The 115343-nt window shown below is 71.7% G+C and carries 73 protein-coding genes and 2 tRNA genes (2 of these 75 only partly in view); 36 read left to right on the forward strand and 39 right to left on the reverse strand.

Annotated elements, in window-relative coordinates:
- From cysW to WMF46_RS01845, 3 genes are all read left to right on the forward strand, one after another.
- Positions 1-328, forward strand: partial view of a sulfate ABC transporter permease subunit CysW gene (gene cysW, locus WMF46_RS01835; RefSeq protein WP_437984018.1) — the 3' end only. It extends 578 nt beyond the left edge of the window; the window shows 328 of its 906 coding nt (coding positions 579-906); the start codon falls outside the window, past its left edge; it ends in the stop codon at positions 326-328.
- A 269-nt stretch (positions 329-597) separates the two neighbouring features.
- Entirely contained in the window at positions 598-1398 is an 801-nt protein-coding gene (locus WMF46_RS01840) for a hypothetical protein (protein ID WP_437984019.1), read from the forward strand.
- Positions 1399-1635: 237 nt separating this feature from the next.
- A tRNA-Cys gene (locus tag WMF46_RS01845) sits at positions 1636-1707 on the forward strand.
- A 172-nt stretch (positions 1708-1879) separates the two neighbouring features.
- Here WMF46_RS01845 and WMF46_RS01850 read toward each other — a convergent pair.
- Positions 1880-2290, reverse strand: coding sequence for an SET domain-containing protein (locus tag WMF46_RS01850; RefSeq protein ID WP_437984020.1), 411 nt, complete (start codon positions 2288-2290; stop codon positions 1880-1882).
- Positions 2291-2502: 212 nt separating this feature from the next.
- Here WMF46_RS01850 and WMF46_RS01855 point away from each other — a divergent pair, with 212 nt between their 5' ends.
- The 3 genes from WMF46_RS01855 (at position 2503) to WMF46_RS01865 (ending at position 6161) form a co-directional block, all read left to right on the forward strand.
- Positions 2503-5190: a penicillin-binding protein 1A gene (locus tag WMF46_RS01855; protein WP_437984021.1), complete on the forward strand. Its 2688-nt coding sequence runs from the start codon at positions 2503-2505 to the stop codon at positions 5188-5190.
- A 144-nt stretch (positions 5191-5334) separates the two neighbouring features.
- Positions 5335-5697 (forward strand): c-type cytochrome, encoded by a 363-nt coding sequence (locus tag WMF46_RS01860; protein ID WP_437548983.1) that lies wholly within the window; start codon positions 5335-5337, stop codon positions 5695-5697.
- Positions 5694-6161, forward strand: a complete 468-nt coding sequence (locus WMF46_RS01865) for a hypothetical protein (RefSeq protein WP_437906744.1) — start codon at positions 5694-5696, stop codon at positions 6159-6161. Before WMF46_RS01860 ends, WMF46_RS01865 begins: the two co-directional genes overlap by 4 nt.
- A gap of 54 nt (positions 6162-6215) precedes the next feature.
- On the opposite strand, the gene WMF46_RS01870 is transcribed toward WMF46_RS01865, so the two are convergent.
- The 3 genes from WMF46_RS01870 to WMF46_RS01880 all read right to left on the reverse strand — a co-directional run bounded on the left by WMF46_RS01870 (position 6216) and on the right by WMF46_RS01880 (position 14674).
- A complete protein-coding gene (locus WMF46_RS01870; RefSeq protein WP_437984022.1) occupies positions 6216-9869 on the reverse strand; it encodes an AAA family ATPase in 3654 nt (1217 codons plus the stop codon).
- 26 nt (positions 9870-9895) lie between these two features.
- A complete protein-coding gene (locus WMF46_RS01875; protein ID WP_437984023.1) occupies positions 9896-13483 on the reverse strand; it encodes an AAA family ATPase in 3588 nt (1195 codons plus the stop codon).
- 72 nt (positions 13484-13555) lie between these two features.
- Positions 13556-14674, reverse strand: a complete 1119-nt coding sequence (locus tag WMF46_RS01880) for a cytochrome-c peroxidase (protein WP_437984024.1) — start codon at positions 14672-14674, stop codon at positions 13556-13558.
- A 508-nt stretch (positions 14675-15182) separates the two neighbouring features.
- On the opposite strand from WMF46_RS01880, the gene WMF46_RS01885 reads away from it, so the two are divergent.
- Both WMF46_RS01885 and rd read left to right on the forward strand, forming a co-directional pair.
- Positions 15183-16022: an SDR family NAD(P)-dependent oxidoreductase gene (locus tag WMF46_RS01885; RefSeq protein ID WP_437984025.1), complete on the forward strand. Its 840-nt coding sequence runs from the start codon at positions 15183-15185 to the stop codon at positions 16020-16022.
- 146 nt (positions 16023-16168) lie between these two features.
- Positions 16169-16333: a rubredoxin gene (gene rd / locus WMF46_RS01890; RefSeq protein WP_437548991.1), complete on the forward strand. Its 165-nt coding sequence runs from the start codon at positions 16169-16171 to the stop codon at positions 16331-16333.
- Positions 16334-16807: 474 nt separating this feature from the next.
- Here rd and WMF46_RS01895 read toward each other — a convergent pair.
- Positions 16808-16880 (reverse strand) — tRNA-Ala (locus tag WMF46_RS01895).
- Between the two features lie 444 nt (positions 16881-17324).
- Between WMF46_RS01895 and WMF46_RS01900 the strand changes: the two genes are divergently transcribed.
- Positions 17325-18374 carry a hypothetical protein gene (locus tag WMF46_RS01900; RefSeq protein ID WP_437984026.1) on the forward strand — a complete coding sequence of 350 codons (1050 nt, stop codon included), beginning with the start codon at positions 17325-17327 and terminating at the stop codon, positions 18372-18374.
- 147 nt (positions 18375-18521) lie between these two features.
- Here WMF46_RS01900 and WMF46_RS01905 read toward each other — a convergent pair whose 3' ends face one another.
- Positions 18522-20699, reverse strand: coding sequence for a hypothetical protein (locus tag WMF46_RS01905; RefSeq protein WP_437984027.1), 2178 nt, complete (start codon positions 20697-20699; stop codon positions 18522-18524).
- Between the two features lie 203 nt (positions 20700-20902).
- On the opposite strand from WMF46_RS01905, the gene WMF46_RS01910 reads away from it, so the two are divergent.
- Positions 20903-21166, forward strand: coding sequence for a hypothetical protein (locus WMF46_RS01910; RefSeq protein WP_437984028.1), 264 nt, complete (start codon positions 20903-20905; stop codon positions 21164-21166).
- On the opposite strand, the gene WMF46_RS01915 is transcribed toward WMF46_RS01910, so the two are convergent.
- Positions 21118-21594 (reverse strand): hypothetical protein, encoded by a 477-nt coding sequence (locus tag WMF46_RS01915; RefSeq protein ID WP_437984029.1) that lies wholly within the window; start codon positions 21592-21594, stop codon positions 21118-21120. The genes WMF46_RS01910 and WMF46_RS01915 overlap by 49 nt on opposite strands.
- A gap of 79 nt (positions 21595-21673) precedes the next feature.
- Positions 21674-22528, reverse strand: coding sequence for an acetylglutamate kinase (gene argB, locus WMF46_RS01920; RefSeq protein WP_437861061.1), 855 nt, complete (start codon positions 22526-22528; stop codon positions 21674-21676).
- A 154-nt stretch (positions 22529-22682) separates the two neighbouring features.
- Here argB and WMF46_RS01925 point away from each other — a divergent pair, with 154 nt between their 5' ends.
- Together WMF46_RS01925 and WMF46_RS01930 are read left to right on the forward strand one after the other, a co-directional pair.
- Positions 22683-23843, forward strand: coding sequence for a M20 family metallopeptidase (locus tag WMF46_RS01925; protein WP_437984030.1), 1161 nt, complete (start codon positions 22683-22685; stop codon positions 23841-23843).
- A gap of 164 nt (positions 23844-24007) precedes the next feature.
- The gene (locus WMF46_RS01930; protein WP_437984031.1) at positions 24008-29068 is read left to right on the forward strand and encodes a protein kinase domain-containing protein; all 5061 of its coding nucleotides are present in this window, start codon (positions 24008-24010) and stop codon (positions 29066-29068) included.
- A 22-nt stretch (positions 29069-29090) separates the two neighbouring features.
- Here the strand turns inward: WMF46_RS01930 and WMF46_RS01935 are convergent, their stop codons facing one another.
- From WMF46_RS01935 to WMF46_RS01945, 3 genes are all read right to left on the reverse strand, one after another.
- Positions 29091-40655: an amino acid adenylation domain-containing protein gene (locus WMF46_RS01935; protein WP_437984032.1), complete on the reverse strand. Its 11565-nt coding sequence runs from the start codon at positions 40653-40655 to the stop codon at positions 29091-29093.
- 553 nt (positions 40656-41208) lie between these two features.
- Positions 41209-41790 (reverse strand): cupin domain-containing protein, encoded by a 582-nt coding sequence (locus tag WMF46_RS01940; protein WP_437984033.1) that lies wholly within the window; start codon positions 41788-41790, stop codon positions 41209-41211.
- A gap of 597 nt (positions 41791-42387) precedes the next feature.
- Positions 42388-43629 carry a class I SAM-dependent rRNA methyltransferase gene (locus tag WMF46_RS01945; protein WP_437984034.1) on the reverse strand — a complete coding sequence of 414 codons (1242 nt, stop codon included), beginning with the start codon at positions 43627-43629 and terminating at the stop codon, positions 42388-42390.
- 30 nt (positions 43630-43659) lie between these two features.
- Between WMF46_RS01945 and WMF46_RS01950 the strand changes: the two genes are divergently transcribed.
- From WMF46_RS01950 to WMF46_RS01965, 4 genes are all read left to right on the forward strand, one after another.
- Positions 43660-44742, forward strand: coding sequence for a hypothetical protein (locus WMF46_RS01950; protein ID WP_437984035.1), 1083 nt, complete (start codon positions 43660-43662; stop codon positions 44740-44742).
- A 625-nt stretch (positions 44743-45367) separates the two neighbouring features.
- Positions 45368-46456, forward strand: coding sequence for an FIST signal transduction protein (locus WMF46_RS01955; protein WP_437984036.1), 1089 nt, complete (start codon positions 45368-45370; stop codon positions 46454-46456).
- 25 nt (positions 46457-46481) lie between these two features.
- Positions 46482-48353 carry an ATP-binding protein gene (locus WMF46_RS01960; protein WP_437984037.1) on the forward strand — a complete coding sequence of 624 codons (1872 nt, stop codon included), beginning with the start codon at positions 46482-46484 and terminating at the stop codon, positions 48351-48353.
- Positions 48354-48465: 112 nt separating this feature from the next.
- Positions 48466-50415 (forward strand): 4-alpha-glucanotransferase, encoded by a 1950-nt coding sequence (locus WMF46_RS01965; protein WP_437984038.1) that lies wholly within the window; start codon positions 48466-48468, stop codon positions 50413-50415.
- Between the two features lie 34 nt (positions 50416-50449).
- Here the strand turns inward: WMF46_RS01965 and WMF46_RS01970 are convergent, their stop codons facing one another.
- Positions 50450-51946 (reverse strand): hypothetical protein, encoded by a 1497-nt coding sequence (locus WMF46_RS01970; RefSeq protein ID WP_437984039.1) that lies wholly within the window; start codon positions 51944-51946, stop codon positions 50450-50452.
- A 199-nt stretch (positions 51947-52145) separates the two neighbouring features.
- On the opposite strand from WMF46_RS01970, the gene WMF46_RS01975 reads away from it, so the two are divergent.
- The 8 genes from WMF46_RS01975 (at position 52146) to WMF46_RS02010 (ending at position 62410) form a co-directional block, all read left to right on the forward strand.
- On the forward strand, positions 52146-53840 hold the full coding sequence (locus WMF46_RS01975; protein ID WP_437984040.1) for a serine/threonine protein kinase: 1695 nt from the start codon (positions 52146-52148) through the stop codon (positions 53838-53840).
- Positions 53837-54841 (forward strand): hypothetical protein, encoded by a 1005-nt coding sequence (locus tag WMF46_RS01980; RefSeq protein ID WP_437984041.1) that lies wholly within the window; start codon positions 53837-53839, stop codon positions 54839-54841. Before WMF46_RS01975 ends, WMF46_RS01980 begins: the two co-directional genes overlap by 4 nt.
- Before the next feature lie 187 nt (positions 54842-55028).
- Positions 55029-55979, forward strand: coding sequence for a hypothetical protein (locus WMF46_RS01985; RefSeq protein WP_437984042.1), 951 nt, complete (start codon positions 55029-55031; stop codon positions 55977-55979).
- A gap of 42 nt (positions 55980-56021) precedes the next feature.
- Positions 56022-56795 carry a thioesterase II family protein gene (locus WMF46_RS01990; RefSeq protein ID WP_437984043.1) on the forward strand — a complete coding sequence of 258 codons (774 nt, stop codon included), beginning with the start codon at positions 56022-56024 and terminating at the stop codon, positions 56793-56795.
- Between the two features lie 116 nt (positions 56796-56911).
- A complete protein-coding gene (locus tag WMF46_RS01995; protein ID WP_012232992.1) occupies positions 56912-58558 on the forward strand; it encodes a fumarate hydratase in 1647 nt (548 codons plus the stop codon).
- A 502-nt stretch (positions 58559-59060) separates the two neighbouring features.
- On the forward strand, positions 59061-59258 hold the full coding sequence (locus tag WMF46_RS02000; RefSeq protein ID WP_437984044.1) for a hypothetical protein: 198 nt from the start codon (positions 59061-59063) through the stop codon (positions 59256-59258).
- A gap of 14 nt (positions 59259-59272) precedes the next feature.
- Positions 59273-60199: an alpha/beta fold hydrolase gene (locus WMF46_RS02005; protein WP_437984045.1), complete on the forward strand. Its 927-nt coding sequence runs from the start codon at positions 59273-59275 to the stop codon at positions 60197-60199.
- Between the two features lie 579 nt (positions 60200-60778).
- Positions 60779-62410: a protein kinase domain-containing protein gene (locus tag WMF46_RS02010; RefSeq protein WP_437984046.1), complete on the forward strand. Its 1632-nt coding sequence runs from the start codon at positions 60779-60781 to the stop codon at positions 62408-62410.
- A 48-nt stretch (positions 62411-62458) separates the two neighbouring features.
- Here the strand turns inward: WMF46_RS02010 and WMF46_RS02015 are convergent, their stop codons facing one another.
- Together WMF46_RS02015 and treS are read right to left on the reverse strand one after the other, a co-directional pair.
- The gene (locus tag WMF46_RS02015; RefSeq protein WP_437984047.1) at positions 62459-63037 is read right to left on the reverse strand and encodes a hypothetical protein; all 579 of its coding nucleotides are present in this window, start codon (positions 63035-63037) and stop codon (positions 62459-62461) included.
- A gap of 16 nt (positions 63038-63053) precedes the next feature.
- Positions 63054-66449: a maltose alpha-D-glucosyltransferase gene (gene treS, locus WMF46_RS02020; RefSeq protein WP_437984048.1), complete on the reverse strand. Its 3396-nt coding sequence runs from the start codon at positions 66447-66449 to the stop codon at positions 63054-63056.
- A 475-nt stretch (positions 66450-66924) separates the two neighbouring features.
- On the opposite strand from treS, the gene WMF46_RS02025 reads away from it, so the two are divergent.
- Together WMF46_RS02025 and WMF46_RS02030 are read left to right on the forward strand one after the other, a co-directional pair.
- On the forward strand, positions 66925-67527 hold the full coding sequence (locus WMF46_RS02025) for a hypothetical protein (RefSeq protein ID WP_437984049.1): 603 nt from the start codon (positions 66925-66927) through the stop codon (positions 67525-67527).
- A 159-nt stretch (positions 67528-67686) separates the two neighbouring features.
- The gene (locus WMF46_RS02030) at positions 67687-69288 is read left to right on the forward strand and encodes a serine/threonine-protein kinase (RefSeq protein ID WP_437906769.1); all 1602 of its coding nucleotides are present in this window, start codon (positions 67687-67689) and stop codon (positions 69286-69288) included.
- Between the two features lie 26 nt (positions 69289-69314).
- Here WMF46_RS02030 and gspC read toward each other — a convergent pair whose 3' ends face one another.
- From gspC to WMF46_RS02045, 3 genes are all read right to left on the reverse strand, one after another.
- Positions 69315-70283, reverse strand: a complete 969-nt coding sequence (gene gspC / locus WMF46_RS02035) for a type II secretion system protein GspC (protein ID WP_437984050.1) — start codon at positions 70281-70283, stop codon at positions 69315-69317.
- A gap of 316 nt (positions 70284-70599) precedes the next feature.
- Positions 70600-72393, reverse strand: a complete 1794-nt coding sequence (locus WMF46_RS02040) for a cytochrome b N-terminal domain-containing protein (RefSeq protein ID WP_437984051.1) — start codon at positions 72391-72393, stop codon at positions 70600-70602.
- Positions 72390-72977 carry a ubiquinol-cytochrome c reductase iron-sulfur subunit gene (locus WMF46_RS02045; protein WP_437984052.1) on the reverse strand — a complete coding sequence of 196 codons (588 nt, stop codon included), beginning with the start codon at positions 72975-72977 and terminating at the stop codon, positions 72390-72392. The genes WMF46_RS02040 and WMF46_RS02045 overlap by 4 nt, the downstream gene beginning before the upstream one ends.
- A gap of 245 nt (positions 72978-73222) precedes the next feature.
- Between WMF46_RS02045 and WMF46_RS02050 the strand changes: the two genes are divergently transcribed.
- The gene (locus tag WMF46_RS02050; protein ID WP_437984053.1) at positions 73223-75586 is read left to right on the forward strand and encodes an autotransporter assembly complex protein TamA; all 2364 of its coding nucleotides are present in this window, start codon (positions 73223-73225) and stop codon (positions 75584-75586) included.
- 69 nt (positions 75587-75655) lie between these two features.
- On the opposite strand, the gene WMF46_RS02055 is transcribed toward WMF46_RS02050, so the two are convergent.
- From WMF46_RS02055 to WMF46_RS02075, 5 genes are all read right to left on the reverse strand, one after another.
- Positions 75656-75811, reverse strand: coding sequence for a hypothetical protein (locus WMF46_RS02055; protein ID WP_437531283.1), 156 nt, complete (start codon positions 75809-75811; stop codon positions 75656-75658).
- A 379-nt stretch (positions 75812-76190) separates the two neighbouring features.
- A complete protein-coding gene (locus WMF46_RS02060) occupies positions 76191-78563 on the reverse strand; it encodes a (Fe-S)-binding protein (RefSeq protein ID WP_437984054.1) in 2373 nt (790 codons plus the stop codon).
- 228 nt (positions 78564-78791) lie between these two features.
- Positions 78792-79490, reverse strand: coding sequence for a hypothetical protein (locus tag WMF46_RS02065; RefSeq protein ID WP_437984055.1), 699 nt, complete (start codon positions 79488-79490; stop codon positions 78792-78794).
- Between the two features lie 13 nt (positions 79491-79503).
- Complete coding sequence (locus WMF46_RS02070) at positions 79504-80340, reverse strand: TrmH family RNA methyltransferase (protein ID WP_437984056.1); 837 nt, start codon at positions 80338-80340, stop codon at positions 79504-79506.
- Between the two features lie 14 nt (positions 80341-80354).
- Positions 80355-80891, reverse strand: coding sequence for an ureidoglycolate lyase (locus WMF46_RS02075; protein ID WP_437984057.1), 537 nt, complete (start codon positions 80889-80891; stop codon positions 80355-80357).
- Between the two features lie 214 nt (positions 80892-81105).
- Here WMF46_RS02075 and WMF46_RS02080 point away from each other — a divergent pair, with 214 nt between their 5' ends.
- The 4 genes from WMF46_RS02080 (at position 81106) to WMF46_RS02095 (ending at position 84698) form a co-directional block, all read left to right on the forward strand.
- Positions 81106-81732 (forward strand): LemA family protein, encoded by a 627-nt coding sequence (locus WMF46_RS02080; RefSeq protein ID WP_437984058.1) that lies wholly within the window; start codon positions 81106-81108, stop codon positions 81730-81732.
- 14 nt (positions 81733-81746) lie between these two features.
- Positions 81747-82538, forward strand: coding sequence for a TPM domain-containing protein (locus WMF46_RS02085; protein ID WP_437984059.1), 792 nt, complete (start codon positions 81747-81749; stop codon positions 82536-82538).
- 218 nt (positions 82539-82756) lie between these two features.
- The gene (locus WMF46_RS02090; RefSeq protein ID WP_437984060.1) at positions 82757-83968 is read left to right on the forward strand and encodes a thiolase family protein; all 1212 of its coding nucleotides are present in this window, start codon (positions 82757-82759) and stop codon (positions 83966-83968) included.
- A gap of 160 nt (positions 83969-84128) precedes the next feature.
- Positions 84129-84698 (forward strand): peptidylprolyl isomerase, encoded by a 570-nt coding sequence (locus WMF46_RS02095; RefSeq protein ID WP_437984061.1) that lies wholly within the window; start codon positions 84129-84131, stop codon positions 84696-84698.
- A gap of 81 nt (positions 84699-84779) precedes the next feature.
- On the opposite strand, the gene WMF46_RS02100 is transcribed toward WMF46_RS02095, so the two are convergent.
- The 3 genes from WMF46_RS02100 to WMF46_RS02110 form a co-directional block, all read right to left on the reverse strand.
- Positions 84780-85880 carry a hypothetical protein gene (locus tag WMF46_RS02100; protein ID WP_437984062.1) on the reverse strand — a complete coding sequence of 367 codons (1101 nt, stop codon included), beginning with the start codon at positions 85878-85880 and terminating at the stop codon, positions 84780-84782.
- 170 nt (positions 85881-86050) lie between these two features.
- Positions 86051-87181 carry a CHAD domain-containing protein gene (locus WMF46_RS02105; protein ID WP_437984063.1) on the reverse strand — a complete coding sequence of 377 codons (1131 nt, stop codon included), beginning with the start codon at positions 87179-87181 and terminating at the stop codon, positions 86051-86053.
- Positions 87178-88800: a ribonuclease J gene (locus tag WMF46_RS02110; protein WP_437984064.1), complete on the reverse strand. Its 1623-nt coding sequence runs from the start codon at positions 88798-88800 to the stop codon at positions 87178-87180. Before WMF46_RS02110 ends, WMF46_RS02105 begins: the two co-directional genes overlap by 4 nt.
- Before the next feature lie 429 nt (positions 88801-89229).
- On the opposite strand from WMF46_RS02110, the gene sppA reads away from it, so the two are divergent.
- The 3 genes from sppA (at position 89230) to WMF46_RS02125 (ending at position 95805) form a co-directional block, all read left to right on the forward strand.
- Positions 89230-91038, forward strand: coding sequence for a signal peptide peptidase SppA (gene sppA, locus WMF46_RS02115; RefSeq protein WP_437984065.1), 1809 nt, complete (start codon positions 89230-89232; stop codon positions 91036-91038).
- A 508-nt stretch (positions 91039-91546) separates the two neighbouring features.
- Positions 91547-94957: a vitamin B12-dependent ribonucleotide reductase gene (locus WMF46_RS02120; protein ID WP_437984066.1), complete on the forward strand. Its 3411-nt coding sequence runs from the start codon at positions 91547-91549 to the stop codon at positions 94955-94957.
- Positions 94958-95292: 335 nt separating this feature from the next.
- Entirely contained in the window at positions 95293-95805 is a 513-nt protein-coding gene (locus tag WMF46_RS02125; protein WP_437984067.1) for a hypothetical protein, read from the forward strand.
- A 22-nt stretch (positions 95806-95827) separates the two neighbouring features.
- On the opposite strand, the gene thiL is transcribed toward WMF46_RS02125, so the two are convergent.
- From thiL to WMF46_RS02155, 6 genes are all read right to left on the reverse strand, one after another.
- Positions 95828-96817 carry a thiamine-phosphate kinase gene (thiL, locus tag WMF46_RS02130; protein WP_437984068.1) on the reverse strand — a complete coding sequence of 330 codons (990 nt, stop codon included), beginning with the start codon at positions 96815-96817 and terminating at the stop codon, positions 95828-95830.
- Complete coding sequence (locus WMF46_RS02135; protein WP_437984069.1) at positions 96814-98418, reverse strand: sensor histidine kinase; 1605 nt, start codon at positions 98416-98418, stop codon at positions 96814-96816. The genes thiL and WMF46_RS02135 overlap by 4 nt, the downstream gene beginning before the upstream one ends.
- Complete coding sequence (locus WMF46_RS02140; protein ID WP_012233021.1) at positions 98415-99143, reverse strand: GTP-binding protein; 729 nt, start codon at positions 99141-99143, stop codon at positions 98415-98417. Before WMF46_RS02140 ends, WMF46_RS02135 begins: the two co-directional genes overlap by 4 nt.
- A gap of 108 nt (positions 99144-99251) precedes the next feature.
- Entirely contained in the window at positions 99252-101069 is a 1818-nt protein-coding gene (locus WMF46_RS02145; protein WP_437861544.1) for a dynamin family protein, read from the reverse strand.
- A 44-nt stretch (positions 101070-101113) separates the two neighbouring features.
- Positions 101114-102007 carry a M48 family metallopeptidase gene (locus WMF46_RS02150; RefSeq protein ID WP_437984070.1) on the reverse strand — a complete coding sequence of 298 codons (894 nt, stop codon included), beginning with the start codon at positions 102005-102007 and terminating at the stop codon, positions 101114-101116.
- A gap of 190 nt (positions 102008-102197) precedes the next feature.
- Positions 102198-103265 (reverse strand): homoserine kinase, encoded by a 1068-nt coding sequence (locus WMF46_RS02155; protein WP_437984071.1) that lies wholly within the window; start codon positions 103263-103265, stop codon positions 102198-102200.
- Between the two features lie 220 nt (positions 103266-103485).
- On the opposite strand from WMF46_RS02155, the gene hflX reads away from it, so the two are divergent.
- The gene (gene hflX / locus WMF46_RS02160; RefSeq protein ID WP_437984072.1) at positions 103486-105354 is read left to right on the forward strand and encodes a GTPase HflX; all 1869 of its coding nucleotides are present in this window, start codon (positions 103486-103488) and stop codon (positions 105352-105354) included.
- Between the two features lie 45 nt (positions 105355-105399).
- Here hflX and WMF46_RS02165 read toward each other — a convergent pair whose 3' ends face one another.
- The 8 genes from WMF46_RS02165 to WMF46_RS02200 form a co-directional block, all read right to left on the reverse strand.
- On the reverse strand, positions 105400-106350 hold the full coding sequence (locus tag WMF46_RS02165; RefSeq protein ID WP_437984073.1) for a hypothetical protein: 951 nt from the start codon (positions 106348-106350) through the stop codon (positions 105400-105402).
- A gap of 10 nt (positions 106351-106360) precedes the next feature.
- The gene (locus WMF46_RS02170; RefSeq protein WP_437984074.1) at positions 106361-107647 is read right to left on the reverse strand and encodes a PEGA domain-containing protein; all 1287 of its coding nucleotides are present in this window, start codon (positions 107645-107647) and stop codon (positions 106361-106363) included.
- Between the two features lie 198 nt (positions 107648-107845).
- Positions 107846-108454 (reverse strand): precorrin-2 dehydrogenase/sirohydrochlorin ferrochelatase family protein, encoded by a 609-nt coding sequence (locus tag WMF46_RS02175; protein ID WP_437984075.1) that lies wholly within the window; start codon positions 108452-108454, stop codon positions 107846-107848.
- A gap of 107 nt (positions 108455-108561) precedes the next feature.
- Positions 108562-109317: a hypothetical protein gene (locus tag WMF46_RS02180; protein WP_437984076.1), complete on the reverse strand. Its 756-nt coding sequence runs from the start codon at positions 109315-109317 to the stop codon at positions 108562-108564.
- Positions 109318-109421: 104 nt separating this feature from the next.
- Positions 109422-111038 carry a BamA/TamA family outer membrane protein gene (locus WMF46_RS02185; RefSeq protein ID WP_437984077.1) on the reverse strand — a complete coding sequence of 539 codons (1617 nt, stop codon included), beginning with the start codon at positions 111036-111038 and terminating at the stop codon, positions 109422-109424.
- A 51-nt stretch (positions 111039-111089) separates the two neighbouring features.
- Positions 111090-112010, reverse strand: coding sequence for a hypothetical protein (locus WMF46_RS02190; RefSeq protein ID WP_437984078.1), 921 nt, complete (start codon positions 112008-112010; stop codon positions 111090-111092).
- A gap of 238 nt (positions 112011-112248) precedes the next feature.
- Positions 112249-112938, reverse strand: coding sequence for a bifunctional phosphoribosyl-AMP cyclohydrolase/phosphoribosyl-ATP diphosphatase HisIE (hisIE, locus tag WMF46_RS02195; RefSeq protein ID WP_437984079.1), 690 nt, complete (start codon positions 112936-112938; stop codon positions 112249-112251).
- Between the two features lie 3 nt (positions 112939-112941).
- The gene (locus tag WMF46_RS02200) at positions 112942-114408 is read right to left on the reverse strand and encodes a prolipoprotein diacylglyceryl transferase (RefSeq protein WP_437984080.1); all 1467 of its coding nucleotides are present in this window, start codon (positions 114406-114408) and stop codon (positions 112942-112944) included.
- Positions 114409-114623: 215 nt separating this feature from the next.
- Between WMF46_RS02200 and WMF46_RS02205 the strand changes: the two genes are divergently transcribed.
- Positions 114624-115343, forward strand: partial view of a hypothetical protein gene (locus tag WMF46_RS02205; RefSeq protein ID WP_437984081.1) — the 5' portion only. The gene runs 33 nt beyond the window's last position; the window shows 720 of its 753 coding nt (coding positions 1-720); the start codon lies at positions 114624-114626; its stop codon lies beyond the right edge, outside the window.

Consider the following 115343-nt stretch of genomic DNA (forward strand, 5'->3'; position numbering starts at 1 on the left):
GAGCGGGTGGAGCATGTTCTTCCGCATCACCCTCCCCAACGCGAAGTGGGGCCTGCTCTACGGCGTGGTGCTCTGCAACGCGCGCGCGATGGGCGAGTTCGGCGCGGTGTCGGTCGTCTCGGGGCATATCCGGGGGCAGACCAACACCATGCCGCTGCACGTCGAGGTGCTCTACAACGAGTTCCACTTCTCGGCGGCGTTCGCGGTCGCCTCGTTGCTCGTCCTGCTCGCGCTCCTGACGCTCGTGGCGAAGCGCCTTATCGAAGGCCGGGCGCAGCGAGACGCCGCTCCGGAGATCGACCCGGCGGCGAAGGCCGGCGCGGGGTGACGCGCGCGCGCGCTCTATCGATCGCGCGCGCGGGACGGAGCGCGCGATAGAGCGAGGGCCGCCGGAGGACTCGGCACGAGCGGCACGAGAGGGAGCGCCGGGGACACGGCGCTTCCCTGGAATCGCCGTTGCGCGGGAGAACGGATGGCGCGCGGAGAACAGCACATCTCGACGCTTCGACGCGGGTGAGCGCCGCGGGAGGTGCGCTGTCGGGGCGCGCCCAACTTGCGATTGGCCCCCGGCGCTCCAGGTTCGAGGGAGGGGTCACCATGCGGGTCTTCGAAGCGGTTGGGCGTGTGATCGGGGGAGCGCTGTCTCCCATCGCCGGGGGGGGCAGCTTCATCCGGAGAGCGAGGCTGTTCCATCCCGACGGCGTGGTCTACTGCGCGGGGGTGAAGGCGCTCGCGGTGGAGGGCGAGGTCGGCGCGCTGGCGCAGCGGCTGGCGGGGCCGGCGCTCGTGCGGCTCTCGGGCGCGATGTGGCGGTGGCGGGGCGGCAAGGGCGAGCGCCGTCCGGACGTGCTGGGGGTCGCGGTGCGCTTCCGGACCAGCGAAGAGGTGACGCCGGCCGCGAGCGCCGGCGATCAGGACCTCATCTTCGTGAGCGCGCGCCGACTTTTGCTGCTCCCGTTCGCCCTGTTCACGACGAAGAGGCACGACTTCCTGGACAACGACTACTACGCGCTGGCGCGGTTCGACGTGGCCGGCTTCGGTCGCGCGGAGTTCCGCCTGGTGCCGCTGCGCGCGGCGGTGGTGAAAGGCAACCGCCTGGAGAAGCTGGAGCGCGCCGCTGCGGCGGGGCTCGCGCTGCTGCGCCTCGAGGTGAGGCGAGGGGGCTCGCGCGCGCGGTGGATGGCAGTGGCCGATATGGAGCTGTACGAGCCGGTGGACATCGACCAGCGCGCCCTCCGCTTCAACCCGTTCCAGACGGGGAAGGGGATCGTGCCGCGCGGTCTGATCCAGGCGACGCGGCGGGCGGTCTACACGGCCAGCTACATCGGGCGAGCCCTGGGAGGGCGGGAGAGGGTGCCGCGCGCGGGAAGGGCACGGCGCGGCGGGCGCGAACAGTAAGCAGCGCGGGTGTCCTGGAGGGCTGCGGCGGGAACGCGCCGGAGCCCCCCCTCCGCCGGCTCCGGGATCGGGACGGAGGGAGCTGGAAGCCGGAACGACGCCAGAACGACGCCAGAACGAGCGCGGCGGAGCGCCCGGCTGAAGGGGCGGCTCGGCCGCGTGAATGTAGACGGCGGTATCAAAGGCGTTGACAGCCGGGCAGAGATGAGGCATGACCTCCCGCCGCTTCGAACAGTCGGTGAGGTAGCCAAGTGGTTAGGCAACGGTTTGCAAAACCGTTATACGCGGGTTCGAATCCCGTCCTCACCTCCGCAACGACGACAGTCCGGCCTGTGTGATGCCCAGGCGTTGACCTGGATGCCGCTGCCGCAAGAGGCGAGCGCGGAGCGCCGGTGCGGCTGCCTGGCGGTCGCCAGCGCGACGGTGTCGTCCAGGTGAGCCGGAGCGATACGGCCGTCGCCGCGGCGCTGGCGTCCTCGCCTCAGCGAGGGTCGAACCAGGTATAGCCGTAGTCGAAGCAGAGCTCCTCGCCCGACTGGATGTCGCGGAGCGCGATGGCAGCCATCGAGTCCGGCACCGGACCGTCATCCATCTCGACGTTGGGTGTCGTCGAGTGGTTGTAGAGCGCGAGCAACCCCCACGCATACGCCTTCTCCCGCCCGGGCTCCTCCCCCCACGTGAACACGTGATGGAGCGCCTGGCAGTCGCGGTGCTCCTCGGTCTTGAGATCGGAGGCCGGGAAGAAGCTGACAGCGGCCCACTCGACGACGGCGCCCTTCGGCAGGAACCGGCGAGCGAAGACGCCCCGGCCCTTCCCGGGGATGCGGCGCCACACGACGTTCGGATGGAACTGGTTCTCGGCGATGAGGGCGTCGATTTCCTGGTCGGTCATGGCGGGCGCGACCGACGCTATCACGCCCCACCATCTCCGCGGCTGCTCGCGGGCAATTCCTTCGAGGAAAAGCGGATGAGCTGGAGCGGAACATCGATGGATTGGCGGCTGGCCGGCGCCCTCCGCGGCGCCCGTCCTCGTGATACCGTGGCGCGGCCGGAACACCCCATCCGGGCGCCGCGGTGGCGCCGCTGGCTCCGGCGCGCGGATGCATGGCCTCGGATCTCCCACGAAAACCCGCCGCGCCGCCTGAAGGACCCGGCCCACGATCCGCGCCGGCGGAGCCCACGCACCCGCACGACGCGGGCGCGGCGGGCTCCGACCCGCCGCCGAGCGATCGCGCGCCGACGCGGCTCTGGTCGCCTCGAGGCCCGGCGCAGGCGCCGCCCCCGGGGCCTCCGCCCGACGCGCCGGGCGCGACCGTCCCGTGGTCGCCCGGGCCGCACCCGCCGGCGCCGCCGGGCCGCCGCGCGCAGGAGGGCACGCCGGGAAGAGCGCGCGCCCTCGTCAGGGCGGCGCTCGATCACCCGCTATGGCACCCGCTATGGCACCCGCTGTGGAAGCGCGCGGGCGCGGCGCTCCGCGCGGCCTTCCGGCGGCAGCCCCGGGGCGCCGGGCCCAGGCCGCCGCTCCGCGCCCAGCTCGCCCGCTGGGGCAAGGGGCTCGCGATCGCCCTCGCGTGCCTCCTCGCCGCCGCCGTGCTCGCGTTCTTCCTCGTCGTCCGCCACTACGAGCGCGACCTGCCGACCACGGCGGAGCTGAAGAATTACAGCCCGCCGCAGGTGACGCGGTTCCTCGCGCGCGACGGCACGGTGATCGGCGAGCTCTTCGTCGAGCGCCGCACGCTCGTGCCGGTCACCGAGATCCCGCCGGTGATGAGCCTCGCGGCGCTCGCGGCCGAGGACGCCAGGTTCTACAAACACGACGGCCTCAATTACCTGGGCATGCTCCGCGCGCTGATCGTCAATCTGCGCTCCGCGGAGGCGCGCCAGGGCGGCAGCACGATCACCCAGCAGGTCGTGAAGAACGTGCTGCTCACGCACGAGCGCACGATCGACCGGAAGATGCGCGAGCTCCTCCTCGCGCGCCGCATCGAGCAGGAGCTCACGAAGGACCAGATCCTCGAGCTCTACCTGAACCACATCTACTTCGGGCACGGGCGCTACGGGGTCGAGGAGGCGGCGCGGTTCTACTTCGGCAAGAGCGTCCGGCAGGTCACGCTGGCCGAGGCGGCGCTCCTCGCGGGCATCGTGAAGGGGCCCTCCATTTACTCGCCGCGCGTGAACAAGGAGCGCGCCGAGAAGCGCCGCGCCTTCGTGCTCGGTCAGATGCGCGAGAAGCGCTTCCTGCCCGCGGCGCAGATCGACGCCGCGCTCGCGGAGCCGATCCGCCTCGCGCCCGAGCCGGAGCACCTGGACGAGCTGGCGCCCGAGGTCCTCGCCGAGGCCGAGCGCGCGCTGCGGAAGGCCGTCGGGCCCGACGCCAGGTACGGCGGCTACACGGTCGTGACCTCGATCGACCCGAAGATGCAGGCCGCGGCGCGCGCGGCGGTGCGCCAGAACCTCGACGCCTACGCCGCGCGGCACGGGCTCGTCGCGCCGTTCACCCGCGCCAAGGGGGATCCGGCGCCCTTCCAGGGCGCGCCCAAGGACGCGGGCCGCGCCTACCTGGGCGCGGTGACCGGCGCCGACGACGCGCGCGGCACGCTGGCCGTCCGCGTCGGCGCGGCGCAGGGCAGCGTCGATCTGCGCAAGGAGCGCCGGTACAACCCGCGCGGGCTCCCGCCGAGCCGCTTCGCCGAGGTCGGCAAGGTGCTGCGCGTGCGCTTCGAGGGCGACCCCGAGGCCGGCAAGCTCCGGCTCGACCTCGGCCCGCAGGGCGCGCTCATCGCGATCGACGCGCGCACGCGCGAGATCGTCGCGCTCGCGGGCGGCTACGAGGGCGCGCGCGGCGGCCTCGATCGGGCGAGCCGCGCGCTCCGCCAGCCGGGATCGACCTTCAAGGCGATCGTCTACGGCTACGGCATCCATTCGCGCAAGCTCACGGCGGCCTCGATGCTCGAGACCGACCCGGCGGCGCTCGATGGCTATCGGCCCGGCAACTACGACGAGAGCGAGGGGCAGAGCCCGAAGCGCCTGCGCGAGGCGCTCGCCCACAGCGTGAACGTGGCCGCTGTGTCGGCGCTCCGGGACGTCGGCCCCGAGGCCGTCGTCGCGTGGGCGCGCGAGCTCGGGATCACGTCGAAGCTCGGCGCCGACCTGTCCCTCGCGCTCGGCTCCTACGAGGTGACCCCGCGCGAGATGGCGGCCGCCTACGCGACGTTCGCCGCGGGCGGCGCGTACCAGGAGCCCGTCCTCGTGACGAAGATCACGGGCCCGCGCGGCGAGGCGCTGCCCCTGCCGGCGCGGCCCCCGCCGCGCCCTGTGATGACCGCGGCGGAGGCGTACCTCACGACGGACCTGCTCACCTCGGTCGTGAAGGTCGGCACGGCGAAGCAGGCGCTCTCGCTGCGCCGGCCGATCGCCGGAAAGACCGGGACGACGAACGACGCGAGGGACGCGTGGTTCGTCGGCTACTCGACCGACATCGCGTGCGCCGTGTGGACCGGCTTCGACGACGCCACGACGCTCGGCGCGCGCGAGGTGGGCAGCAGCGCCGCCCTGCCGGCCTTCATCGCCTTCATGGAGAAGGCGCACGCGGGGCGGCCGGCGACCGACTTCCCGGAGCCGCTCGGGATCGTGCGCCTCCCGATCGATCCGGCGAGCGGGATGGGGGCGTTCCCGGGCCAGGAGGGCGCCGTGGAAGAGGTGTTCCTCGAGGGCACCGAGCCGACCGGCGTCGCGGTGCCGGACCCGGCCGCGATCGGGCAGGGGATCCTGGACCTCTTCAAGACGCAGTGACCGTCGCGACGCGACCGCGCTTCCCGGGCGCCCTGCGCCGCGGGCTCCAGCTCGGGCTGGCCGCGCGCGCGGCGCCCTGGTGATCCTCGCGGCGAGACGCCGGCCCCACGCGGGCCGCCGCGCGCTATGTTCCGGCCCGCCCGTATGAAGTGGTCGCCGATCCTCGCTGCCCTGCTCCTGCTCGCGGCCGCGTGCAAGAGGCCCGACCCCGCCGAGGAGGCGGTCGCGCTCTCGCCGCAGGCCGCGAAGGGCAAGGCCATGTTCTCCACCCTCTGCGCGGCGTGCCACGCCCCCAGCGCCAAGCTGGTCGGCCCTCCGCTCAGCGAGCTCGCAGGGCTCTACAGGGACGATCCCGCGGGCATCGTCCGCTGGGCCGTGACCCCGGGGCGAAAGCGCGCCGACGTCCCCCCGATGCCCAGCTTCCGCGGCGTCCGGGAGTCGGATCTCGCCGACATCGCGCAGTACATCATCGAGGCCGGCACCGCGGCCGGAAAGCAAGGTCCATGATCTATTCGTTCGTCCTCGTCGCGCACTCGTGGCTGCGCTGGGTCGTCCTGCTGCTCGGGCTCCTGGCGCTCGCGCGGTCGGTCCGCGGCTGGGCCCAGCGGGGGCCGTGGACGGCGGCGGATCGCAAGGTCGGCGCGGCGTTCGTGGGCTCGCTCGACGCCCAGTTCCTCCTCGGCATCCTGCTCTACACCGCGCTCAGCCCGCTCAGGCCCACGTCGCTGGCCGCGCTGAAGGCCGCCATGCCCATCGCGGCGCTGCGCTTCTTCGCCGTCGAGCACATCTTCGCCATGATCGTGGCGGTGGTGGTCGCCCATGTCGCCTGGGCCCGAGCGAAGCGAGCCCCGGACCCCACCGCGCAGCACCGGCGCCTGGCGATCGGCGTCGTCATCACGCTGCTCGTGATCCTCGCCGCCATCCCCTGGCCCTCCATGGTCTACGGTCGGCCGCTCTTCCGGCTGCCCTGAGAGGCCGCCCATCGTCGCCTGCGCATTCCCCGAGCAGCTGCCCGGGGCGCAGGCTCACGCCACGTCCTCCCGGCTCATCCGGAGCAGCCACAGCGGCGCCAGCGCCTGCGACAGGCTGCGCACCAGCGACGACTCGGCATACCCCATCACGTAGTCCTCGATCTCGATCGGCGACGTCGCGCCCGGGCGGCGCGGCGGGTCGAACCGGACCCGCCGCACCACCGGGAGGAGCTCGGCCGGGTTCGGCGGGAGCGCGCGCCCGCCTCGCGCCGCCTCGTCGAACGCCGCCTGCAGGTCGAGGTGCTCCCGGACCGCGCCCGCCGGCGAGAGGCCCGGCCGGGCCGGCAGGACGCGCACCCGCACCACCTCGGGGCCGCGCGAGAGCGACGTCCAGACGTGCGCGCCCGTCTCGAGCTCGAAGAAGTCCATCACGCACAGGCCCACGACGCTCAGGACGAGGAGCTCCGCCCCGCGCCCGGGGGCGGCGAGCATCGCCTCGAGCCCCGCCGCCCCGCGGCCCTGCTCGACCACGCGCGCGCGCCCGTCGCCGTCGGACGCGCTGCCGAGCGGCGCGCACGCCCACCCCTCCACCTCGCCCCCTGCCTCGCCGTAGGCGCGCGCGAGCGCCTCGAAGAGCCCCTCCTCGGGCTCGTCGCGCCCGCCGGCCGGCCTCTCGTCGAAGCGCGCCGCGCGGAGCAGCTCGATGAGGACCGCGTGCTGGCCCGGCTCGTCCACCTTGCGGAGCGCGCGCCGGAGCGCGTGGCCCTCCGCGATGCACTCCAGGACCTCCTGCTTCGCCGGCCGGCGCAGCGGGCCCGGCAGCTGGCGCCGGTGGAACAGGCGCACCCGGGAGCGGCTCCACTCGTCCTCGACCGTCACGTAGCCGAACCGCCGCACCTCCAGGTCGAGGTGCTGCTGCTCGTCGTCGTCGCCGCTCCGCCGCCGGACGAGGTCGATCCGCTCGCGGAACGCCCGGATCGCGCCGCGCATGGCGTCGAGGTTGTAGACCGCCTCTGCGTGCTCGTGCGCCTCGGGCCCCTCGGCGGCGGTCCGGCCGTGCTCCGCGAGGTGGTAGCGGATCCGCTCGGAGAGGCGCGCGAGGCCGTCGCTCCGCTCGAGCGCGTCGACGAACTCGAGCAGCGGCGAGAGCTCCGCCGTGAGCGCGCCGAGCGGCCTCGCCATGAGCGGCGCGAGGGCCCACGCCGCGGCCGCGGGCTCGGCCTCCGCGAGCGCCTCGCGGTGCAGCGCAAACGCGGGTGACGCGGGTGACGCGGGTGACGCGGGCGACTCGGGCGACCCGCGGGACGCGGCGCCCTCGCCCGCCGCGGCGGCGCCGTCGCCGCGCGCGGTCGTGAAGATGCGGATCACCTGCATCGCGGCGGGCGCGCCGCGGGTGAGCGCGTCGCTCAGCAGCGATCCGATCTCGTCCTCGATGAACCGCTTCACCGAGCGGGCGCCGTCCTCGGCCACGAACGCCTCGCGCGCGATCCGCTCGGCCACGCCGGCGCCCCGGCGCACGAAGACGCTCCGCTCGGCGAGCCCGCGCCGGCCGAGCAGCCGGTCGAGCTCCTTCTCGGCCACCCGCACCGCCACCTCGGGCGTCAGCGGGCGGAACGGCACGACGCGATCGATCCGGTTGAACAGCTCTGGCGGGAAGAAGTCGCGCACCGCCCGCGCGACCTCCTGGGCCGACTCCTCCGCGATCGCGAGCGCCCGCGCCTCCGAGAGCCCCGCGCCGCCGAAGCCGACGAGCGCCCGCGACCGCGCGCCCAGGTTGGACGTCATCACCACGACCGCGTGGTGGAAGTGCGCGGGCCTCGCCGCCGCGTCCGTGAGCCGCCCGTCCTCGAAGAGCTGGAGCAAGAGGCCGTGCACCGACGGGTGCGCCTTCTCGATCTCGTCGAGCAGCACAAGCGAGAACGGCTGCTCCCGCACCCGCTGCGTCAGGAGCCCGTCGGGCGCGTAGCGATCGCCGACGAGCCGCGCCGGCGCGTCCGGGCCGCTCTGCTCGCTCATGTCGAAGCGGAGCAGGCGCGACGCGCTGCCGTAGATGAGCTCCGCCATGCACCTGGCGAGCTCGGTCTTGCCCGTCCCCGTCGGCCCGGTGAAGAGGTACACGCCGTACGGGCGCCGCGGGTCCACGAGGCCCGCCTTGATGCGCGCCACGAGGTCCGCCGCCGCGCGCACGGCCTCCGGCTGGCCGATCACCCGCCGGCCCAGCTCTTCCTCCAGCGCGCCGGCGTCGAGCGGCTCGTCGCCACCGAGGAGGAGCCGCGGTACGCCAGTCTTCTGCGACAGGAGCCGCAGCACGTCCTGCGAGCCGACCGGCCGCGGCGCGTGGCCGCGCGCCGGCCCCGGCTCCCCGGAGGGCGAGGGCGTCACGCCCGCGCGGACGACCTCGCGCAGGAGGTCGACGGCCTTGCCCGGCAGCGCCTGCGCCGAGAGGAGCGATCCGCCGAGGTCGAGGATCGTCCGCAGCACGTACGGGCTCACGCGGGCGGCGTGGCGCTGCTCGAGCGCGCGGACCTCCCGCACCATGAGGCGGAACGTCTCGGAGGGCGTCGCCTCGGGGAGGAAGAGCGGCGTGAACAGGGCCGCGAATGACGGGGACTCCTGCTCGAGGAGGCGGAACGCCTCGGGGGAGCACTCGCCGACCATCACGATCTCGCGGCGGGAGAGGGGGCCGCGGAAGAAGTCGGCGAGCGAGCGCTCGCTCTCGCGCGATCTGCCGATCCGGCCGAAGTGGTGGAGGTCGTCGATGACGAGGATCGCGCCGCGGCTGCGCGCGTCCTCGACGAGCTCGACGCACCGCTTCTCCCAGTCGCCGAGGTGGCTCATCCCGGCGATGAGCCTGCGGCCGCTCACGGCGACGACGTCGCGGACGCGGTCGAGGTTCTTGTGCGCGCCGTACCCGTCGGCCGCGAGGAGGTCGAGCACCGCCCGGTGGATCAAGGTCGTCTTGCCGCACCCCGGCGGGCCGACGACGACGACGGGCTGCGCCCTGCCCGCGCCGAGCAGCAGCGCGAGCTGCTCGCGCTGCGGCGATCGCGGCACGCCCGCGTCGAGGTTGCCCTGGGCCGCGCGCTGCGTGAGGCTCACGCCGAGGCTCGGCAGGACCTTGAGGCCCCGGCGCTTCTTCCAGCGGAACGCCGGATCGGCGCCGGTGTCGTCGTCGCCCGGTCGCTCCGGCAGGTCCGCGAGCGCCGAGCGCGGGGCGCACGAGAACGACAGCGCCGTGATGCGCTCCTTGCCCCGGCTCCAGAGCCGCGCGATCTCGTCGTCGTCGAGCGCGGCCCACGCGACCTGGAACAGCGCGCGGAGCTGCTCGTCCAGCGGGAGATCCTCGCGGATCGGCGCGGCCTCGCCCTGGCGGGCGGGGTGGTAGGCGAAGACGACGCGCTCGTGCTCCGAGGCCCAGCGCGGCTCGAGCACGACGGGGCAGAGCCCGCTCACCTTGCGCCGCTCGGCGGCGCCGGAGAGCGCGAGCTCGAGGCGCACCTTCTCGAGCCGGATGCCGCGAGGGAACTCGAAGCGCGCGATCTCGGCCGCGCGCGCCTTCTCGAAGACGGCCCTGAGCTCCTCGGTGAGCAGGCGCCGGACGCGCTCCGCGTGCCGCCCCTCCCGCGAGCGCGTGCTCGGGCCGAGGCCGAGCGTCACGCACTCGACGTTCGTGGTCCGCCGTTCGAAGAGCGGGATCGTGAAGTGCACGGCCTCAGGGTAGTGGCTCTGCCAGGTCAGGCGTCGTGCAAATCATCCAGCGCCGGGCCGTCCCCGCCTGCGCTGAAGTACTCGCTCCGATCCAGCCCGCTCCCCTCCTCCTCGAACAGGAGCAGGTGCGTCAGCGCGACCTCGTCGAGCCGCTCCCAGTACCAGGCCGGATCCATCGCGATCCGCGCCCTGCGCCCCGCGATCAGCGCCGCGCCCTCGACCTCGTCGAGCTCGCGCGCGGCCGCCCCGCGCCGCCGCGCCGCGGCCGAGCCTGCGGGCGGCGGGGCGAGCGACCTGTGCTCCCACTGGTCCTCGGCGATGTCCGCCGCGTGCGCGACGAAGTGCACGAACACGTGCAGCCGATCATCGCCAGGCGCCTCGCCCGCGTCCCGCTTGCGCGCGACCACCCGGTGGAGCCCCCGCTCCAGCGAGAGGAACGCCCCCGCGTACGCGCCGGTGCAGCGGAGGAGCACGCTCCGGAACCCGCGCTTCGGCTTGTCGAGCGCGTCCAGCACGTCGCCCGCAGCGCGCGGCGGGCCCCACCGCCGGCTCGCGGGCCACGCGCCGTCGCCCGGCCCGGCCCGGTCGCCGTCGATGTGCAGCGTCGCGCCCCACCCGCGCCGCGGGAGCTCCTTGAGGAGCGGCGCGAGCCACCGCTCGAACGCCCCCGCGTCGAGCTCCTCCAGGATCAGCGTGATCGCGTCGCGCCGCGACTCGGTCGCGACGAGCGCGCGGGGCAGCACCTTGCGCACGCCCTCCCACGCCGCGCGCGCCTCGCCCGCGAGCCCGCGCACCTCCTCGCTTTCGAGCAGCGCCATCAGGGCGAGCTCCTCGACGCCGTGCATCTCCTCCTGCGCGCGCTCGAGCTGTCCCCAGAGCTCGCTCAGCCGGTGGTGCTCGGCCTGCAGCGCCGCGGCGTCGATCTCCTTGCGCCGATCGCGCGACGGCCCGCTCGCGAGGCTCAGCTGCGTCAGCAGGAAGTCGAGCTGCTCCTTGAGCTGCTCGAGCGGCCCGAGGTTCATCCACCGGTCCACCTCACGCCGGAGCTCGCCGACCTGCTCGACGCCGAACGCCTGCTGCGCGGCCTTCGCCGCGCGCCGCCGCCGCGCCGTGAGGCGGAGCGCGGGCGTCTCGGCGCGGGCGACGACGGCGCCGTCGGCGGGCGCCGCCGCTTCAGGCTCGCCCGCCTCGGTCACCCACACCGTGAGATCCCGCGCGTCGCCGCCGAGCTTCGCCAGCAGCCGCGCGAGCGGCGCCGCGAGGTGCTCCTCGACGTGGCGCCGCAGCGCCCGCGCCCCGTACGCCGGCGCGTGGCCGTCCTCGGCGAGCCGCGCGAGCGCCCGCTCCGACACCTCGAGCGCGACGCCCGCCTCGGACAGCCCGCGGCGCTGGGCGAGGCGCTGCGCCGTGAGGCGCGCGACCTCGGCGAGCTCCGCCCGGGTCAGCGCCCGGAACGGCACCACGCGATCGATGCGGTTCACGAACTCCTGCCGGAACGCGCCCGCGACGACGCGCTGGTAGTGCGCCTCGTCCAGCGCGGCCTGCTCCTCCGGGGCCTCGGCGCCTCGCTCGCCGGCGAACCCCGCCCGCGCGCGCCGCTCCGCCGCGCCGAGGTTCGACGTCATGATCACGATCGCGTTGTGGAAGTACGCCGTCCTGCCGCGCGCGTCGGACAGGCGCCCCTCGCCGAGCACCTGCAGCAGGAGGTCGAACACGGCCCGGTGGGCCTTCTCGATCTCGTCGAGCAGGAGCACGCAGAACGGCTGCTCCCGCACGCGCTGCGTGAGCAGCCCGCCCGCGCCGTCGGTCCCGCGGATCAGGCGATCGGCCGCGCCCTCGCTCGAGAACTCGCTCATGTCGAACCGCGAGAGCCGATCGGGCGAGCCGAAGAGCAGCCCGGCGAGCGCGCGGGCGAGCTCGGTCTTGCCGACGCCCGTCGGCCCCACGAAGAGGAACGCCGCGAGCGGCTTGTCCGGCGGCGAGAGCCCCGCCTTCACAACGGCGATCGTCTCGGCGAGCGCGCGCACCGCGCGCTCCTGCCCGACAACGCTCGCGCCGAGGTCGCGCGCCGCGCGGTCGACGCGGAGCGGGAGATCGTCGCGCAGCAGGAACGCCGGCATCCCGGTGCGCATCGAGAACAGCTCGTGGAGATCGCTCCGCCCGAGCGTGACCGGCTCCCCCTGCGCGGTCCGCTCCCGCTCGTGCACGGCGCGCAGGTCCTCGTAGAGGCGGACCGCCTTGCCCGGGAAGGCGCTGTAGGGGAGGTAGCGCTCCGCGAGATCGACGAGCGCCGTCAGCGCGTCGCCCGCGACCGCGGGGCGGTGCGGCTCGACGCGGCCGTCGCGCTCGGCGCGCGCGGCGAGCGCCTTCCGGGTGTCGGCGGCCGAGAGCGGATCGATCCGGATGCGGCTCAGGCCCGCGAAGAACGCCCAGTGCCGCCCCTCGAGCGCGTCGAGCCGATCGTCCCGGAGCTCGCACAGGACGCGCACCCGCCCCTCGTCGAGGTAGGGCCGCATCGCGCCGGCCAGGTCCACGTGTCCCCCGTCGACGCGCTCGGCCAGGAGATCGTCGAGGTTCTCGAAGTAGAGCACCGCGTCGAGCGCGGCGGCGGCCTCCATCACGCCGTGGATGCGCTCCTGCCACTGCCCGAGCCCGCTCATGCCCGCGATGAGCTGCGCGCCCGACGTCGCGTAGACGAGCCGCGTCTGGCGGGCGACATACGCCAGCGCGAGCGCTGTCTTCCCGGCGTGCTCCGGGCCCACGAGCAGCACGCCGAGGCGCTCCTCGCCGTCGAGCAGCGCGGCGAGGCGCGCGAGCTCCGCGTCGCGGCAGGCGAGCGGCGGCGTCGCGAGCGGGCTCCGCTGCGCCGCCACGTGGAGCGGCGTCGCCACCGCGACGAGCGTCTCCACGGCCTTCTTCCGCCGCGCGCGCTCCACGAGCGACGCGCCGCGCGGCCCGTGCCCGCCCGCGCGATCGGCCTCGGGCAGCGGCGCGTGGAGCACCTCCAGGCGGTGCGCGCTCCCGGGCAGGAGCCCCAGGTGCTCCCACGTCGACAGGACCTGCGACGCGAGCAGCCGGCGCACCTCGTGCCGGATCGCCGCCTCGATCGGCTCGCCCGCCTCCACGTAGAACGCGTGCCCGAGGCTCGGCACGAGCACCCACGCGTCGCTCTCGCCGCGCTCCGCCGCCGGCGTCTCCGTCGGCCCGCGCGTGTAGAGCTCGCCGGCCGGCACGACGACGCAGGGGAAGCTCACCGGCACCTCGTTCCGCAGCTTGCGCGGCAAGTCGTCGCGCGGGACGGGGACGCTCACGGAGAGGAGCCCTGTCCCTTGCGGGAACGAGAGCCGGGAGACCGCCTCGGGCCGGGCGCGCGCGGCGTGCTCGCGCAGGAAGAGCTGCTGCTCGACGAGGACGTCCTCGTCGCGGCCGAAGCTCGCGACGTCCGGCGCCGCGACGGGGAAGGCGAGGCACGCGCCGTCGAAGCGCTCGCGCACGAAGACGAGCGCCCTGGCGGTGCGCCCCTCGCTCGCGTCGCGAGCCCCTTCCGCGGACGCGCCCGCTCCGTCCTCTGGAGCGGGCGCGGATCGTCCGTCGTCGCTGGAGCTCGTGCTCATCCGAGAGGGCGGAGCAGAGCCGATCCGCCCTCCCGGCGCAATCCGGTGATCAGCGTGATCCGCGTGATCCGCTCACGTCGGGTCGGCCTTGGGCGTGGTCGGTCCGCTCTTGGGCAGCTCGGGCTGCTTGATGTAGTCGGTCGGGAGATCGCCGGTGAGCGACTTGAGGAACGCGACGATCGCCTTCACCTCTTCGGGCTTGGCCTCCACGCCGAGCTGGTGCCACGCCATCTTGGTCACCGTCTCGTCGAGCGTCGCGATCGAGCCGTCGTGGAAGTACGGGAAGGTCTTCTCGACGTTCCTGAGGCTCGGGACGCGGAAGAAGAACTTGTCCTTCTCATCCTTCGTGTGGTCGAAGCGCCCGTTGTCCTTGAGGCCGGGGAACTCCTTCACGAGGCCGAGCTTCTGGAACGTCGAGCCGCCGACGGCGACGCCCGTGTGGCAGGTCGGGCACCCGAGCGAGATGAACTTGTGGAACCCGGCCTTCTCCTCGGCGCTAAGGGCCTTGTCGTCGCCGCCCAGGAACTTGTCGAAGCGCGACGGCGTGACCAGGCCGCGCTCGAACGCGCCGATCGCCTTGGCCATGTTGTCGTAGGTGATCGGCTCCTTGTCGTCGGGGAAGGCCGTCTTGAAGAGCTTCACGTAGTCGGGGATCGACTTGAGCGTCGTGATGACCCGCTTCTCGTCCGGCATGGCCATCTCGACGGGGTTCAGGATAGGCCCTTTGGCCTGGTCCTCGAGCGTGGCCGCGCGGCCGTCCCAGAACTGGGCGACGTGGGGGCCCGCGTTGTACGCAGAGGGCGAGTTGCGGCCGCCGAGCTGGCCCTTGTGCCCGGAGGAGAACTGCTTGTTGTCGACGCCGTAGCTCGAGAGGCCATGACACGAGTTGCAGGAGATATCGTGGTTCTTCGAGAGGCGCGTCTCGTACCACAGCATCCTTCCAAGGGTCACCTTGTCATCGGTGATCGTGTTCTTGTCAGTCTCGAATTTTGCGGGCAGGACCTTGAAGGACTTGACGTCCTTCGGATCGAAGACGAGCGGCTTCACGTCGCTTGTCGCCGCGGCGGTCGCGGCGGGCTTCGCCGTGTTCGAGGCCGGGGCGGCCTTGTGCTCGTACTCCGCGGATCGTTCGCAGGCGCCCAGCCCGGCGGCGATGAAGAGCACACTGATGAGAGATGAGGGCCAACGCATGAGGTCTCCTGGCTCGTGAGGACGCCGTCCACGGTATGAGAGAGCCGCCGTGGACGTCAACGCGCGCCGCGGCCGCACCGTCGCCGCGCTCGCCGGCCAAGGCGCGGTGCTGGCGGCGGTCGTGGGGGTGCCCCGGGGTGATGCGTGTTACCGGCCGGTTGCGACTCGTGGTCTCGAAGGTAGCGCGATGGATGTCGAGGTGCCTCCTGCGCGCCTATCTCCTCCGAGGTGCGCTTCTCCGTTTCGCCCGATTTCTCCGAGGTGTTGCGCGGCGCGCTCGCGCGGCCCGCGGGGTGTAGCGGGCGAGCTGCGGTAGGGCGGAAGCGTGGAGGCGCGGAAACGCCGGAGGGCGGAAGCGTGGAAGCGCGGAAACGCCGGAGGGCGGAAGCGTGGAAGCGCGGAAACGCCGGAGGGTGGAAGCGCGGGAGCGCGGGAGCGTGGACGATGCGAGGCCGACCGGCGAGGGGGCCCTTGCGCGCCCGGGGGGCGCCGGGCAACCCTTTCGGCCGTGCAATCGCCGATCGACAGCGGGGTCGTGCTCATCACCGGCGCGTCGTCGGGCATCGGCCGCGCGCTGGCGCACGAGATCGCCCAGCGCGCCCGGGCGCTCGTGCTGGTCGCGCGCCGCAAGGACCGCCTGGAGGCGCTGCGCGCCGAGCTCGCCGCGGCGCGCCCGGCGCTCGCCGTGCTCGCCTTCGGCTGCGATGTCACCGATCGGGCGGCGGTCGACGCGATGCTGCTCGCCGTCGAGGCCGAGGTCGGGGGGGTCGACGTCCTCGTCAACAACGCCGGCTTCGGCGACATCGGCGTGTTCGATCTCTCCGCGTGGTCGCGCACCGAGCAGATGATCGCGCTGAACGTGACGAGCCTCGCGTACCTCACCCACCGGCTCGTCGGCCCGATGGTGTCGCGCGGGCGCGGCGCGATCGCGAACGTGAGCTCCGGCTTCGGGCTGACGTTCGGGCCCGGGATGGCGTCGTACGTCGGCACGAAGCACTTCGTCACGAGCTTTACCGAAGCGCTCCGCCTCGACCTCGCCGGCACCGGCGTGCGGGTGACGCAGGTCTGTCCGGGGCCCGTGCGGACCGAGTTCAACGAGGTGGCCGGCAACTTCACGGGCCTCGAGCCTCCCGCGCTCCTGTCGATCTCCCCGGAGCGCTGCGCGCGCGCGCTGGTCCGCGCGGTGGACCGCGACCGCGCGCTCGTGGTGCCCGGCGCGGTGGCGTGGCTCGTCATCCATCTCGGCGTCATCTGCCCGCGGTGGCTGCTCCGGCTCGCCTACTGGCCGATCGCGCGCGTGCTGCGGAAGAAGCAGCTCGCGGTGCGCGACGCTCCGGCGCCGCCCTGAGGCGCGCGTCCTGGCGGCCACGGTCGCCGAGGCGCAGGACCTGGGCGCCGCGGCGAGAGCTGCGGACCAGAAGGTTCATCTGCGGCCGTGTCCGCCCTCGTGGTAGCGTCAGGCGCCTCTCGTCGAGCTCCTGAGGAGAACCACGGATGAAGAAATATCGGTGTCTGGTCTGCGGCTTCGTCTATGACCCGGCGGTCGGTGACCCCGACACCGGCATTGCGCCGGGGACCTCGTTCGAGGACCTGCCCGACTCCTGGATGTGCCCGGAGTGCGGCGCGACCAAGGCCGATTTCGAGCCGATCGACGAGTGAGCGATCCGAGCCTCTGCGCCGTCTCGGCGAGCCGAGCGCTGGACAGCGCGGAGGCGCCGGGCGCGTGAGCACATCGGCTGCGTGGTCGCCGCGCGCCGATGTGCTCATCGGGATCGCGCCGCGTGCGGCCCCGGTGGGCGCTCCACCCATGCACCGCAATGTCGGCATGACGCACGCGGCGGGGTGAGCGCCAGCCGCAGCGGCGCGGGCGCTCAGCGCAGCGAGGCACAGGGCGACGTCGAGGAACTCCCTGCAGCGGGCGCTCAGCGCAGCGCGCTGCGAACAGCCGCATGCAGGCAGGAGCACCTCAGCGCGCGATCACCTCGCGCCCGATCCAGATGCTGGCCACGCTCCTGCGTGAGCTCGAACGCCCTCAGCAGACCGCCTCTCATGCGGTCGCACGCTTTCGAGAGCGTGGTGATGGCGTGAAATGAAGAAGAACAGCTAAGAAAGAGGATTGAGCTGCTTCGAGGGTGGACCTGACAGGGATCGAACCTGCGACCTCTAGAGTGCGATTCTAGCGCTCTCCCAACTGAGCTACAGGCCCTCGCTTTCGAGAGCGCGGACTCTACTCGCCGGGGCGCCGCTGTCAAGCATGGATCGCGGTTTTCTCTCCGCCGCCCGTCCGTTGTTCGGGGCCCAACCGGCGGCGCGCACGGGCGGCGTGGAGAGCCCGCGACGGGGGCAACCCGCCGCCTCGGGCCGCCGTGGTCGCCGAGCTTGCCTGCATCCTGAGCCGCGCTGTCGCGTTCGGGGACGACGAGATCGCCCGGGTCGTTCACGGAGCGATCGGTCGCCTGCTCGGCGCTCGTCGCGATCGCCTCCTCCACGCCGCCCGTGCGCGCCGCCAGCGAGGCCGGGACCGGGGGGCAGGCCGATCGTGCTCCCCTCGGCCGGCGTCGATCTCGGTTGGTTTCGATGAGCCGTGGCCGACACCCCCGTGGTCTTCACTCGAGGAGCTCACCTTGGAGGTGATCGAATGAAGCGATGGATGACGGCCCTCGCGGCCGCGGTGACGATCGTGAACGGCGGGTGCGTCCCGATGGGGCTCACCTCGACGGAGGAGGAGCCGGAGGAGGGGCCGCTTTCGCGCAGCGCCATCGCCGTGCGGTTCGGTGACCTGTTGTCGGACCCGTTCAACAGGGAGGTGCTGATGAACGGGATGCAGCTCACTCACCCGCCGCACCCCGACACACTCGCGCTCTTTTTCAGTGATTCCGTGCAGGACTGCAGCCTGCCGCTGATCGGGCGGGGGCCGAGCCCGCTGGCCACCATTTCGGCCACGTACGCCTTCTGGCAGAGCGCGCTCTTCATCCCGCCAGAGCTCAATCGGCCCGGGCTCATCGACCTCAGAGACTTTCGCATCACGACGTACCTGGCCGTCTGGCACCCCTCGCACGGCGGAGGGTCCGCCCTCGGCGACGGGACGTGGGGGGCCCTGGGAGGGGAGGAGGACAAGACGCTCGAGATCGTGAGCAGCGACGCGAGCTCCGTCTCGGTGAAGCTCGAGTGGCGGACGCCGCCGTGGCGGATCGAGTTCAACGGCGTACCGTACAAGCCCGATCTGGACCTCGGCGGCGACTACACGGCGACCTATTGCGGCGCTCCGCCGCCGTCGATCCCGCCCTCACCGGGGCGCGCGATCCCTGGCGCCGCGCTGGCCGCGCCGCCTGGCGGGCCGACCCCGGATCCCGACGCGCTCCATCTGTTCCTCGGGAGCGGGGCCGAGAGCTGCGCGGATCCCTGGTCGTCCATCGCGTGCACCGGCGCCACGCGCGTGACGTTGAGCCTCCCGCCGGCCTACCAGAAGCCCGGCATCCTCGATCTCACGGATCCGGCCATCGCCGCGTCCTTCATCCACTCGTGGAGCACGGACTGCTCGGCGACTGAGCTCGTCAGCGGCGTGTTCGACGGCGGCACGATCGAGATCCTGAGCATCGACGCGAGCGGGGTCTCGTGCAGGGTGTACGGGTCCCATACCCTGCTCGACGCCGGAGCCTTCGATGCCGACGGGCTCTACACGGCGTCGAGCTGCCCCTGAGCGGTGTCCCCGCGCTCGGCGCCACTCCTCCGCGGCGAGGAAGCAGGGCAACGCGGTATTCGGGGCGCAACGGCGCAAGGGATTTCCCTTCCCCGGGCGCCTGCCGCGGGCGCGGCGCCGGGGAAGAGCCTGTGCATGAAGCGCTGATCAGTTGGCAGGGCTCGGCGGGTCTGCGGGCGCGCCGGGCGCGCCGGGCGCCGGCGGAGGCTCCGCCTGCGCGCGCGCCTGGGCCTTCGGGTTCTGGAAGATGAAGAGCTTCTCGCGCTCCTCCCCGTAGCTCTCCGTGCTGCCCCACTTCGGGTTCCAGTCCTTCACCCAGTACACCTCCCCGGAGACGATCGCGTCCTCGGGCCGGCCCGTGCGCTCGGGGTAGCGGTAGATGTACTCCTTCATCGCGTCCCGGTACGAGGTGTTCGCCGGCAGCTTGATGCGGGCGAAGTAGTCGCACCAGATCTGGGTGTACGCGAAGCTCTTCGTGTGCAGGAGGTCGAAGTTCGGCGGCTCGCCGGTGAAGGGGTTGATGTGGCGGCCGTCGACCGTGATGGCGTCGACGACGATCGTCCCGTCGTCCATCACGGGGTTCGGCGAGAACATGAACCAGCCCTGGAGGAACCGGAGCTTCTGCGAGAGGACACGCGTCGGCTCGGGGTGAGGCACCTTCCAGCGGTTCTTGATGACCCAGAGCTCGACAGCCGCCTGGTTGACCGCGCCGACGAACATCACGAGCACGGCGAGCTCGCGAAACGTCGCGAGCACCTTCCGGCCCGCCAGCCGGAGCGGCGCCGGCGGGGGCGCGATCTCGGAGCGCTCCGGGATCCGCGCGCCGAGCGCCCGGCCCAGGCTGCGGCGGTGCGCCGCCGCCATCGCCGCGGTCGCCGCGTCGCGCACGAGCGGCAGGCGGAGCGCCCACGCCACGGCGGGGCCGAGCGGGATCGCCGCGATGATGTCGGCGAGCGCCGCCGCCCCCTCGGCCGCCTCGCCGCCCGGACGCCGCGCCGCGAGCCCGTGGGGCGCGGAGCTCGACGCCTCGAAGGTGAGCAGGCCGAACCGGTCCATCCGCTTCAGCACGCGGCATGCGAGCACGGCGCCCGGCGAGCGCGGGTCGAACAGCACAACGCGGGCCCGATGCACGCGCCGCATCGTGCGCGCGGCGATCTCCCAGTCCTCGCGGCTGATGAGGAGCGTGGAGAACACGCAGAGCGCCCACGCGAACGGGCCCAGCACGAACGTCATGCCGAACCCGACGTGGAGCAGGTTCATCATCACGAGCGTGAGCCGCCGCGCCCACACCCGGCCGAGCGGCGACAGCAGGCACACCGGGATGGCCGCCTCGAACGAGATCACCATCCTCGTCATGAACAGGATGAGGAAGTTCGGCGCGTAGTCGCGGATGTCCGCCACGATCGGCGTCACCATCCGGTCGACGTAGAGAACGAAGTGGACAGCGGTCCCGTTCTTCCAGGCGGGGCCGGTCTTGTGCACAACGTTGAAGAAGTAGATCGCCGAGAGCTGGATCAGCAGGACGGGCCCGAGGACGGTCACAAAGGCGTCCGGCTTCCGGGGGTCGTCGAGCGTCGAGCGGTCGTTCAGATCGTCCGCGGTCCGCTCGCGGCTCCGCTTCAGCGACGCGAGGAGCGCGTCGACCGAGAAGCGATCGCCCAGCGGCAGGAAGCACGTCCAGAGCAGCAGCAGGTTGTGGACGACGTAGCCGCCGTTCTCGATGAGCAGGACGCGCCCGTTCATGCTCGTGACGAACACGAGCGAGAGCACCTGCATGAGCTTCGTCTTCCAGCCGATGAGCAGGCAGACGTAGGTGGCGAAGATCACGGCCCAGAGGACCCAGAGCTCGCCCGGCGTGGAGAAGGCGTTGACGAGCGAGAAGTTCCCGCCGCCCTGCGGGCGCCAGAGGTTCACGTGGTTCGGCAGGACGCCGATGTCCGCGAACATGTCGGACCACGCCCAGCTGCGGCGGAACAGGTCGCCGATCAGGAAGAAGCCGAGCAGGATGCGCGTGAAGCCGAGCGTCCGCCGGTCGAACGTGAAGAAGCTGTCCCGGAGGATGTCCCACATCGAGGGCCCGCGCGGCCGCGGAGGCGGCTCCGGCTCCGCGCCGTCTTCCTCGTCGTGCTCGCCCTCCGCGGCGCCATCGTCCTCGGCGGCCCCGTCGCGCTGCGGCGCGCGCGCTGCGCCGTCGCCCGCGCGCGCGCCGTCGCCCGCGCCCCTCGCGGCGGCGGCCTCCGGGCCTGCTTCGCGGCTCTCGCCGGGGTCCTCGTTCCGGAGCGCGCCCTCGGGCCCACCCTCGTCGCGATCGTCTTTTGCGTTCATAAGGCGTCGAGATCGATGCTGCGCGAGCGGAGCGCTCGCCGTTCCCATCCCCTACCTACCGCAACCGCGCTGGCGCCGCACGAGGCGACCAGGGGCGCGACGTGCGAGCGCGCCGGGTCACGCCCTGTGGGCAGGATCGCGACCGCACGGCGCGCTTGATGCGCGCGGCGCGGGACGGTAACGAGGAGGGCGACGTGCGCCCCATGTCCAACGCGCCCGACGCGCCCGATGCTGAAGAGCGCCTCGCGCTCGCGAGCTGCGCCTTCGTGGCCGGCTGCATCCTGCTCGCGCCGCGCGAGTGGATCTCGGCGGGGCTCTCGCTCGCGCTCGCTGCGGCGCTCTTCGGGTGGCACCTCCGGCGGCGCGCCGCGGCCCCGAAGGCAGGGCCGGCGGCGCTTGCGCAGGGCGCCCGCGGCGCTCAGGGCGCGCCGGGTGAGCCGGGTGAAGAGCCGCGGGCGCCAGCCTGAACGCGCAGCGGAGGGCGGCCGAAGCGGGCGCGCACACGGTCGGCGACGGCGCGCACCCGCGGCGCCCCGAGGAGCCGCCGCTCCAGGCGCCGCTTGCCGGGGATGTCGAGGAGCATCACGCCGATCAGGATCACCAGCGCGCCCGGACCGGGGACGCCGGGCAGCGACAGCAGGATCCCGAGCGCGACGGCCATCACGCCGAGCAGGTTCTTTCCGACGCGCGCCGCCATGCGCACCCAGGTCGGGCGTCCTTCCAGGAAGGGAGCCTCCTCCTCCCTCTCCAGGTAGTCCTCGGGCAGCCGGACGAGCACGACAGTGACGAGCGCCATGCCCGCGATGAAGCTGGCGATGCACACGCCCACGCCGATGGCGAGCTGCTCGCGGTGCGCGTCGACGAACGCGCGCGCTGCTCGGGCGGCATCCGTCATCGATGAGGCGGGTAACATACGGCGGTGAGGCGGGGAGCATACGGCGCGCCGCCGGCTCGGGCGAGGTGGGCCGGGCAGCTCAGGGGACGAGCACGGTGCCGATCGAGCCGGGCTCGCTCGCCTCGCGCGCGAGATCGCCCGGCTTGAGCCGCCCCAGGATGTGGATGCGGCGGACCCCTTCGGCGAGCGCGGCGAACGACTCCTCGAGCTTCGGGATCATCCCGCGCGTGACGGCGCCGCTCGCGATGAGGGCGCGCCCCTCGGCGACCGTGAGGCTCGGGATGCGCGAGGCGGGATCGGAGACGTCGCGCAGCACGCCCGGCACGTCGCTGACGAGGAAGAGCCCCGCCGCGCCGAGCTCGATGGCGACCCGGTTGGCGACCGTGTCGGCGTTGATGTTGTACGCCTGCCCGTCCGCGCCGGCCCCCAGGCAGGCGAGGACGGGCAGGTAACCGCCGCTCCCGAGCAGCTCGAGCAGCCCGCGATCGACGCCCGTGATGTCGCCGACGAGGCCGAGGTCCACCGGCTCGGGCCCGGCGCCGGCGTAGACCTGCGGCGGCCGCTTGACCGCCGAGAGGGCGGGCCCGCTCGCGCCGTGGAGCCCCACCGGCCTCGCGCCCGCGGCGACGAGCGCGGCGCAGAGGTCGACGTTGAGCTTGCCGGCGACGACCATCTTCATGACGTCGAGCGTGTCCGCGTCGGTGACGCGCTGACCGGCGACCTGCCGGACAGGGATGCCGAGGCGCTCCTGCAGCCGGGTGGCCTGCGCGCCGCCGCCGTGGACGACGATCGCGCGCGCGCCCGCGCGGGTGAGCGCCGCGAGGTCGCTGGAGAGGATGGCGAGGGCAGGGCCGCCCACGACCTCGCCGCCGAGCTTGATGACGAGCGGGCCCGTCGCCGTGGTCACGGGTGCCTCCGCGCTGCTCTGGGACATTTCATGAAGGGCACACGTACCACTTCTGCTGCGGCCAGGGCAGAGGTCGCCGGCGCGCAGGGTGGTGGCAGCGTGGTGGCAGCGCGAGCGGGCGCCGGCGACCTCGGGCGGGGCGGCGCTCGGCCCTCCGTGGCTTCCGTGGCATGCTGGCGCGGTGATCCAGGCCCTCCGACAGGCGCTGTCCAGCCGCGCGGAGCCCATGCTCGCGCTCCTCGAGCGGCTGGTGAACCTCAACTCGTTCACGGACAACCCGCGCGGCGGCGACGCCGTGGGCGAGGTCCTTGCCAACGAGCTCTCGACGATCCCCGGCCTGTGCGTGCGGCGGTTCGCGAGCGCGCGCTACGCGGCGCACTGGGTGGCGGAGAGCGAGGCGGCCAAGGCGTCGCCGGCGGGGCACGTCGCCCTCGTCGGGCACCTCGACACGGTGTTCCCCCCGGGGGTCTTCGAGGGCTTCCGCCTGGACGGGGAGCTCGCGCGCGGGCCCGGCGTGCTCGACATGAAGGGCGGGCTCGTGGTGGTGATCGAGGCGCTCAGGGCGCTCGAGCGGATCGGCGCGCTGCCGGCGATCCCGGTGCGGTTCGCGATCGTGGCGGACGAGGAGGTCGGGTCGCCCGAGGGGCGCCCGCTGCTGCAGCGCGAGCTCGCGGGCGCCGCGTGCGCGCTCGTGTTCGAGGCGGGGCGCGAGGGGGACCGGATCATCACAGCGCGCAAGGGCACGGGGGGCGCGACGGTGAGGGCCACGGGCAAGGCGGCGCACGCCGGCAACGCGCACCGGCAGGGCGCGAACGCCATCTGGGCGCTCGCGCGCTTCGTCGACCGGGCGCAGCAGCTCACCGACTACGGGCGAGGGGTGACCGTCAACGTCGGCAAGGTGAGCGGAGGGCAGGGCAGGAACACGGTGCCCGACGCGGCGGAGGCGCAGGTCGACCTCCGCTTCGTGAGCCGCGCGGACGGCGAGGCGATGCTGGCGGCGCTCGCCGCGGCGGCGCGCGAGGCGGCCGCCGAGGTGCCCGGCACCGCCGTGCAGGTCGACGGCGAGATCGCGCGGTCGCCGCTCGCCCGGACCGACGCGAGCGCGGCGCTCTGCCGTGAGTACGCGGCCTGCGCGCGGGCGGCGGGGCTCGGCGACGCCGAGGCGCCCCTCCTCGGCGGCGGATCCGACGCCAGCTCGACGGCCGAGATCGGGATCCCGTCCATCGACGGCCTGGGGCCGCGGGGGAGCGGCTTCCACACGAAGGACGAGCTCATCGAGGTGGGCACGCTGCTCCCCAAGGCGGAGGCGCTGGCGGCGTTCCTGCTGGGCCGGCGCGCCTGAGGGGCTGACGGGCGGCGCGCGACTCCGACGCTCGCCTGCCGCGGGCTGCTACGTGCGACCCCAGTGGATCACCTGGGCGACTGCCGCGTGCGCCGCGTGCGCCGCGTGTCGACGCTGTCAGGGATCCCCTTGCTGTGATGACGCGAACCCGCGAGAATGTATTTATGGCAAGTGGGGCTGCTTACACATTGACGGGCGTCATCCACGAATCCTCGGCGACGACGGTCTACCGGGGAGTTCGGGAGAGCGACGGCTCCCCGGTGGCGATCAAGCGGCTCAAGAGCGAGCGCCCGCTGCCGGTCGAGATCGCGAAGCTCAAGTACGAGTACGCCATCGCCCGGGACCTCGCGCTGCCTGGCGTCGTGAGGGTCTATGGGATCGAGAAGGTGGGCAGCGGCCTGGCGCTCGTCATGGAGGACGCGGGCGAGCGCCCGCTCAACGAGATCATCGGCGCGAGCAAGCTGAAGCTCGAGGACGCGCTCCGTATCGCGATCTCGATCGCGGACGCCCTGGAGTCCATCCATCGACGAGGCGTCACTCACATGGACGTCAAGCCGCACAACATCCTCGTCAACGCGCAGACGCTGGAGGCGAAGCTGACGGATTTCGGCAGCGCGACGCGCCTGTCGCAGGAGGCCCACAAAGCGAACCGCTTCGCGTCCTTCGAGGGGACCCTGGCCTACATGTCGCCGGAGCAGAGCGGGCGGCTGAACGTCGTCATCGATCGTCGCACGGACCTCTACTCCCTGGGCGTCACCCTGTACGAGATGGTGACGGGCGTCCTCCCCTTCCGGACGACGGACCTCATGGACCTCGTGCACAGCCACATCGCGCGGACCCCGCCGGCGCCGCAGACCGTGTCGCCCGCGGTGCCGAGCGCCGTCTCCGACATCGTGATGAAGCTCCTCGCCAAGAGCCCCGACGACAGGTACCAGAGCGCCCACGGGCTCAAGCTCGACCTGGAAGAGTGCTCGTCGCAGCTCTCGTCCAAGGGGAAGATCGAGCCGTTCCCCGCCGGCCGATACGACTACGTCGATGAGCTGCGGGCGCCTCAGAAGCTCTACGGCCGGGAGACCGAGGTCGCGCTCCTCTCCGACGCGTGGAGCCGCACCAGGCAGGGCGGGAGCGAGTTCGTCCTGGTCTCCGGCTACTCCGGGATCGGCAAGTCGGTCCTCGTGAACGAGCTCCAGAAGAGCGTCGTTCGTGAGAGAGGGTATTTCGCGACCGGCAAGTTCGACCAGCTCAACCGCACGACGCCGTACGCGGCCGTCGCGCACGTCTACCAGGAGCTCATCCGCAACATCATGGCGGAGTCTGCCGAGGCGCTGGGGCAGTGGAAGCGCAGGCTTTCGGCGGCGGTCGGCTCGAACGGGCAGCTCCTCATCGACCTGATACCGGAGCTCGAGCTCCTCATCGGCCCTCAGCCGGCCGCCCCGGCGCTCGGCCCCACCGAGTCGCAGGCGCGGTTCCAGCTGACGCTCCAGAACTTCTGCCGCGCCTTCCCCTCCCAGGAGCGCCCCCTGGTCCTCTTCTTCGATGACCTGCAGTGGGCGGACGCGGCGTCGCTCAAGTTCCTCCAGAGCATCGCGGCCGAGGCGCGGATCGCCTGCATGCTCATGATCGGCGCGTACCGCGACAACGAGGTCGACGCGAGCCACCTGTTCTCCGTGGTCCTCGCGGAGCTCCGCAAGAAGGCGGCGGCGGTGACCGAGCTGACGCTCAAGCCGCTCGTCTTCTCCGACGTGAACCAGCTCGTCGCCGACACGTTGAGCTGCGATCCTCACCGCGCGGAGCCCCTCGCGCGGCTCATCTTCGACAAGACCCGGGGCAACCCGTTCTTCATGAGCCAGCTCATGAAGAGCCTGCACGCCGAGAGGCTCCTCTCGTTCGACCCCGGCGGCTTCTCGTGGACATGGGACATCGATCGCATCCGCGAGGCGAAGGCCTCGGAGAACGTGATCGAGCTCATGGTGGGCAAGATGCGCCGGCTGCCCGAGCGCGCCCAGCGTATCCTCTCCCTCGCGGCGTGCGTCGGCCACCAGTTCGATCTGACGACGCTGGCGATCGTGACGAGGAGGTCGCGCCTGGAGGCGGCCCGCGAGCTCTGGGGCGTGCTCCGCGAGGGCTTCATCCTCCCCGTGGACGCCGAGTCCAGGTTCTTCGATATCGCCATGGACGGTGAGCTCGCCGTCGCAGAGGACGGCTCCGGCGAGGAGCTCAACGTCTCTTACAGGTTCTTGCACGATCGCGTGCAGCAGGCCGCCTACGCGCTCATGGACGACGCGGACAAGCAGGCTGCGCACCTCCAGATCGGGCGGCTGATGCTGGAGGACAGCAGGCGAGATCAGTCCGAGGCCGAGCTGTTCGACATCGTGGGCCACATGAACAGGGGCGTCGCCCTGATCACGGACGAGCGCGAGAAGCGGGCGCTCTCGCGGCTGAACCTCGACGCCGGCAAGCGGGCGAAGATGGGGGCGGCCTATGACGCCGCCGTCCATTACCTCGAGATCGGGACATCGCTGCTCGACGCGGAGAGCTGGAAGAGCGAGTACGAGCTCGCGTTCGGGCTCCACGCCGAGCTCGCGGAGTGCAGGTGCCTGAGCGGCGGCTTCGAGGCGGCCGAGCCGCTGTTCGACGTCCTCTCGACCCACGCGAAGACGACGCTGGATCGCGCGAACGTCTGCGTGCTGCGCATGACCTTCTACCTGATGCTCGGCCAGATCAACCGGGTGATAGACCAGGCGCTGGAGGCGCTCGGGCTGCTCGGGGTCGCGCTCCCGCAGACCGCCGAGGAGCGCGAGGTGATGCTGCGCGAGGAGCTCGCCGCCATGCGGGCGAGCCTGGAGACGCGCGAAATAGCGAGTCTCATCGACCTGCCGCAGGCCTCCGGCGCGGAGACACAGATGATCCTGGGCCTCCTCGGCGAGCTGGCGACGCCGGCGAACGCCGTGGATCCGACCCTCGCCTTGCTCGTGGTGGTCAAGCAGATCAACCTGTCGATAAAGCACGGCAACTCGGCCATGTCCGCCCTGGGGTACGTCTCGTTCGGCAGCATGCTAGGGAACGATCTGCCCCTGTTCCGGGACAACCCTCAGCGATACGAGGAAGGGTACGAGTTCGCGAAGCTCGGGATCGCGCTCAACGAGAAGTTCAACAACGTTCGCCTCACCTGCAAGCTGCTGATCTACTTCGCGGCGACACTCCATCTGTTCGAGCATCTCTCGGAGACGATCGACTGCTTCGGGCGTTCCCGCCAGGCCGGGCTGGCGAGCGGCGACCTGGTCTACGCGTCGTATTGCTGCATGCACATCGCGGCGGCGAAGCTGAACCTCGGTGACGATCTGGACGCGCTCGCGGACGAGATCGAGCAGAACCTCGCGCTCGTGCGGCGGATCGGCGACCTGACAACGATCCACGCCCTGGTCTGCGCGAAGCAGGTGGTCGCGAACCTCACGGGTCGAACCGAAGGGGGGCACTCCCTGAGCGGTGGGTCGTTCGACGAGGCCGAGTTCACGCGGTCGATCGAGGGGCCGGAGCTCGGCTACGTGGCCAGCTGGTACAGCGCCTTCAAGCTTCAGCTGAGCTACCTCCACGGGGACTACGCGTCCGCGCGCTCGATCCTGGCCACGGCCGAGCGGCAGAGCGTGGGCTGGACGACCCACGCCTGGGCGACGGAGATCGTGTTCTTCGGCTGCTTGACGCTCGCGGCGTCGTGCGACGGGGCGCCGGACGGCGAGCGGGCGCAGCACATGGAGGCGATCGCGAGGCTCGAGGCGAAGCTGAACCACTGGGCGGAGCTGAGCCCGTCCAACTACGCCCACAAGAGCACCCTCGTGGCGGGCGAGGTGGCGCGCCTCTCGGGGAGGACGCGGGACGCGATGATGCTTTACGAGAAGGCGATCGAAGCGGCGAAGGCGAGCCGGTTCGTGCGCGACGAGGCGATCGCGAGCGAGATCGCGGCGAAGCTGTACGAGGCCGAGGGGCTGCTCCGGTCCGCGCGGGCCTTCATGACGGACGCCTACCACGCGTACCTCTTGTGGGGGGCGACGGCCAAGGTGGAGAGCCTGGCGCGGGTCGCTCCCCACCTCGTGCCTGCCGACGGAGGGCTCCTCGGGCCGCGCAGCGTCGTCGCCTCATCGCGCTCCGGCAGGGCGCAGACCACGTCGACGACGCGGCTCAGCACCAGCATCCTCGACGTGGAAGCGGTCATCCAGGCCGCGCAGGCGCTCGCGGGCGAGGTCGTCCTGGAGAGCGTCGTGAGCCGGCTGATGGAGATCGTCATCAAGAACTCCGGCGCGCAGAAGGGCGCCCTCATCCTCGAGCGCGAACAGCACCTGCTCGTCGAGGCGGTCGTCACGGCGGAGCCGAGCTCGCTCCGGGCGGGCCTGGCCGCCCCGCTCGAGGGGAGCGCCGACGTGCCGGTCTCCATCGTGCAGTACGTGGCGAGGACGAAGGAGCCCGTGATCCTGGCGGACGCGACCCAGGAGCCCCGGTTCGCGGGCGACCCGTACATCGCCGCGTGCGCCCCGAGGTCGATCCTGTGCCTGGCCATGGTCCACCAGGGCCGGACCAAGGGGATCATCTACCTGGAGAACCGGCTCGCCCCGAGCACCTTCAAGCCGGCGCGGCAGGAGCTCGTCAGGCTCCTTCTGACGCAGGCCGGGACGGCCGTGGAGAACGCGCTGCTCTACGAGCACCTGGAGCACCGCACGGCGGCGCTCCAGGAGGCCGAGCAGCGGCTCGGGGTCGAGTTCGCCGGGCGAGAGCGGAGCGAGCGGGAGCGCCTGTCCTTGCAGGAAGAGATCATCCGGGTGCAGAACGACCGGCTCGCGGAGCTGTCCACCCCCATCATCCCGATCACCGACCGGATCATGGTCATGCCGCTGATCGGGATGATGGACAGCGCCCGGGCCCAGCAGGCGCTCAGCACCGCCCTGCACGGGGTCGAGTCGAACGGCGCCGAGGTCGTCATCATCGACATCACCGGCGTGAAGCTCGTCGACAGCGACGTCGCGAGCACGCTGATATCCACGGCGAAGGCCCTCCGGATGCTCGGGGCGCAGGCGGTGCTCACCGGCATCCGCCCCGAGGTCGCGACGACCCTCACGGGCCTGGAGATCGAGTTCAGAGAGATCGTGACGCGGGGGACGCTCCAGAGCGGCATCGCGTACGCGCTGCAGAGGACGGGGAGGACCGACGGCCTCGTGAAGAGCGCCGCGCGTTGAGCGCGGCGCCGGCTCGACCGGCTCAGGTCCTCGCCTGTCCGCTGTCGGGGCTGCTGTCCGGGCCGCTTCTCCGGGAGCTCCATCGGCTCAACCCCGAACGCGCGGTGCTCTCGGGGATCCTGGCCCGCACGCGGCTCCGCGCCGTGATGTGCGCCCGGACGACGCGGGCCACGGACGCGACCTGAGGCGGCTCCATCATGGTGAAATGGTTGCCCGGGACCTGGTGCATGACGAACCGCCCGCGGGTGAGATCCCTCCAGTAGTCGACGTCGTCGGGCTCGCTCGCGCCGAGCTGATCGCGCGCGCGCACGAACAGGACGCTGGCCTCCGTCGGGCGCGGCTCGTAGCGCGTCATGGCGCGCCAGGTGCTCAGCACGATGGCGCGGAACGGCGCGTCCTCCCGGAGCGCGGCGACGAAGCCCTGGTACGCCTTGGGGGCCGCGTCCTTGAGCCCGATCAGCTGCCGGAGCACGTCGTCGGCGCTCTCGATCGACGCGCCCCGCACGGACGCCAGGGATCCGGTGTCCAGCAGGAGGAGCTGCGCCTTCTTCCCTTCCGCCAGGAGCTGCTGCGCCATCTCGTAGGCGATCACGCCGCCGGCCGAGTGGCCGCCCAGGAGGTACGGGCCCTCCGGCTGGACGGCGCGCAGCTCTTGAACGTACCGCGCCGCCATGGCGGGGATGTCGGCGAAGACGGGCTCGTCGGGCTCCATCCCCGACGCCCGGATCCCGTAGATGGACAGGTCGGCGCCCATCTGCCGCGCCAGCTCGCGGTAGATGAAGATCGTGCCGCCGATGGGCTGCACGAGGAACAGCGGCGCCCTGCGGTGCGACCCGACGTGGAGCGGGACGATGAGCCGGCCGCGCCCGCGCCCCGACGCGACGCTGGCGCTCCTGTAGGTGGGCGGCGCGGAGGCGCTGGAAGGCTGGCTCTCGTGGATGTGCTCGGCGAGCGCCGCGACGGTGCGGAGCTCCAGCAGCGCGTGCACCGGGAGCTCGACCTTCAGCCGCTCCTTGATCAGGGTCCGCACCGCGATCGCGCTCAAGGAGTCCCCGCCGAGGTCGAAGAAGTTGTCGTGCGGCCGCACCTTGGCCACGCCGAGCACCTCCCTGAAGATGTCCGCGAGCGCGCGCGCCGCGTGATCCGCAGGCGCCCCCGCCCTCGGCTCGGAGCTCGCGGCGACCCGCTCCGTCGCAGGCGCCGGGAGCGACGCCGCGTCGCTGCTGTCGAGCGCCGACGAGGGCGCCGCCATCGTCGCGGGCGCCGGGCGCGAGGCGCCGAGCATGTACGGCGTGCGCTTGAACGGGTACGTCGGCAGCGGGACGCGCCGGCGCCGCTCGTCCCGGGAGAACGCCGCCCAGTCGACGTCGGCGCCGGCGCACCAGAGCTGGCCGACGGCGGCGAGCAACGCCTCCAGGTCCGTCCGATCGGAGCCCGAGCTCGCCATCGTGGTGACAATGAGCCGCCCCGCGCCGGCGTCGGGGTGCTGGCTCGCCAGCGTCGCCAGCGTCCGCCCGGGCCCGACCTCGACGAAGACGTGATCCGGGTCGCGGAGCAGCGCTGCGAGCCCTCGCTCGAAGCGGACGGTCCCCCGGAGGTGCCGAGCCCAGTAGGACGGATCCTCCGCATCGGCGTCCGTCATCCACGCGCCGGTGAGGTTCGAGAGCATCGGGATGCGGGGTGCCCGTCGCTCCAGCGAGGCCGCCACCTGGGTCAAGCGGTCCGCGAGCGGGCCGACGAGCGAGGAGTGCGCGGCCGTGGCGATCGGCAAGCGCCGGGTCTCGTGGCCCTCGCGCGCGCACTCCCGCTCGAGGCGCTCGATCGCCGGCAGCGTCCCGGAGACGACGCACACCTCCGGGCCGTTGACGGCGGCCAGGGAGAGGCCGTCGCCGAGCCGATCGAGCAGCGCGTCCTCGGAGAGATGCACGACGAGCGTCGCCACGTCCCTGGGCAGCTGCTCGTACAGGCGCCCGCGCGCCGCGATGAGCGTCACCGCGGCCTCGAGCGACAGCACGCCCGCGACGCAGGCGGCTGTGTACTCGCCCAGGCTGTGTCCGCTGACCGCCGCCGGGCGGATGCCCCACGACAGGAGGAGCCGCGCCGTCGCGACCTCGGTCGAGAAGATGGCCGCCATGTTCGCGCAGGGGGCGCGCAGCTGCTCGGCCGCGCGCTCCCGCTCCTCGGGGCCCGGGAAGAGCAGCGCCCGGATATCCATGGAGAGCGCGCGCTGGAACAGCGCGGCGCACTGATCGAGGCTCTCCCGGAAGACGCGCTCGCTCGCGTACAGCTCTCGCCCCATGTCCACCCGCTGGGAGCCTCCGCCGGGGAAGAGGAACACCACCTTCGGCGCGCGGCCCTCGGCGACGTCGCTGAAGGCGTGGGCGGGATCGCGCGCTCGCAGGCGGGCGGCCGCCGAGGCCGGATCGCGGCAGACGATCGCCCGGCGATGCGCGAACCGCGCCCGGCCCTGCTGGAGCGTGAAGGCGACGTCGGGGAGGGAGACGCGCGCCGCGTGCCGCAGGTGCCCGGCCAGCCGATCGGTGATGCCCTCGAGCGCTTCGCTCGTCTGCGCGGACAGGACCAGCAGCTGGCAAGCCCGCGACGGGCCGGACGGCTCCGTCGCGGGCGCCTCCTCCAGGACCACGTGGGCGTTCGTGCCGCCCATCCCGAAGGCGCTCACCCCGGCGCGGCGCGGGCGCGCTCCGCGCTTCCAGGCGAGCGGCGCGGCGTTGACGAAGAACGGGCTGCTCTCCAGGTGGAGCTCGGGGTTCGGGCGCCGGAAGTGGAGCGTGGGCGGGATCAGCTCGTGCTCGAGCGAGAGCGCGGCCTTGATGAGCCCGGTGACCCCGGCGGCCGCCCCCAGGTGCCCCAGGTTGCTCTTCAGCGAGCCCAGCGCGCAGAACCCGACTTTGTCAGTGCCATTTCTGAAGGCGCGCGACAGGGCGGCGACCTCGATCGGATCGCCGAGCCTCGTGCCCGTCCCGTGGCCCTCGACGAAGGTGATGCTCTCCGGCTCCACCCCCGCGGCGGCGTGCGCCCTGAGGATGGCCTGCGCCTGTCCGTCCGTGCCCGGCGCGGCGTAGCTGACCTTGCGCGAGCCGTCGTTGGTGATCGCGGACCCGAGGATGACGGCGTGGATGTGGTCGCCGTCGCGGAGCGCGTCCTCCAGCCGCTTGAGCACGACCACCGACACGCCGCTGCCGGCCACGGTCCCCTGCGCGTCGACGTCGAACGGCCGGCAGTGTCCGTCCGGCGACGCGAGCGAGCCCTCCTCGTGGACGTGGCCGAGCCGCGTCGGCGGCAGGACAACGACGCCGCCCGCGAGGACCATGTCGCACTCCTTCGTGGCGAGGCTCTGGCAGGCCAGGTGCACCGCGACGAGCGACGTCGAGCACGCGGTCAGCACCGTCACGGCGGGCCCGCGGAGGCCCAGCTTGTACGCGACCCGCGTCGTCAGGCCGTCGGCGACGTTCCCGGTGAAGATCCGGTAGTACTCGGCGCTCAGCGGCGCCTTGGGCATGCCGACGCGCTCCAGCCAGTACAGCGGGGCCTCGCTCCCGGCGAAGACGCCGACCGACTGCGTGCACGAGAGCGGATCGTAGCCGGCCCTCTCCATCGCCTCCCAGGCGCACTCGAGGAAGATCCGGTGCTGCGGGTCCATGAGCATCGCCTCGTTCGGGCTGTAGCCGAAGAACCGCGCGTCGAAGCACATCGCGTCATCCAGCACGCCGCACGCCGGCACGAGGTTCGGCGCGCGGATCAGGTCCAGATCGACGCCCGAGGCCTCCAGCTCCTCGGGCGTGAAGAAGCGGATGCCCTCGACGCCGTTGCGCAGGTTGAACCAGAGCGTGTCGACGTCGCGCGCCCTGGGGTAGCGCCCGGACATCCCGACGATCGCGACGGCGTTCGCGGGCGCCGCCTTGCGCTCCGGCGCGGGGGCCCGGCGGCTCGAGGGCCGCGTCGGCGGCGCCGGCGCCGCGGTCTCGTCTGCCTCCGCGGCCCGCGAGGCCGCCCCGAGGTGAGCGGCCAGGCTGCGGATCGTCGGGTGCTGGAACAGCTCCACGATCGGCACGTTCCGGCCGAGGCGCGCCTGGAGCGCGGCCTGGACCTGCACGAGCAGGAGCGAGTGGCCGCCGATCTCGAAGAACCGATCATCGAGCCCCACGCGGTCGAGATCGAGCACCTTGCGCCAGATCTCGCTCAGGACGGCCTCGATGTCCGAGGCCGGCGCGGCGGTCCTGGGCTCGGCGCTCGGCGTCGGGCGCTCGGGCGCGGGGAGCGCGCGCCGATCGACCTTCCCGCTCGCGTTGAGCGGCAGCGCGTCGAGCTTCACGAAGATCGCCGGGACCATGTACTCGGGGAGCTTCGCCGCAAGGAACGCCCGCAGGGCCGGGAGGAGCGCGCGCGCCTGCTTCGCGCGGAGCGGGTCGTTGATCAGCGGCGAGCGCGCCTGTCCCTCGGCGATGCTCGCGCCGAGGAGGGCGCGCGGCCTCCGCGGATCCCCGTCGCGCTCGAAGAGGACGTCCATGCGCTCCGGGCCTCCGGTCCGCGACCAGGTGACGCGGACCGCGTAGCCCAGCCTGCCGCCGAGCTCCCAGAGCGCCTCCGGCTGGATCGCGGCGCCGGCGCGCGCGGGGCCCGCGGCGCAGAGGTCCTCCTGGGTCCCGCTCGCCGTCGAGAGCGCCGCTGCCAGGGCGACGTCCGCGTGCACGCGCGCGTTCGGGATGCCCAGCACCTCCAGCGCCTCGGGGCGGTCCTCCCGCAGCGAGCGCTCGATCTCGTCGATGTCCGCCGGCGCCGGCCCGCCGATCGATCGATCGATCGCGGCCGGCTCCGCCGCCGCGCCCACGAACAGCACGACGTCGTACCGGTAGCGGGTCATCTCCTCGGCGCCGTGGCCGCGCTTGAGCCAGATCTCCACCTGGCTCACGCCCGGGATCTGGCCGCGCAGGGCGCGGAAGTAGTCGGGCGCGACGACGAGCTCTTCCTCGGTCGAGATCGCCCGCCGCACCCGGCCACGCAGCTCCTCGGCCGCGGTGTCCGGCGCCGCACGGTGGAGCTGCACCGACGCGTGGAACGCCTCGAGCAGGGGGAGGCTCCGCACGTCGCCGATGAACACGAGCCCGCCGGGAGCGACGGAGCGGACGGCGCCTTCGATCACCGATCGCAGGTAGTCGGCGCCGGGGAAGTACTGCACGATCGAGTTGAGGACGATCGCGTCGAAGCTCCCGGGCTCGACGTCGCTGAAGTCGTTGGCCTCGCGGCGCGCCAGCGTCACGTGGGTATACCCCCTGGAGGCGAGCCTGGGGCGGAGCAGGGAGATGGCCTGCTCGGAGAAGTCGGTCCCCAGGTAGGCTTCGCAGCGGGGCGCCGTCTTCAGGAGCAGGAGGCCTGTCCCGCAGCCGATCTCCCAGACCCGCTTCGGCTGGAAGGACAGGAGCCGCTCGACCGTGAAATCGCGCCACGCGCGCATCTCCGCCGCCTCGATGGGCGCGCCCGTGTAGCTGCTGTTCCAGCCCGTCGTGTCGAGATCCGGATCGGTGGCGGCGATGTCCTTCGCGTAGGTATCGTCGTACAGCGCGCGCCACTCCGTGACGTGGCCCGCCTGGAGGCCCGCGTCGTGCGCCGCGCGCTGCCCGCCGCTGCCCGGCACCACGTAGGCGACGAGGCGCCTGTCGCCGTGGGCGTCGTCCGTCGCGAGGACGACGGCGTCGTCGAGGGCGGGGTGCTGCCTGAGCGTGGCCTCGATCTCGCCGAGCTCCAGGCGGAAGCCGCGGATCTTGACCTGGTGGTCGATCCTGCCGAGGAACTCGATGTCGCCGTCGAGCAGCCAGCGGACGAGGTCGCCGGTGCGATACATGCGGGCGCCGGGCGCGTCGGAGAAGGGGTCGGGGAGGAAGCGGTCCTCTGTGAGCTGCGGGTCGTGGAGGTAGCCGCGGGCGAGGCCGTCGCCGGCGATGTAGAGCTCGCCGGGGACGCCGACGGGGACGGGCTGTCGGCGCGGGTCGAGGACGTAGACGCGCACGTTGTCGATGGGCCGGCCGATGGGCGGCTTTCGTGAGGCGTCGCGGTCGGCGGGGGCGCCCCGGAGGAGCGAGCAGGAGGTGGTGACGACGGTGGCCTCGGTGGGGCCGTAGTTGTTGACGACCTCGAAGGGGATGGCGCGGTGAGGCCAGCGCCGTAGCCTGTCGCCGCCGGTGAGCAGGGCGCGCAGGGAGCAGCGAGCGGGCCAGTCGAGGCGCAGCAGCTCCTCGGCGATGGGGGTGGGGACGAAGGAGACCGAGATGTGCTGTTCCAGCAGCCACTGCTGGAGCTCCAGGGGCGAGCGGCGGAGGGGCTCGGAGGGGATGTAGAGGCAGGCGCCGGAGCAGAGCGAGGGCCACATCTCCCAGACCGAGGCGTCGAAGCCCGGGCTCGCGATGAGGGTGGTTCGATCGGTGCTGGACAGGGCGAACCGCCGCCTGTGCCAGGCGACCAGGTTGGTGAGCCCGCGGTGCTCCACGAGCACGCCTTTCGGCCGGCCCGTGGAGCCCGACGTGTAGATGACATACGCCAGGTCGGAGGGGCCTGTGCTCCTCGGCGGCGCCGAATCAGGCTGCCCGGTGAGCGCCCGCCCGTCGGCGTCGAGGCGGATCTCCACGCCGCCGAACGCGGGGATGCGGTCGGCGAGGCGCGCCCCTGTGATGAGCACCGGCGCCCTGGAGTCGTTCAGCATGAGCTCCAGCCGCTCGCTCGAGCTCTCGGGGCCGAAGGGGATGTACGCCCCGGAAGCCTTGAGGATCCCGACGATGCCGACAAGGAGAGCGAGCGACCGCTCTGCGTGGATCGCGACCGCCGTCCCCGGCGCCACGCCGGCCTCGCGCAGGCGGTGGGCGAGCTGGTTCGCTCGGCGATCGAGCTCGCCGTACGTCAACGAGCCGCGCTCGGCCACGGCGGCCAGGGCATGCGGCGCGCGCGCCGCCTGCTCCTCGAACAGGTCGAGGACGCACCGGTCTCCTGGAGGGTCGACCGCGGTGTCGTTCATCTCGATCACGAGCCTCCGCTGCTCGACGCGCGTGAGCAGCGGCAGCGACGACACCGGCTGATCCGGCGCCGAGGCCGCGGTGGAGAGCACCGTCAGCAGGTGCTCCGCCATCCGCTCGATCGTCGCTCGGTCGAAGAGATCGGTGCTGTACTCGAGCATCCCCGTCACGCCGTCGGGGCTCTCCCAGGAGTACAGCGAGAGGTCGAAGATCGTCTTCTTGGCGTCGGCCTCGATGGGACGGACCTCGACCCCGGCGAGCGCGAGATCGCGCTCCGCCGGGCTCTGCGGGGCGAAGACGATCTGCACGACCGGGTTGTAGCCCGGGCTGCGCTCGGGCCTCAGCTCCTGCACGAGCACATCGAAGGGCAGCATGTCGTGCTCGTAGGCCTCCAGGCACAGCTGCCGCACCCGCTGGAGCAGCTCGTCGAAGCTCGGGTCGCCGGACAGATCGACGCGCAGGGGCACGATGTTCACGAAGAAGCCCATGATCTCCTCGAGATCCATGCGCGCCCGGTTGGCGCTCGGCATTCCGATCAAGAGGTCGTCGCGCTGCGTGTACCGGTGCAGCAGGACGGCGAAGGCGGCCATGAGGACCATCGTCACCGTCATCCCCCGCTGGGCGCTGAGCTCCCCGAGGCGCTCCGCGAGCGGCGCGTCGATCCGGAAGGAGACGGTGGCGCCGCGCAGGCTCTGGATCGCCGGCCGCGGATGATCGCTCGGCAGCTCGAGCAGGGGCGGCGCGTGGAGCAGCCGCTCTTTCCACCAGGCGAGCAGCTCTGCTCGGGCGCTGTCCCTCATCTGCTCGCGTTGCCACGCGGCGAAGTCGGCGTACTGGATCGCGAGCTCGGGCAGCGCCGCGGGGGCGCCCCGGCGGTGGCCGTCGTAGAGGATGGCGAGCTCGCGGAACGCGAGCTCGATGGACCAGCCGTCGGTCGCGATGTGATGGAGGTGGAGCCACAGGATGTGGTCCTCCGGCCCGAGCTTGAGCAGGCAAGCCCGGAGCAGGGGGCCTCGCTCGAGGTCGAAGAGGGTCTGCGCCTCTGCGTTGATGCGCTGGTGCGCCGCGACCTCCCGCTCTTCCGGGGAGAGGTGCTGGAGATCCATCACGTTGAGCTGCGACGCGCTCTGCGGGGCGATGATCTGGACCGGCCGCCCGTCGCGCTCCGCGTAGGTCGTCCGAAGGATCTCGTGCCGCTGCGCGAGCTCGCGGAGGCTCCTGTCCAGCGCTCCGACATCGACGCGCCCGCGCAGGCGGAACGGGAACAAGCAGTTGTAGGCCCGGCTCTCCGGCGCCAGCCGCTGGAGGAACCAGAGCCGCTCTTGCCCGAAGGACAGGGGCAGCGGCCCGAGGCGCGGGACGGGCGAGATCGCGCGCTCGGCCCCGCGCGCCGCGGGCTCCTGCCTCACGAGGGGCGCGAGCTCGGCGATGGTCGGGCGGCGGAAGAGCTCCTGGAACGCGAGTTCGACCCCGAGCGCGCTGCGCACGCGGGAGAGCAGCCGCACGGCATGGACAGAGCTGCCGCCCAGCTCGAGGAAGCTGTCATGCACCCCCACGCGCTCCTGCCGCAGCACCTCCTGCCAGATTTCGGCGAGCGCCCGCTCGACGGGAGAGCGAGGCGCGACGAAGGCGTGCGCCAGCGCGGTCCGCGCGGGGCCGGGGGCCGGGAGCGCCGCTCGGTCGACCTTGCCGTTCGCCGTCATCGGCAGCGCGTCGAGCGCGACGAAGGTGGACGGCACCATGAACTCGGGCAGCCGGCCCTGGAGGTGAGCGCGGAGCGCTGCCGGCGACGCCTCCACTCCCTCCACGCCTCGCGCGGAGGCTCCGCCGCCGCTCGTCGGGACGACGTAGGCGACGAGGCGCCTGTCGTCGTGGGCGTCGTCCGTCGCGAGGACGACGGCGTCGTCGAGGGCGGGGTGCTGCCTGAGCGCGGCCTCGATCTCTCCGAGCTCCAGGCGGAAGCCGCGGATCTTGACCTGGTGGTCGATCCTGCCGAGGAACTCGATATCGCCGTCATGCCGCCAGCGGACGAGGTCGCCGGTGCGGTACATGCGCGCACCGGGGTCGGAGGAGAAGGGGTCGGGGAGGAAGCGGTCCTCTGTGAGCTGCGGGTCGTGGAGGTAGCCGCGGGCGAGGCCGTCGCCGGCGATGTAGAGCTCGCCGGGGACGCCGATGGGGACGGGCTGGCGTCGGGGATCGAGGACGTAGACGCGGACGTTGTCGATGGGTTTGCCGATGGGCGGCTCGCGTGAGGGGCCGCGGTCGTCGTGGGCTTCCCTGGGGAGGGCGCAGGAGGTGGTGACGACGGTGGCCTCGGTGGGGCCGTAGTTGTTGACGACCTCGAAGGGGATGGCGCGGTGAGGCCAGCGCCGTAGCCTGTCGCCGCCGGTGAGCAGGGCGCGCAGGGAGCAGCGAGCGGGCCAGTCGAGGCGCAGCAGCTCCTCGGCGATGGGGGTGGGGACGAAGGAGACCGAGATGTGCTGTTCCAGCAGCCACCGCTGGAGCTCCAGGGGCGAGCGGCGGAGGGGCTCGGAGGGGATGTAGAGGCAGGCGCCGGAGCAGAGCGAGGGCCACATCTCCCAGACCGAGGCGTCGAAGCCCGGGCTCGCGATGAGGGTGGTTCGATCCGTGCTGGACAGGGTGAACCGCCGCCTGTGCCAGGCGACCAGGTTGGTGAGCCCGCGGTGCTCCACGAGCACGCCTTTCGGCCGGCCCGTGGAGCCCGACGTGTAGATGACATACGCCAGGTCGTCCGGCGCCTGGTCAGCGGCCGGAGGCACCTTGTCCACGGGCTCGCGATCGAGCATCGCCCGATCCGCGTCGAGGCGAACGACGCTGAGCCCGCGGCTCGGCACCCGGCAGACGAGGTCGTCGCTGGTCAGGAGCGCCGACACCTTCGCGTCCTCCAGCATGAACGCGAGCCGAGCCGGCGGATAGGCCGGGTCGAGCGGGACGTACCCGCCCCCCGCCTTGAGCACGCCGAGCGCGGCCACGATCATGTCCGGCGAGCGCTTCAGGCAGATGCCGACGAGCGCGCCAGGCCCGGCGCCGCTCTTCCTGAGGAGGTGGGCGATCTGGTTGCTCCGCCGATCCAGCTCGGCATACGTGAGCCGCTCGCCCTCGAACGCCACCGCGGCGGCGGAAGGGGCGCGGCGCGCCTGCTCCTCGACCTGCTCGTGGACCAGCTCGCGCGGCCGGGGCGTCGCCGCGCCGCTGCTCCAGTCGACGAGGAGCTGCCGCCGCGCGTCGGCCGACAGGAGAGGCAGATCCGAGATCCGCTGATCAGGGGCCTCGGCAGCGCCGCAGAGCAGCGCCTGCCAGTGCTCGAGCAGCCTGACCGCCGTCGCCTGCTCGAAGAGATCGCGGCGGTAATCGAGCCTCGCGACGACCCCTTCGGCGGCGTCCTCGACGCTCACCACGAGATCATGAGCGACGTACGGCAGAGCGAGGTCCGTTCGGGTCAGCGCCAGCAGCGGCCCATTGCACGGCGGGGGGCTCGGGGGCGTCGCCGCGAAGAGGACCTGGACGATCGGCGTGCGGCCCGGGTCGCGCGGCGCGGCGAGCTTCTCCAGCAGCGCCCTGGCGGGAACCTCGCTGTTCGCTCTGCCCTCCTCGATGGAGCGGTGTACCTGGCGCAGGAGCTGTCGGAACGAGGGCTGTGCGCCGAACCTGCCCCGCACGATCACCGGGCCGCCGAAGAGGCCGATGAGCTCCCGGACGTCCGGCGTATCGCGCCCGGGCAGGGGCGTGCCGATCAAGACATCCTCCTCACCGGTGATCCGGTGCAGGACAGCCAGCATCCCCGCGAGCAGCGCGGTGAACAGGCCCGCTCCTTCGTCCCGGGCCGCCGCTTCGAGGCGCAGGAGGAGCGATCGATCGAGCGCGCGCTCGACCGACCCTCCGTCGAAGGCAGGCACGGCGGGCCGCGGCCGGTCCGTCGGGAGATCCAGGGCAGTCGGCGCGCCGGCGAGCTCCCGTGTCCAGTGGTCGAGCCGCGCGTCGAGGCGATCTCCGGCGGCGCGGTCGAGCTGCCGCCGGACGTGGTCCTGATAACGCATGGGCAGCGCCGGAGGCGTCATGGAATGGTAGAGGGCGCAGAGCTCCGAGAAGAACAGCCCCACGCTGGAGGCGCCGTCGCAGACGAGGCCGTGCATGGACAGCGCGACCAGGTGGCGGCGCGGGTGCGCCCGGATGAGCGTCACCCGCCAGAGCGGGGCACGCTCGAGATCGAAGGGGCGAGCGGCCTCCTCGCGGGCGGCCGCGAGCGCCGCCTCGTCCGAGGTGGGCTGTAGGTCCGGGGCCAGGTCCACCTCTCTGAGGTCGATCGCCACCGCGGGCCTGACGACCTGCGCCGGCTCTCCCTCGCGCTCGACAAAGGAGGTCCTGAGCGGCTCGTGGCGCGCCGATATCGCCTCGATGGCGCGGCGCAGCCTGGGTACATCGAGATCCCCGTCGAGCCAGGCCGCGCCGCCTTCATGGATGACCGGCGCGGGACCATGGACTCGAGCGAGGAGCCATTTCGTCTCTTGCTCGAAGGAAAGTGGCGCGTAAGTCAGCTCAACCATGGCGCATGCCCTCCTGTCCGTTGATGTCAGAGAGCACCTCCCTCCTCCCGCTCCGAGCGTTCGGAGAGGCCCTCGCAATGGGCTCACGCGCGCCGTGTAGGCGGCACCCATGCAGGTCGTCAGGCACTCCATTATCTCGCGCGCCGGCTGTCGGCTCAGCGATGTCCTCGGTGACATGGCGCTCCTCGTCCCGAGCGCGCAATTCATCCCCGAGCGCGCATCAGGCGTACGCCTGTCACGGAACCATCACGCGAGAATTCGACGTCTTCGCCTCCCCCGGCGACACGTTTCCTTGGTCTACGGAATTAATAATGATCCTTTATCGAAATATTGCCAAGCGGAATGATCAAAATCGTTCGTGCGATGAGCGGAAGGCTCATCTCGATCATGTCCGAGCTCCTGCCCGAGCCAGTTCATCCGTTCATCCGTGCCGCGCCCTGCGCTGTCGGCGCGGCGCGGCGCGGCGCCGGCAGGGGACGGGGCTTGGCCCTGAACAGCCGGCGCCGCCGTGGCTCGGCGGGGGCTGTCCGCGGATGGACCGCGAGGGCAGGCGCTACTCTGTGGGAGGATCGGTGAAGAGCATACCAGTGGTCGCCGTGAGCTTCTCCAGGACTGCGGGCCCGAAGCGCTCGGCGAAGCGCGCCCTGTCCTCGGGCGCGATGACGATGTCGCCCGGCTCGTCTTCGCGCTCGTCCGTGATGATGGCGAGGAGCAGCCCGGGCTCCTGGCCGACGTTCTCGAACTGCCGGTAGACGCCCACGGGCACGTCGATCATATCGAAGGGCTCGAGCGTCGTCTCGTCCGTGGCGCCATCGTTCCAGCGCAGCGCGAAGCGTCCAGCGAGGCACAGAAATACCTCCCTCGAGCGACGGTGTGCGTGCAGAGGGACCTTGTCGCCAGGCCTGCAGCTGACGATGCCAACGCTCATGCCTTTGGGGCCGACGATGGCCGGCGCCGTCCCCTCGCGCGCGTCCCCCGCCGCGTGCGCCATCAGGAGATACAGAGGAGGGTTCACGGCGTCGAACGCCTCCTGTGGGATGCTGGTGTCAACGGTGTGATTCACGTAAGCCCGGAGCTCGCCGAACCGCGCGATGCGCGAGCGCATCTGCTCCGGGGTGACCTTCAGCGTCGTCATGATAGATCCCCCTTGTCTGCCGCGTCCGAGCTCATCGACCGCTCGGCGCGGCTCTTCTCCAAAGATACCGCGGGCTATGGCGGTGCGCTCGATCGATTCCCTGCTTCGAATCGACTTTATCGCTCGCTATCGTCGCGCGTCACGCGTCACGCGTCACGCGTCGCGCTTGAGCCGTGTGTTGGCTGAGTAATGGACAATACTGGGCCAGTGTAGTAGCGTGGCCCGGGAAGGCCGATCTCTGGAGGCGCTCGGAAACGTCGAGGCGTGATGCTGCCGATCCTGCGGAGCGCCGGACGGTGAAGCCGATACGGCCGCGGCGCGTGTCGGTCATGTCTTTGTGAACGACATTGAATTCCACGGACAGCCGTTTCCGCCAGGCCCGCAGCGCAGGGGTCATTAGCGAATTCCACGGACAGCCGTTTCCGCTATGCCGGCAGCGCCTGCGTCACTGGCTGTCCGGTGGTCAATCGCCTCGACCCGCAGGTGATCTCCGGCGGAGGTCTCGCGGCGGCCGGCTCCGGCCACCTCTGCTGCGCCGTGGCCCGTCCGGACGCGCACCCCTGAACGCGCGGCGAATCCGGCGGGCGCGTCAGCGCGTCACTCCAGCACCACGAACTTCAGATACCGCCCCTCCCACCACGCCGGCAGCGTCGGGTGGTCCTCCGGCTGCCCGTGGATCGCCCGGATCCGCAGGTCGTCCCGCTCCAGCGTGGCGTCGTCCAGCGTCGCCAGGAAGTCTTCCGCCGTGATGTGGCTCGAGCACGACGCCGCGCACAACAGGCCACCTCGATCCAGCACGCGCGCGACCGCGGCGTGCAGCCGCCGGTAGGCGCCGAGCGCGCGCGGCTTGGCGCGCTCGCTCGGCGCGAAGCTCGGCGGGTCGCAGAGGATGAGATCGTACCGGTCGCCGCGCGCGCGGGCCTTCTCGAGGAAGTCGAACGCGTCCGCCGTCACGAACTCGTGGGCCGCCGGATCCACGCCGTTCTCGCGGAACGTGCGCTGCGCCGACGCGTGCGCGGCCGACGCCGAGTCGACGGAGGTGACCCGGCCCGCGCCGCCGAGCGCCGCGGCCACCGAGAAGCCCCCCGCATAGCTGAACAGGTTCAGCACGCGCCGGCGCCCGGCCGCGAGCGCGCGCACGCGGGCGCGGTTGTCGCGCTGGTCGAGGAACGCCCCCGTCTTCTGCCCGCGCGCGAGATCGACCTCCATCGCGACCCCCGTCTCCCTCACGAAGAGGCGATCCGGCAGCGGCGGCCCGTGCAGGTGCGCGAGCTTCTTCCCGTCCGCGTCCTCGCCTGCCGCCGACGCGCGCGCGCGCAGGCCGATCGAGCGCACGCCGCGGGCGCCCAGCGCGCGCGCGAGGTGCGGGAGCAGGCGATCGAGCCAGGGCGCCAGCATGTCGCCGTCGAGGCGGATCACCGCGGCGCGGTCGTACCGATCGATGACGAGCGACGGCACCCGGTCCCCCTCGCCGTTGCACAGCCGGTAGGCCGTCGTGTCGCGGCCGTCGAACCAGCCGTCGCGCAGGGCGAAGGCGCGATCGAGCCGCTCCGCGATGGCCCGCTCGTCGAGCGGCGGCGCCTGCGTGCGCTGGAAGACGCGGACGGCGATCGCCGAGTCCGCGTCCCAGAGCCCTCGCCCGAGGAACGGCGCTCCCTCGGCCGACAGCTCCACGACGTCGCCCGACGCCGCGGCGCCGCCGCGGTGCGCGCGCTCCCCGCGCTTGCCCTCGCCGCGCTTGCTCCCGTGCCCGCCGCCGTCCGCGATGCCGTCTCGGTAGACCCATGGGTGGCCGCGGCGGACGGCGGCGGCGGCCGGCGCGGTGAGATGGACCCGCATCGACCCCGCCTAGCACGGTAAGCTCGCAGCGTGCTGCACCGAGTTCGTTCGTCCGGATGGGCCTGCCTCGGGGGGATCTCGCTTGCCGTCGCGGCAGCCTGCACGCAGGACCACGGCGTCCTCGGCCGGGATCCGTCGGGCGGGGCGGCCACCTCCGGCGCCGGCGGCGGCCCGGGAGCGACAACGAGCGGCGCGACGACGACCACGGGCGCGGGCGGCGGCGCTGTCGAGCCGCCGGGGCCGACGAAGCTCACGGTGGTGAACGGCATCAGCGATCACGACGCTGTCCGCTTCTGCTTCCTCGCGTACCCCGACGGGACGGGCGCCGGCGTGGACCCCTGGCCGGGCGCCGCCGCGGGCCTCGCGTTCGCCCGGGCCCAGGAGGTCGAGCCGCTCGGCGCGGCGATCCCCGAGGGGACGAGCCTGCGCGCGCACGTGATCGCCGGCGACCTCCGCGCGACGGAGGGGCTCGACTGCGCGGAGATCCTCGCGCTCGCGGGCGGCACGGGGAGCCCCGCGGCCCCGATCGTGGCCGCGGGGCTCCCCGTGCTGCCGGCGCCCGTGTTCGCCGAGGAGAAGAGCCTCCTCGTGGTGGCCACCGGATGCCTCGGCGGCGAGGGGCACACGCACGAGAGCGAGAAGGAAGGCTGCGGCGACGCCTACACGATCGACACGCCGACCGCCGGCCTCGTCGCGGTCGCCATGTCGCGGCGGACGACGTTCGACGAGCTGAGCCTGCAGGTCGCGCACGCGAGCGCGGCGACGCCGGTGGTCCACGTGGAGCTGACGCCCGGGCGCGACGACGCGACCGGGGTGACGCTCGCGCAGGACCTCTCCTACGGCGCGATCGCGCCGTTCCCACCGTCCACCGGGCTCTCGGTGAGCGACCTCGGCGCGCTCGACGAGGTCGCGATCGAGACCCGCGATCCCATCGAGGGGACGGTGACGTCGTCGGTGCCGATGCGCGAGATCCTGGCGAGCAGCGACGTGCCGGCGGCCGACATCGGGGACGGTCAGGGGTTCGTGCTTGTCGCCGTCGGGGCCGCTCCGGGGGCGGAACAGGGCGGGTTCTGGCACCCCCTGACGTACTCGCTCTTGCGGGCGAATCCCTGAGCTTGTTCCCGAAACATCCCATTACCGGCGAGGTTCCGGGGTTCACCGTCTCTCGTCGGACGGAACGACCACGCCTCGCCTGGCAGCGCGCCGTGGACTCGCCTTGATTCCGCCTCGGGCATCAAGGCCCCATCGAGCGCGGTTCGCAATGCCACGATCCTGCCGTGTGGTGCCGTGTTGTCCAGTATTTGCGCAAGACCCTGATTGCTCCTGTACGGCCGACTCGAGTGTGTCCGGCGTGTCTACCGAGCTTGCAGCGCGCGTTGTCTTATTGGAGGATGAGGGCCCTGCCCCCTCGGTCTCAGGCGCCTCCCTCTCTCCTCGCAGATCAGCGCTCCGCAGGCCTCTTCACGGCGCTGCCTGGCTCTTCGGTAAGGAGCGTCGCGCCGGGAAAATCGTGAGTCGCTCGACGAACGGGAGCGCCCTGTACGGATGACATCACGGGACAATCACCCGCCGTGACGATCGGATGAATCTCCAGTATAACGCGAGTGCCGAAATTCCGATGGGGGGAGGGAACATGGCGACACAGGTATTTGTCGGGGCGAGCTCCGCGGCGGATCCGAGAGAGGCTGCTTCAGAGGCCGTGGCGACGGCGCTCCGCGGGGCTTCCCGCACGGAGCATGTGGCGCGACCGGCATTCGCCCTCGTCTTATCGACGGACCAGTACGACGCCGACGCGCTCGCCGCGGCCGTGACGAGCCAGCTGCCGGGCGTCCCCTGGGCGGGGTGCTGCACTGCCGGGGTCTTCGCCGGCAGCCGGCTGCTCCGGCAGGGGCTCGTGGTGGGGCTCGTCGCCTCGGAGACCGTGCGTGTCGGCGTCGGGGTCGCGCAGCCGGTGAGCCAGGACGGGCGGCGCGCCGGCGTGCTCGCCGCCTCGCGCGCCCTCGAGGCGTTCCCGTCGTCCGTCGCTCCCGGGTGGAGCCGCGCGCTCATCGTGCTGCCGGACGCGGTCACGGGCAACGCCGCCGACGTGGTGCGCGGCGCGGTCGAGGTCGGCGGGACGGGCGTCGTCTGGGCCGGCGGCGGCGCGGGCGACAACCTCCGCTTCGTGCGCACCGCGCAGTTCGCGGGCGGCAGGGCCTACTCGGACAGCGTGGTCGTTGTCGCGATCGACTCGCCGGCGCGCATGGCGACCGGCATCCGCCACGGCTTCCGGCCGTATGGCCCGCCCACGATGGTCACCCGCGCCGAGGGCACGGTCCTCGCCGAGCTCGAGTACGAGGGCGCCTTCTCGGTCTACCAGCGCACCGCGCGGGCGAGGGGGGATCAGGTGAACATCGACGGCTTCGCCACGTTCGCCATGACCCACCCGCTCGGCATCCCGCAGGCCGACGGCGAGCACGTCATCCGCGATCCGCTGCGCGTCGTCTCGCCGGGGGGGCTCTACTGCGTCGGCGAGGTCCCGGACGGGTGCCTCATCCGCGTCATGGAGGGCGACCCCATCGGCCTCGTCGGCGCCGCGCGCGAGGCCGCGACCACGGCGCGCGAGGCGGTGGCCGGGCCCATCGCCGGCGCGTTCGTGTTCGACTGCATCTCGCGGTGCATGATGCTCGGCGACACGGTGCGCGACGAGCTGACCACCTTCGAGAGCGAGCTCGGCGAGAGCGTCCCGGTGATGGGATGTCTGACGTTTGGAGAGGTCGGTACGCTGGGCCGAGGAGTACCGCAGTTTCACAACAAGACCGCTGTCGTGCTCGCCCTGGGGGCCTGAGCGCGGGAGCGGTTGGAGCCCTGTCATGGCGAGCGGCGAAGAGCACGAGATCCAGGAGGAACGGCTGGCGCTCCTCAGCGTCCTCCAGGAGCTCACGGTCGCGGCGCTCGACCTCTTCGATCCGCACCAGTCGATGGCGGTCTTCCTGGAGCGGCTCGCCGAGCGCCTGAGCTGCATCGCCGTGCTCGTGCTCGTCGAGCCGGCCCCGCGGGCCCCGCGGCTCCTCGACGCCGCCGGCCTGTCGGCGAGCTCGCGCGCGCTGCCCCTCCCGCCGCGCTCGCCCGCCGCGCCGGGCGAGCCCAACGGCGCGGGCGCGGACCTCTGCTTGCCGTACCCCGAGCTCGCGCGGCCCGGGCTCGTGACATGGCACTTCTCGCTGGAGGGGCAGGGCGACAGCGGCGCGTCCAGCCTCCTCCTCTGCTTCGAGAGCGAGCCCCCGTTCGCGCCCCGGTACCGGGGCATGATGCGCCGGCTCACGGCGACCTTCCGTACGGCGCTCGTGCACCGCCTGCTCTACGCCCGCATGATCGAGAACGAGCGCGAGCGCGCGCGGAACCTCGCCGCCGCGGAGGCGGGGCGCGCGGCGGCGGAGGCGGCGCAGCGGCGCGCGGCCTTCCTCTCGGAGGCGAGCCGGCTGCTCTCGAGCTCGCTCAATTACGAGGCGACGCTGGTGCGCGTCGCGCGCCTGCCGGTCCCGTTCGTCGCGGACTGGTGCATGGTCGACATCATCGAGCGCGAGGCGATGCTCCGGCGCGCGGTCGTCGTCCACGCCGATCCGCAGAAGAGCGAGCTCGCGCGCCTCCTGCAGGGCCAGACGCCGATGGACTCGGTCCTCCCGTCCGGCGTCGCCCGCGTGCTGGAGACGGGCGAGGCGGCGCTCTGCGAGGTCGCGGGCGCGCCCCTCGCCCCGGCGAGCGAGCGCGGCTCGTACGACAGCGAGCCGCCGGTGTCGGCCAGCGAGGCGCTCCTCATGGAGCTCGGCCTCCGGCGTTACATCTCCGTGCCGCTCGTCACGCGCGGCACGATGCTCGGCGTGCTCACCATCGCTTCCGGCCGCGACGATCTGCTGTACGGCGTGGAGGACCGGGCGCTCGCCGAGGATCTCGGGCGCAGGGCCGCGCTGGCGATCGACAACGCGCGGCTGTACGAGAGCGCGCAGCGGGCGATCCGGGCCCGGGAGGAGCTCGTCGCGGTGGTGTCGCACGATCTCAAGAGCCCGCTCGCCACCATCGTCATGAACACGAGCCTCCTGCGCCGGAAGCTGCCGGGCGCGGACGAGGCGGTCGACGTGCGGCGCCCTGTCGAGCGCATCCAGAAGGCGGCCGATCGCATGAACCGCCTCATCCGCGATCTGCTCGACCTGGCGAAGCTCGACGGCGGCCACATCTCGATCCAGCCGGTGCCCCACGACGTCGCTGGCCTGCTCGGCGACGCCATCGAGCTTTTGCGGGAAGAGGCGGCGGAGAAGTCGCTGCGCCTCGAGCAGAGCGTCGAGCTCGGCGTCGATCGGGCGCTCTGCGATCGCGAGCGGATCCTGCAGGTGATCGCCAACCTCGTCGGCAATGCGATCAAGTTCACGTCGGCCGGCGGCGAGGTCGCGATCCGGGCCGAGCCGTGGGGCCGGGAGGTGCGCCTCTCGGTGCGGGACACCGGCCCGGGCATCCCGGAGGACCAGCGGGCGCGGATCTTCGAGCGCTACTGGCAGGCGAAGGAGACGGCCCACAAGGGCACCGGGCTCGGCCTCTCGATCGCGAAGGCGCTCGTCGAGGTGCACGGCGGGCGGATCTGGGTCGAGAGCAAGGTGGGCGAGGGCAGCACGTTCTTCTTCACGCTGCCGATGGTGGAGGCCACGAGCGCGACCTCGGGAGTCGCGGCAGGCACGCGCCTCGGGGCCTGACAGCTGCATTCGGGGTTTGCCGTACAGCGGTGTAATCACATCTCCGAGGCAGGAGGGTCTCTTCGCCTTGCGCGTTGGCGGTCCGATCCGTTCATCGCTATACCTTGCCTCGATGAAGGACGTCGGGAACGACAGGGGCGAAACGGCGCCGGCCGAGGCTCGATGGGGTGATGACGAGCGGGGGCTCGTCGAGGCCGCGCTCGGGCTGCTGGGCATCCGCAACCTCGTGCTCGCGATCCACGATCCGAGCTTTCCCTCGGACGACGCCGAGGACATCGGGCGCGGGTCCCCGAACACCGAGGGGGGGCGCCGATTCCTCCGGTTCGCGCGGGATCTCGGCTTCAACGGCGTCCAGCTGGGGCCGCAGGGGGAGACCTCTGCCGACAACGCGTCTCCCTATGACGGCACCATCTTCTCGCGGAGCACGCTGTCGATCGCGCTCGCCGGGCTGGTCGAGGACGGCCCCTCTGGCGCGCTCCTCCGCCCCGAGTCGCTCCGGGAGATCGTCGCCGGGCGGCCTCCTGGCAGCGAGGCTCGCGCGCAGCACGGCCATGCCTACCGCGCGCAGCGCGCCGCGCTCCGCGAGGCGTACGCGTCGTTCGAGGGCCGGCGGAGGCGCGGCGATCTCGGCGATCTCGAGCGCCGCCTCGACGCCTTCACGCGGCGGAACGCCGTGTGGCTCGAGAGGGACGGGCTCTACGGCCCGCTCTGCGCCGAGCACCGGAGCGGCTGGTTTCACGGCTGGTCTGGCGAGCCCGATCTCGACCGGCGCCTCTACGCGCCTGGCCCTGGCGAGGTGGTCGCGTGCGGGGAGCGCAGGAGAGCGCTCCTCGACAGGTACCGCGACGAGCTCCGCTTCTACGCCTTCTGCCAGCTCCTCGCGCACGAGCAGCACGCGGCGCTCCGGACGGTGACGGCCGATCTCGGGCTCAAGCTCTACGGCGATCTGCAGATAGGCTACTCGCCTCAGGATGCCTGGGCCTATCAATCGGTCTTCCTCAGGGGGTATCTCATGGGCGCGCCGCCGAGCCGGACCAACCCGGAGGGCCAGGTGTGGAGCTACCCTGTCCTGGATCCCGCGCAGTACGCGGATGCGTCGTCCGGCGGGCTCGCGCTCGTCCGGTCGCGCATGGACAAGATGTTCGACGAGTTCGACGGGGTGCGCCTCGATCACCCGCACGGTCTCGTCTGCCCCTGGGTCTATGCGGCCGACGCCCCCGATCCGCTCCGCGCCGTCCAGGGCGGGGCGCGGCTCTTCTCGTCGCCCGACCTGCCGGAGCACCCGTTGCTCGCGCGGTACGCCATCGTCTCTCCCGGGCAGCTGAACCGCGCCGTGCCCCGCTATGCCGACGACTGGGTCACCTCGCTGTCTCCGGAGCAGGTCGGGCGCTACAGCGTCATCTTCGACACGATCGCGCGCTGCGCGGAGGCCCGCGGGCGCGCCATCTCCGACGTCGTGTGCGAGGTCCTGAGCACGCTCCCGTACCCGCTCGGGGCCGTCCTTGAACGGCACGGGCTGGGGCGCTTCCGGGTCACGCAGAAGGCCGATCTCGACAACCCGAAGGACGTGTATCGCAGCGAGAACGCCGCGCCCGCCGACTGGATCATGGTGGGGACCCACGACACGCCGCCGCTCTGGAGGCTCCTCGACACCTGGGAGCGCGCCTCCGCGCTGGGGCGGCAGGCGGCGTACCTGGCGACGCGCCTCGCGCCCTCGCCGGCCGAGGAGGGCGCGATGGCGCGCGCGCTCGCGTCCGACCCTCGCGCGCTGGCGCTGGCCAAGCTCGCCGACCTCTTCGCCAGCCCGGCGTCGAACGTGATGGTCTTCTTCGCCGATCTGCTCGGGATGAAGGAGATCTACAACACGCCCGGGACGGTGGGCGACCACAACTGGTCGTTGCGGGTCCCTCGCGATTACGAGCGGTCCTATCTGGAGATGCGCGCGCGCGGCGCGGCCCTCGATCTCCCGCGCGCGCTCGCGCTCGCGCTGCGGGCGCGGGGAGGCGCGGAGTCGGCGGAGCGCGGGAACCTCGCCAGACGGCTGGAGCGCTGCCCGCGCTAGCTAAGAATTCCTCCGAAGAATCCGGGGAGAACCTTCAGTTCGGGCTCCACACGGCCCACTTCCCCGAGGTGGCCCATGTGTCGCTCGCATCCTTGAACGCCCCGATGAACGCGGCGCTCCGGTCGAAGAACCCGTCCGGCGGCACGACCGCGTCCTTGGTCAGGGACGCCGCGGGACCGAACACCGGCGCGGACGGGTCGAAGCAGCCCTGGATACCCGGGTCCTCCTGCCGATTCTTCCGATCGGGCTCGCTCAGGAACGCGATCTCATCGAAGCCGCCGTCGTCGTCCTGGAGGATGCCAGTCCCGTCGCTCGTCTCGGCGTAGGCGAGGTCATTCACCAGATTGAAGAAGAGCGAGCTCGCTATGTTTTGCTCGGGATCCGGGTCGCGCACGTCGAGGCCCGACTCGAAGCCCGTGACGATCGTGTTGGTGATGTTCGCCTTCGTCGACCGGCGGAGCAGGATGCCGTACTGCTCCTTGCCCACGTCCACGCCTTTCCCGCAGAGCGTCGCGTTGTAGATCGTCGGCTCGCTCCGGGGCTCGAGCGCCGGCGTGAGCGCGAGCGGGTCGTTGTCCCCCTCGAACCCGTTCGTCTCCTCCGCGACGCTCGGGTCCTGCTGCGCCACGAGGAACTGGAGCTTTCCGCGATAACCCTGGTCCCAGTCGAAGGCGTCGTCGCCGCTGTACTGGCAGGCGAGGTGCTTTGCGTTCACCGTGCCCCCGAAGAACTCGAAGCAGTCGTCGGACACGTGCCTCACCTGGACGAAATCGATGATCGTCCCCCTGCCGACCCCGCCGAGGGTGAGCCCATTGATCTCGTTGTTCGGCGCGAGCTTCACGCCGGAGTACTCGATGCGCACGTATTTGAGCGTGCCGCTCGAGTCGTTCTCGTCGATGCCCCCGTATTGCCCGTTGTTCGTCAATCCCTCGATCTGGCCCGGGGTGCGTGCGCCGTTCGCGTCCACGTGGTTGGTCGGCGCGTTGCCGAGGAGGATGACGCCGCCCCAGTCGCCGGCCATGCGATCTTCCGGGGCCTTGCTGCTCGTGAACACGATGGGCTCCTCCCTGGTGCCCACGGCGATGAGCTTGGATCCGGGGTGCACGACGAGCGTCGCGGGGACCTGCGGGTTCGTCTCGCCGAGCACGGTCGTGCCCTTCTCGATGGTCAGCGTCGCCCCGGCCGCGACGTTCACCTGGCCCTTGAGGATGTAGTTCTTGTCACACCTGAGCGTGAAATCCTCCGTGATATCCCCGGTGATCTCGACGGTCGGCTTGTCGGCCGCCGCGCACCCGATTGGCGTGTTGCCTCCCTCGCCGCCGGCTGAGCCGCTCGACGAGGGGACGCAGATGCTCTCTGTGCGATTGCAGATGGCGCCGTCGAACTGCGCGCAGTCCGCGTCGGAAGTGCATTGCACATCCCGCTGCTCGATGATGAGCGAGCACGCGAGGGCGCTCGTGGCGAGCGCGCCCATGGCCAGCGCGAGGGCGGCGGCAGGTGGTGAATCGACGGGGCTGCGCTCGTGGTTCATTGCAATCACCCGATGGCAAGGGAATCGTTTCTGTCAAGCAGGACGGCGCTGTCCGGCCGACCGGGACGTGGCGAAACCGTCGCTGACAGGCCATCGCATTCGCGAGAACGTCACATGACGGCCGCTTCGAGGTAACAGGTCGCGGGCATTCTCCGGGCCGGGCTGGCCTCCCTCTGGGGATCGATCCGGCACAGGTCGAATGAGCGCTCCCAGCGATCCCAATGGTTGGCGGAAATATCGCCCGATCGCCGAGATCGGCAGGGGCGGTATGGCCGACGTCTGCCTCGCGGTCGCCCAGGGCCCGGTGGGATTCAACAAGCTCGTCGTGCTGAAGCGGGTGCGGCCCGAGCTCGTGGAGGACGCCGACATCCTTGCCATGTTCCTCGACGAGGCGCGGCTCGCGGCCCGATTGAATCATCCGAACGTCGTTCAGACGTACGAGGTCGGCGACGAGGGAGCGCGCTTCTTCATCGCCATGGAGTACCTCGACGGCCAGCCGCTCGGCAGCGTTCGCTCCCGCGTGGGGCACGACAAGGTGCCGCTCCCGCTCCAGGTTCGCGTCCTGTGCGACGCGCTGGCCGGGCTCCATTACGCGCACAACCTGCGTGATTTCGACGGAACACCCATCCACGTCGTCCACCGCGACGTGAGCCCCCAGAACATCTTCATCACCTATGATGGCGTGATCAAGGTTGTCGACTTCGGCATCGCCAAGGCGGCCGACTCGCTGACGGAGACGCGCACCGGAACGCTCAAGGGCAAGGTCTCGTACATGTCGCCGGAGCAAGCGCGCGGAGAGCGCGTCGACCGGCGCTCCGACGTCTTCTCGGTGGGGGTGATCCTCTGGGAGTCGATCGCCCGGAGGCGCATGTGGAAGGGCTTCAACGACCTCGCGATCCTCGGGCGGCTCGCCATCGGCGAGGTCCCGAGGCTCGCGGAAGAGGCGTCCAGGGTCGAGCTCGACCCCGAGATCGAGCGGATCTGCCAGAAGGCGCTCGCGCCCGCGCGCGAGGACCGTCATGCCTCCGCGGCCGAGCTGCAGGCGGATCTCGAGCGCTGGCTCGGCGAGCGCCACCGGGGCATGTCCGCGCGGGAGGTCGGCGAGATCGTGGCCGGCCAGTTCGCCGACGACAGGGCGCGGATCAAGCAAGTCGTGGAGGAGCAGCTGCGCGGCGTGCGCTGGACCGGGAGCTATCCGAGGGTCACGCCGGCGCCCGACCTGCCGAAGCTGAGCGCCGGTCCGATGTCGATGACGCCGACCTTGACTGCGCCCGCGGCGGTCAGCGCCTCCTCGGACGGGAGCTCCATGCTGCCCTCGGTCAGCATGACCGGCGCGAAGGAGCGCCCCGCGCGCCCGAACCGCACGATAGTCGTGATCGCGGTCACCTTCGTCGCCATCGGCGGAGCCGTGAGCGTCGGGGTCTTGCGCGCGCAGCCATGGAGGATCGCCGCGAGCGATCACCAAGAGGCGCAGGTCGCCGCGCAGCCTGCGGCGGAGCCCTCTCCGAAGCAGGAAGAGGCCATCCGCCTCGTCGTCCGCGTCTCGCCGGTCGACGCGAAGGTCTCCATCGACGGCTCGCCGATGTCGACCGGCGCCTACGAGGGCCGCCTCGCCAGGGATGGCCGCGCGCACGTCATCCGCGCGGAGGCGCCGGGTTTCCTCGCGCAGGAAGAGGAGGTCACGGCGAGCAACGATCTCTTCTTGAGCCTCGCGTTGAAGAGCGCACCGGAAGCGCAGCCGGGAAGGCTCGCCGCCATCGGTCGGAGCGCCCCGGCGAGCGTCGCCACGGCGCCGCCTGCGTCCGCCGCGCCGCCGTCGAGCGCGCCCGCGACGCCGCCTGCCGAGCAGAAGCCGAAGCGGGGGATCGATCTGGAGAGCCCGTACGCCCGATGAAGACCCCGAGAGCGCTCGCCCTCTGCGCCGCGATCGTGCTCAGCGCCCCGCTCGGCGCGTTCGCTCAGCCTGCCGGTAACAAGACCGAGGAGGCCGACGCCCGCTTCCGGCGAGGTGTCGAGCTCTACAACGAGGTGGATTATGGCGCTGCGCTCACCGAGTTTCGCCGCGCCTACGAGCTCGCACCCGCATATCAGGTGCTCTACAACATCGCGGGTACGTGTTATCAGCTCAAGGACTACGCTTGCGCGCTGCGCGCCTTCGAGAGGTACCTCGCCGACGGTGGCGAGCAGCTCCCGGGCGGCCGGCGGGCCGAGGTGGAGCGGGACATCGCCGTCCTGCGGAGCCGCGTCGCGACGGTGGAGATCTCGACCTCGGCGCCGGACGTCGAGATCTCCGTGGACGGCGTGCCGGCGGGCAGGACGCCGCTCGCTGAGCCCCTTCTGATGAGCGCCGGGCGCCGCCGCATCGTCGCCGAGGCGCCGGGCCGCCCGGCCATGTTGAGGGTCGTCGACGTGGCCGGCGGCGATCACGTTCAGCTCAAGATCGCGCTCCCCGAGGCGCGGGCGCTGCGGGACCCCGGCGAGGGCGCGGGCGGCGCGCCGGCTCCGCCTCCGGCGCCGCCGGGCGCGCTTTGGATGGACCGCGCGCCTCGCCAGCAGCGGAGCGTGCCCGTGTTCCCCTGGCTCGCGACCGGCGCGCTCGCCGTGGGCGCGGCCGCCACCGGGGTCCTCGCGCTCGGCGCTTCCAGGGACCTCGACGCGGAGCTCGATCGGTATCCCGGCGACGCCCGCGCCGTCGAGCGAGCGCGGGCGAGGAGCGAGGCGCTCGCGCTCACCACCGACCTGCTCGCGGGCGCCGCCGTGCTCGCCGGCGGCATCTCGATCTACCTCACTGTCGCTGGCGCAGGCCCGGAGCGCGGCGATGGAGAGCGCGCGTCATCTCCTCCGGTGAGGCTCACGATCGCGCCGGCGTCTCTCGAGATCGCGGCCTCTTTCTAGGACCGACGCAGAGCGTCGCAGGGTCGCGACGGTCAAAACGCTTGCATCCAGCGCGCTGGAGCTGCATTGATCCGGGCGATCGCCGCGGTCATGGGGGCCTCTCCCGTGCGACGCCGCGGCGACGGTGCGACAAGGTGGTCAATCGCCCGCGCTGCCCGCGAGTCGAGAACGAGATGGGAGACACCAGGTGAGCACGACCAAAGCGTCTCTTGGGACCCTGTTCCTCATGCTCTCCCTGGCCGCGCCTGCGCTCGCGCAAGAGGCGGCGCCGCGGCAGCCCGTCACCGACAAGACGAAGGAGCGTTGGGCGAAGAGCCAGGGAGGCCGGTTCGGCTTCGAGATCGACGTCCTCAGCTCGTCTTACCAGCGGGAGATCGCGGCGGCTGCCGGCGAAGAGGCCTCCGTCGAGGAGTCGTCGCGGCTCGGCGTCGCCATCACCGCGGCCACCCAGTACAAGCTCTTCGCGGGTCTCCACCTCGACGCGGAGATCCCGTTCGCCTACGGCGACGTCTCGGGCCCCCAGTCGACAGACCTGTTCGGCAGGCGGTTCACGAGCGGCGCAGGATACAGCCAGTTCTTCATCGGCAATCCCACGTTCGGCCTCCACTACGCTGCCAACGCCCTGCCCATCCTCGCGCTCTTCGGCGGCATGAGCTTGACGATCCCGCTCCACCCGCACCCGGGGACGGAGCTCCAGGTCGCGTCGGTGGCGAACTTCCCCGCGCGGGCTTACTTCGATGCGCAGCGCGTGCTGCTCGCGCACTGGGCCTTCCGGGCGCGCGTCGGGACCGAGATCAACGTCGGCAAGGTGCTGTTCTTCACCCACGACCTCGCGAGTCAGGTCTTCTTTCCGACCCGGGACGGGGAGGACACGAAGACCGTGATCGAGCAGGGAAACGAGATCGAGTTCCGCCCGTTCGGGAACTTTGGCATCGGCATGCGCCTTCAGGCGGCGTTCCCTCTCTCCTCGAGCAACTCAGCCCAGCTCGCGGCGGAGCCGTTCGTCGGCTGGGAGCCGCTCGTGAAGGGCTCTTTCACCCGCGTCGGCGCGCTGGTCGCGCTCGACGACGACCTTGGCTTCGGCCTCGATCAGGGGAAGGTCGCCACCATCCGCGTCGCCCTGGGCAGCAAATGGTAGGGAGCGAGCGCCGGAGGGGCGAGCTACGCTGAGCGCCCCGTGATGACGACCCCCAGCCCGAGCCGCGACCCCTGGGTCGGCGTGCCGAGGGCGAACCCTGCTGCCCGGCTTCGACTCTTCTGTGCGCCCTATGCGGGCGGCGGCTCGTCGATCTACAGCGCCTGGTGGCGCGCGCTCCCCGCGCACACGGAGCTCTGCGCGCTCAAGCTCCCCGGCCGGGAGGCGCGCATGAGCGAGCCGCCGTTCGAGCGCCTCACGCCGCTCGTCCAGGCCCTCGCCACCGCGCTCGAGCCATGGCTCACGAAGCCGTTCGCGCTGTATGGCCACAGCCTCGGCGCGCTCGTCTGCTTCGAGCTCGCGCGCGAGCTCCGCCGCCGGGGAGCACCGCTGCCGCGCCACCTCTTCGTGTCGGGCCGGCGCCCGCCTCACGTTCGCGGCTCGGATCCGCTCCACGGCCTGCCCGAGCCCGAGTTTCTGGAGCGGATCCGCCGCATGGGGGGCACGCCCGACGAGGTGCTGCGCGACCCGGAGCTCCTGGCGCTCTTCCTGCCTGTCCTGCGCGCGGATTTCGCGGTCAACGAGGTCGAGCCGTTCGTCCCGGGGACCCCGCTCGATTGTCCGATCTCCGCGTTCGGGGGCCTCGACGACGAGCGCGCGGACCGCGCCGCTCTCGAAGGCTGGCGCCATCACACGCGCGGGGCCTTCCGGGTCGAGATGTTCCCCGGCGGACACTTCTTCCTGCGGAGCGCCCGGGAGCCGCTCCTGCGGCAGATCTCGGCCGTCCTCGGCGACGTCGAGCGCGCGCTCCCCGCGTGACGGCCGGCGCTGGGTGGGTGTTGAGCCCGGGGCGGGAGCCATGCAAAGAAGGAGGGACCCGCAGCCTCTCTGCCTCTCTGCCCCTCTTCCTCTCTGCTTCCCCGGAGACCCGAACGATGACCGATTTCCAGTACCAGGACATGCTCCCCCTCGGCCATGACGAGACCCCGTACCGCCTCGTCAGCCGCGACCATGTCTCGACCTTCGAGGCCGCCGGCTCGACGTTCCTCAAGGTCGAGCCGGAGGGGCTCACCCTGCTCGCGCGCGAGGCGATGCGCGACATCGCCCACCTCCTCCGGCCCGGTCACCTCGCGCAGCTCGCGCGGATCCTCGGCGATCCCGAGGCCTCCTCGAACGATCGCTTCGTCGCCCTCGAGCTCCTCAAGAACGCGAGCATCGCCGCGGGGGGCGTGCTCCCGTCGTGCCAGGACACCGGCACGGCCGTCGTCATGGGCAAGAAGGGCCAGCTCGTCTTCACGGGCGGCGGCGACGAGGCGGCGATCGCGCGCGGCGTCTTCGAGACCTACCGCGCGCAGAACCTGCGCTATTCGCAGCTCGCGCCGCTCGACATGTACCGGGAGGTCAACACGAACGACAACCTCCCTGCGCAGATCGAGATCTTCGCGACGGACGGCGACGCCTACAAGCTCCTGTTCATGGCGAAGGGCGGCGGCTCCGCGAACAAGAGCTATCTTTACCAGGAGACCAAGGCGCTCCTGAACCCGGAGAGCCTGCTCTCCTTCGTCGAGGCGAAGATCCGCGCGCTCGGCACCGCGGCGTGCCCGCCGTACCACCTCGCCATCGTCGTCGGCGGCACGTCGGCCGAGTACACGCTCAAGGTCGCGAAGCTCGCCTCCGCGCGCTACCTGGACACGCTCCCGGCCGACGGCAACGCGCGCGGGCGCGGCTTCCGCGACCGCGAGCTCGAGCAGAAGGTGCTCGAGCTCGCGCAGCGGACGGGGATCGGGGCGCAGTTCGGGGGCAAGTACTTCTGCCACGACGTCCGGGTCATCCGCCTGCCGCGCCACGGCGCCTCGTGCCCTGTCGGCATCGCCGTCTCGTGCTCTGCGGATCGTCAGGCGCTCGGCAAGATCACGCGCGAGGGCATCTTCCTCGAGCAGCTCGAGGCCGATCCCGCGAAGTACCTGCCCGACACAACGGACGCGGATCTCGAGGGCGAGGTCGTGAAGCTCGATCTCCGCCGTCCCATGAGCGAGATCCGCGCGGAGCTCTCGAAGTACCCCATCCGCACGCGGCTCTCGCTGAGCGGCCCGATGATCGTCGCGCGAGACATCGCGCACGCGAAGATCAAGGAGCGCCTCGATCGCGGCGACGGCATGCCGAGCTACCTGCAGGAGTTCATGGTCTACTACGCCGGGCCCGCGAAGACGCCCGCGGGCTACGCCTCCGGCTCGTTCGGCCCCACCACGGCCGGCCGGATGGACGCGTACGTCGACCTCTTCCAGGCGAACGGCGGCAGCTACGTCATGCTCGCGAAGGGCAACCGCTCGCCCGCCGTCACAGCGGCGTGCAAGAAGCACGGCGGCTTCTACCTGGGCTCGATCGGCGGTCCGGCCGCGCGCCTCGCGAAGGACTGCATCAAGAAGGTCGAGGTGCTCGAGTACCCCGAGCTCGGCATGGAAGCGGTCTGGAAGATCGAGGTCGAGGATTTCCCCGCCTTCATCGTGGTGGACGACAAGGGCAACGACTTCTTCGCCGACATCAACAAGCCGGCCGGCCGGAAGCTCGAAGTCGCCGGCTGACGTCCGGAGCCCGGGAATCGCGGCCGGGCAGCTCCCCTCCGCCTCCAGCGCCGGCGCGGCGGCGCCGGCCGCCCTCTCCATCCGTGCCAGACCTTCCAGGACCCGCGCAAACTCCGCGTCGGCGGCGGCGCGACAGCGAGCTTGACTGGCGACGATGTCCGCTCCGGATCGGCGTCGAGGACCCGGTTCCATCCGTTCGTGATACGGCTCGACACCAGCTTTCCCTGCTTCCGTCACCTGGATCGACGAGCGTGACCGAGGCAAATGGTCACATTCGAGGCGTCTTGGCGCCTGTTCAGCCCGGTGTCGGCTCGACGAGCGCTGCTGGGGCCGCGGCCCGCGGGGGCACGGTCCGTGCTTTGACCTCGTGCGGAAGGAGCTGAGCATGACAGTTCGACCTGATCGCACGGTGTCTCATGGCCGCGCTGACGCTGGGCACCACCGTTTCGAGGATCGGCACGGTGGTCCCCATGGATCTCGCCATCAGCTGGAGGTGGATCGTTTGGACCGACTGGTGCGCGCAGCGCAGGAGATCGCTGGTCAAGCAGAGCGTCGAGAGCGCGAGCAGCGCAGCGACGCGGGCCAGGAGGCGAGGCCCGGCGACGGCGGCGTCAAGTCGCGTCCGGCGCCGAGGAATCCGAGCATCGCCGACCTCGAGCGCGCGGACAACGAGGGGATGCTGCCGCCGGGGGAGACGTGATGAGCGCACGCGCGATGAGCCTCGATGGGCTCGTCGATCGGCTCGTGCCGGGCGCGCTCCGCCCCGCGGAGCGCGCGCCCCTCGCCCCTGCGCTCGACGCGGAGGTGCGGCACGTCGACACGTGGAGCGCGGGGCGCCTCGCCTATTACGTGGACGCCCGCGCTGCGGGGCGCCCCGTGGTGCTCGTGCACGGGGTCGACGCGGCCGCCTCGTCCAGGGAGATGGCGCCCCTGTTCGATGCGCTCCGCGGCGAGCGGCCGGTCTACGCGCTCGATCTTCCCGGCTTCGGCCTCTCGGAGCGAGCGGACCGCGTGTACGATCGCGAGCTCTACCGCGCCGCGCTGCGCCGCTTCCTCACGGACGTGGTCCGCGCGCCGGGCGGCGCCGACGTCATCGCGCTCTCCCTCTCCTCGGAGTTCGCCGCCGCCGTTGCCTGCGAGGAGATGAGCATTGTTCACAGCCTCGTGCTCATCTCCCCGACGGGGCTCGGCCGTGAGCCTCCCGGCGCGAGCGCCCTCCTCCGGGCTGTCTCGCGCGTCCCCTACGCCGCCGAGGCGCTCTATCGCGTGCTGGCCGCGCCGCCCAGCATTCGCTGGTTCCTGAAGAAGAGCTTCGTCGGCGAGCCGGATCCAGGCCTCGTCGACTATGCCATCCGCGCGTCGAAGGAGCCTTTTGCCCACCGGGCCCCCCTCGCGTTCATCGCCGGTGCCCTGTTCACGGACGACGCTCTCCAGCGCATCTATGCGCGTCTGCCCGTCGCCACGCTGATCCTCCACGACCGTGACCCGTATTCGCGCTTCGAGCGCCTCGCCGAGCTCACGCAGCAGAACCCGCGCGTGGAGGCCGCCCGCGTCGCGCCGACGCTGGGTCTCCCGCACTTCGAGCAGCTCGACGCCACGCTCGATGTGGTGCGCAGGTTCTGGGCGCAGGACCCTTGGTAGCTCACCTCCACAGAACGACCAGGACAGCCTGGTAGGGAGCTCCGCGCAGGGCGGACGTCGATTTCCTGCGGAGCCCCCCAGGCTCCGCAGGGAAGCCGAGGTCGTCCGGTCCGCTCAGGAGCCGTCGCCATCGACGCCGAACATGTATGCGCCATTACTGACTGGCCCCTTCTCGTGCCAGCGGGCCTGTGCTCCGCCGGTCTCGTGCGACCCCGAGGGGGGTCTCAGGGATCGACCTGCGACACGCATCCAGTTCCACCGCTCCTGAAGCACCTGGTGTACAACGGAGCGGTGGCGGAACACCGGGTGTGCCGACAGGAGCACCCGGTGGGTGTGGTCACGTGCGTGCCGGTTCGATGGGGGGCCATTTCGTTAGGACCATGACATCTGCGGCCCGGGAGGGGTTGTCCTTGTGCAGCATTCCGGCGATGGAGCGCTGCGCCAGGACATCACGATGGATGGTCAGGCGATGGAGCAACGCGGCACGCGTCTACAGGGGGCGCGGATTGTTTCCAGGCGTAAAAGTCTTTGCAAACTCCAGGTCAACGGGCTAATTAAGCTCTTATAGCGGGGGATGTCGTGAATTCAGGCGGCCAAACCATCTCTTCGACCCAGCAAGCGAGCAACAGCTTGCTTGGTCGATACCGCCTGATTGCAAAATTGGGTCGTGGTGGGATGGCCGATGTGTTTCTGGCCGTCTCCCGCGGGCCCGGGTCGTTCAACAAGCTCGTTGTTGTGAAGTGTCTCCGCGTCGGGATGGCGGATGACCCGCGCTACGTCCTGATGTTCCTGGACGAGGCCAAGCTCTCGGCCCGGCTCAATCACCCCAACGTCGTTCAGACCTACGAGATCGGGGGCGAGAGCGGCGGGTACTTCATCGTGATGGAGTACCTCGAGGGCCAGCCGCTCAAGGACGTCGTGAGGGCGGTTGTGAGCGGCTGTCCTGGCGCCGCGAGCTTCACGCGGGGGGCGTGGGTCAGGATCATCGCCGAGACGCTGCGCGGGTTGCACTACGCGCATGAGCTCGCGGACTTCGATGGCGGTCTGCTCGGCATCGTGCACCGCGACGTCTCGCCCCACAACATCTTCGTCACGTACGACGGAGCTGTGAAGATCGTCGATTTCGGCGTCGCGAAGGCGGCCCTCAACGCGGCGCACACCGAGAGCGGAACCTTCAAGGGCAAGATGGCCTACGCCGCGCCCGAGCAGGCGATGGCGAGCGCCGACGTCGATCGGCGGGCCGATATCTTCGCCATCGGCATCGTGCTCTGGGAGCTCCTGGCGATGCGGCGGCTGTTCGATGGCGACCACGTCGCCGTGATGCACCAGCTGCTCACGCGGGACATCCCGCGGCTCTCCACCGTCGTGCCGGACATCGATCCGGCGCTCGATGAGATCGTGGCGAGGGCCCTCCAGCGGGATCCCGATCGACGGTTCGCCACCGCGCAGGAGATGGGCGACGCGCTGGAGAGTTACCTGCGGGGCTCGGGTGAGGACGTCCGCACGGAGCAGCTCGGCGCGCACGTGCTCGAGATGTTCGCGGAGAGCCGAGCGCTCGTGCGCCAGCAGGTCACCGCGCAGTTCGAGTACCTGAGCTCGCTGGATGTCGCGGGCGACATCCAGCGCGCCTCGATGGTCGGAGAGTTCCCCCGCGCCTCGATGGTCATGGGGATGAACCGCTCGATGTGGCCCTCCGCGACCGCGGCCGGTCTACCCCTCCTCAGCGATCAAAGCCACAGCTTCCCCGCCCACCATCATCACGAGCCCCCGGCCGTCGATCCCGGCAGCCTGGGCGCGACGGTGGGGCGCGCCTCGTCCTGGCGGCAGCGTGGGTATCTCGCCTCTGTGCTCGGGGTGGTCGCGCTGCTCGCCGCGGGGGCCTTCGTGATGTTCCGCGAGCGCTCGGTGGAGCCCGTCGCGTCGGAGCAGCCTGCTGCGGTGTCCACGGCTGCGACGGCGCTCGAACCGGGCCTGATGAAGGCCAAGGTCACGATCAAGAGCGAGCCCGCGGACGCGAACGTGAGCTGGAACGGGACCATGCTCGGCAAGACGCCCCTCAGCGTCGAGCTGCCTCAAGGGATGCAGGTCGTCGTTGTGTCCAGGGCCGGTTGGGTCGACGTGTCGATCTTCCTGCAGCTCGCCGCGTCGGACGTCGTCGAGCGCACCGTCGCGCTCCGGCGTCAGGACGTCAGCACGATACCCTCCAATTAGATCTCCCCGTCTCCCTGTGAATTTCCCCGACAAATTCGAGGGGATACTTCAGGTGCCGGCCCGGAGGACGCGCATGGAGGAACCTGCCTTGGCGGCGAGGCGGCGGACTTCTCGACCGAGCCAGTCGAGGAAATCGAGGTCCCACGGAGGACCGTCGGGCCAGCGCGCGCGTATGCGGTCGGCGAGCTCGAGATCCCAGCTCCCGTAGAGATCCACGAGCGCGTCATGCGCCTTGCGGCCGGCCAGCGCTTCAGGGGCCCCGCGAGGCTCGCCTCCGTGCGCGAAGGCGTCATCGCAAACATAGTAGTTACACGTCGCCGCGCGCCGCTCGGGGGGAATGGTGCAGCCCTCATGACCGTGGAAAGCGCACCTCTTGGGGAGCGCTCGGCCATCGCTGCCCTGGGGCTCGACCCGCAGGATGAGCAGGCCGCGCTGGCCGGGGCGCAGGTTGCCCGCGGCCATCTGCTCGAGCAGCCAGCCAGCGCCGCCGAGCGAGACGATCCGCCCGATGTCCGACCACTCGACCCCCGGCGGGCTGGCGCAGCAACCCGTCGGGCCCTGCGGGCACGAGCCGCACAACGTCGAGTGCAACCGCGTATGCATGCCCGCGAGCTCCAGCCGGATCATCGCGCCACCAGCGCTCCTATGCTCTGGGCGTGATCAGACGCTCCAGCCCGCGCAGCGGGATGTCCAGCCAGTCAGGCCGGTTGTTGAGCTCGTAGCCGACCTCGTAAATGCACTTCTCGAGCATGTAGAAGTCGATCAGGAGCACCGTGTCCGCGTCGCCCGCGGGCACGTACGGCGCCGTCTCGTCGGTCCGCGGCTCGGCGGTCGCCTGAGCGCGCGCGACCGTCTCCATGTATCCCGCGAGGTAGCTCGCGGAGATCCACGCCACCCAGGCGTCGGTCCACGGCTTGAGGACGGCGACGTCCTCGGGCCGGAGGCGAGCGTCCCGGAGCGCCGAGGCGCCGGCGTAGTCGAACGAGCGCAGCATCCCGCCCACGTCCCGGAGCGGGCCGCGCTTGTAGCGGCGCTCGTTCAGCGGCCTCGCCGGCTCACCCTCGAAATCGATCAGGATGAAGTCGTCGCCCGTCGAGAGCACCTGGCCGAGGTGGAAGTCGCCGTGCGTCCGGATGCGGGGGATGTCGAACTTCCTCGACACGATCTGCTGGAGCTTCGCGTTGATCTCGGCCTCGCGCGGCAGTATCGCCGACACCTGCTCCCGCACGTTCTCGGGGAGCGAGCGCTCGCGCTTCCTCAGCAGCGCGAAGGTGCGCGAGAGCATGCCGTGCGCCGACTGGAAGATCGACTGCTGGTGCAGCGTCGAGAACGACTGCTGCCCGAACGCGGGGTCTTTGCTGGGCTTGCCGAGCGTGAGGTGGAGCTGCGCGGTGCGCTCGCCGAGCAGCCGCATCCTCACGACCTCGGTCCCCATGAGCTGGTTCACGAGCGGCGGCGGCGTCGCGCGCGACGCGTCGACCAGCGTGCCGGCCGGCATCGGCGGCGCGCCCCCCTTCGCCGTCTCCTCGTCGGCGAGCACCCGCTCGAAGAAGCGGTTCAGCGCCTCGAGCGTGCTCGTCCACGCGTCGCTCTGGCTCTGCACGTACTCCTGGAGCATCGCCACCGTGGTCGCCTCGCGACCGCGGGCCTGGTACTCGATCGCCCCGGCGAGCCGCGCCGTGGAAGGGAACTGGTGCTCCGTCAGGTACCGGCCGATCTCGAGCTCCGGGTTGATGCCCTCCTCGACCTGCCGGAAGATCTTGAGGAGGAGCTTGTCGCCGTAGATGATGGTCGTGTTGCTCTGCTCGCTCTCGGAGATGCGCGCCGGGAGCTCTCCCTCGGCGCCGAGCGTCTCGAGCGTCGTCCCGAGCGGCAGCGCGTGGAGCTCGCCGAAGGAGCCCGTCGCGACCCCCTGCGCCCGGATCGCGGCGAGGACGAGCGCGGCGAACTCCGGGGTCGCCAGCGCGTCGTAGAGGACGCCCTCCGGCGCCGCCGCGCTCTCCGGCTCGGGATCGCGGATCGTGACGTCCGCGATCACCGCGTGGCGCGCGCGCGTCGCGAGCGTCCGCGCGTAGTCGCCGGTGGCGAAGCCGATCGGCACGACATACGTCTCCGGCGAGCCGTCCGTGTACTCGACGCGCGCGAGCAGGAGGTAGTGCTCCGCCGCGGTCTGCTCGCCGCGCAGGATCGGGATGACGTCCGCGAGGGTCGTGGCGCGCCGCGTGCGCGCCTTGCCGCGGAACCAGCGCCGCGCCGCGATGAACTTGCCGAGCGCCGGCTCGAGCACCTTGCGCCCCTCGGGGGAGAGGAGCGTCCGCCACGAGCCCTTCGTCGCGATCGCGGGCGCCGCCTCGGCGTCGCCCGCGGAGATCGCCGGCGTCGCCGGCTCGAGCGCGAACCAGAAGAAGTCGTGCGGACCGAGCGACAGGGAGTAACCGCGGCTCGTGATCTCCGGGAAGCGGCTCCTGCCGAACAGCTCGACAGGCACCATGCCCTCGAAGCGCGCGAGATCGAGCTCGACGTGCTGCGCGTACCGAGAGAGGTTCGCGACGATGAGCAGCCGCTCGTCCGCGTGCGCGCGGATGAACGCAAGCACCTTGCTGTTGTCCGGGTGCAGGAACTCGATCGTCCCGCGGCCGAGCACCTTGTTCTGCTTGCGCAGGGTGATGAGCCGCTTCATCCACCAGAGGAGCGAAGCCGGGTTCTGCTGCTGCGCCTCGACGTTGATCGCCTCGTAGTGGTACTCGGGGTCGATGATGATCGGCAGATAGAGCTTCTGCGGGTTCGCCCTGGAGAATCCGGCGTTCCGATCGGCGCTCCACTGCATCGGCGTGCGCACCCCGTCGCGATCGCCGAGATAGATGTTGTCGCCCATCCCGATCTCGTCGCCGTAGTAGAGGACGGGGGTCCCCGGCAGCGAGAAGAGCAGCGCGTTCATCAGCTCGATCCTGCGCCGCGTCTTCATGAGCGGGGCGAGCCGCCGGCGGATGCCCAGGTTGATCCGCGCCGTGTGCTCCTGCGCGTAGACGCGGTACATGTAGTCCCGGTCCTCGTCGGTCACCATCTCGAGCGTCAGCTCGTCGTGGTTCCGGAGGAACGTCGCCCACTGGCAGGTCTCGTGGACCACGGGCGTCTGCTTCAGGATGTTGACGATCGGGAAGCTGTCCTCGAGCTCGACCGCCATGAACATCCTGGGCATGAGCGGGAAGTGGAAGTTCATGTGGCACTCGTCGCCGCTCCCGAAGTACGCCGCGGCGTCGGCGGGCCACTGGTTGGCCTCCGCGAGGAGCATGCGATCGGCGAAATTCGCGTCGATGTGGCGCCGGAGCTTCCGCAAGAACTCGTGCGTCTCCGGCAGGTTCTCGCAGTTCGTCCCCTCGCGCTCGTAGAGGTACGGCACGGCGTCGAGCCGGAGCCCGTCGACGCCCATCTCCAGCCAGAAGTCGACCACCTTGAAGACGGCGGCGTGGACGTCCGGGTTCTCGAAGTTGAGATCGGGCTGGTGGGAGTAGAAGCGGTGCCAGTAATAGGCGTTGGCGACCGGATCCCAGGCCCAGTTCGATGTCTCGAAGTCCTTGAAGATGATCCGGGCGTCCTTGTAGCGGTGCGGCGTGTCGCTCCACACGTAGAAATCGCGCCAGCGCGAGCCCTTGGGCGAGGTCCGCGCCCGCTGGAACCACTCATGCTCGTTCGACGTGTGATTCAGGACGAGCTCGGTGATGACGCGGATGTCGCGGCGGTGCGCCTCGCGCAGGAGGCGGGCGAACTCGCGCCGGGTCCCGTAAGACGGGTTGATGTTGGCGTAGTCCGCGATGTCGTATCCGCCGTCGCGCAGCGGCGAGGGGTAGAAGGGCAGGAGCCAGATCGCGGTGACGCCGAGATCTTGGAGGTAATCGAGCTTGTCGACGAGCCCCTCGAAGTCGCCGATGCCGTCCGCGTTCGAGTCGCTGAACGCGCGGACATGGACCTCGTAGATGATAGCGTCCTTGTACCAGAGGGCGCTGCCTTCGGCGGGAGGGGGCTTTTGATCCTGGCTCATGGCTGCTCCGGCGATGCGCGTTGTCCGCGCGACGACGCCGGGCGCACAGGATACAGCGGCTCGGGCCCTGTGCGGCGTGAGCACGCCGCCCGGGCCAGAGGTGGCCAGGAGGCAAGGCACGCTGCGGAGTCCGCCACTGGGCGCGCACTGCCGTCCCCACGCAGATGACGCGGATCACGTGTATAGTTTAACTACTCGGGATTGCAAGACCACGCGTGCCCGACTTCGGTAGCACGCCACGCGCCGGGCGCAAAGCGGCGCGGTTGCGTTCGGCTTGCGTCCGGTTGCATCCGGTTGCGCTCGTTTGCGCTCGTTTGCGCTCGTTTGCGCTCGTTTGCGCTCGGGTTGCACCCCGCGCGCTGTCGAGATCGCTGCTTCGTGAGCTCGGCCCACACGTCGAACCGCAGCCGGTGTAAGAAGCGCTGGCACTCGTTCTGCGATCGGGCGAGCTCATGCCCATCGAAGGAGCATTCTCATGATGCGTGTCTTCCACGTACTCCCGCTCTCCCTCGCCGCGCTCGGAGCGCTCGCGTGCTCGTCGACCCCCGAGCCGACGATCGACCCGAACAACCCGTGCCCTCCGGGCCAGTGGTGCGCCTCGGCCGTGCCGACCACGCCGGCGACGGCGGTGCCCACGCCCACCACCACCGCCGCGCCCGCGGGCTCCGCCGCCACGCCGATCCCGCCGGTCGCCGCGGTGGCCGCGACGCCGATCCTGCAGGGGATGGGCACGACGGAGGCCCCGGGGATGAAGCCGGACGGCGGGCCGTTCGCGGGGCAGTTCCAGGAGGGCCAGGCGCTCGAGCAGCAGATCAACATCTCGCCCGGCAAGTGCTACACGGTCGTCGGCATCGGCCTCGGGGTCCAGGAGCTCGACATCCAGCTCGTCTCGCAGCCCGCGCCCGCGCTGCCGCCCGTCGTGCTCGCGCAGGACAGCACCACCGGCGCCGCGGCGACGCTCGGCGGCAAGGCCTCCGGCTGCTGGAAGAACCCGCTGCCGATCGGCGGTCCGGGCAAGGTGATCCTCAAGGCGACGAAGGGCGCGGGGCTCGCGGCCGCGCAGGTCTTCATCAAGTAACGCTCCCCCGCGCGGGCTGGCCGAGTCCGCCCGCACGCGAAGACGCCGGGCCATGCGCGTGCCGAGAGGCGCGCGCCTCGCGGGCGACTCTTCTATTCCCGCCGCCTTCCTCCTCCCCTAGAGCAGACCGACGCGGCCGTGGGCCGCGCGCGCGACTCCATGAGCGAGACCGTCTTCCTCGGCCCCGACGCCAGCAAGACCTGCGCGAGGCCGCGCTGGGAGTGGCTGTCGCCGCGCCTCCCCCCGGACCTCGAGCAGGAGGCGACGAGGCGCGTCGCGTGGATGGCGCTCTGCACGATCGTGGCGGGCTCCCTCGGCTTCCTCGTGTCGGAGATCTTCCCGGGCCTCGAGCTCGGCCCGTACCCGATCCGCGTCGCGGTCTTCCTGCCGTTCATGCTGGTCTCGGCCGCGCTCTTCGTCATCGCGCGGAAGGGGCTCCTGTCGCCGCCGCGGATCGTCGATCTCTCGTTCGCCTACAAGATCCTGGGCGCCGCGCTGCTCTCGGTCATCTCCAACGCGCAGCCGTGGCCGGAGGGGCCGGTGTTGCCGGGATGGCCGCCGGTGGCCGTCTGGGTGCTCATGTTTCCCATCATCGTGCCCGCCCCGAGCGTGCGCACGCTGTTCACCTCGACGCTGGCGATCCTCACCGATCCGGCCTGCCTCTGGGTGCTCGTCCGCTCGGGCTTCATGGAGCCGCCCTCGTACGAGGCGATGCTCCGCCGCTTCTTCCCGAGCGTCATCGCGCTCGCGCTCTCCGTCCTCGTGTCGCGCGTCGTCTTCGGGCTCGGGCGCAAGCTCGACGCGGCGCGGGAGCTCGGCAGCTACCGGCTCGTCGAGCGGCTCGGCGGCGGCGGTATGGGCGAGGTGTGGCGGGCGAAGCACCGGATGCTCGCCCGCCCCGCGGCCGTGAAGCTGATCCGGCCCGAGGCGTTCCAGGGCGAGCCATCGAGCAACGGCAACGCGAAGGCGCGGTTCGAGCGCGAGGCGCAGGCGACCGCCGCGCTCCGATCGCCGCACACGATCGGGATCTTCGACTTCGGCGTCGCCCGCGACGGCTCGTTCTACTACGTGATGGAGCTGCTCGACGGCATGGACCTCGAGACCCTCGTCAAGCTGGACGGCCCGCAGCCGCCCGCGCGCGTGGTCCACCTGCTCCGGCAGGCCTGCCACTCGCTCCACGAGGCGCACAAGGCCTTCTTCGTGCACCGCGACATCAAGCCCGCCAACCTCTTCCTGTGCCGCTACGGCGCAGATCTCGACTTCTTGAAGGTGCTCGACTTCGGGCTGGTGGCCCAGCGCAGGAAAGACGCGGACCCCTCCAAGCTGACGGCGGACAACGCGATCACCGGCACGCCCGCGTTCATGGCTCCGGAGGTGGTGATGGGCGACCACCCGATCGACGGCCGGACCGACATCTACGCGCTCGGGTGCGTCGCCTACTGGCTGCTCACCGGCGCCCTCGTGTTCGACGCCGAGACGGCGATGAAGACGATGTTGCTCCACGCGACGGAGGCGCCCGTCGCGCCTTCGAAGCGCGCGGCGCGCGCGATCCCGCCCGCGCTCGACCGCCTCGTGCTCGACTGCCTCGAGAAGGATCCCGCGCGGCGGCCGCAGTCGGCGCGCGAGCTGTCCGAGCGGCTCGCCGCGCTCCGCATGGACGCCGACTGGACCGAGCAGCACGCGGCGGCGTGGTGGGAGGCGGTCGCGCCGCCGTCGCTCTCGGGCCAGGCGGCCAGGGCGGCCGTCGACGCCTTCGGCTGAGCTCCGCGCGCGCCCGTTCCGGGTCCTCAGCGGATGTTGAAGTCGACCGTCATCAGCTGTCCGCCGCGCTCGATCGCGACGGACAGGCGGTTCGCGGTCCGGAGCCGCGCGTAGGCCTCCAGCGCCTTCTGGGGATCGGTGACGTCGAAGCCGTTGATCGACCTCAGGGTGTCTCCGCTCTCCAGCCCGAGCGTCTCCAGCAGCGAGCCTCGCCTGATCCTGAGCTTCAGCCCGACGACCTGGTCTCCTCGTCGCTCCGGGGTCACCCGGGCGGAGCGCATGAGGAGCGCCTGCTGCTCGAGGATCTGATCGACCGCCGCGCGGTCGACGTTGAACTCCGTGGCGCTCACCCGCCGGATGCGGGCGGCGATCTCCGGCGGGATCGAGTTCAGGTTGTTGTCGCTCCCGACCGGCCTCGCCTGAGGCCGGGGCTGCGGCGCGGGCGCCTCCTCGCGCGCGCTCTTCCCGAGCTTCCCGGCCTTCCCGAGCTGCATCTGACAGCGGGCGCCCCCCGCGGTGATCCAGACGCGGTCCCACGCGATGCGCGTGAGCGTGCCTCCCGCCGCGTCGCCGCCGAGCCGGCGGAGCTGCGTCTGCCCGTCGGGGCCCTCGATGGCCGCGAACGACCACGCGGCGTCCTGCGACGCCGCGATGAGCACCACGCGTCCGGCGTCGCAGGTCGGATCGCTCCACGGATCGCCGTGCGCCGCGGGCGCGCGCTCCTCGGGTGCGCCGCCCGGGGGCGGGAGGAGCGGCCCCGTCGCCGAGTCGAACGGGTTGCGCCGGAGGATCACTTCAGCGCTCGTCGCGTGGAGGCCGTCGCGCAACGCGCGGTGGGACGCAGGGGGCGTGGAAGAGAGCCTCGTGGCTCTGTCCGGGATGATCGTCCTCCCGATCAAGTGAGACACCCCCGACGCCTGAAAGTAGGCGGCGGACGCGATCATCGTGCCCGCGATCCACAGGAAGTGGTGCTTCACAGCCGCATCCAGGTCCACGGGTCCTGCTCTTTCTGGGGCTCGATCGCTGCCCGCGATCGAGGCGAGCGCCGCGCGCACGCCGACGTGGAGGCGACCGTGCACAATGTCGCCACCGACCCTCCCTCTCGGGACGCGCAGCACCGCGCGTGCCGGCCCGTCGCGCCGGAGCGCCCGCGCGAGCGCCTGTCAGAGCGCGCGCCTTGACCCGAACGGATCGGCGCGCGTCCACGAGCCGCGCGAGCGTCCACGAGCCGCGCGCGCCGCGGCGGCGCTCATCGAGAGGGGGATCGAGAGGAGGAGAGGGTGGGGCAGCGAGCGCCCGCGAGCGGCTCGCTCAGGGCTTCTTGTCGGGCGCCTTGGCGGAGACCGTCGTCCCGGGCTCACCGCGGCCGCGGCGGTACACCCAGGCGGCGAGGACCTTCCGGTCGTTCGCGGAGAGCTTCTCCTCGAACGCCGGCATGTGGCCTTCCAGGTCCTTCGCCATCGCGGCCGGCGGGTAGGCCTTGCCGCTGCCGGGGTTCGTGATCTGCGCCTCGATCCACGCGACCGAGGCCCAGCCGCGGAGCTCGGGGGCGGCCGACTCCTCGTCGTCGGTCTTGCCGTCGAGCCGGTGGCAGCTCGTGCACCGCTGCCGGACCATCTTCTCTCCGGGCGTCCCGGCGCCGGGCTCCCCGCGCGCCTGCCCCTCGAGGAACGCGGCGATCGTCTCCTGGTCGGCCGCGCTCATCGGCGTGAACACCTTCGCCGCCTCGGGATCCGCGGGCGGCTTCACCGCCGACGGCATCATCTCCTTGAACGCCGTCTTGCCGAAGAGGTGGTCGGCGTCGGGATCCCTCAGCACCTCGAGCGCCCAGGCCTTCGTCCCGAACCCGGTGAGGTCCGGCGCCGTCTGCTTGTCCTTGGGCGGCCCGAGATCGTTGAGCCGGTGGCAGCTCGCGCACTCCTTCTTGTAGAGGTCCTCGCCGCGCGTCTCCGGGTCGTTCCGGAGCATCGCGAGCGCTCCCTCGGGCGGGACGCCTTGCTTGAACAGCGCCACCGCGCGCGCGGTCCGCGCGGCGCTCTGCGCCTCCGAGCGCTGGAAGCCCTCGTCCTTCGCGTCCTTCACGAACGACTTCCCCAGCAGGCCGACGGCCCCGAGGCCGATCAAGAACAGCGGCGCGAGCGCCGGCAGCCGCGCCCGGAGCGGGCCGGGCTTCCTGTCGATGAACGGCAGCAGGGCAAGGTACAGCCCGACCACCCCCGGCAGGCCGACGGTCGCGATGAGCTCCAGCGAGCCAGGGAAGTACTTGCGCAGCTCGAAGAGCGGGCGGAAGTACCAGGCGGGGCGGGCGTTGTAGTCGCTGACGGGATCCGCGGGCGCCTCGAGCGGGGCGCCGTGCTCCATGGCCGCGAGATCGAACACGACGACCAGCACGAGCGCCACGGCCAGCAGGATCAGGCCGAGCTGCTTCGGGTAGAACCGATCCGCCTTGCCGAGGTCGGCGCCGTGCGGCGTGCCGAAGCCGTGCCTGCGGAACTGCGCGAAGCTCGCGGCGAGCAGCAAGGCCATGACCGCCGGCAGCACGAAGACGTGCAGGCTGTAGAGCCGCGTCAGCGTCAGGTGGCCGAGCGAGCTCCCGCCGATGACGAGCTGCTGCGTGAACGACCCGACCACCGGGACCGAGCCCATGATGCCCGTCTCGACGCGCGCGCCCCAGTAGCCGTCCTGGTCCCACGGGAGCGGGTTGCCCGTGAAGGTGAAGCCGAGGATCACGCCGAGCAGGCCGAGGGTCAAAAACCAGCCGATCTCCCGCGGCGCGCGGTACGCCCCGTGGAGCGCGATCCGCGCCACGTGGATCGCGACCAGGATGACGAGCGCCTGCGCTCCGAAGTAGTGGAGGCCTCGGATGAGCCACCCGGCGCGCAGGGTGAAATTGATGTGCGCGACGCTCGCCCACGCCGTGGTCGCGCTCGGGGCGTACGCCGACATGAGCAGCGCGCCCGTGACGACCTCGATGATCAGCAGCAGCGCGAGCGCGCCCCCCCACACGTAACCGATGCGCGCGCCGCCGGGGATGGGCGCGTCGAGGAACCGGCGCAGCGGCTCGCGGTGCCCTATGCGCTCGTTCAGCCAGTCGCCGAGGCTCATCCTGCGATCTCCTGGAGCTCGGCGACCCCGTCACGGTAGCGCCGGAAGTCCACCTCGAGCCAGCCGTCGACGACCCGCGTCGCGAGCGGATCCATGGGGCGCGGGGACGGCCCCGTCTCAGGCGCACCCGACAGGCCGAAGCGCGACGCGTGGCACGGGCAGTTGAAGGTCTTCTTGTCGTCGTTGAGCTCGATCCCGCAGCCGAGGTGGGGGCACGTGGCGCTCATCGCGCGGATCTTCTCGCCCTCCCGGATGACCCAGATCGCGCCGAGCATCTGGTCCTTCGCGACCGTGAAGGCGTCGCGCTCCTCGCCGATCACCTTGAGCCGCCGCGGCTCGCCCGGCGGGAGGTCCGCGAGGCGCCCGACCCGGACCCAGCGCTCGCGCCCGCCCGCGGCGCCGGCGCTGCCCGCGGCCGGAGCCGCGATGAAGCTCGCCGCCGGTACGGCGATCGCGCCGGCGCAGGCCAGACCGCCGATCGCCACGAGCGCCTTCAGGGCGCCACGCCGCTCCTCGGGGGCCGGGCCCGCGGACGGCGCGCCCGCGCTCGCGGGCACCCCGTGAGGCCCAGGTTCGTGCGGCAATCCATGTCCGAGGTACCCACCGGCACCAGGTTCCTTTTGCGTCGGCTCTGCCATCTCGTAGGCTCTCCCTCGCTCGCGCCGCTCTCCGAAGGCCGCCCAGACTGGAGCGGGGCCACCGGCGGCCGAAGCGGACGCAGCATATCGAAAACACAGGCGTAACGTTGAATCCTCGCCATCGCGCACATCGGGGCGATTGCGCTTCGGCCGGCACAGCCGAAAGTTCTCTTTCAGTTGTCCAGGTCCCGATGCCTCGTCCCGTCGCCGCAGCGCTCGTGATGTTCGCCGTGCTCGGGGCCTCCGCGTGTGCCGCTTCGCGTCAACCGCCGGCGTGTACGCGTCCCGACCTCAGCGGGTGCGCCATCGAGGACGTCTCGTTCGATGGCGACGACGTGATCAGCGGCGACGAGCTCGCCGCGCGGATCGCGACGGCCGAGAGCTCGCGCCTCCTCGGCGGCGCGTTCGAGCCCGTGCCGATCCTGAGCGTCTGGGACGCGCTCACGGTCGAGTACGAGCGCTTCGACCGGTTCGTCCTCGAGCGGGACCTGGCCCGCATCGAGCGGTACTACCGCGCGCGCGGGTTCTACGGGGCGCGGGTGCGGGCGGCGCGGGTGCAGCGCTTCGGCGGCCCCGGCAAGGAGGGGCGCGTGCGGGTGCGCATCGTCGTCTCCGAGGGCGCGCCGGTGAAGATCGCGTCGGTGGATCTCGCGTGGCGGGACTGGACCCTGGAGAAGGGCAGGGACATCGGCCGGCCGGTGACCGAGGCGAAGGACGAGCTCAAGGTCGGCGAGCGCCTGGACGAGGCTCGGTACGAGGAGCTCAAGAAGAGCCTGCTCCGGGTCCTCACGGATCGCGGCTTCGCCTACGCGAACGTGGAGGGGCACGTGGACGTCGACCTCGTGAAGAACGAGGCGCGGATCCGCTACACGATCGAGCTCGGCCCCGAGTGCAGGTTCGGCAAGGTCAAGCTGGAGGGGCTCGGCGAGCTGCCCGAGGGGCCCGTCAGGACGGCGATCGGCATCGAGGAGGGCGAGCGCTTCTCGACCGCGGATCTGGCGGACGCAGAGCAGGCGCTCGCCGACTTCGGCGTGTTCGGCTCCGTCGCCGTGAAGCCCGAGCTCGCGCCGCCCGGACAGCCCAGGAACCCGGTCGTCCCCGTGACCTTCTCCGTGCAGCCGTCCGCGCTCCGCGCCGTGAAGCTCGGCGGAGGCGCCGAGGTCGGCTCGCGCGTCGAGGCGCACCTCGTCGCCGGTTGGGAAGATCGCAACTTCCTCGGGGGGCTGCGCCGCTTCAGCGTCGAGGCCCGGCCGGGGCTCGTCTTCTATCCGGTGGAGTTCTCGAACCTGCTCGGCAAGGAGCTCGGGGACACCTTCCGCCTCCTGCCGGAGATCCAGCTCCGGTCCGAGCTTCGCCAGCCCGGGGCGATCGAGCGGCGCACGGCCGCGGTGCTGCGCGGCTCGTTCAAGCTCTACTGCCCCCAGACAGGTGAGTTCTGCACCAAGCCGGACAAGGGGGGCGCCGAGGAGGGGGAGTCAGGAGCTGCACCAGAGGCTGCCCAGGAGGCTCCGGAGCACGCGATCGTCGGCTACCGCGAGTACGTCGGTTCCATCGGCATCGAGCGGCCCTTCCTGAAATCGGACCTGAACGCGGCCCTCCTCTACAACGTCCAGCTGAACAGCCCGTTCACCTACAATTCGGCGCGGCTGCCCTCCGGGTTCGGGACCCTCTTCATCCCTTACCTCCAGGCGCTCGTGTCCTATGACCGCCGGCTGAACGAGGCGGGGAAGCCCGATCGGGTCACCCCCCATCACGGCTATTACATCGCGCTGGACACGCAGCTGGCCGGCTATCTGGCGTTCGACACCGCGATCGCTGAGGCCCTGGTCGGCGAGAAGGCGCAGGACGAGCGGGACAGGCGGTTTCACTCCGCGCGCGACATCCGCCTTCAGCCCGAGTTTCGCGCCTACTTCCCTGTTTCAAGGAGATGGACGCTGGGTTTCCGCCTGATGACCGGGTGGCTGTTCACGGGCGACTACGGCGACGCCTCCGTGGATCCTGCCCAGTGCGACGCCCTCGCGGGCGTGGACAGGGACCGTTGCCGGAGAGACGTGGGGGCCGACCTTCAGCTGATGCAGTTCCGCGGGTTCTTCAGCGGCGGCGCGACCAGCAACCGCGGATACGGGTACAACGAGGTCGGCCCGCACGCCCGCGTGCCGAGCCTGACAGCCGGCGACAGCGCCGACGAGGAGGACGCCCCGCTGGTCCCCATCGGAGGCCGTCTGCTGTGGGAGACGAGCCTGGAGCTGCGGATACCGCTCGGCGAGAGCTTCGGTACGGTGATCTTCGCCGACGCCGGCGATGTCACCCGGGAGCACCGGCTGTTCCGCTCGGGAGCGCAGCGCCTGCACGTCTCGGCGGGCTTCGGGCTGCGCTACGTCACGCCGGTCGGACCGCTGCGCTTCGACGTGGGCTACCGCATCCCCTGCTTGCAGGTGCTCGGCGTCTGCAAGGAGACAAAAGCAGCAGGCTGGCCCGAGGACGAGCGGCCCCCGGGCAAGCTGTTCGATGTGCTGCCCATCGCCGTGAACCTGGCGATCGGCGAGGCGTTCTGACGTGGGGTGATCCCTCCGGCGGGCGCCGGAGGGCGGTGGGGCCCGCGCATTCGGGCAGGCCGCGGGCGATCAGCCCTCTTCTTCTTCGACGTTCCAGGCGGACAGCGCGGTCATCCCGATGGCGACCGAGCAGAGGCAGCAGAGGGCAGGCTCCTCGAACCGGAGCTCGTCGCCGCGCGACCATACGTAGAGGCCGCGTCCGTGGGGCTCCCCCGTGATGGCCACGTTGCACACGTCGCAGCGGAGCTCGGTTGCGCCTGAGGCTGCTTGACGCGCGCGCAGCGCATGGTCGGCGATCGCGTCGACCGAGACGCAAATCGGATGGTCCAGTATCCCTGTGAGCCGGTAATCCGCACTTGCGGTCCCTTCCGGCGTAGGGCAGGGGTCCAGGTTCGCGGTCCCCTTCAGAGCGCCTTCAATCACATCCACCTCCGGCGGCAGGGCCGAATCTAGCTCAGGCCGAGACGGGACGCACGAGAAGGCTGTGCCTGAACACCATCAGGCCTGCTCCAGGGCGCGCATGTAGGCGAACACGCTGGAGCGGCGCGTCATGGCCTGCATGACGTGCCGCTTTGGTGCGCAATGGCAGCGGAATTTGGCGGGATCAGGCGCTGGCGGACGCGGCCGTCTCGGCGACGTCCTGGGCGGCGGCCGAGCGGCTGCCGGCCGAGCGGTCGAGAGCGCAGCTCTCTTCGAGCAGCTCGACAACGTCGAGCTGGCGGATCGACTCCTCCTTGGACTGATCCTTGAGGCCGTCGGTGATCATCGTCTGGCAGAACGGGCAGGCGGTCGCGATGGTCTTCGCCTCCGTCTGGAGCAGCTGCAGTGTCCGCTTGACGTTCACGCGGTCCTTGTTCTGCTCCTCCATCCACATCTGCGCGCCTCCGGCGCCGCAGCAGAGCCCCTTCTGCCGGTTCCACCCCTCGGCCTCGACGAGCTGCAGCCCGGGGATGCGCTTCAGGATGTCGCGCGGCTGCTCGTACACGTCGTTGTAGCGGCCGAGGTAGCAGGAGTCGTGGAAGACCACCTTCCCCTCGACCGGCTTGCTGGGGACGAGCTTCTTCTCGGCGACAAGGCCGAGCAGGAAGTCGGTGTGGTGCACGACCTCGAACTTCGCGCCGAAGTCGGGGTACTCGTTCGCGAGCGTGTTGAAGCAGTGGGGGCAGGTCGTGACGATCTTCCGGACGCCGCCCTGCTCCTTGTAGCCGTTCAGGGTCGCCGCGTTCTGCTCGGCGAGCATCGCGAAGAGGTACTCGTTGCCCGCGCGGCGCGCCGGATCGCCGGTGCAGGTCTCCTCCTGGCCGAGGATGGCGAAATCGACGCCGGCGGCCTTCAGGAGCCTGGCGGTCGCGCGGGCGATCTTCTTCGCGCGGTCGTCGTAGCTCGCCGCGCAGCCGACCCAGTAGAGCACCGGGGCCTGCGGCTTCTCGGCCATGGTCGGGATCTCGAGCCCCTCGGCCCAGTTGCCGCGGTCGATGCGCGCGAGGTTCCAGGGGTTGCCGTTGACCTCCATCGCGTTGAACGGATTCCCGAGCTCCGCCGGGAACTCGCCCTTCACGAGGACCAGGTGGCGGCGCATGGAGACGATCTTGTCGACGTAGCTGATCATCACCGGGCACTGCTCCTCGCAGGCCCGACACGTCGTGCACGCCCAGAGCACGTCCGGATGGACGACGTTCGCCACGAGGTCGACCGGCTTGTACGCGACCTCGGGGACCGGGACCGGGTTCTCCGGGGCCGCCTGCTCCGCGTGCTCGGCGCGTTCCTGCGTCTCCGCCGTCTCCGCTGCCTGGCCGTCCTGCGCCACCCCGTCGGAGGCCTGCCCGTTCGCCTGGACCGCGTGGCCGTCGCCTCGCGGGCCGCCCGGCCTGTTGATGAACTCCCCCTCTCGGCCGTACAGGTGATCGCGCAGGTCGAGGGTGAGCTGCTTGGGGCTCAGGATCTTGCCCGTCTTGTGGGCCGGGCAGTTGTCGCTGCAGCGGCCGCACTCGGTGCACGTGTAGAAGTCGAGGATCGCCTTCCAGGTGAAATCCTCGATGCGCGCGACGCCGACAGGGGCGGCCTTCTCCGGCTCCTCGGCCGCCTTCATGACCATCTCGCCGATCGCCTCGGCGCTGCCCGCGACGAGCGGCAGCCGGCCGCGCGCCTCGATGTTGCGCGTGAAGACGTTCGGGATCGACGTGATGATGTGGAAGTGCTTCGAGTGCGGGAGCAGGTTCAGGAACACGAGCACCAGCGTGACGTGCGTCCAGAACCCGATGTGCGCGAGCACGACGAGCGTCCCCGGGCTGGCGCCGCTCAGGAGGACGGCGAACAGCGAGCCCGCCGGGGCCGGGAACAGGTGCCAGCCGAGCGCCGCCGGGTCCGCCGGGACGCCCGCGAACGGGGCCGTCACGGTGGCGACGCGCTCGCAGAGCGCCGGGTCCGCGGGGCCGCACGCCGCCGTGGACCAGCGGTGGTGGAGCACCAGCGAGGCGCCGTCATAGAGCATGTCGCTCACCATCATCGTGACGATGATGCCGAGGATGAGGAGCCCCTCGCCGGACAGGGTCATGCGCCGCTCGCGCTTGATCGCCCGGTAGTAGATGAACACGAGCGCGCCGGTCACGACCAGCGTGGCCATGACGTCCTTCACGAACTCGTAGATTCCGCCGAGCGGCACCGCGCCGACGCCCGGAAGCCGCACCGGCTCGTGCCCCAGGATCCACAGATCGAACGACGGGTCGATGCCGCGCCCCCACAGCATCAGCGTCCGGAGCAGGAGAACCAGGAATCCGAAGAAGATGAGCTTATGCGCCAGCCCGGCGAGCGGGTAGTAACCCATCTTCCGTTGCCGGAAGGCGTACTCCCAGGTGCCTTTGAGGCGCTCGGCGATCCGGTCGAGCCGGTCTTCCCCGCGCCCGACCTTGAGGAGCTGCCAACGCCGGTTGGCGCTCCACGCAAAGGCGGCGAAGAGGCCGACGAGCAATGTGAGCATCCACGTGGGATTCATTCGCGGGGCGTCTCCAGGTGTAAAATGGCCACATCTTTTAAGGTGGGCGGCTGCCGGACGTCAACCGCGCGGCGGCGAGGGAGCGCGCGGTGCTCCTTCGTCGGATTTCTGTTCTTGCAAGGGCGGATACGTCGGTGCGCGCTGGGGCTCCTCGCGCGCCGGGGGCGCGGGCGGCGCGCCGGGGGCGCGGGCGGCGCGCGCCTCGCGAGCGGCTCAGAGCGTGAACTCGACGCTCTTCTCTTCGGTCGCGGCGGAGGGGGACAGATCGAGCGCCATGCTGTACGAGCGCTGGCCGACCCGCGCGCTCAGGCGGACGCGGATGGGGGCCGTCGCGTCGTTCAGCTTGTCGAGCCGCACGACGACGCGGTAGCGGCCCCGCGCCGGCTCGCCCTCGGTGAGGAAGACGTTCTCCACGTTCTGCTCCTGGCATTCGCCGCTCACGCGCGGGCAGTCGCGGTCCTTCATGAGGCCGCTCGCCGTCGGCTCCCCGACGCGCGCGAGCTCTCCCGCCGGGTCATAGACGTTGAGATCGACGTCGGCCTCGGGCTCCTCCCACGCGATCGTGAACTGGAGGATCCCTGTGTGGAGCCCGCAGCCCTCGTCGATCACGCCGTTGCAGTTGTTGTCGCGGGCGTCGAAGCAGAGCTCGACCCCCGTCGGTGTACAGGCGATCTCGAGCCCGACGCCCTCGGGGACCTTGATGTCCTTCGGCTGGAGGGGCGGCCTGGGCGGGGGCGGCGGCACCTCGATGCAGCCGGCGAGGAGCAGGGCGAGGGCGGTCGCGCCGCGCGCGACGCGCGCGACGTCGATCGCCACGCGGGCGAGGCGCTCGCGGAGGCCGTGAGGCGCCGGCGGGCGCGTTGCGGCGCGACGGGCGCGCGGCTCGCGCCGCGGGGGACCGGGGCTTCGCATGGGGGGCTGCATGTTATCCGCCTTCAGGCTCCCGCGGGGCGCCGGCGCTGCGCGTCTCGAGCGTGGGCGGCGCGGGCGGCTTCCGCGGCTTGGGGCCGCGCGGCTTCGGGGGAGGGGGCGGCGTTCCTCCGAGGGGCAGGGGCAGGTGCATGCCCCGCGCGGCCAGGATCTCCGCCGCGTGGGGGACGGTGAGCACCAGCGCGCGCGCATAGAGCGTGATCTGGTAGGGCTCCGGCAGGTCGCCGGGACGGCCGTTCGTCGCGTGCTCGAGCAGGATCGCCGCGGTGACGCTCACGTTGAGGCTCTCCGCGAAGCCGCGCATGGGGACGCGCACGGCGCGGGCGCAGGCGGCGGCCAGGTCGGGGCGGATGCCGTCGCGCTCGTTGCCGAGCACCAGCGCGAGGCGGGGGATGCTCGAGAGGTCGCGCGGGGTGAGCTCGCCTTCCGGGTGGGTCGCCACGAGCTCGTGCCCCGAGGCGCGGAGCTCGGCGATCGCGGCCTCGGTGGTCGCGTGCGTGCGCACGTCGACCCAGCGCTCGGAGCCGCGCGAGACCGTGTTCGAGACAAGGAACTGCTCGGCCCGCTCGATGATGTGCAGCCGCTGCAAGCCGAACGCGTCGCAGGAGCGGAGCACGGCGGCCCCGTTGTGCGGATCGTGCGGCGCATCCATGGCCACGGTGACGGCGTCGAGCCGCGCCGCGATGACGCCGCGCAGCCGGGCCCTGCGCTCGTCCGTGACGAACTCCTCGAGGATGCGGGCGACGTCGGCGACGTCGAGGGAGTCGAGCGCGGCGAGCAGCCTTCGCTGCTCCTGCGCGACGAACGAGCAATTGGGGGTCGAGCGGCGCATGGCGGCGGGCGCCTCTATAGCAGGTCGATCGCGACCCCGATCCGCTCGCTCTCTGCGTACTCGACCACGGCGCAGTCGCCGGGAGAGCCGTCCTCCCAGGACAGGCAGACGAAGTCGGCCTCGGCGTCGAGCGCGATCATGGGGTGGTGCCACACGCCGGGGCGATAGGTGATGCCCTGGGCGCCGTGGGCGATGAAGGCGCCGAGCGTCGTGAGCTCGGGCCTGTCGCCGCCGAGGGCCACGACGACGAGGTAACGCCGCGCGCTCATCGGCACGAACGCCTGGGTCGAGCCGGGGTGCTTTTCGAGCACGGCGATCGGGAGCGGGAAGCTCGATCGCGGGGCGCAGCGGAACACCGAGACGTTCAGCGAGGCGTGCCCGGGGCGGAGGTTCTCGATCGCGGCGAGGTGATCGAAGCGCCGCGCCGTCCCCTGGTTGGCAGGCCTGCCGGGCTCGCCGTGCGGCGAGGCCATGAGGATGTCGCCATACGGCGCATAAGCTGCGGGGCTGAGCGAATGGGCTGCGATGCGCGGGCGGTGGCTCATCGTCATGGGCGACTGTGGCGGCGTGCCACGCGTGGGGCTTCCCTGAGGCTCTCCTGCGCGGCGCATGGAGCGCGCCGGCCGAGGGCACGACAGGAAAAGGGTATCACGTCGCGGGCGCGCCGCAGCACGCCAGCCCGCCACGAGCGCCATGGGGCCGGGTTTTGCAAGGCGCCTCGCGACGCAACCCCGACGGGTAATGCAAGCGACCCTGGAGCCAGTCATGCGGATTGTTCACAAATCGACTTTTCGGAAGCGCCTCGCGGTGGCCTCCCTGTTCCTGGCGGTGCTCGCCGTCATGACGTCCGTCGTCGGCTGCCAGCGCTACGACATGCTGGTCGAGAAAGATCAGATCGCGGCCCAGAAATGGTCCGATCTCGAGGCGGATCTCCAGCGGCGCTACGACCTGGTGCCGAACCTGGTGGCGGTCGTGAAGGGGTCGGCCAAGCACGAAGAGCAGACGCTGGCGAGCGTCGCCGAGGCGCGCGCCCGCGCGACCAGCGTCCAGCTCAAGGCCGACGATCTGACGGATCCGGAGAAGGTGCAGGCCTTCCAGAAGGCGCAGGAGCAGCTCAGCGGCTCGCTCTCGCGGCTCCTCATGGTGCAGGAGCAATACCCTGATCTCAAGGCGAACCAGGGCTTCCACAGCCTCCAGGTCCAGCTGGAGGGGATCGAGAACCGGATCCTCCGAGCGCGCCAGGAGTACAACCAGGCGGCGCGCGAGTACAACGCGGAGCTCCTGAAGATCCGGGGCCAGGTGGTGAACAAGGCGACGGGCCAGCCGTTCAAGCCGCGCGTCTATTTCACCGCCTCTCCCGAGGTCCAGTCGGCGCCGAAGGTCTCGTTCTGATGAGGGGCGCGGCGATGCGCCGGATCGGCGCGAGCGGGGCGCGGCTGCGCGCCGTGGCCAGGGCCGTCGCGGCCGCGTTCGCGCTGGTCTGCGCGCTCGTCGCGCGGCCGGCCCTGGCCGACTTCACGCCGCCGGCGCTCACGGGGCACGTCGTCGACACCGCTGGGCGGCTCGAGCCGCCCGACATCCGCGCTCTCGACGCGAAGCTCGATCGCATCCGCCGCGAGACAGGGTTCGAGATCGTCGCCTTCGTGGCCGGATCCCTCGAAGGCGAGACGATCGAGGACGTCGCCTACGAGGCCTTCAACACCTGGCAGCTCGGCCAGCGCGGGGCCGACAACGGCGTTCTCCTCGTGATCGCCCCGAACGAGCGGCGCGTCCGGATCGAGACGGGCAAGGGCGTGGGGGGAGCGCTCACGGATCTCCAGTCGAACGACATCATCCGGCAGACCATCAACCCGCTGCTCAGGCAGGATCGATTCCGCGACGCCATCGACCAGGGAACGGCAGAGATCGCCAGGGCGCTCGTCGCCGGGACACCCGAGGAGGAACGGCGCCCGGCGCCCGACGCCCGGCCGGCGCCCGCTCCGGTCTCGCCGATCAAGGTCGGCGTGACGGTCGTCGCCATCGTGGCGGCGCTCGTGCTCGCGCTGATTTCGCCCTCCTTCCGCTGGTTCCTGTGGCTCGTCCTCCAGGCGCTCCTCTTCCGAGGCGGCGGCGGCGGCCGCAGCGGCGGCGGCGGATCCGGGTTCGGTGGCGGCGGCGGCGGTCGCTCCGGCGGGGGCGGATCCAGCGATAGCTACTGAGCCGCTGCGCGCCGCCTCTTCACCCTGTGCGGGACGGATCCGGCCGATCGATCGACGTCCGAGCCGGCCTTTCGATCGGCCGCTGGGCTCACCCCTGGCGTGACCGGGCGGGCACACGCGACATCGACGCCGGCGCGGCGCGCGTAGAACCGAGCGGAGATTCCAGGGCGCGCGCGATCTCCCGCTGCGCGCTGACCAGGCGACGCTACGCTCTCGTCATGGCTGCTGCCCTGCGCCCTGTCTTTGTCGTCGACGCTGTCCGGACCCCGATCGCCCGTTACGCCGGCGCCCTGGCGACGGTCCGCCCCGACGACCTCGCGGCGCACGTCCTCGACGCGCTCGTGCGTCGCAACCCTTCGCTTGCGCCGCGCCTCGATCACGTCGTCTTCGGCGCGACGAACCAGGCCGGAGAGGACAACCGCAACGTCGCGCGCATGGCCGCGCTGCTCGCCGGCCTCCCTTACGAGGTCCCGGGCGTCACGGTGAATCGCCTCTGCGGCTCGGGGCTCGAGGCGGTCGCCGACGCCGCGCGGATGATCGCCACCGGGGAGACCGACTGCGCGATCGCGGGGGGCGTCGAGAGCATGACGCGCGCGCCGTTCACGATGCCCAAGCAGGCCGAGCGCTTCGATCGGAGCGCGCCGACCGTCTACGATACGACCCTCGGCTGGCGCTATCCGAACGCGCGGATGGCCGCGCGGTTCGAGCTCCAGTCGATGGGGGAGACGGCCGAGAACGTGGCCAAGAAGCACGGCATCAGCCGCGACGACCAGGATCGGTTCGCGCTCCTCTCCCACGAGCGCGCGACGCTCGCCTGGGAGTCGGGGGGCTTCGCCGCCGAGGTGGTCCCCGTGCTCGTCCCCCAGAAGAAGGGCGATCCCGTCCTGTTCGAGCGCGACGAGGGCGTGCGCGCCGACGCCTCGCTCGAGGCGCTGTCGAAGCTCAAGCCCGCCTTCCGCGAGGGCGGGACCGTCACGGCGGGCAACTCGTCGCCCCTCAACGACGGCGCCGCGGCCCTCCTGCTCGCCTCGGGCGACGCCGTGCAGGCCGCCGGCGCGACGCCGCGCGCGCGGGTGATCGCGACGGCGACCGCCGGGGTGGATCCCAACCTCATGGGGGAGGGGCCGATCCCGGCCGTGAAGAAGCTCCTCCAGCGGACCGGGCTGCGCGTCCCCAACGTGGATCTCTTCGAGCTCAACGAGGCGTTCGCGGCGCAGGCGCTCGCGTGCTCGCGCGCGCTCGAGCTCGACCCGGCGCGCGTCAACGTCCGCGGCGGAGCGATCGCGCTCGGGCACCCGATCGGCTGCTCGGGCGCGCGCATCGCGTGCACCCTCGTGCATGCGATGCGCGCGCGCGGCGCCAAGGTCGGGGTCGCCTCGCTGTGCATCGGCGTCGGCCAGGGCATCGCGACGCTCTTCGAGCGCGCGTGAGGTCATTTCACCGCTCGTTCGCGGCGCCAGATGAGATAAGACCGCCGCAGCAGGACGCAGGAAGGGGGGCCCGCGGCTCACCTCCCTCGGCTGACGCCGCCGCCTCGGCGGCCAAGAACTGACTGCGCCGCCTCGGCGGCCAAGAAAAGGAGAAGGCCTGATGGAATTCCCCCCGATCAACGTGCCCGGCACCGGCAAGCTTCACGCTCGGCTCAAGACCTCGCTCGGTGACATCACGGTCCGGCTCGAGGAGGAGGGCGCCCCCAACACGGTCAAGAACTTCGTCGGCCTCGCCACGGGCGCCATCAACTGGACCGATCCGAAGACCGGCCAGGGGATGCAGGGGACGCCCTGTTACGACGGCATCCGCTTTCACCGCGTGATCTCGGGGTTCATGATCCAGTGCGGTGACCCGCTCTCGCGCTACCCGGACAAGGCGCAGCTCTGGGGCACGGGCGGCCCCGGGTACAAGTTCGCCGACGAGTTCAACCCCTCGCTGAGGCACGAGGGCGCCGGCGTGCTCTCCATGGCCAACGCCGGCAAGAACACGAACGGCGCGCAGTGGTTCATCACCGACGGGCCGACGCCGCACCTCGACAACCGCCACACGGTGTTCGGCAAGGTCGTGAGCGGGCAGGACATCGTGAACCGCATCGCCAACGTGGCGACCACGCGCGATCGGCCCAACCAGGACGTCGTCCTCGAGCGCGTCGAGATCTTCCGGCAGTAGGCGCGCTGCGCGCCGCGCGGCGCCGTTCAGCGCCGCGCGGCGCCGTTCAGCGCCGCGCGGCCAGCGCGATGCCTCGCTCGTTCAGCGGGCGCAGCAGACGGTGATCCTGTCGTCGCCTTCCTCGACCTCGCCTGTGGGGTCGCCGCCGCGCGGCTGGCAGCTGCCGCTTCCGGTCACCTCGATCGACACCGAGGCGGCGGGGGGCGGGTCGTCGACGCAGGCCCCGTTGAACGGCACGGTCTCACCGGGCCCCCGGCAGCGGCTCTGCCCGAAGAGCGTCAGCGTCGCCGCGCAGCGCACGCCGTCCGCGTCGCAGGTGCACCGCGTGCAGCCGCGGTTGTCGACCACCGAGCTCGCGAACACGTGTCGTTCGCCGAACCCCTCGGGGCAGCTCCGCTCGCCGTCGCGCCAGACGCAGACGCCCTGCTCGAACGGTGCATCGATCTCTCGCGGGGCGCAGGCCTCGTCGGCCTCACATCCGCCGGCGTCCGACCCGGGGGCGCACACGAGCCCCTCGATACCGAAGCGCGGCGGCGGCAACGTCGCCTCGCCGCCCGACGGAACGCACGTCGCCGAATCCACGCCGGGCGCCTCGCCGCTGTAGCTGCCGGCCTCGAAGTCGCCGCCGATGTTGATGCAGTCCTCCGTCTGCACCGGCAGCGTCGCGCTCCCCCCGCCACACGCGCCACGCGAGTACACCGTGACCGCGGGCGTCTCGCACTCCACGGTCGGCGCGCCGCACGCGCACGGGCTGCAGGTCGCGGGCGTGTCGAGGGGATCGCGGCCGCCCACGTCCACCCGCTCGGAGAAGCCCTCGGGGCAGGCGACGTCCGCGGCCTCGGGGCCCTGGTACAGGAGGCCGGGCCCTTGCCAGTCCTCGGGCACGGCGACGCAGGCGAACCCTCCGCAGTCGTCGTCGGCGCAGTCGACGGCGCCATCGCCGTCGTCATCCTCGCCGTTGGTGCACCGCTCGCCGCCGTCGGCGCCGCCGCTGCTCGTGGTGCTCCCAGCCGACGTCTGGCCTCCTCCAGCTCCGCCGGAGCTGCTGGCCCCGCCGGAGCCGCTCCCGGACGGCCCCGGGAAGAGCTCGGGCTCGAACTGGTCGAAGTCCTGGGTGCAGGCGCTCGCCGCGAGGAGAGCGACGAGCGCGGTGACGCTTTGGAACGCAGAGCGGCGCAACACGACCTCCGGGATCGGCGGGCTTCGCCTCGGTTCGAAGGAGCCCGACCGACGGTATCACGAAGCGCCTGCCCGCACGGCGAGCTCCGCAGCCGGCAATCCCGGTGACCGTTCGCCCGTCCGAAGCGCGCCTGCTGCGGCGCTCCTTGCTGCACCGCGCCCCGTGCGCTGCGTCATCCGCTCGGGAGCGCGCGGGGATCGCCCGACCAGAGCGATGTGAGCGTCTCGAGCTCCCGCGCGAGCTCCTCGGTCGCCTTGTGAGCGAGCCGCGCCCGCTCTGCGACGAGCGCCTCGATGACGGCCGCGCGCGCGTCGGGCGGCAGCTCCTCAGCGCTCCTCATCTGCGCGAGCGCCTCGTCGGCGTCGTGCAGCTGGCCGAGGCGGCGCTGCATCCGTGACGCGGATTTCGAGGTGCGCTCGGCGCGCTCTCCGAAGAGCGGCGAGAACGTCTCCGCGGAGTAGCGCAGCCGTTTGAAGCGGATCCGGAGCGCGTGCATGGCCGCGCCGTCGCCCGGGTCGCTCGCGGCGAGCGCGCGCACGTCGTCCAGGGCATCACCGATCGCTCGTCTCGCGAGCGCCTCGGCGCCGCGCTTCCTCGCTTTCCGGCGCGAGATGCGCCGCTCGAGGCGCGCGAGGTGAGGCTCCAGCCGGAGCCGCTCGCCTGCCGCCGGCGTGTCGACCTGCGTCGCGCCCGTTTCGCCCGCGGCCGGCGTGTCGGCCTGCGTCGCGCCCGTTTCGCCCGCGGCCGGCGTGTCGGCCTGCGTCGCGCCCGTTTCGCCCGCGGCCGGCGCGTCGACCTGCGTCGCGCCCGCGTCGTCCGGGCGATCCTGCCGGAGCAGCTCGACGATGTGGGCCCTCGCCTCGCGCTCGCGGCGCGCGCGCTGCGCGACCCATCCTGCGACGGCCGCCCGGGCCGCCTCGTCCAGATCGAGCGCGGTGAGCGTCTCGCGCAGCACCTCCTCGTCGCGCAGCGCGCCGGTCGCACGCGCGAACTCACGGAGCCCTTCGGCCACGGGGCGGAGCCTCCTCGTGCCGTAGATGCGTCGCGCCGGCTTGAGCAGCGTCCGGAGCCGGCGAAGCGAGACCCGGAAGTCGTGCACCGCCTCCGCGTCCGGCTCCGCGCTCTCGCCCTGCTCGCTCGCGGCGACGACGCGCCGCGCATCGGCGCGGACGCGCTCGATGTGGGAGAGCAGCACTGGACCGAGGAAATCTCGCGCGGAGAGCCTCGCGCCGCCGCCGCCGCCGCCGCCGTCGCCGGCGCCATCGCCGCCCGAGGGCGGGGGGCTCCCCTCGAGCGGCGTCACAGGCGCGTGAGCGCCACCGTCACCAGCGGGCGCCTCCCGAGCTTCGCCTCGAGCGTCCGGCGCGCCGCGAGCCGGGCGATCTCGATGATGTCGTTGTCGCGGCGCCGCGCGCGCGGCTCGCAGTCGTTCACCGCCTGCGCGACCGCGCGCGCCGCTGCCCTCAGCGCGCCGCCCTCGAGCTCCCCGGTGACCCCGCGGGCGAGGACCTGCGGCGGCGCCGCGAGGGCGCCGTGCGCATCGACGACCAGCGACACGAAGGCGACCCCGGAGCGACCGAGGTTCGCTCGCTCCCGGAGGACCTCCTCGCCGAGCTCCTCGCCGCCCGCCGTCGCCACCCGGCCGGTGACGGCCCGGCCGCTCCGGCCGAGCGGCTGCGTCTTGCCGATCTCGACGACGTGGCCGTTCTCGGCGACGAGCACCTCGGCCACGCCGCGCTCCCGCGCGAGCTCCGCGTGTCGCGTCAGGTGGTGCAGCGCGCCGTGCACGGGGAGGAAGCTGCGCGGCTGGGTGAGGTCGATCATGCGCGCCTGCTCCGTCCGGTGCGCGTGCCCGCTCGCGTGGACGCGCCGATCCGTCGACCACGTCACGAGCTCGACGCCGAGGCGGAGCAGCCCGGCCATCATATCGACGACCGGGCGGTCGTTGCCCGGGATGACGCGGCTCGAGAGCACGACCCGATCCCCCTCTTCGAGGCGCAGGAGCGGGTGCGTCCCCGAGGCGAACCGCGTCAGCGTGGAGGCCCGCTCGGCCTGCGTGCCGCTCGCGATGACGAGGAGGCGCTCGCGCGGCATCGAGGAGGCGACCTCGGGCGGGACGAGCAGGTCGCTCGGCCACGGGAGCCTCCCCACGGTCTGCGCGGCCCGCACGTGCGTCTGCACGCTGCGGCCGAGCAGGCAGATCTTGCGGCGCGCGCGGATCGCGGCCTGGCCGAGGGCGAGGAGGCGCTGGACGTTCGAGGCGAAGACGCCGACAACGACGCGCGCCGGCGCGGTCTCGACGAGCTCCGCCAGCGCGTGGGCGACGGCGCGCTCGCTTCCCGCCTCGCCGGGCGAGTCCACGTTGGTGCTGTCGGACAGGAGCAGCCGGATGCCGGCGTCGCCGAGCGCGCGGAAGCGGGCCTCGTCGGTCGGCTCGCCGTCGAGCGGCGTCGGGTCCAGCTTGAAGTCCCCGGTATGGACGACGAGCCCCGCGGCCGTGTGGATCGCGAGCGCCGTCGCGTCGACGATCGAGTGCGTCACCCGGAGCGGCTCCACGACGAAGCCGCCGATCGCGACCTCGCGCCCGACCTGCGTGGGCAGCAGGCGCACCTTGTCCTCGAGCGCGTGCTCCGCGAGCCGGTAGCGCACAAGCTCCAGCGCGTGCGGCGGGCCCCAGACGGGGACGTCGAGGTGGCGCAGGAGGAACGGCAGCCCGCCGATGTGATCCTCGTGGCCGTGCGTCAGCACGATGCCGCGCACCTGATCACGGAGCGCGAGCACGTGATCGAAGCGCGGGTGATACACGTCGACGCCGAGGTCCGTGCTCGGGAACGTGACCCCGCAGTCGATGAGCAGCAGCCCATCGGCCTGCTGGAGCGCGAGGCAGTTCATCCCCACCTCGCCGAGCCCTCCGAGGGGCACGAGACGCAGGGTGGACGGCGCTGGCGGGGGGAGCTGGCTCGGGGCGGGGGCGCTCTGCTCGGGATGCACGTTTTGGTGGAGGGGGTCTGCCACCCAGGGCGCCGGGGGCCTACGGCCCGCGGCTTGCTGAGCTGGTCTGAAAGAGAGAGGACGACTGCTTCAAGACGTAACCCACATCGGCTCGCCGTCCCCTTCGAAACTTGGAGCGACAGTGTAGCCACAGGGTGGCCCCTTGCGTCACGCTCTCTCTTTCCAGTTCCACCGCCGGGGCCAGGCGACGCCGACCTCACCACCGGATCTGGTGCCGCGCGGACCGGTTCCTGCACACGCTGTCTCCCCCCACCCCAGTCTCCCCCCACCCCATCGTGACCGCCGGCGGACGCCGAGCCGCCTTTCCGTCGCCCATCCCCTGATTCCGAGGAGCCTCCGGTGATCGCTGCCCTGCTCGTCAATCTCCTCCGCCTGCTGCTGCTCCCCGTCAGCGCGCTCCGCTGGGCGTTTGCTGCACCCCGGGGCGGGTACGTCGTCCTCGAAATCGATGGCCGCGTGGTCGACCTGCAGCCCCCCCGGGTCCGCCTCGCGCTCCCGTGGCGTCGGAGGAAGAGGGCTCTGATCTCGGTGGAGCGCGTCCGCGAGCTCGGCAAGCACCTGATGAAGGATCCGCGCCCGGCGGGGCTGCTCCTCCGGATGCGGTCGGTGCACGCGGGGCCGGCGGTGGCGGCCTCGCTGCGGGACGCGCTCCTCGAGATCCGGGCGGGGGGCAAGGACATCGTCGCCTACCTGCCGATGGGCGCCGACACCACGATGCTCCTGCTCGCCTCGGCCGCGCGGGCCATCGTCGTCGGGCCCGAGACGATGGTGTCGCCGCTCGGGTTCGCGGTGGAGGGCCGCTACGTGCGCCGCGCGCTGGAGCAGGTCGGCGTCGAGCCCGAGGTGTTCGCGAAGGGGATGTACAAGAACGCCGGCGAGGTGCTCGTGCGGGACACGATGAGCGCCGCGCAGCGCGAGCAGGTGGGCGCCCTGCTCGACGGGCGCCTCGGGGACCTGACCGCGGCGCTCGCCCAGGGGCGCCGCGTCGATCGCGAGACGGCCGCGCTGTGGATCGACGAGGCCCCCTTCGGCGCGGAGCAGGCCGTCGCGCGAGGCATCGTCGACGCGGTCGCGTACGAGGACGAGCTCGAGCACATGCTCGCGGCGGGGTCGCTCCCCTGCGCGACCGCGGCGCCGCGCCGCGCCGAGATCGGCGCGGAGAACGCGGACGGCGCATCGGGTGGAGGAGGCGCAGGAGCTCGTGATGCCGCGCGGCATTCGAAGAGCCGCCTCGTGTCGGCGGGCCGCTACCTGGGCGCGCGGCGCGCCCTCTCGATGACGCCGGTGTGGCCTCGGCCCGTCCTCGGCGTCATCGAGGTGCACGGCGCGATCGTCAGCCGCGCCCGCTTCCGGGGCGCCTCCCTGGCCAGCGAGGAGCGGCTCGTCGCGAGCCTGCGCGCGGCGCGGCAGAACCCGCGCGTCCAGGGGGTCATCCTCCACGTCGACTCGCCGGGCGGCTCCGCGCTCGCTTCCGACAGGATCCACCACGAGGTCACCCGCCTCGCGGAGGTGAAGCCCGTCGTCGCGTGCCTGTCGAACGTGGCGGCGAGCGGCGGCTACTACGTGGCGGTGGCCGCGCACGCGATCGTCGCGCAGCCGCAGACGATCACGGGGAGCATCGGCGTGGTCTCGGCGCGCTTCGCGCTCGGTCCGCTGCTCGATCGCCTCGGCGTCTCGACCGACGTCGTGAAGCGCGGCGCGCGGGCCGACCTCTTCTCGCCGTCGCGCAAGCTCGACGCGGGGGAGCGGGCGGTGGTGGAGCGCGAGCTCGACGCGATCTATGCGGCGTTCCTCCGCGTCGTCGCCCGCGGCCGCCGCCGCCCGGTCGAGGAGATCGAGCCGCTCGCGCAGGGGCGCGTCTACAGCGGCGCCGACGCGCAGGCGCGCGGCCTCGTCGACATGCTCGGCGGGTTCGAGCGGGCGCTCCACGAGCTGCGCCAGATGATCGGGCCCAAGGCGGCCGCCATCGAGCCGGCCATCGTGCGCGCGTCGCGGTACATCCCACCTCCACCGCTGCTGCCGGCGCCGGTGCCCACGCTGCTCGAGCTCGTCGGGCTCCGCGGGATCGCCCAGGAGGTGGCGCTCGCCATCCACTGCGAGGGGGAGCGGGTGCTCGCGTACTGCGCTGAGGCCGACGATCTCGACTAGACGGCGACGGCCGGCGGGGCCCCGGCGCGCCCATGCCACGCCTGGCTCGATGAAGGAGCCGGTGGTTGGTTAGGCGCATTCCCGGGAAGAGGCGGATTTTCTCTCGGGAGAAGCTGTGCGTAATCTGTGCGCCCGGTGGGTAGCACCTGTTCAGAACTGATCACGGATCGCTAGGAATCCCGTACCGGACAGAGAGGCCCTATATGTGGGCCCTGTTCGGAGGGAGATCCCAACATGTAGCGGTTCTCCTTGACGCACGGACCGTTCGCGAGTTTGGATAGCAAGCGGTCAGGCGCTCCCGCATGTCGGCGCACGCCTTTCAGGCATGGCACCTGAAACTATGCTCACTGGTCTGAAGACGGAACGTTTGAGCAGGTAGTAGGGGAGAAGCGACGAGACCTGTGGAGATCGAGGCGATGAGGCCTCGTCGTTCTCCAGGGAACTCTTTGTGCTTTCGGTAGGACCCGGGTCCACCGCCAGGTGCGGTGGTTCACAGGAGGACTTGGAAATGGCCCAGTCGGCAGTTGTGGGTGACGGCGGTAAACTCCCCGCCGGGAACGGCAAGATGACGGCACGGACGAAGGAAGAGGGGGGGGCTCGTCCGGTGACCGGGGGGGCCGCCAAGGCGCAGGTCGACGGCGCAGCCTCCAAGAAGGGCGCGAAGAAAGGGGCCCCGCGCCCCCGCGGGCTCGGGTTCGACCGGCGGTTCACGCACCGGGCCGCGGATCCGCTCGACGAGGTCACCTGGGAGCGCCGATCGAGCGTCATCACCAACCCCGACGGCTCGGTCGTCTTCAAGATGGAAGGGGCCGAGATCCCCGCCGGCTGGTCGCAACTAGCGACCGACATCGTCGTCTCCAAGTACTTCCGCAAGGCGGGGATCCACGGCAAGAAGGAGCTAGGCGAGACGAGCGTCCGCCAGGTCGTCCACCGGCTGGCGCGCACCATCCGCGAGGCGGGTGAGCACTTCGGTGGCTACTTCGCCTCGGCGAAGGACGCGGACACCTTCGAGGCGGAGCTCGCCTACCTGCTCGTCCATCAGTACGGCGCGTTCAACTCGCCCGTCTGGTTCAACTGCGGGCTCTATCACCGGTACGGTATCGAGGGGTCGGGCGGCAACTACGCCTGGAACGAGGCCTCGGCCGACGCGGGGAACGGGAGCGCCAACGGGAAGGCGTCGGCGCCTCGAACGAACGGGGCGGGCGCGGTCGACGACATCGTCGAGACCCGGAACGCCTACGAGCGGCCGCAGTGCTCCGCGTGCTTCATCCAGGCGGTCCAGGACGACCTGATGAGCATCTACGACCTCGTGAAGAGCGAGGCCCGGCTGTTCAAGTACGGGTCCGGGACGGGGACGAACTTCAGCGCGATCCGCGGGAAGCAGGAGAAGCTCTCGGGCGGCGGGACGAGCTCGGGGCTCATGAGCTTCCTCGAGGTGTTCGACCGCGCCGCCGGCGCGACCAAGAGCGGCGGCACGACGCGGCGCGCCGCGAAGATGGTCTGCCTCGACATGGACCACCCGGAGATCGTCGACTTCATCCAGTGGAAGGTCCGCGAGGAGAAGAAGGCGATGGCGCTCATCGGCGCGGGGTACCCCTCCGACTTCAACGGCGAGGCGTACCACACGGTGAGCGGGCAGAACTCGAACAACTCCGTGCGCGTGAGCGACGAGTTCATGCGCGCGGCGGCGACGGGCGCGGCGTGGGAGACGCGCTCCCGGACGACCGGCGAGGTCGTCGACACGCTGAGCGCCAAGGATCTCTGGCGCCAGATCGCCGAGGCGGCGTGGGGCTGCGCCGATCCGGGCGTGCAGTACGACACGACAATCAACCGCTGGCACACCTGCCCGAACACGGCGCGCATCAACGCCTCGAACCCGTGCTCGGAGTACATGTTCCTCGACGACTCGGCCTGCAACCTGGCGAGCCTGAACCTCACCAAGTTTCTCCGCCAGGACGGCTCGTTCGACATCGAGGGCTACCGCCACGCGGTCCGGGTGTTCTTCGTCGCCCAGGAGATCCTCGTCGACTTCTCGGCGTACCCGACCCGCGGCATCGCGAAGAACTCGCACGACTACCGCCCGCTCGGGCTCGGTTACGCCAACCTCGGCACCCTGCTCATGCTGCAGGGCATCCCGTACGACTCCGATCAGGGGCGCTCGGTCGCGGGCGCGCTCACCGCAATCCTCTGCGGCCACGCCTACCGGGTCTCGGCGGAGATCGCCGCCGCGAAGGGGCCGTTCGCCGGCTTCGCCAGGAACCGCGAGCCGATGCTCCGGGTGATGGGCATGCACCGGGACGCCGCCTACGCGATCGACCGCGACCGCTGCCCGGAGTCGCTCTGGCGGGCCGCGTGCGCCGACTGGGACGAGGCGGTCCGGATCGGGCAGGAGCACGGCTACCGCAACGCCCAGGCGACGGTGCTCGCCCCGACCGGCACCATCGGCCTCCTGATGGACTGCGACACGACGGGCATCGAGCCCGACTTCTCGCTCGTGAAGTTCAAGAAGCTCGCCGGCGGCGGCTACTTCAAGATCGTGAACCAGTCCGTACCCGAGGCGCTCCGGCGGCTCGGCTACCCCGAGGCCGAGGTGCAGGAGATCGTCGCCTACGTCTCCGGGACGAACACGCTCCTGGCGGCGCCGCACGTGAACCGGGCGTCGCTCAAGGCGCGGGGGCTCACGAGCGACGACCTCGCGAAGGTCGAGGCCGCCATCCCCGGCGTCTTCGATCTGGATCTCGCCTTCGGCCCCTGGATCCTCGGCGAGGAGGCCTATGACAGGCTCGGCGTCTCCAAGGAGTCGCGGGCGCGCTTCGGCTTCTCGCTGCTCCAGCACCTAGGCTTCTCGGCCGCGGAGATCGAGGAGGCGAACGAGACGATCATCGGCCGCATGACGGTGGAGGGTGCGCCGCACCTGCGCGAGGAGCACTACGCGGTGTTCGACTGCGCCAACCGTTGCGGCAAGAAGGGCCGGCGGTACCTCGCGCCGATGGCGCACGTCCGCATGATGGCCGCCGCGCAGCCGTTCCTGTCCGGCGCCATCTCGAAGACCGTGAACCTGCCGAACGACGCGACGGTCGAGGAGGTGCAGCGGATTTACGAGGAGGGGTGGCGCCTCGGGCTCAAGGCGGTCGCGCTCTACCGCGACGGCTGCAAGGCGTCGCAGCCGCTCTCGTCGACCTCGAGCTCGAGCGACAGCAAGGAGAGCAAGGGCAAGGCCGACAAGGCCGAGGTCCCCGCGCCGCTCGTCCAGGCAGCGACCGCGCTGGCGCGCCCGCGCTCGCCCTCGGCGGCGGCGCCCGAGCGGTTCCGCCTGCCCAGGAAGCGCAAGGGCTTCACGCAGGAGGCGCGCGTCGGCGGGCACAAGATCTACGTCCGAACCGGCGAGTACGACGACGGGACGCTCGGCGAGATCTTCATCGACCTCCACAAGGAGGGCGCCGCGTTCCGCTCGATCATGAACTGCTTCGCGATGGCGGTGTCGATCGGGCTCCAGTACGGCGTGCCGCTCGAGACCTTCGTCGAGCAGTACACCTTCACCCGCTTCGAGCCGCAGGGCATCGTCGAGGGGCACGACTACGTGAAGATGTCGACGTCGATCGTGGACTACCTCTTCCGCGTGCTCGGGGTCGAGTACCTGAACCGCTACGATCTCGCCCACGTCCAGCCGGTCAGCTCGGCCATGGAGGACCCTGTTGAATCGCGGGCGCAGGAGAGCGGCGCGGCGTCGTTCTCGCAAACGGCGCCGGCCGCGGCGGCGCTGGTCGAGGGCGGGGGACGGGCGGCGAGCGCGCTCGACGCGCAGCTCGAGGACATGATGGGCGACGCGCCGGTCTGCGACGGCTGCGGGCACATCACGGTGAGGAACGGGGCCTGCTACAAGTGCCTCAACTGCGGCAACAGCATGGGATGCAGCTGAGCTGCTACGGGCGGGGGTGGGGGTGACGAGGGAGGGGCCGGCGGGGGGCCCTCCCACGAACTCGCGCCTCTTCGTGGCTGTTGCCTCGTGAACGGGGGAGACGGGTCTGAGGGGACTCGCTGCGATGCGGGCCGGCGCTCGGATTCGTGGGGCCCTCCCCCGCCGGCCCCTCCCTCGTCACCCCCACCCCGCCGACTCGGGGGGGAAGGGGAGGGTGGGGGCGATCGCTGAGCGGTTGGATGAGGCGGGCGCGGGAGCGCTGCGGGTGGGGCCGTACGGGCTTGTACTCGGGCAGCCGTATGGATGCGCTCGGAGAAGCTCTGTAGAAGACGGGCATGATCCGGTCGCGTTCGTCCATCGCCTTCGCCGTTCTTGTCTGCAGCATCCTGTCGAGCTCCTGCCGGAAAGAAGAAGCAGAGCCGGAGACGATCCCCGCGCCTACGCCGACGGTCGCGCCCGTGGCGGCCGATCCGGTGCCGACGGCGACACCGACGCCCGCTGCGACACCGACGGTGGCGGCGACGCAGGAGCCCGCGGCGGGGCAGGAGCCCGCGGCGGCAGCTTCCGCCGAGCCTGCGGCAACAGCCGATGCAGGGGCGGCGACGGCCGAGGGGGCGACGACGTCACGCGGGGGAGGCGCCTCCATCCAGGCGTGCTGCACGGCGCTCCACGCGGTCGCCACCAAGTCGGGCAAGTCGCCGGAAGCCAAGTCGAAGGCGGCGACGGCATCGCATCTCTGCGCAGGGATCGAGAAGCTCGTGAAGAGCGGGAAGACCCCGCGCGCCAAGGCGCTGACCCAGATCCGAGCGAGCCTCGCCGGGAGCACACCGCCCGCCGAGTGCAACTGAGCGAGGTCGCCGCGCTGGCCGCTCAGGCGAAGTGGTCGTACCCCCGCGCCACGAGGCTCGTGAGCTGCCCGCCCGGGCCGAGCAACGCCACGTCGCTCGCGCCCTCCTCGCGCGGCACGCAACGGCCGATCACCACGAAGCCGGCGAGCTCCCCGACGTCGGGGCCGGCGACAACGACCGCGTAGTCCTCGCCGCCGTAGAGCGCTAGATCCAGCGCGTCCAGGCCGAGCTGCGCGGCGGCGTCGCGGAGGTCGGCGCTCACGAGCGCCGCGGGATCGAGCAGCGCGCGCACGCCGCTCGCGCGCGCGAGGTGCGCCACATCCGCGACGAGGCCGTCGGAGACGTCGATCGCCGCACGGGCGCACGCCGCCGCGCGGAGGCCCGCGTCGATGCGCGCCACCGGGCGGCGGAACGCGTGGATCGCCTGCTCGGCCGCGGCGCCGGCCGGCGCGATGCCGCGATCGAGCAGCGCAAAACCGGCCGCGGCGAGGCCGACCGGACCGGCCAGCGCGAGCGCGTCGCCGGGCCGCGCGCCGTCGCGCCTGAGCGGCAGCGCCGCGACGCCGAGCGCCGTCGTGGTGATCGAGATCTCGCCGCCCCGCGAGAGATTCCCGCCGATGACCGCCGTGCCGATCTCGTCGCACGCGGCGCGCTGACCCCTCGCCAGCGCGCCGAGCTCGTCGTCGCTCACGCTCGGAGGAAGCACCAGCGCGGCCAGCAGGCCGACAGGGCGCGCCCCCATCGCCGCGAGATCGCTCGCCGCGGCCATCGTCGCGCGGTAGCCGAGATCCTCGAAGCCCAGGAGATCGCGCCGGAAATGGACGCCCTCGACGGCGCTGTCGACCGTCCAGACGAGCGGCTCCGGGGAGCCCGGGAGGGCATCGCCCCGCGGGGCCACGGGCGCGAGGATCGCGGCGTCATCGCCGATGCCGCACAGAACATGATCGCCCGCCACGCCCCCGAGCACGGCGCGCAGCATCTCGATGCGCTTCCACTCGGAGCGCCTGCTCATTGGAAAATGGGCGGCAGGACGCTGTTCGCCGGCGAGCCGGCGACCGTGGGCAGCTTGACCACGAACACGGTGCCGCGCGGCTCGTTCGGCTCGATGCGCACCGTGCCGCTGTGCGCCTCGACCAGGCGCTTGACGATCGAGAGACCAAGCCCCGTGCCGCCGTGCTCCCGCGTCGAGCTCTGATCGATCTGGTAGAAGGGGTCGAATACCTTCAGCCGCTCGCCCGCAGGGATGCCGATGCCCGTGTCCACGACGCGGATCTCGACCGCCTGCTGAAGAGGCGCGACGAGCACCAGCCCGGGGAGGTCGTCCATGTCCTCGCTCACGGCGCGCGCGACGAGCAGCACCTCGCCCCCCGCCTCGGTGAACTTCACCGCGTTCTCGACGAGGTTGATGAACACCTGGCGCAGCCGGTCGCCGTCCCCTAGCACCGGCGGGAGATCGTCCTCGGCCTGGATCCGGAGCTCGACGCCCTTCTTCGAGGCAGCTGGCGCGATGGTCGACGCCGCCTCGACGAGCACCGGGCCGACGGCCACCTCGGTGCGATGCACGATCAACGTGCCGCTCTCCAGCTTCGAGAGGTCCAGGAGGCTCATGATGAGCCCGAGCAGCTGCTCGCTCTTCGACCGGATCGTATCGATGAACTCGCGCTGCTCATCGGTCAGAGGCCCGCCGATGCCCTCGGCGAGCATCTCGCTGTACCCCATGATCGACGTGAGCGGGGTCCGGAGCTCGTGCGACACCGTGGCCAGGAAGTTCGACTTGAGCCGGTCGAGCTCCTTCAGCCGCTCGTACGCCTGCTCCAGCTCGGCGTTCTTCTGCGACAGCTCACGGAAGCTCTCGCGGATCGACGCGACGTGCATCGTCGAGGTGAGGAGCGATTTGTGCCCGCTGAACAGGATCAGATCGAGGACCGAGCGGAGGTGGTCCGCGATCGCGCCGAGCCGCTCCGGCCGGAGCCGCGGCATCCGCAGCCGCCCCTCCGCCGCACGCGCGAGATCGAGCTGAGACGCCGCCTCGATCTGCGCGACAGGGGGATCCTCGAGGTTGTCAGGGAGGTAGGGGCCCAGGATCGACCGGCCGATCGCACGCCCGTCGTACTCGATCGGGAACACCTGGTAGAGCGCGCCCTCGAAGCAGGGATCCGCGACCTCGCTGCCGGCCGACGCGCCCTGTCTTGCCGTCCAATTCGCCGGCGCCACGCTCGCCCGCCGGCCTTCCTGCTCGCCGGTCAGGCCGCCGAGCGGCGGGAGCGGCGCGAGCGCGCCCGACTCCGCGAGCGTGGCGCCGTTGATCGATTGGATCCGGATCGGCAGGCCGAACAGCTTGTGAAATGACGCCGCCATCTCCCCGAGGGCCTGGCGATCCACGAGATCCTCGAGCGAGAGGGGGCCGATGCCGACCAGGTCGACCACCGGCGCCGCCGCGGGGGGAGGCAGCGTCGAGGGCTCAGGCGCGCTGGACGCGCCGTCGCGCTTCGAGGAGCTGGGCCCGTCCGCGACGCGCGCCGACGGCATCGGCGCGGAGCCCGGCATGCTGAGGAGATCCTCGTCGTCGAGGCCGAAGTCCGCCGGCGTCCCCTTGTGGGCGTCGGGCCTCATGGAACGATCCGGGAGCTCTTCTCGAGGCTGCCGCCCATTCGTCTCGCCAGGAGGTCGTTCACCGAGCTCGTCACCCCGAGCTGGCGCGCCGCGCTGTTCAGGAGCTCCTCGCCGCTGATCGACAGCCGCTTCGAGAGCTGATGCGTCTGATCGAGCGTCTCCCACGTGAGGTGGAGCAGACCCATGAGCGTCTCCACCGTGCCCACGCCGCGGGTCGCGACGGCCTTGTACACCGGCTCCTTGCCCCGCGCGGCGAGCCGCGCCAGCTCCTCGTCGCTCCGGATGTCGGGCAGGTCGCGCTTGTTGAACTGGATGACGAGCGGCATCCTCGCGAGATCGAGGCCGTTCTCCCGCAGGTTCTGGCGGAGGTCGAAGAACGCCTCGGCGTTGCGCTGCGTCTCGGAGATCTGCGAGTCGGCGATCAGCGCGACCCCGTCCGCGCCCTGGAGCACGAGCCTCCGCGTGGCGGCGTGCATCGGCTGGCCGGGCACGGTGAACAGCTTGATGCGGAGCGAGACGTCGCCGTCCTTCGCGCGGAAGGTGAGCGGCAGGAGATCGAAGAACAGCGTGCGATCGTCCTGCGTCTCGAGCGTCATCAACCGTCCGCGAGCGTCTGACCCGGCGAGGCCGTGCAGCGAGACGAGGTTCGTCGTCTTGCCGCTGAGCGCCGGGCCGTAATAGACGAGCTTGATCGTCACTTCACGGGCTGCGAAGTCGAGCTGCACGGCCGCATTCTCGCATGAGCGCCCGACGATTGGATATGGCCACGGCGCATGGCGGAGGAGGCCGGGCTGGGCCGGGTCTCCTCCCTTGTCAGGAGGCGTGCGCCCCGCTCAGGCCGAGCCGCCCGGCGCGTTGGGCACGCTGGACACGGGCGGAGGGATCGGCCTGCTCTCGCCGTTTTCGACGGTCCAGAGCGCGCTCCGCAGCCCCTCCAGGCGCGACGTCAGCGCCTGGAGCGCCTCGGCCTGGGCGTCGCACGCCTTGAGCTGGCTCTCGCTGCTCGGCTCGGCCTGGACCCGCTCCTCGCGCGCCGCCTTGAGGACCTCGATGACCTCCCGGTGCAGCTCCTGGCCCGCCGTGACCACCCACGCGTCGAGCCGGCTCGCGAACTCCTGGATCATCTCGTCGAGCTTCGGCCCGATCCGGGTGGCGGCCTCGCGCAGCGCGATCGGCGCCATCTCCTTCGCCTTCTTGCGGGTCTCGGCCTCGACCTTCTCCTTCACGTACACGGCCAGGACAGGCGCCGCGAGCGCCAGGATCCCGCCGAGCAGGGCGTTCGTGAACATCACGCCGAGGCCGATGGTGAAGAGCGCGAAGACGCCGACATCGTAGCCGAACGTGTCGACCTCGACGTTCGGCGGCTTCACGTCGCCGCCGAGCGCCTCGCTGACCCGCTTCGCCACGTCGTGCGCGTCCTCGCGCACGAGCGCGATCGTCTTCTCGGCGAGCGCCTCCAGCGCCGTGGCGATCTCCTTCGTCTCGGCCTGCGCCCACTCGGCGAACGTGCGCTCCAGGAACGCCCCGAGGTAGACCTTGATCTCGTCGGTGTGGGCCTCGTCGATGATCGCCGGGAGCTGCCGGAGCACGTCGTCGACGAAGCGATCGAGGTCGCGGTGCACCCACGCCCGGATGGCGCTCACCTCCTCGCGGATGCCGGCGCGCCGCTCCTCGATGGTGCGCGACTGGCCGGCCAGATCCTTCTCGATCATCTCGATGCGGCGGCTGAGCTCCTCGCGCGACATCGCGGTCGCCCGCCGCCGCGCGTCCACGCCCTTGCCGAGCAGGCGCGCGGACTCGAGGCCCTCGCCGAGCGCGTTGTCGAGCAGGATGCGCCCGCGCTCCTCGGCGAGGAACCGGGTCAGGTGATCGAGCAGCTCCGGCATCCCGCTGCCGGGCCGATCGCCCTCCAGCGCCCGCTCGCTCGAGATCGGGAAGACCACGGGCGATTTAACGAGCTTCCCGAGCTCGCTCCGGATGTAGGCGAGCGCCTCGACCTCCTCGTCCTGGCTCCAGATGTCGCGCTTCGTCACGACGAACAGGATCTTGTCGCGCGACTGCCCGAGCAGCTTCTCCTGGAGGAAGACCCGCTCGCTCTCCTTGAGCGGCTGGCCTGCGTCGATGAGGAACAGCACGGCGTCCGACCGCGGGATGTAGCTGTAGGTGATGTCCGCCCGCTGGAGCGAGAGGTCGTTCACCCCGGGGGTGTCGACGAGGACCACGCGCTCGCGCAGGAGCTCGGCCGGGTACCCCACCTCGAGGAACTTCACCTCGCCGGCGCTCGACGAGCGCTCGCCGCCGACGGTGAAGGCCCGCACGTCCTCGAACGGCAGGCCGGTGCGCTCGCCCGACGCGTAGACCACCTCGGCGCGCGGATCGGCCGCGTACTCGAGGTGGTGGATCACCGCCGTCGTAGGCGTCACGCCGACGGGGAGGATCGAGGCGCCGAGCAGCGCGTTCACGAACGTCGTCTTGCCGTGGTTGAACTCGCCGACCACGACGAGGTGGAAGCGATCGGCGTCGAGCTTCTTCACGAGATCGTTCGTGATGCGTGTCGCGACGCTCTTGGCGCCGAGGGCCTCGGCGAACGTCACGAGATCCCTGAGCGCCCCGGTCACGTCGTCTTTGCGGCTGTGGAAGGATTCGAGCATGTGCGTCTACCTCGGCCTTGCGCCTTTCCAGGAGCGGGAGCCCCTCAGCCCCAGATCTTGATGACTTCGTGCACCTTCTCGTCGACCTCCTCCATGGAGAGGCCGTCGGCGCCGAGCCCGGCGTGGCGCTTGTAGAGCTCGCTCTCGGCGAAGGCCCGGAGCGCGAGGACGCGCTTCGGCAGCCACGGGTGGCTGGCCGTGAACTCGGCGAACCTGCCGACGCCGCCCTTGCCCTCCTCGTGCTGGGCGATGAACGCCTCGAGGTTGAGCTCCTCGTACAGCTTGGTCGAGCCGAGCGCGAGCTTGGTGAGCGCGCGCGTCGAGACGTCGAGGCTCTTCGCGCAGAGCAGGCCGGCGCGGTCGCAGGTGACCTCGGCCCGGCGCGACCAGCCGGAGAGCGCGAGCATCGCCGGGCCGACGATCCACTTCACGAAGACCGACGCCATCCGCGTCAGGTAGTGCATGGCGGTCAGGTAGACCACGTGGCTGTTGTGGATGTGGCCGCACTCATGGCCGATGACGCTGAGCAGCTCGTCGTCGGTGAAATGATCGACGAGCGCCGAGTGCACCATGATGAACGAGTCGTCGTTCGTCCCGTAGGTGGCCGCGTTGAGGGTGGGGCTGTTGACGATGTAGATCGTCGGGGTCGCGATCCCGAGCGTCTCGGCGCAGTGGACCGCGAGGTTGTGGACGCGCGGGAACTGCGCGGGGCCGACCTTGACGGCGTGGCCGAGCAGCTCGTTCTTGCCGACCGTCTTGAACAGCCTGACCGCGGCGGTCACGGCGAGCTCGACCGGACGCATCTTCTCGAAGGCGAGCCGCGTGTTCTTGTCGGACACGTAGGCATACGCGTTGCCCGCGCCGTCCCCGCCGCCCGCGCGCTGGCCCTTCCGTCTCTCGATGAAGCCCTTGAAATCGAGGGTTCCGACCTGTGCCATTCGGCGAAGGTAACGACCTAGCCGGGACCGCGCAACGCCGCCATCGCCAGGCGCAGCGAAGTTAACGCAAAATCACAGACGACCTCCGCTCACATCTGAATCAGACGGCAATCAGACGGCGAAGGCGCCAAGCAGACGGTAAGCAGACGGTGATCGGACAGCGGAAGACGTCGGCGCGAGTCGACGCGGATCAGACGCCGAGCAGAGCGAGGAGCCCCTCCGGGCCGAGGCGCTCGAGCGTCCGCTGCCGCGCAAGGAAGCGCCGGAAGTCCTTGTAGACACCGCTGCCCTTCGGGCGGAGCTCGAAATCGGTGATGCGCGTGATGGAGAACCTCAGCGCCGCGATCACGCTCTCGTGGAACAAACGGTCGCGCTCCTCGGTTGAGAGCGGCCGCACCGCCGTGTAGCCGGAGGCGAGCGCGGACACGAGATCCGGGTCGAGATCGTCGCCGAAGCACCACGCGAGCATCGTGACGGCGAGGTCGAACGCGGCGCTCCCGCGCGAGGCGCTCTCGAAATCGAGCAGCGCCGAGATCTCGCCGGCCTCCCAGAGCACGTTGTCGCGGAAGAGGTCGCCATGGATCAGCGTCTGGGGGCCCGGTGTCCGCGGCGCCGCGGCGCGGATCCGTTCGAGCCGGCCGGTGAGCTCGTCGACGGCGGCGGCCACGTCGGGCGGGAGGGCCGGAGCGGGAGCGGGGGCCGTCGACTTCGCGCCCGCGGCGGGCGCAGGGGAACGGAGCCCCCGGAGCCGCTGGTCGAGGCCGTCGAGGTCGAACCGGCTGGCGTTCGCCCCCTCGAACGAGGCGCCGACGAGGTGCACCCGCGCCAGGGCCGCGCCGACGCGGCGGGTCGCGTCCGGCGTGACGCGCGCCTGGCAGAGCGACGCTCCCCCGACCCACGGGAACAGCGCGACAGGCTTTCCAGCGTGCTCCGCGATGAACGCGGCGCCCTCCGACGCGGCGCCCTCCGACACGGACGCCGCGTCGGAGGGCGCCGCGTCGCGGCGCCGGAGCGGCTGCGGGGTGGCGACGCCCCCGGCCGCGAGGTGCTCGAGCATGCGCGCTTCGCGTGACGCCGCGCCGAGCTGCTGCTCCTCGTAGACCCGCAGGAACACCTGCCCGCGGCCGTCGGCGAGCGTCAACGCGAAGTTGGAGTTGACGCTCCCGGCGAGCAGGCCGCGCACGTCGGCGATCTCCAGGCCGTAGAGCGCGCCGATGCGGCGGGCATCCGCGAGCGAGAGGGGGGTCAGGATGGCCATCGCGGCGCAGGGTAGCCTCGTCTCGCGCGCGGTCTCTACAGGAACCTGGAGGAGCGCGCCGAGCGGGAGGCGAGGAGGGACGGGGAGGCAACGGAAGGGGGACGAGCGATGAGAAAATGCGCGCTCCGCACGAAGATCCGCGGTGCCCCCGGTCGCGGACCGGCCCCGCGTGCGTTATGAAATCGAGTGAGCGGGAGCAACATCCCCCTTCGATTATCGAATGCCCACCCTCTACGGAAACACCACCGGACTCAGCCCCCAGGCCACCAAGACCCTCGAGCGCATCTACCGCCGCAAGGTCCCGCTCGCCAGCATCGCCACGCCCGAGCTCATCAAGGCGCTCGCCGAGGCGTCGCATGAGACGGGGCGCCAGGTCGGCGCGCTCGTCCACCGCTCGGGCGAGATCGACTACGTCATCGTCGGCGACGCGACGCGGCTGATGCTGCCGGACATCGGGCGTCTCCGCGCCGCGCAGGGCCGCTTCAGGGCGCTCCGGCTCGTCCACACGCACCTCTTCAACGAGCCGCTCACCCGGGACGATCTCGTGGATCTCGTCCGTCTCCGGCTCGACCTGGTCGCGGCGGTGCAGCTCACCCCGCAGGGCGAGCCGCGGACCCTCCAGTACGCGTACAACGTGCCGGTCCACGGGAAGGAAGCGGTCACGGTGACCGTGGACGAGGCCGAGGGGCGCGGCGACAGCCGCGGGGCGGCGGCGCTGCCGTATCGGACCGTGGGCCCCGTCGCGATCGGCCGCGCCGACGTCGATTTCGGCGCGCTCATCCAGGCGCTCGAGGACGAGTTCACGAAGCGGTCGCGCACGCGGTCGGTCGCGGCGAAGGACGGCCGCGCGATCCTCGTCCACGTCGCCGAGAAATCCAAGGTGGGCGCGCTCGCCCGGGCCGAGGAGAGCCTACGGGAGCTGACCGAGCTCGCCGGCACCGCGGGCGTCGACGTCGCGGATACGGTCCTCCAGCTGCGCGATCGGCTCGACCCGCGGCTCGTGCTCGGCAAGGGCAAGCTGGACGAGGTCGTGCTGCGCGCCTCGGAGCTCGACGCGGAGACGCTGGTCTTCGACCGGGATCTGACCCCCTCCCAGGCCTCGGCGATCGCGAAGCACACGGATCTCAAGGTGCTCGACCGGACGCAGCTCATCCTCGACATCTTCGCCCAGCGGGCCGAGTCGTCGGACGGCAAGCTCCAGGTCGAGCTGGCCCAGCTGAAGTACACGCTCCCTCGCCTCGGGCAGAAGGACGACTCCCTGTCTCGCCTGACGGGCGGCATCGGCGGGCGCGGTCCGGGCGAGACGAAGCTCGAGATCGGGCGCCGCCGCGCGAAGGAGCGCGTCAGCTTCCTGGAGGCGCAGCTGAAGCGGCTCTCCCGCCAGCGCGAGCAGCGCCGCCGCCGCCGCGCCCGGCTCGGCGTGCCGGTCGTCTCGATCGTCGGCTACACGAACGCCGGCAAGAGCACGCTGCTGAACACGCTGACCGGCGCCGACGTGCTCGCCGAGAACAAGCTGTTCGCGACCCTCGACACCCGCTCGAGGCGGCTCCGCTTCCCCGAGGAGCGCGAGGTGGTGATCACCGACACCGTCGGCTTCATCCGGGAGCTGCCGAAGGACCTGTTCGCGGCCTTCCGGGCGACGTTCGAGGAGGCCGCCGACGCCGACCTCCTGCTCCATGTCGTGGACGCGAGCGATCCCGCGCGCGACCAGCACATCGAGACGACCGAGGCGCTGCTGACCGAGCTCGATCTCATCGGCATCCCCCGCATCGTGGTGTTCAACAAGGCGGACCTGATCGCCCCGGCGGAGGGGCGGCGGCTGCTCCTCGGGCACCCGGATGCGGTGGTCCTGTCCGCCACGGACCGGGAGACGACGCGGGAGCTGCTCGCGAAGCTCGCGGAGCGGCTCAAGAGCCGCTGGGAGGAGGCCGCGATGGTGCCCGCCTACGAGGCGGAAGCCGCGGAGGACGAGCTCGGGGACGGCGGGCTGTTCGAGGGAGAAGCCGAGTCGATGACGGTGCTGGGCCCGCCTTCGAGCTCCGGGGCAGGAGAGGTCAGCGCGCGCGTGAGAGGGACGTTCGAGGGGTGAGCTCCGCCGGGCTCCCTGGGGAGCCCGGCGGGAGCCGGAGAGAGCTCAGGGCGTCTCCGGGATCTCGTCACACCTGAAGAGGGGGCTGGGGAGGCACTTGCCGCTCGCGCACTGCATGTCGGTGGTGCACTCCTCGCCACCCACCAGCTTGCAAGCTCCCTTGCCATCGCACGTGTTGATGCCGCTGCAGTCCGCCTCGTCCTCGCTGCCGAGCGGGATGTTCGAGCACGTGCCTTCCAGATCCTTCACATTGCAGGCCATGCACGCCGTGTCGCAGGCGGTGTCGCAGCAGACGCCGTCGACGCAGAGCCCGGTGGCGCACTCGCTCGCTTCCGTGCACTCCACGCCGTTCGCGGGCTTGCACTCGCCCGCGGCGTCGCACGCCTGGCCCTCGTCGCAGCCCAGGCCCTCCGCGCCGGCCGCGGCCAGCACGCAGGCGCCGTCTGCGCACTCGTGGCACTTCGCGCAATGCGTGTCCTCCATGCACTCGGTGAAGCAGGCGTCGGCCGCCTCATTGCAGGCGAACTCCTCGCACTCTTTCTCCTCGCCGGGCCCGCACTCCACGCTCTCCCCGTCGCAGGTGCCGCGGCTCGTCTCGACGCCCTCGGAGCAGGTCGGCTCGCCGCACTCGGTCTCGGCCTTCGAAAAGCCGCACTCGCCGTCGTCGCCCGACGCCTTGAGCGCGGCGGTGCAGGCGTCGCACTCCGCGTCGCAGGCCTTGTCGCAGCAGACGTCGTCGGCGCAGAAGCCGCTCGCACAGTCGGTGGCTGCGGTGCACGCCTTGGCGGCGTCGCACTTCGGACAGATGGAACCGCCGCAGTCGACGTCGGTCTCTTCGTTGTTCTTCGTTTTGTCAGAACATCCGTCGTCGGGGACTTCTTCGTCCCCCGGGATGCGCGAGCGATCGACCGAGGCGATGAGCTCGCAGCCCATCCCGAGAGTCGAGAGCGCGCCAGCGCAGAGCGCCATCGCGAGAAGATGCTGTTTCTTCCACATAGTAGTCCCCTTAGAAGGTAAACCGCGCGGCGGCGCCGCCGCCTGTCGGGCTGACGAACGGAGTGACGAACGCCTTCTTCGTCACGCTCGACGCTGCGGCCTTCGCCTGGGCCGGGTCGTCGCTGAGCAGCAGGACCGCGCCGGTGACGCCGAACGTGAGCGCCACCGCGAAGGACATGTCCGCGATGAGCGCGAAGCGATCGACCTTGTCCGCGGTCTTGGTCGTCGGGGCGTCATCGAAGTCGCTCTTCGCGCCCAGCGCCTGGATGCCGAAGATCGTCCCGACCACCACACCGGCGCCGGCGAGCCCGAGGGTGACGTAGGCCGGCACCGGAGAGCGCGGCTCGATCGGCGCTGCCGGCGGCGGCGGCTGCGCGGGCGGAACGTCGGCGGGCGGCGGCGGGGTGGGGGGCTGGGCCGGCGTCGCAGCGACCGGCGCCGGCGCCTGCGGCGTCAGCGTGACGTTGACCTCGCGCGCCTCGGCGAAGGTGACCTCGAGCTCCTGGCTCGCGTCGGCGAACCCCTCGGCGGAGACGGTGAGGGTGTGCTTGCCGGGCGGGACCGAGAGCTCCTTGCCGGTCTGGGCCACGCCGTCGACCGCGACCTTGAGGCCAGGCGGCGCCTCCGGGACGGTCGCGACCTTCACCTTCGCCGGTGTCTTCTTCAGGGCCTCGACGCGCGTCTGCCCCTCGGCGATCTTCTCCTTGAACTTCTCGGCGTCCGGCTTCGAATCGAGGAACGCCTGCCAGGCCGCGACGGCCTCGGTGACGAGGCCCTGCTTGTCGAGCGAGAGGGCGAGCTTGTACTTCGGTGCGGCGCCGGGCACGTACTCGTCCGCCTGGCGGTACAGGTCGGCCGCGACGGCGTACTCGCCCTTGTCGAACCTGGCCTCGGCCTCCTTGTAGAGCTTCTTCGCCTCGTCCTTCTTCTGCTTCTCGGTCAGCGCCTTCTTCGGCTTGGTGGTGGTCACCTTCGTCGCGGGCTCACCGGCCTTCGCGGGAGCCGCCGTCGCGGGCGTACCCGCCTTCGCGGGAGCCGCGGCGGGCGTCCCGGTCGCGGGAGGTGTCGCGCCGGCCGCGGGCGGCGTCGCAGCGGGGGTGGGTGCCTGCGCCGCGGATGCGGCTGGCTTTGCAGGAGCCGCCGCAGGGGCGGCCGCGGCGGCCGGCTTACCTGCCGGGGGCGCTGCCGGCTTGGCATCCGTCTGCGCAGATGCCGGACTGACGCTCGTCAGCGTCAGGAGCCCAGAGACCATCGCCGCCGAGGTCAACATCGTCAGCCGGCCCGATCGTGAACGCATACCGTAAGCCCTCCTCCGCGGATAGTGTCGCGTGGGCGCCCACTTAAGCCTTGAAGGCCGCTCTACACAAGGGGTTTCGCGTTCATCCGGGGGCGCGCTCTCTTTGACCGAGGCCGCACCGAGGCCCGCACCGAGGCCCGCGACAAGGCTCGCGCCCCCCGCGGTGCCCCCGCCGCTCCGGCGCGGCCTCCTCGGCCATCAAGGCTCGTCGCCTCGCTCCAGCCAGGCAGGGAACCGAAGCCTCGCATCCAGCCCGAAGCCCAGGGTCGCCCGGCGCATGCGCGAGGCCCGCTCGGGGCCCCGGGGGAGGCTCTCGCGGAGCCTGCGCAGCGCCTCGATGTAGCGGGCGAACCGAGGATCCGAGAAGAGGGCGCTGAGGTCCTCCCGGATGCGCCGTATCGTTCCAGGGCTGACGCCATGGCTGCTGAAGCTCATCGTCAGTCCGGAGGCAGAGACCACCGAAGGATTGACGAAGTTCGACACCTCCGGGCGATCCAGCGTGCAGACGAGGCGCCCGGCGCCCGCGAGCTCTCGGTGGAGGCGCAGCGAGAGCGCCTCGTCACCCGGCACGAGGAACACGATCGCCGCCTCGGCGAGGTCGCCCTCCAGGAAGGCTCGCCGGTGCAGATCGAGCCGCCCCTCCCGGCTGGCTTGCTCGATGGACCCGTCGACCTGCCCTGGAGCGACGACGGAGACGCGAGCGCCCGCCGAGAGGAGGCGCTCCACGGTGTACGGCGCGTCGCCGTCCGCGCCGATGACGAGCGCCCGCTGGCCGTTGAGATCGAGCGCGATGGGAAAGAGGCGCATGGGGGTTGGAGCCGACACGAACAGAGCGTCCGCGCGACGAGTGTAGACCGACGCGCCGCCCGGCGGGCGAGGGGCGTGACGTCGAGTGAGGCCGCCGGGCGCGTGGCTCAGCGGCCGGGAGACCTCTGGGGAGGAGGAGGCGGGCTGGGCGGTGGCACCGGCGGTAAAAAGGGCTGCGTGCGGAAGGCGAGCCTCCGGTCGGCGTTGCCGATGCGCGTCACGAACAGGCCGACGAAGGAGCCGAACAGCGAGTCGCCCGGCCCGATCGCCGTCGAGCCGGGCGGCCGGGTCACCCACCGCTTGATGCGATCGAGCATCTCGGCGCTCATGGGGTTCACCTCGACCAGCACGGCGACGAAGTAGCGGCTGCCGTCGCGGACGAGCGATCGCTCCACGAGCGGCAGCCGCCGGGCCTCGGCGCAGTTGCGGAGCACGCCCTCGACGTTGATCGCGACCGTGCTCGACTGACCTCCGGCCTGGATCAGCTGGATCCGGAACACCTCATCCCAGAGGTCGTAGACGATCCGGCAGCTCTTGGCGGCGAGCGCGACAGGGTTGCCTCCGCTCTCGTGGAAGAGGTAGCCGCGCATCGTGATGACGGTGGGGAGCCCGCTGAGCAGCTTCTTCGAGATCTCGCCGTCGACGACGTCGCGGAAGCCCACGGTCAGCTGCACGATCGTCTTGTCGAGCGTCAAGCTCGCCACCCGGGTAGGCAGCGCGGCCGGCGCGCCGAGCGCCTGCTGCGCGTCCGCGTCGGCGATCTCCTTGGGCCCCTCCTGGGCCATCGACCAGCTCGCTCGGAGGGCGAGCGTCGCGAGCAGCGCGATCCCGAGCCAGCGCGCCGCTCCGCGGCCGAGCGCCACGAGCGCTCGCCGCGCCTCTCGGAGGTGCCAGGCACGGCGGCCACCGCCCGCGCGCCGCGCATCGTGCGTCGCGCGCTTCGGTCCGCGATGTACGTGGAAGCAGATCATTTCCGCTCGCCGCGCCGCGCCGGGATCAGCCCGAGCAGGTTCGAGAACGCGAGCGTCACCCCGCCGACCGCCGTGTCGACCCGCAGACCGAGGTTGTAGGTGACGTCCACGGGCACGCGCGCGAAGCCCTCGTATCCGGTCGGCGCATCGGTGAACTCGCGGCGCGTCGCGAGGCCGTACAGGCCCGCGGCGCCGAAGAGATCGACGCCGTAGATGGAGCCGCGGCCGGCGTAGACCGGGATCCGGTACTCCGCCTCGAGCTTCGCGGCGAAGTCCCCGTACCGGACCTCGATGATGTCCGTGCTGAGGAAGTTCGGCGGTTGCCTCCGATCGGGCGCGAGATCGAGCAGCCGATCCGGCAGGAGGTCGGTGAGATCGCCGACGTAGAATTTCTCGAAGAAAGGCGCGTCCCCGGCTATCGCGCCGGCGAACGCCTCGACGCGGAGCACGTGCCGCAGCGGCAGGCGGAACCAGCGCTGCGCGCCGAACTCGAACTTCTGGTAGCCGTAGTCGCTGCCGAACGGCGGTACGCCCACCGTGACCGAGACCGAAGCGAGCGTGCCCTGCGTCGCGAGGAAGGGCGCGTCGCGCGTGTCGTGATCGATCGCGGCATGCAGCGACGAGAGCACCGTCTTGCCGCCCAGGATGTCGAATTCGATGGGCTCGCGGCTGTTGCCGCGCATGTGCGAGGCGACCGTGGGCACGGTCGCGTCGATCTGCTCCAGGTGGTAGTCGAGCGACAGCCGCGAGGAGGAGGAGACGTCGTGACCTGTGCCGAGCGTCGCGCCGAACCGCTTGTAGGCGACGACGGCGTAGCCCGTGACCTCGCGCTGCTCGAGCAACGGGGACTCGAAGACGACGTCCCGGTTGCCGAAGAAGTCACGGGCGTCGTTGTAGAGCACCGTCACCGTGGCCGACCAGCGGGTCCCCACGAACGCGGGGTCGACGAAGCGGGTCCTCAGCGCGAGCTGGTCGGCCGCGAGCCCGACGCCGGCGCCGAGCGTGATCCCTGTCCCGGCGAGGTTGGTCTCGGCGACCTGCACGCCAGTGAACGCGGAGAGCGGCTTCGCGTTGCCCGCGGTGTCCTCGTCGGCCGCGATGCCGAGCCAGAGGTCCTGCACGACGAACGTGTTGCGCTCGACGACGTCGATCACGAGCGTCGCGCTCCCGCGCTCGACCCCCTTGCGGAGAGAGAACCCGACCGAGGCGAAGAACCCGGTCCCGAGGAGGCGGTAGCGCGTGAGCTCGATCTCCGGATCCTCGACGTCGAGCAGGTCCCCCGCGCGGAACCTGACGTAGCGGAGGATCACGCGCGCGGCGGTCCGCACGTTGCCTCGGATCTCGATGCCATCGAGGGTGTACCGGACGCGATGCCTCTCCTCGAGCGCCGCGCCGGGCGACAGCGCCGCCGCGTGGGAGGGCGCGGAAGCGTGCGGCGCTCGCTCCTGCGCCGTGGCCTCTGCGCCCGCGGCCACCGCGCCTTGCCCGAGCGCGCGCCTCGGGCACGTCCCCAGGAGCAACGCGCACCAGAGCGCGAGGTGGGCGCGGCCGAGCGCAGGGGGCAGGGGGATGGCCCGGGAGCGTGAAGAGCCCCGGAATCGAGGTGGATTCACGGGATTCCTGCAACGCCGCCGAAGCCTACCGAGGCGTCGGCGACGCGCCCTTCAGCAGCGCACCCTAGCACGATCGATCGTCTCGCCGGGGGAATCGGTCGCGTCGAGATCGACCCCCGCCGCGGCGTCCTCGGCGACGGCGTCGGAGGGGACAGGGGGCGACGGCGCCCTGCAGCGGATCTGCGCCGCAGCGGTCACGCGCTGTGGCCAACGTGCATCCCGCGGCGTCGGGGAGGGCTCGGTGTGCTCTGCCAGCACGAGCAGGTCCAGCCGGGCCGGCGTCGGCTCGATCAGGTGATCGGCCGCGGCGAGCAGCAGCGCCCGGACCTCGGTCCGGACGCTGGCCTCGCGCGCCCAGCGCGCGCCGACGCTCGCGGCGATGGCGCGGGCGAGGAGGAGCTCGGCGCGGCCGCGCACGTCCGCGGGGATCCAGTCCGCGATGAGCGGATCCGCGAGCATGGATAACGTCTTGCGCAGCGCGATGACGCGGCGAGGGCCGAACCTGTCCGGCGCGCGCTCCGCGTGGCGCGCGAGGCGCCCTGCCCTGCGGAGCGCGCGCCTCGCCGCCCTGCCGACCACTGCGCCGTGCACGGTGAGCCGTTCGCGCGGCGCATCGATGGCGCGCAGCACCGCGGCCAGCGAGACCCCGCCCGCGATCACGAGCGCGACCGTCACCGCCGTGGCCTCGAGGCCGTGCAGCTGAAAGCCGCCGGTCGCCGCGACGAAGGCGCAGGCCGACGCCAGCAAGAGCCCCAGGGAGCCCAGCGCGCCTGCGGTGTGCGAGCGGCCGCGCCAGGAGCCGCCTTCGCCGTGGAGGGTCCGCGCGTAGCCGTCCGGCGCGATGAGCCGTCCTCCGCTCGGGATGAGGCCCACCATGGCTCGCCGCGCCGCGCGCCCGAGGCCGACCTCCAGCGGGCCGAGCTCGATGCCGGGCGGCTCACGGAACGGGCTCACCCATCCAGAATAGCCCATCCGCCGCCCTCACGGAGGGCGGGGGCCGGCGCGCAGCTGCGGTGGCGAAGCCTCGCCGTCTGCCGCCTCGCTCTCGCGGGCGCCGCCGCCATCGGGGTGATCCCGATCGGCAGCCCCGGTTGCGGTGACAAGGCTTCGTCCGTCTACAACGGGCTCTGTGGTTGCTGACAGCGCAGCGCAGCGTGGCGGATCACGAAGAGTGAGCCGCCGCCACATCGAGGCAGCGGCGCGCGGCGCATCACGGCTTGCCCGGGCTGTCCTTCTGTGCCCGCGATGCCTTCTCGACGAGGCCGCTCGTGCCCATGCGTGACGCGAGCGCCGAGAGCACCGCGCGCAGCGGGACGCCGCGCGACGCGATGCCGACAAGCAGGTGGTAGATGACGTCCGCCGCCTCGGACGCGACGCGCTCGTCGCTCTCTCCGGCGATCGCCTGGGCAAGCTCGCCGGCCTCCTCGCGGAGCTTTGCCCCGATGAGCGGCGCGCCTCCGTCGAGCAGCTTCCGGGTGTAGCTCTTCGTCGCCGACGACGCCTTGCGCGCCTCGATCTCGCGCTCGAGGGACTCGAGCAGCGCGGAAGCGTCCTGCCCCTCGTCGGCGGCCTCGGGCTCCCCGTCGCCGCCGGCATCGACCTGCCGGAAGAAGCAGCTCGCGCTCCCCGTGTGGCACGTCGGGCCGCGGGGCTCCGCGAGGATCAGGAGCGCATCCCCGTCGCAGTCGGCGTGGACGCTCGTCACCGCCAGCGTGTTGCCGCTCGTCGCCCCCTTCTCCCAGAGCTCGCCGCGCGAGCGGCTGAAGAAGGTGGCGCGCCCCGTCTCGAGCGTCCTGGCGAGCGACTCCCGCGTCATGTACGCGAGCATCCGGACCTGCCCGGTCAGCCGATCCTGCACGACGGCCGGTACGAGCTTGCCCTCTCCGAATGCGATCTTCACGGTCTATGCCTCTCCGGTGGTGTCGGGCGCCTCGGCGGCGCCGGTTTCGCGGGCCGTCGCCCGGCCTTCGTCCTTTGCGCTGCCGCGCCTGGCCCGCGACGGCGCGTCGCCGGCCTTCGCCGGCGCGCTCCGCTTCTCTCTCGGCGTGTCGTCCTCGTCCTCGTCGTCCTGGTCCTCGTCGTCGTCGCCATCTGCTTGCTTGTCGGCGGCCGCGGCCGGGCTCTCCGGGAGGCTGAGCGCCATCGCCTGCTCCGGGTGGTCCAGGGCGGCCTTGTGATAGACCGCGAACGCGATCGACGCGGCGAGCCCGGTCGCCAGCGCGACGGCCTGGGAGGTCGAGTACTGGAGGGTCGCGGAGGCGGCGAACGTCTCGGGCCTGAGGGCCAGGTACAGGGCGACCGCGGGGACGAAGGAGAGCACCTGCGTCACCTTGCGCACCATGTTGTCGCGGAGGAGGTGGGAGAACCCGATCGTGTACCCCACGGCGAAGATCACGAGGCCGGCCGGGAGCAACACGTGCTCCGGGAGCGACGGCGGGATCGAGCCCCGCTCGGCGTCGTCGCGGAGGAGCTCGAGCAGGTAGCGGCAGACGCCGTAGGAGAACGTGAAGATGAGGAAGATCTCGCCACGGAACTTCTGCCGGCGGCGCGCGAGGAGGAGGAGCGCGAGCAGCCCTGCGCCGACGAGCGCCTCGTAGATCTGCGTCGGGTGCACGGCGAGCGACGCCTCGGAGCTCGGATCCAGCCCGCGCTCCTTGACGTGCTGCACCCACGCCGGGGACCCGCTGCCGTGGTCCAGCGTGCCCTCGGCCCAGCGCGGGAACGTGCCGAGCTTCTTCAGCCAGGCGGGCGCCGTCTCGCCGAGCGGCCGGCCGAAGTCACAGCCGAAGAGGTAACACCCGATGCGCGTGATCATCAGGCCCGAGGCGAGGCTCGGGACGGCGACGTCGGCCCAGGGGAGCAGCGGGATGCGATGGGAGCGCAGGAACAGGTACGAGCCCAGGAAGCCGCCCAGGAAGCCGCCGTACGCCACCAGTCCGCCGCGGCGGATGTCGAACATCGCGCCGAACGAGTCGAACTCGTCGAGGTTCGTGAGGATGTAGAGCACGCGCGACCCGACGACCGCGGCGAGAGCGGTGACGACGTAGCAGTTGGCCATCGTCTCCTTCGGCAGGCCGTCGCGCTCCGCGAGCCCGAGCGTCAGGTACCAGCCGACGACGAGCGAGAGCCCGAGCATGACACCGTAGCTGTAGATGGGCAGCGGACCCAGGGTGTAGGTCTGCTCCTTGACCTGAGAGGCGATCGCGGCGAGCGCGACGCCTGCGATGCCCGCGGCCGTCGCGCCTGGCTTGTTCTTCGCGATGAGCAGCCCGATCGCGCCCGCGAAAGCGATGCCCGCAGCGATCAGGAAGACCCAGAGCAGGGGCACGGTCCAGGCGGGCAGCGGGACGCGGAACAGGATGGGATGCATGGCGCCTCTCCTTACGCCTGGGCTTGGGGACCATCAAGCATCGTCTCTCGCGCATGACGCAGCGAGCCAAAGCGTTCGCTGACGCTGGTCCAACCGCGCCGGGCGATCTCGATGTGCCCGGGCCGTCAGCGCAGCGTGATGTTCTCCCCACCCTGTCGACGGCGCTCGCGAAGCGGCTCTCGAAGTCCGCGCGCGCCGCTGCTAGCATCGATTCCGTGCTCTCTGGCCGTGCCACCGTCGGGGTCTTCGCAGTGCCTGGACTGCTCGTGAGCGCGGCGTGTGTTCCCGAAGGGCCGGCCACGGGGGATGCGAGCGCGCGGCCAGCCGGGACGGTCGCGCCGTCGGTCTCCTTGCCGACCGTGGGCGCCGCTCCGGGAGCGCAGGGGACGGGCGTGTTCGAGGACGACTTCAACCGGCCGGCGCTCGGCCCCGACTGGAACGCCTTGAGCTCCAAGTGGGCCATCGACGAGGGGCAGCTCTGCGTGCGCGCCGCGAGGAACCGCGGCGTGTGGTTGAAGCGGCCGCTGCCGGAGAACGCCCGGATCGAGTTCGACGCCATCGCCGAGGCTCCAGACGGCGATCTCAAGGCCGAGCTCTGGGGTGACGGCCGGAGCGGGGCGACGGCGGCGAGCTACACGAACGCGACGAGCTACCTCGTGATCCTCGGAGGATGGAAGAACACGAAGCACGTGCTCGCGCGCCTCGACGAGCACAGCGCCGAACGGCTGGAGATCGATGTGGATCCGGACAGCGACGACGACCGCGCGCGGCCGGTCGCGCCGGGGCAACCGTATCGCTTCCGGATAGAGCGTCGTGACGGCAGGACCCTCTCCTGGTCGGTGAACGACGTCGAGTATCTGGAGCTCAGCGACCCTGCTCCGCTCTCCGGTCCAGGGCACGAGCACATGGGCTTCAACGCATGGGATGCGCCGGTC

Origin of the sequence: Sorangium sp. So ce117 (assembly GCF_051524395.1) — a bacterium.
In the GTDB taxonomy this organism is placed as follows: Bacteria; Myxococcota_A; Polyangia; order Polyangiales; family Polyangiaceae; genus Sorangium; species Sorangium cellulosum_B.

Bases quoted from the DNA above. Each gene is read 5' to 3' on its own strand.
- WMF46_RS02025 (WP_437984049.1), top strand. From the start codon at position 66,925: ATGATGCGTGTCTTCCACGTACTCCCGCTCTCCCTCGCCGCGCTCGGA.
- WMF46_RS02030 (WP_437906769.1), top strand. From the start codon at position 67,687: ATGAGCGAGACCGTCTTCCTCGGCCCCGACGCCAGCAAGACCTGCGCG.
- WMF46_RS01900 (WP_437984026.1), top strand. From the start codon at position 17,325: ATGACGGCCCTCGCGGCCGCGGTGACGATCGTGAACGGCGGGTGCGTC.
- WMF46_RS02095 (WP_437984061.1), top strand. From the start codon at position 84,129: ATGGAATTCCCCCCGATCAACGTGCCCGGCACCGGCAAGCTTCACGCT.
- WMF46_RS01880 (WP_437984024.1), bottom strand. From the start codon at position 14,674: ATGCGTTGGCCCTCATCTCTCATCAGTGTGCTCTTCATCGCCGCCGGG.
- WMF46_RS02125 (WP_437984067.1), top strand. From the start codon at position 95,293: ATGATCCGGTCGCGTTCGTCCATCGCCTTCGCCGTTCTTGTCTGCAGC.
- WMF46_RS01930 (WP_437984031.1), top strand. From the start codon at position 24,008: ATGGCAAGTGGGGCTGCTTACACATTGACGGGCGTCATCCACGAATCC.
- WMF46_RS01980 (WP_437984041.1), top strand. From the start codon at position 53,837: ATGAAGACCCCGAGAGCGCTCGCCCTCTGCGCCGCGATCGTGCTCAGC.
- treS (WP_437984048.1), bottom strand. From the start codon at position 66,449: ATGAGCCAGGATCAAAAGCCCCCTCCCGCCGAAGGCAGCGCCCTCTGG.
- WMF46_RS02175 (WP_437984075.1), bottom strand. From the start codon at position 108,454: ATGCGCCTCTTTCCCATCGCGCTCGATCTCAACGGCCAGCGGGCGCTC.
- WMF46_RS01860 (WP_437548983.1), top strand. From the start codon at position 5,335: ATGAAGTGGTCGCCGATCCTCGCTGCCCTGCTCCTGCTCGCGGCCGCG.
- WMF46_RS02015 (WP_437984047.1), bottom strand. From the start codon at position 63,037: ATGATCCGGCTGGAGCTCGCGGGCATGCATACGCGGTTGCACTCGACG.
- WMF46_RS01990 (WP_437984043.1), top strand. From the start codon at position 56,022: ATGACGACCCCCAGCCCGAGCCGCGACCCCTGGGTCGGCGTGCCGAGG.
- WMF46_RS01910 (WP_437984028.1), top strand. From the start codon at position 20,903: ATGTCCAACGCGCCCGACGCGCCCGATGCTGAAGAGCGCCTCGCGCTC.
- rd (WP_437548991.1), top strand. From the start codon at position 16,169: ATGAAGAAATATCGGTGTCTGGTCTGCGGCTTCGTCTATGACCCGGCG.
- hflX (WP_437984072.1), top strand. From the start codon at position 103,486: ATGCCCACCCTCTACGGAAACACCACCGGACTCAGCCCCCAGGCCACC.
- WMF46_RS02135 (WP_437984069.1), bottom strand. From the start codon at position 98,418: ATGAGGCCCGACGCCCACAAGGGGACGCCGGCGGACTTCGGCCTCGAC.
- WMF46_RS02075 (WP_437984057.1), bottom strand. From the start codon at position 80,891: ATGACGATGAGCCACCGCCCGCGCATCGCAGCCCATTCGCTCAGCCCC.
- WMF46_RS01875 (WP_437984023.1), bottom strand. From the start codon at position 13,483: ATGAGCACGAGCTCCAGCGACGACGGACGATCCGCGCCCGCTCCAGAG.
- WMF46_RS01995 (WP_012232992.1), top strand. From the start codon at position 56,912: ATGACCGATTTCCAGTACCAGGACATGCTCCCCCTCGGCCATGACGAG.
- WMF46_RS02145 (WP_437861544.1), bottom strand. From the start codon at position 101,069: ATGCTCGAATCCTTCCACAGCCGCAAAGACGACGTGACCGGGGCGCTC.
- WMF46_RS01965 (WP_437984038.1), top strand. From the start codon at position 48,466: ATGAAGGACGTCGGGAACGACAGGGGCGAAACGGCGCCGGCCGAGGCT.
- WMF46_RS02085 (WP_437984059.1), top strand. From the start codon at position 81,747: ATGCGCCGGATCGGCGCGAGCGGGGCGCGGCTGCGCGCCGTGGCCAGG.
- WMF46_RS01850 (WP_437984020.1), bottom strand. From the start codon at position 2,290: ATGACCGACCAGGAAATCGACGCCCTCATCGCCGAGAACCAGTTCCAT.
- WMF46_RS02090 (WP_437984060.1), top strand. From the start codon at position 82,757: ATGGCTGCTGCCCTGCGCCCTGTCTTTGTCGTCGACGCTGTCCGGACC.
- WMF46_RS01945 (WP_437984034.1), bottom strand. From the start codon at position 43,629: ATGCGGGTCCATCTCACCGCGCCGGCCGCCGCCGCCGTCCGCCGCGGC.
- thiL (WP_437984068.1), bottom strand. From the start codon at position 96,817: ATGAGCAGGCGCTCCGAGTGGAAGCGCATCGAGATGCTGCGCGCCGTG.
- WMF46_RS01935 (WP_437984032.1), bottom strand. From the start codon at position 40,655: ATGGTTGAGCTGACTTACGCGCCACTTTCCTTCGAGCAAGAGACGAAA.
- WMF46_RS02050 (WP_437984053.1), top strand. From the start codon at position 73,223: ATGCCTCGTCCCGTCGCCGCAGCGCTCGTGATGTTCGCCGTGCTCGGG.
- WMF46_RS02080 (WP_437984058.1), top strand. From the start codon at position 81,106: ATGCGGATTGTTCACAAATCGACTTTTCGGAAGCGCCTCGCGGTGGCC.
- WMF46_RS01915 (WP_437984029.1), bottom strand. From the start codon at position 21,594: ATGACGGATGCCGCCCGAGCAGCGCGCGCGTTCGTCGACGCGCACCGC.
- WMF46_RS01905 (WP_437984027.1), bottom strand. From the start codon at position 20,699: ATGAACGCAAAAGACGATCGCGACGAGGGTGGGCCCGAGGGCGCGCTC.
- WMF46_RS02005 (WP_437984045.1), top strand. From the start codon at position 59,273: ATGAGCCTCGATGGGCTCGTCGATCGGCTCGTGCCGGGCGCGCTCCGC.
- WMF46_RS01970 (WP_437984039.1), bottom strand. From the start codon at position 51,946: ATGAACCACGAGCGCAGCCCCGTCGATTCACCACCTGCCGCCGCCCTC.
- WMF46_RS02165 (WP_437984073.1), bottom strand. From the start codon at position 106,350: ATGTGGAAGAAACAGCATCTTCTCGCGATGGCGCTCTGCGCTGGCGCG.
- WMF46_RS01940 (WP_437984033.1), bottom strand. From the start codon at position 41,790: ATGACGACGCTGAAGGTCACCCCGGAGCAGATGCGCTCGCGCATCGCG.
- WMF46_RS02150 (WP_437984070.1), bottom strand. From the start codon at position 102,007: ATGGCACAGGTCGGAACCCTCGATTTCAAGGGCTTCATCGAGAGACGG.
- WMF46_RS02155 (WP_437984071.1), bottom strand. From the start codon at position 103,265: ATGGCCATCCTGACCCCCCTCTCGCTCGCGGATGCCCGCCGCATCGGC.
- WMF46_RS02190 (WP_437984078.1), bottom strand. From the start codon at position 112,010: ATGGGCTATTCTGGATGGGTGAGCCCGTTCCGTGAGCCGCCCGGCATC.
- WMF46_RS01960 (WP_437984037.1), top strand. From the start codon at position 46,482: ATGGCGAGCGGCGAAGAGCACGAGATCCAGGAGGAACGGCTGGCGCTC.
- WMF46_RS02070 (WP_437984056.1), bottom strand. From the start codon at position 80,340: ATGCGCCGCTCGACCCCCAATTGCTCGTTCGTCGCGCAGGAGCAGCGA.
- WMF46_RS02065 (WP_437984055.1), bottom strand. From the start codon at position 79,490: ATGCGAAGCCCCGGTCCCCCGCGGCGCGAGCCGCGCGCCCGTCGCGCC.
- WMF46_RS02060 (WP_437984054.1), bottom strand. From the start codon at position 78,563: ATGCTCACATTGCTCGTCGGCCTCTTCGCCGCCTTTGCGTGGAGCGCC.
- WMF46_RS01865 (WP_437906744.1), top strand. From the start codon at position 5,694: ATGATCTATTCGTTCGTCCTCGTCGCGCACTCGTGGCTGCGCTGGGTC.
- WMF46_RS01840 (WP_437984019.1), top strand. From the start codon at position 598: ATGCGGGTCTTCGAAGCGGTTGGGCGTGTGATCGGGGGAGCGCTGTCT.
- WMF46_RS02040 (WP_437984051.1), bottom strand. From the start codon at position 72,393: ATGAGCCTCGGCGACTGGCTGAACGAGCGCATAGGGCACCGCGAGCCG.
- WMF46_RS01855 (WP_437984021.1), top strand. From the start codon at position 2,503: ATGGCCTCGGATCTCCCACGAAAACCCGCCGCGCCGCCTGAAGGACCC.
- WMF46_RS02170 (WP_437984074.1), bottom strand. From the start codon at position 107,647: ATGCGTTCACGATCGGGCCGGCTGACGATGTTGACCTCGGCGGCGATG.
- WMF46_RS01975 (WP_437984040.1), top strand. From the start codon at position 52,146: ATGAGCGCTCCCAGCGATCCCAATGGTTGGCGGAAATATCGCCCGATC.
- argB (WP_437861061.1), bottom strand. From the start codon at position 22,528: ATGTCCCAGAGCAGCGCGGAGGCACCCGTGACCACGGCGACGGGCCCG.
- WMF46_RS02120 (WP_437984066.1), top strand. From the start codon at position 91,547: ATGGCCCAGTCGGCAGTTGTGGGTGACGGCGGTAAACTCCCCGCCGGG.
- WMF46_RS02200 (WP_437984080.1), bottom strand. From the start codon at position 114,408: ATGCATCCCATCCTGTTCCGCGTCCCGCTGCCCGCCTGGACCGTGCCC.